Source organism: Mycobacterium gordonae, from assembly GCF_002101675.1.
GTDB lineage: Bacteria > Actinomycetota > Actinomycetes > Mycobacteriales > Mycobacteriaceae > Mycobacterium > Mycobacterium gordonae.
Window position 1 is genome coordinate 114,536 of the sequence record NZ_LQOY01000155.1, and the last position, 87,282, is coordinate 201,817.

The 87,282-nt window shown below is 66.4% G+C and carries 91 protein-coding genes and 1 pseudogene; 70 read left to right on the forward strand and 22 right to left on the reverse strand.

The genetic code is table 11. The features are described 5' to 3' along the window. Window positions 1–476: 476 nt before the first annotated feature. The 3 genes from rpoB (at window position 477) to AWC08_RS22400 (ending at window position 9,061) form a co-directional block, all read left to right on the forward strand. A complete protein-coding gene (gene rpoB / locus AWC08_RS22390) occupies window positions 477–3,962 on the forward strand; it encodes a DNA-directed RNA polymerase subunit beta (RefSeq protein ID WP_065137630.1) in 3,486 nt (1,161 codons plus the stop codon). Window positions 3,963–4,017: 55 nt separating this feature from the next. Further along, on the forward strand, window positions 4,018–7,968 hold the full coding sequence (locus tag AWC08_RS22395; RefSeq protein WP_065137631.1) for a DNA-directed RNA polymerase subunit beta': 3,951 nt from the start codon (window positions 4,018–4,020) through the stop codon (window positions 7,966–7,968). 166 nt (window positions 7,969–8,134) lie between these two features. Further along, the gene (locus tag AWC08_RS22400) at window positions 8,135–9,061 is read left to right on the forward strand and encodes a hypothetical protein (protein ID WP_065137632.1); all 927 of its coding nucleotides are present in this window, start codon (window positions 8,135–8,137) and stop codon (window positions 9,059–9,061) included. Here the strand turns inward: AWC08_RS22400 and AWC08_RS22405 are convergent. Further along, window positions 9,058–11,010 carry a neutral ceramidase gene (locus AWC08_RS22405; protein WP_264076315.1) on the reverse strand — a complete coding sequence of 651 codons (1,953 nt, stop codon included), beginning with the start codon at window positions 11,008–11,010 and terminating at the stop codon, window positions 9,058–9,060. The two genes, AWC08_RS22400 and AWC08_RS22405, sit on opposite strands and share 4 nt — an antisense overlap. Before the next feature lie 54 nt (window positions 11,011–11,064). Between AWC08_RS22405 and AWC08_RS22410 the strand changes: the two genes are divergently transcribed. The 5 genes from AWC08_RS22410 to AWC08_RS22430 all read left to right on the forward strand — a co-directional run bounded on the left by AWC08_RS22410 (window position 11,065) and on the right by AWC08_RS22430 (window position 15,964). After that, a complete protein-coding gene (locus AWC08_RS22410) occupies window positions 11,065–11,817 on the forward strand; it encodes a deoxyribonuclease IV (RefSeq protein ID WP_069433014.1) in 753 nt (250 codons plus the stop codon). A gap of 92 nt (window positions 11,818–11,909) precedes the next feature. Continuing rightward, complete coding sequence (locus AWC08_RS22415) at window positions 11,910–13,538, forward strand: acyl-CoA dehydrogenase family protein (protein WP_065137635.1); 1,629 nt, start codon at window positions 11,910–11,912, stop codon at window positions 13,536–13,538. Further along, window positions 13,535–14,473: a crotonase/enoyl-CoA hydratase family protein gene (locus AWC08_RS22420; protein ID WP_065137636.1), complete on the forward strand. Its 939-nt coding sequence runs from the start codon at window positions 13,535–13,537 to the stop codon at window positions 14,471–14,473. The genes AWC08_RS22415 and AWC08_RS22420 overlap by 4 nt, the downstream gene beginning before the upstream one ends. Window positions 14,474–14,477: 4 nt before the next feature. After that, the gene (locus AWC08_RS22425; RefSeq protein ID WP_142283728.1) at window positions 14,478–15,200 is read left to right on the forward strand and encodes a PaaX family transcriptional regulator C-terminal domain-containing protein; all 723 of its coding nucleotides are present in this window, start codon (window positions 14,478–14,480) and stop codon (window positions 15,198–15,200) included. Further along, the gene (locus AWC08_RS22430) at window positions 15,197–15,964 is read left to right on the forward strand and encodes a crotonase/enoyl-CoA hydratase family protein (RefSeq protein WP_065136079.1); all 768 of its coding nucleotides are present in this window, start codon (window positions 15,197–15,199) and stop codon (window positions 15,962–15,964) included. The genes AWC08_RS22425 and AWC08_RS22430 overlap by 4 nt, the downstream gene beginning before the upstream one ends. Here AWC08_RS22430 and AWC08_RS22435 read toward each other — a convergent pair. Together AWC08_RS22435 and AWC08_RS22440 are read right to left on the reverse strand one after the other, a co-directional pair. Then, window positions 15,961–16,458, reverse strand: coding sequence for a DUF3060 domain-containing protein (locus AWC08_RS22435; protein ID WP_065136078.1), 498 nt, complete (start codon window positions 16,456–16,458; stop codon window positions 15,961–15,963). The genes AWC08_RS22430 and AWC08_RS22435 overlap by 4 nt on opposite strands. 46 nt (window positions 16,459–16,504) lie before the next feature. Next, complete coding sequence (locus AWC08_RS22440) at window positions 16,505–16,876, reverse strand: DUF3060 domain-containing protein (RefSeq protein WP_069433015.1); 372 nt, start codon at window positions 16,874–16,876, stop codon at window positions 16,505–16,507. 237 nt (window positions 16,877–17,113) lie between these two features. Between AWC08_RS22440 and AWC08_RS22445 the strand changes: the two genes are divergently transcribed. From AWC08_RS22445 to AWC08_RS22480, 8 genes are all read left to right on the forward strand, one after another. Then, window positions 17,114–17,758, forward strand: a complete 645-nt coding sequence (locus AWC08_RS22445) for a TetR/AcrR family transcriptional regulator (protein WP_065133604.1) — start codon at window positions 17,114–17,116, stop codon at window positions 17,756–17,758. A 370-nt stretch (window positions 17,759–18,128) separates the two neighbouring features. Next, the gene (rpsL, locus tag AWC08_RS22450; protein WP_055578870.1) at window positions 18,129–18,503 is read left to right on the forward strand and encodes a 30S ribosomal protein S12; all 375 of its coding nucleotides are present in this window, start codon (window positions 18,129–18,131) and stop codon (window positions 18,501–18,503) included. Further along, window positions 18,503–18,973, forward strand: a complete 471-nt coding sequence (gene rpsG, locus AWC08_RS22455) for a 30S ribosomal protein S7 (protein ID WP_065046088.1) — start codon at window positions 18,503–18,505, stop codon at window positions 18,971–18,973. The genes rpsL and rpsG overlap by 1 nt, the downstream gene beginning before the upstream one ends. Window positions 18,974–19,072: 99 nt before the next feature. Further along, window positions 19,073–21,178, forward strand: coding sequence for an elongation factor G (fusA, locus tag AWC08_RS22460; RefSeq protein ID WP_065133603.1), 2,106 nt, complete (start codon window positions 19,073–19,075; stop codon window positions 21,176–21,178). Between the two features lie 215 nt (window positions 21,179–21,393). Beyond that, complete coding sequence (tuf, locus tag AWC08_RS22465) at window positions 21,394–22,584, forward strand: elongation factor Tu (RefSeq protein WP_055578873.1); 1,191 nt, start codon at window positions 21,394–21,396, stop codon at window positions 22,582–22,584. 163 nt (window positions 22,585–22,747) lie between these two features. After that, window positions 22,748–23,551, forward strand: coding sequence for an SHOCT domain-containing protein (locus AWC08_RS22470; protein ID WP_065137418.1), 804 nt, complete (start codon window positions 22,748–22,750; stop codon window positions 23,549–23,551). Between the two features lie 158 nt (window positions 23,552–23,709). Beyond that, window positions 23,710–24,528 carry a mycofactocin-coupled SDR family oxidoreductase gene (locus tag AWC08_RS22475; protein ID WP_082986788.1) on the forward strand — a complete coding sequence of 273 codons (819 nt, stop codon included), beginning with the start codon at window positions 23,710–23,712 and terminating at the stop codon, window positions 24,526–24,528. Window positions 24,529–24,553: 25 nt separating this feature from the next. After that, the gene (locus tag AWC08_RS22480; RefSeq protein WP_232007765.1) at window positions 24,554–25,735 is read left to right on the forward strand and encodes an NAD(P)/FAD-dependent oxidoreductase; all 1,182 of its coding nucleotides are present in this window, start codon (window positions 24,554–24,556) and stop codon (window positions 25,733–25,735) included. On the opposite strand, the gene AWC08_RS22485 is transcribed toward AWC08_RS22480, so the two are convergent. The 4 genes from AWC08_RS22485 to mftR form a co-directional block, all read right to left on the reverse strand. Beyond that, window positions 25,732–26,988, reverse strand: coding sequence for a VOC family protein (locus AWC08_RS22485; protein ID WP_069433016.1), 1,257 nt, complete (start codon window positions 26,986–26,988; stop codon window positions 25,732–25,734). The two genes, AWC08_RS22480 and AWC08_RS22485, sit on opposite strands and share 4 nt — an antisense overlap. Continuing rightward, window positions 26,985–27,512 (reverse strand): RNA polymerase sigma factor, encoded by a 528-nt coding sequence (locus AWC08_RS22490; protein WP_065137405.1) that lies wholly within the window; start codon window positions 27,510–27,512, stop codon window positions 26,985–26,987. The genes AWC08_RS22485 and AWC08_RS22490 overlap by 4 nt, the downstream gene beginning before the upstream one ends. 64 nt (window positions 27,513–27,576) lie before the next feature. Next, on the reverse strand, window positions 27,577–28,626 hold the full coding sequence (locus AWC08_RS22495) for a DUF2332 domain-containing protein (protein WP_069433017.1): 1,050 nt from the start codon (window positions 28,624–28,626) through the stop codon (window positions 27,577–27,579). Further along, window positions 28,623–29,216 (reverse strand): mycofactocin system transcriptional regulator, encoded by a 594-nt coding sequence (mftR, locus tag AWC08_RS22500; protein WP_142283738.1) that lies wholly within the window; start codon window positions 29,214–29,216, stop codon window positions 28,623–28,625. Before mftR ends, AWC08_RS22495 begins: the two co-directional genes overlap by 4 nt. Before the next feature lie 110 nt (window positions 29,217–29,326). Here mftR and mftA point away from each other — a divergent pair, with 110 nt between their 5' ends. The 7 genes from mftA to mftG all read left to right on the forward strand — a co-directional run bounded on the left by mftA (window position 29,327) and on the right by mftG (window position 35,899). Beyond that, on the forward strand, window positions 29,327–29,416 hold the full coding sequence (gene mftA / locus AWC08_RS22505) for a mycofactocin precursor MftA (RefSeq protein ID WP_036352637.1): 90 nt from the start codon (window positions 29,327–29,329) through the stop codon (window positions 29,414–29,416). Next, window positions 29,401–29,724 (forward strand): mycofactocin biosynthesis chaperone MftB, encoded by a 324-nt coding sequence (gene mftB / locus AWC08_RS22510; protein WP_069433018.1) that lies wholly within the window; start codon window positions 29,401–29,403, stop codon window positions 29,722–29,724. Before mftA ends, mftB begins: the two co-directional genes overlap by 16 nt. Beyond that, window positions 29,721–30,902 (forward strand): mycofactocin radical SAM maturase, encoded by a 1,182-nt coding sequence (gene mftC / locus AWC08_RS22515; protein ID WP_069433019.1) that lies wholly within the window; start codon window positions 29,721–29,723, stop codon window positions 30,900–30,902. Before mftB ends, mftC begins: the two co-directional genes overlap by 4 nt. Before the next feature lie 2 nt (window positions 30,903–30,904). Continuing rightward, entirely contained in the window at window positions 30,905–32,080 is a 1,176-nt protein-coding gene (gene mftD / locus AWC08_RS22520) for a pre-mycofactocin synthase MftD (protein WP_069433020.1), read from the forward strand. Window positions 32,081–32,301: 221 nt separating this feature from the next. Next, window positions 32,302–33,030, forward strand: a complete 729-nt coding sequence (gene mftE / locus AWC08_RS22525; protein ID WP_069433021.1) for a mycofactocin biosynthesis peptidyl-dipeptidase MftE — start codon at window positions 32,302–32,304, stop codon at window positions 33,028–33,030. Then, entirely contained in the window at window positions 33,027–34,457 is a 1,431-nt protein-coding gene (gene mftF, locus AWC08_RS22530; RefSeq protein ID WP_065137398.1) for a mycofactocin biosynthesis glycosyltransferase MftF, read from the forward strand. Before mftE ends, mftF begins: the two co-directional genes overlap by 4 nt. 8 nt (window positions 34,458–34,465) lie before the next feature. Continuing rightward, complete coding sequence (gene mftG / locus AWC08_RS22535) at window positions 34,466–35,899, forward strand: mycofactocin dehydrogenase MftG (RefSeq protein ID WP_069433022.1); 1,434 nt, start codon at window positions 34,466–34,468, stop codon at window positions 35,897–35,899. A gap of 13 nt (window positions 35,900–35,912) precedes the next feature. Here the strand turns inward: mftG and AWC08_RS39155 are convergent, their stop codons facing one another. Next, complete coding sequence (locus tag AWC08_RS39155) at window positions 35,913–36,614, reverse strand: PE family protein (RefSeq protein ID WP_069433023.1); 702 nt, start codon at window positions 36,612–36,614, stop codon at window positions 35,913–35,915. Window positions 36,615–36,715: 101 nt separating this feature from the next. Then, window positions 36,716–38,305 carry an MFS transporter gene (locus AWC08_RS22545; protein ID WP_069433024.1) on the reverse strand — a complete coding sequence of 530 codons (1,590 nt, stop codon included), beginning with the start codon at window positions 38,303–38,305 and terminating at the stop codon, window positions 36,716–36,718. Between the two features lie 90 nt (window positions 38,306–38,395). Between AWC08_RS22545 and AWC08_RS22550 the strand changes: the two genes are divergently transcribed. Continuing rightward, entirely contained in the window at window positions 38,396–39,058 is a 663-nt protein-coding gene (locus AWC08_RS22550; RefSeq protein WP_082986785.1) for a TetR/AcrR family transcriptional regulator, read from the forward strand. A 53-nt stretch (window positions 39,059–39,111) separates the two neighbouring features. Here the strand turns inward: AWC08_RS22550 and AWC08_RS22555 are convergent, their stop codons facing one another. Continuing rightward, complete coding sequence (locus tag AWC08_RS22555) at window positions 39,112–39,513, reverse strand: hypothetical protein (RefSeq protein ID WP_142283730.1); 402 nt, start codon at window positions 39,511–39,513, stop codon at window positions 39,112–39,114. A gap of 425 nt (window positions 39,514–39,938) precedes the next feature. Here AWC08_RS22555 and rpsJ point away from each other — a divergent pair, with 425 nt between their 5' ends. From rpsJ to rpsQ, 11 genes are read left to right on the forward strand one after another with little or no spacing between them, the layout of a single operon-like run. Then, window positions 39,939–40,244 carry a 30S ribosomal protein S10 gene (gene rpsJ, locus AWC08_RS22565; protein WP_003873519.1) on the forward strand — a complete coding sequence of 102 codons (306 nt, stop codon included), beginning with the start codon at window positions 39,939–39,941 and terminating at the stop codon, window positions 40,242–40,244. A 14-nt stretch (window positions 40,245–40,258) separates the two neighbouring features. Further along, a complete protein-coding gene (gene rplC, locus AWC08_RS22570; protein WP_065137392.1) occupies window positions 40,259–40,912 on the forward strand; it encodes a 50S ribosomal protein L3 in 654 nt (217 codons plus the stop codon). After that, complete coding sequence (gene rplD, locus AWC08_RS22575; RefSeq protein ID WP_065137391.1) at window positions 40,912–41,577, forward strand: 50S ribosomal protein L4; 666 nt, start codon at window positions 40,912–40,914, stop codon at window positions 41,575–41,577. Before rplC ends, rplD begins: the two co-directional genes overlap by 1 nt. Continuing rightward, a complete protein-coding gene (gene rplW / locus AWC08_RS22580; RefSeq protein ID WP_065137390.1) occupies window positions 41,577–41,879 on the forward strand; it encodes a 50S ribosomal protein L23 in 303 nt (100 codons plus the stop codon). The genes rplD and rplW overlap by 1 nt, the downstream gene beginning before the upstream one ends. Window positions 41,880–41,912: 33 nt before the next feature. Next, a complete protein-coding gene (gene rplB, locus AWC08_RS22585) occupies window positions 41,913–42,755 on the forward strand; it encodes a 50S ribosomal protein L2 (protein WP_065137389.1) in 843 nt (280 codons plus the stop codon). A 12-nt stretch (window positions 42,756–42,767) separates the two neighbouring features. Next, complete coding sequence (rpsS, locus tag AWC08_RS22590; protein WP_011739061.1) at window positions 42,768–43,049, forward strand: 30S ribosomal protein S19; 282 nt, start codon at window positions 42,768–42,770, stop codon at window positions 43,047–43,049. Beyond that, window positions 43,046–43,576, forward strand: coding sequence for a 50S ribosomal protein L22 (rplV, locus tag AWC08_RS22595; protein WP_065137388.1), 531 nt, complete (start codon window positions 43,046–43,048; stop codon window positions 43,574–43,576). Before rpsS ends, rplV begins: the two co-directional genes overlap by 4 nt. Then, window positions 43,576–44,403 carry a 30S ribosomal protein S3 gene (gene rpsC / locus AWC08_RS22600; protein ID WP_065137387.1) on the forward strand — a complete coding sequence of 276 codons (828 nt, stop codon included), beginning with the start codon at window positions 43,576–43,578 and terminating at the stop codon, window positions 44,401–44,403. Before rplV ends, rpsC begins: the two co-directional genes overlap by 1 nt. A 3-nt stretch (window positions 44,404–44,406) precedes the next feature. After that, complete coding sequence (gene rplP, locus AWC08_RS22605) at window positions 44,407–44,823, forward strand: 50S ribosomal protein L16 (protein WP_055576361.1); 417 nt, start codon at window positions 44,407–44,409, stop codon at window positions 44,821–44,823. Further along, window positions 44,823–45,065 (forward strand): 50S ribosomal protein L29, encoded by a 243-nt coding sequence (rpmC, locus tag AWC08_RS22610; RefSeq protein WP_065137386.1) that lies wholly within the window; start codon window positions 44,823–44,825, stop codon window positions 45,063–45,065. The genes rplP and rpmC overlap by 1 nt, the downstream gene beginning before the upstream one ends. Further along, complete coding sequence (gene rpsQ, locus AWC08_RS22615; RefSeq protein ID WP_065137385.1) at window positions 45,065–45,400, forward strand: 30S ribosomal protein S17; 336 nt, start codon at window positions 45,065–45,067, stop codon at window positions 45,398–45,400. Before rpmC ends, rpsQ begins: the two co-directional genes overlap by 1 nt. A 313-nt stretch (window positions 45,401–45,713) precedes the next feature. Here the strand turns inward: rpsQ and AWC08_RS22620 are convergent, their stop codons facing one another. After that, window positions 45,714–46,397 (reverse strand): class I SAM-dependent methyltransferase, encoded by a 684-nt coding sequence (locus AWC08_RS22620; protein WP_065137384.1) that lies wholly within the window; start codon window positions 46,395–46,397, stop codon window positions 45,714–45,716. Window positions 46,398–46,453: 56 nt separating this feature from the next. On the opposite strand from AWC08_RS22620, the gene AWC08_RS22625 reads away from it, so the two are divergent. From AWC08_RS22625 to AWC08_RS22640, 4 genes are all read left to right on the forward strand, one after another. After that, window positions 46,454–47,692: a cytochrome P450 gene (locus tag AWC08_RS22625; RefSeq protein ID WP_069433026.1), complete on the forward strand. Its 1,239-nt coding sequence runs from the start codon at window positions 46,454–46,456 to the stop codon at window positions 47,690–47,692. A gap of 99 nt (window positions 47,693–47,791) precedes the next feature. Continuing rightward, the gene (locus tag AWC08_RS22630) at window positions 47,792–50,149 is read left to right on the forward strand and encodes an arylsulfatase (RefSeq protein ID WP_085088181.1); all 2,358 of its coding nucleotides are present in this window, start codon (window positions 47,792–47,794) and stop codon (window positions 50,147–50,149) included. Next, on the forward strand, window positions 50,142–50,810 hold the full coding sequence (locus AWC08_RS38465; RefSeq protein WP_232007766.1) for a hypothetical protein: 669 nt from the start codon (window positions 50,142–50,144) through the stop codon (window positions 50,808–50,810). The genes AWC08_RS22630 and AWC08_RS38465 overlap by 8 nt, the downstream gene beginning before the upstream one ends. 4 nt (window positions 50,811–50,814) lie before the next feature. After that, on the forward strand, window positions 50,815–51,714 hold the full coding sequence (locus tag AWC08_RS22640; protein WP_069433028.1) for a formylglycine-generating enzyme family protein: 900 nt from the start codon (window positions 50,815–50,817) through the stop codon (window positions 51,712–51,714). A gap of 64 nt (window positions 51,715–51,778) precedes the next feature. On the opposite strand, the gene AWC08_RS38470 is transcribed toward AWC08_RS22640, so the two are convergent. Continuing rightward, window positions 51,779–51,916, reverse strand: a complete 138-nt coding sequence (locus tag AWC08_RS38470) for a hypothetical protein (protein ID WP_232007767.1) — start codon at window positions 51,914–51,916, stop codon at window positions 51,779–51,781. Window positions 51,917–51,932: 16 nt separating this feature from the next. Between AWC08_RS38470 and AWC08_RS22645 the strand changes: the two genes are divergently transcribed. Further along, the gene (locus AWC08_RS22645; protein WP_232007768.1) at window positions 51,933–52,757 is read left to right on the forward strand and encodes a DUF4436 domain-containing protein; all 825 of its coding nucleotides are present in this window, start codon (window positions 51,933–51,935) and stop codon (window positions 52,755–52,757) included. A gap of 57 nt (window positions 52,758–52,814) precedes the next feature. Here the strand turns inward: AWC08_RS22645 and pstS are convergent, their stop codons facing one another. Continuing rightward, complete coding sequence (pstS, locus tag AWC08_RS22650) at window positions 52,815–53,945, reverse strand: phosphate ABC transporter substrate-binding protein PstS (protein ID WP_065137379.1); 1,131 nt, start codon at window positions 53,943–53,945, stop codon at window positions 52,815–52,817. 283 nt (window positions 53,946–54,228) lie between these two features. Here pstS and AWC08_RS22655 point away from each other — a divergent pair, with 283 nt between their 5' ends. The 13 genes from AWC08_RS22655 (at window position 54,229) to rplO (ending at window position 61,523) form a co-directional block, all read left to right on the forward strand. Then, window positions 54,229–55,143, forward strand: a complete 915-nt coding sequence (locus AWC08_RS22655) for a DUF4436 domain-containing protein (protein ID WP_232007772.1) — start codon at window positions 54,229–54,231, stop codon at window positions 55,141–55,143. A gap of 16 nt (window positions 55,144–55,159) precedes the next feature. Continuing rightward, a complete protein-coding gene (locus AWC08_RS22660; protein WP_232007769.1) occupies window positions 55,160–56,047 on the forward strand; it encodes a DUF4436 domain-containing protein in 888 nt (295 codons plus the stop codon). A 196-nt stretch (window positions 56,048–56,243) separates the two neighbouring features. Beyond that, the gene (locus AWC08_RS22665) at window positions 56,244–57,155 is read left to right on the forward strand and encodes a DUF4436 domain-containing protein (RefSeq protein WP_372513545.1); all 912 of its coding nucleotides are present in this window, start codon (window positions 56,244–56,246) and stop codon (window positions 57,153–57,155) included. A 196-nt stretch (window positions 57,156–57,351) separates the two neighbouring features. After that, window positions 57,352–57,720 (forward strand): 50S ribosomal protein L14, encoded by a 369-nt coding sequence (gene rplN / locus AWC08_RS22670; protein ID WP_065137376.1) that lies wholly within the window; start codon window positions 57,352–57,354, stop codon window positions 57,718–57,720. After that, window positions 57,721–58,038: a 50S ribosomal protein L24 gene (rplX, locus tag AWC08_RS22675; protein ID WP_065137375.1), complete on the forward strand. Its 318-nt coding sequence runs from the start codon at window positions 57,721–57,723 to the stop codon at window positions 58,036–58,038. 2 nt (window positions 58,039–58,040) lie between these two features. Then, entirely contained in the window at window positions 58,041–58,604 is a 564-nt protein-coding gene (gene rplE, locus AWC08_RS22680; protein ID WP_055580334.1) for a 50S ribosomal protein L5, read from the forward strand. Window positions 58,605–58,608: 4 nt separating this feature from the next. Beyond that, window positions 58,609–58,794 (forward strand): type Z 30S ribosomal protein S14, encoded by a 186-nt coding sequence (locus AWC08_RS22685; protein WP_055580333.1) that lies wholly within the window; start codon window positions 58,609–58,611, stop codon window positions 58,792–58,794. A gap of 20 nt (window positions 58,795–58,814) precedes the next feature. Next, window positions 58,815–59,213: a 30S ribosomal protein S8 gene (gene rpsH, locus AWC08_RS22690; protein WP_065137374.1), complete on the forward strand. Its 399-nt coding sequence runs from the start codon at window positions 58,815–58,817 to the stop codon at window positions 59,211–59,213. 23 nt (window positions 59,214–59,236) lie between these two features. Further along, window positions 59,237–59,776, forward strand: a complete 540-nt coding sequence (gene rplF / locus AWC08_RS22695; RefSeq protein ID WP_065137373.1) for a 50S ribosomal protein L6 — start codon at window positions 59,237–59,239, stop codon at window positions 59,774–59,776. Between the two features lie 35 nt (window positions 59,777–59,811). After that, the gene (gene rplR / locus AWC08_RS22700) at window positions 59,812–60,180 is read left to right on the forward strand and encodes a 50S ribosomal protein L18 (RefSeq protein WP_120794575.1); all 369 of its coding nucleotides are present in this window, start codon (window positions 59,812–59,814) and stop codon (window positions 60,178–60,180) included. A 37-nt stretch (window positions 60,181–60,217) separates the two neighbouring features. Continuing rightward, window positions 60,218–60,892 (forward strand): 30S ribosomal protein S5, encoded by a 675-nt coding sequence (rpsE, locus tag AWC08_RS22705; protein ID WP_065137372.1) that lies wholly within the window; start codon window positions 60,218–60,220, stop codon window positions 60,890–60,892. Continuing rightward, on the forward strand, window positions 60,889–61,086 hold the full coding sequence (gene rpmD / locus AWC08_RS22710) for a 50S ribosomal protein L30 (protein WP_055580328.1): 198 nt from the start codon (window positions 60,889–60,891) through the stop codon (window positions 61,084–61,086). Before rpsE ends, rpmD begins: the two co-directional genes overlap by 4 nt. Beyond that, window positions 61,083–61,523, forward strand: coding sequence for a 50S ribosomal protein L15 (rplO, locus tag AWC08_RS22715; RefSeq protein WP_065137371.1), 441 nt, complete (start codon window positions 61,083–61,085; stop codon window positions 61,521–61,523). Before rpmD ends, rplO begins: the two co-directional genes overlap by 4 nt. Before the next feature lie 69 nt (window positions 61,524–61,592). Here the strand turns inward: rplO and AWC08_RS22720 are convergent, their stop codons facing one another. Further along, entirely contained in the window at window positions 61,593–62,519 is a 927-nt protein-coding gene (locus AWC08_RS22720; RefSeq protein WP_065137413.1) for an LLM class flavin-dependent oxidoreductase, read from the reverse strand. A 49-nt stretch (window positions 62,520–62,568) separates the two neighbouring features. Between AWC08_RS22720 and sppA the strand changes: the two genes are divergently transcribed. After that, window positions 62,569–64,356 carry a signal peptide peptidase SppA gene (gene sppA, locus AWC08_RS22725; protein ID WP_069433031.1) on the forward strand — a complete coding sequence of 596 codons (1,788 nt, stop codon included), beginning with the start codon at window positions 62,569–62,571 and terminating at the stop codon, window positions 64,354–64,356. Here sppA and AWC08_RS22730 read toward each other — a convergent pair. Then, window positions 64,341–65,264 carry a class I SAM-dependent methyltransferase gene (locus AWC08_RS22730; protein WP_069433032.1) on the reverse strand — a complete coding sequence of 308 codons (924 nt, stop codon included), beginning with the start codon at window positions 65,262–65,264 and terminating at the stop codon, window positions 64,341–64,343. The two genes, sppA and AWC08_RS22730, sit on opposite strands and share 16 nt — an antisense overlap. A 109-nt stretch (window positions 65,265–65,373) precedes the next feature. Here AWC08_RS22730 and AWC08_RS22735 point away from each other — a divergent pair, with 109 nt between their 5' ends. Beyond that, the gene (locus AWC08_RS22735; RefSeq protein ID WP_069433033.1) at window positions 65,374–66,147 is read left to right on the forward strand and encodes an SDR family NAD(P)-dependent oxidoreductase; all 774 of its coding nucleotides are present in this window, start codon (window positions 65,374–65,376) and stop codon (window positions 66,145–66,147) included. After that, a complete protein-coding gene (locus AWC08_RS22740; protein ID WP_069433034.1) occupies window positions 66,144–67,376 on the forward strand; it encodes a zinc-dependent alcohol dehydrogenase in 1,233 nt (410 codons plus the stop codon). The genes AWC08_RS22735 and AWC08_RS22740 overlap by 4 nt, the downstream gene beginning before the upstream one ends. A gap of 23 nt (window positions 67,377–67,399) precedes the next feature. Here AWC08_RS22740 and AWC08_RS35625 read toward each other — a convergent pair whose 3' ends face one another. Beyond that, window positions 67,400–67,615, reverse strand: coding sequence for a hypothetical protein (locus AWC08_RS35625; RefSeq protein WP_142283731.1), 216 nt, complete (start codon window positions 67,613–67,615; stop codon window positions 67,400–67,402). A 222-nt stretch (window positions 67,616–67,837) separates the two neighbouring features. Further along, window positions 67,838–68,485: a class I SAM-dependent methyltransferase gene (locus AWC08_RS22745; RefSeq protein ID WP_069433035.1), complete on the reverse strand. Its 648-nt coding sequence runs from the start codon at window positions 68,483–68,485 to the stop codon at window positions 67,838–67,840. A 73-nt stretch (window positions 68,486–68,558) separates the two neighbouring features. On the opposite strand from AWC08_RS22745, the gene AWC08_RS22750 reads away from it, so the two are divergent. The 3 genes from AWC08_RS22750 to AWC08_RS22760 all read left to right on the forward strand — a co-directional run bounded on the left by AWC08_RS22750 (window position 68,559) and on the right by AWC08_RS22760 (window position 71,562). After that, window positions 68,559–69,416: a helix-turn-helix transcriptional regulator gene (locus tag AWC08_RS22750; RefSeq protein WP_065137365.1), complete on the forward strand. Its 858-nt coding sequence runs from the start codon at window positions 68,559–68,561 to the stop codon at window positions 69,414–69,416. Window positions 69,417–69,784: 368 nt separating this feature from the next. Continuing rightward, the gene (locus AWC08_RS22755) at window positions 69,785–70,339 is read left to right on the forward strand and encodes a TetR/AcrR family transcriptional regulator (RefSeq protein ID WP_069433036.1); all 555 of its coding nucleotides are present in this window, start codon (window positions 69,785–69,787) and stop codon (window positions 70,337–70,339) included. Beyond that, window positions 70,336–71,562, forward strand: a complete 1,227-nt coding sequence (locus AWC08_RS22760; protein WP_069433037.1) for a cytochrome P450 — start codon at window positions 70,336–70,338, stop codon at window positions 71,560–71,562. Before AWC08_RS22755 ends, AWC08_RS22760 begins: the two co-directional genes overlap by 4 nt. Here the strand turns inward: AWC08_RS22760 and AWC08_RS22765 are convergent. The 3 genes from AWC08_RS22765 to AWC08_RS22775 form a co-directional block, all read right to left on the reverse strand. Then, a complete protein-coding gene (locus AWC08_RS22765; RefSeq protein ID WP_069433038.1) occupies window positions 71,559–72,470 on the reverse strand; it encodes an MBL fold metallo-hydrolase in 912 nt (303 codons plus the stop codon). The two genes, AWC08_RS22760 and AWC08_RS22765, sit on opposite strands and share 4 nt — an antisense overlap. Before the next feature lie 91 nt (window positions 72,471–72,561). Continuing rightward, the gene (locus AWC08_RS22770) at window positions 72,562–73,212 is read right to left on the reverse strand and encodes an L-fuculose-phosphate aldolase (RefSeq protein ID WP_069433039.1); all 651 of its coding nucleotides are present in this window, start codon (window positions 73,210–73,212) and stop codon (window positions 72,562–72,564) included. Further along, window positions 73,209–74,189 (reverse strand): NAD(P)-dependent oxidoreductase, encoded by a 981-nt coding sequence (locus AWC08_RS22775; RefSeq protein ID WP_065137412.1) that lies wholly within the window; start codon window positions 74,187–74,189, stop codon window positions 73,209–73,211. The genes AWC08_RS22770 and AWC08_RS22775 overlap by 4 nt, the downstream gene beginning before the upstream one ends. A 30-nt stretch (window positions 74,190–74,219) precedes the next feature. Between AWC08_RS22775 and AWC08_RS22780 the strand changes: the two genes are divergently transcribed. From AWC08_RS22780 to AWC08_RS22795, 4 genes are all read left to right on the forward strand, one after another. Next, window positions 74,220–75,557, forward strand: coding sequence for a xylulokinase (locus AWC08_RS22780; protein WP_069433040.1), 1,338 nt, complete (start codon window positions 74,220–74,222; stop codon window positions 75,555–75,557). 98 nt (window positions 75,558–75,655) lie between these two features. After that, entirely contained in the window at window positions 75,656–76,321 is a 666-nt protein-coding gene (locus AWC08_RS22785) for a GNAT family N-acetyltransferase (protein ID WP_065137410.1), read from the forward strand. 250 nt (window positions 76,322–76,571) lie between these two features. Next, complete coding sequence (locus tag AWC08_RS22790) at window positions 76,572–78,380, forward strand: peroxidase family protein (RefSeq protein ID WP_065137409.1); 1,809 nt, start codon at window positions 76,572–76,574, stop codon at window positions 78,378–78,380. Window positions 78,381–78,383: 3 nt separating this feature from the next. Then, window positions 78,384–79,691, forward strand: coding sequence for a cytochrome P450 (locus tag AWC08_RS22795; RefSeq protein WP_065137360.1), 1,308 nt, complete (start codon window positions 78,384–78,386; stop codon window positions 79,689–79,691). Here AWC08_RS22795 and AWC08_RS22800 read toward each other — a convergent pair. Continuing rightward, window positions 79,675–80,595, reverse strand: a complete 921-nt coding sequence (locus tag AWC08_RS22800; RefSeq protein ID WP_065137359.1) for an SAM-dependent methyltransferase — start codon at window positions 80,593–80,595, stop codon at window positions 79,675–79,677. The genes AWC08_RS22795 and AWC08_RS22800 overlap by 17 nt on opposite strands. A gap of 11 nt (window positions 80,596–80,606) precedes the next feature. Next, a complete protein-coding gene (locus AWC08_RS22805) occupies window positions 80,607–81,551 on the reverse strand; it encodes a class I SAM-dependent methyltransferase (protein ID WP_065137358.1) in 945 nt (314 codons plus the stop codon). Window positions 81,552–81,850: 299 nt separating this feature from the next. Between AWC08_RS22805 and secY the strand changes: the two genes are divergently transcribed. The 7 genes and pseudogenes from secY to AWC08_RS22840 all read left to right on the forward strand — a co-directional run. Further along, window positions 81,851–83,176 (forward strand): preprotein translocase subunit SecY, encoded by a 1,326-nt coding sequence (gene secY / locus AWC08_RS22810; RefSeq protein WP_065137357.1) that lies wholly within the window; start codon window positions 81,851–81,853, stop codon window positions 83,174–83,176. Next, window positions 83,173–83,718, forward strand: coding sequence for an adenylate kinase (locus AWC08_RS22815; protein WP_065137356.1), 546 nt, complete (start codon window positions 83,173–83,175; stop codon window positions 83,716–83,718). Before secY ends, AWC08_RS22815 begins: the two co-directional genes overlap by 4 nt. A gap of 2 nt (window positions 83,719–83,720) precedes the next feature. Then, complete coding sequence (map, locus tag AWC08_RS22820; protein WP_065137355.1) at window positions 83,721–84,518, forward strand: type I methionyl aminopeptidase; 798 nt, start codon at window positions 83,721–83,723, stop codon at window positions 84,516–84,518. A gap of 210 nt (window positions 84,519–84,728) precedes the next feature. Then, window positions 84,729–85,220, forward strand: a complete 492-nt coding sequence (locus AWC08_RS22825; RefSeq protein ID WP_065137408.1) for a sigma-70 family RNA polymerase sigma factor — start codon at window positions 84,729–84,731, stop codon at window positions 85,218–85,220. Further along, on the forward strand, window positions 85,217–85,921 hold the full coding sequence (locus AWC08_RS22830) for an anti-sigma factor family protein (RefSeq protein WP_065137354.1): 705 nt from the start codon (window positions 85,217–85,219) through the stop codon (window positions 85,919–85,921). Before AWC08_RS22825 ends, AWC08_RS22830 begins: the two co-directional genes overlap by 4 nt. Before the next feature lie 25 nt (window positions 85,922–85,946). Beyond that, window positions 85,947–86,447, forward strand: a complete 501-nt coding sequence (locus tag AWC08_RS22835; RefSeq protein WP_065137353.1) for a MarR family winged helix-turn-helix transcriptional regulator — start codon at window positions 85,947–85,949, stop codon at window positions 86,445–86,447. A gap of 165 nt (window positions 86,448–86,612) precedes the next feature. Next, a pseudogene (locus tag AWC08_RS22840) lies at window positions 86,613–87,176 on the forward strand (PE family protein); the annotation flags it as partial. Window positions 87,177–87,282: the final 106 nt, after the last annotated feature.

The window sequence follows — 87,282 nt, forward strand, 5'->3', positions numbered from 1 at the left end:
ACGCTGGTGCCCCACGCTGTTCACAGGCTGGGCTGCCTCGGCGAATTAACCACAACTTCCCACAACTTGCCGCGTGCACCCCTTGACGACGACGGCTAAACGGGTCAATCTGTTGGGCAGCATGTGTCGTATCTGTCTACGGGCAACTCGAGGTCGCCAGCCAGCGCCATCGGGCTTCATGAGTCCAAGGACTGCGTATGACTGCTAGTTGTCGTGGGTATTTGAGGAATGCGCGCGTCTGCGCTATTGTTGGACGTTGCGCTGGCTACTTCCTGCCCACCTCACAATCGCCTCTTGGCCGCTAAAGACATTGTGGTCTTAGCCTGAGCCCATCCCGTGGCTCAGCTTCAGTTGCGTGCGTGAGATCCGGACAGTTCGTCCGCCAGCCGAACCGACACAAAATATCTGCGGCGAACAGGCTTTGGTGGGCACCGGGTCGCACCGGCTCTCCCTTTGAGCTCTCGTAGTCGCACGAGGTGCTGGAAGGATGCATCTTGGCTGATTTCCGCCAGAGCTCAAACAACTCCGTACCTGGGGCGCCGAACCGCGTTTCTTTCGCCAAGCTCCGTGAACCGCTCGAGGTTCCGGGGCTGCTTGACGTTCAGACCGACTCTTTCGAGTGGCTGATCGGCTCGCAGGGGTGGCGAGAGCGCGCGCTGGAGCGCGGCGAGGTCAGCCCCAAGGGCGGCCTCGAAGAGGTGCTTGACGAGCTCTCACCGATCGAGGACTTCTCCGGCTCGATGTCGCTGTCGTTCTCCGACCCCCGCTTCGACGAGGTCAAGGCGCCGGTCGACGAGTGCAAAGACAAGGACATGACGTACGCGGCCCCGCTGTTCGTCACCGCCGAGTTCATCAACAACAACACCGGTGAGATCAAGAGCCAGACGGTGTTCATGGGTGACTTCCCGATGATGACCGAGAAGGGCACGTTCATCATCAACGGCACCGAGCGTGTCGTCGTCAGCCAGCTGGTCCGCTCGCCCGGCGTGTACTTCGACGAGACGATCGACAAGTCCACCGAGAAGACGCTGCACAGCGTCAAGGTGATCCCCAGCCGCGGCGCGTGGCTGGAGTTCGACGTCGACAAGCGCGACACGGTCGGTGTGCGTATCGACCGCAAGCGCCGCCAGCCCGTCACCGTGCTGCTCAAGGCCCTCGGGTGGACCAACGAGCAGATCCACGAGCGGTTCGGCTTCTCCGAGATCATGATGGGCACCCTGGAGAAGGACAACACCGCAGGCACCGACGAGGCGCTGCTGGACATCTACCGCAAGCTGCGTCCGGGCGAACCGCCGACCAAGGAGTCCGCGCAGACCCTGCTGGAGAACCTGTTCTTCAAGGAGAAGCGCTACGACCTGGCCCGTGTCGGCCGCTACAAGGTCAACAAGAAGCTGGGCCTGCATGTCGGCGATCCGATCACCAGCTCGACGCTGACCGAAGAGGACGTCGTCGCCACCATCGAGTACCTGGTCCGCCTCCACGAGGGTCAGCACACGATGACCGTTCCGGGCGGGACCGAGGTTCCGGTGGAGACCGACGACATCGACCACTTCGGCAACCGCCGGCTGCGCACCGTGGGCGAGCTGATCCAGAACCAGATCCGGGTCGGCATGTCCCGGATGGAGCGCGTCGTGCGCGAGCGGATGACCACTCAGGACGTCGAGGCCATCACGCCGCAGACCCTGATCAACATCCGGCCGGTCGTCGCCGCGATCAAGGAGTTCTTCGGCACCAGCCAGCTCTCGCAGTTCATGGACCAGAACAACCCGCTGTCGGGTCTGACCCACAAGCGTCGTCTGTCGGCGCTGGGGCCGGGTGGTCTGTCCCGTGAGCGTGCGGGTCTGGAAGTACGTGACGTGCACCCGTCGCACTACGGCCGCATGTGCCCGATCGAGACGCCGGAAGGCCCGAACATCGGCCTGATCGGTTCGCTGTCGGTGTACGCGCGGGTCAACCCGTTCGGCTTCATCGAGACGCCTTATCGGAAGGTGGTGGATGGAGTCGTTTCTGACGAGATCCACTACCTCACCGCCGACGAGGAGGACCGCCACGTGGTGGCGCAGGCCAACTCGCCGATCGACGAGAGCGGCCGGTTTGCTGAGCCGCGCGTTCTGGTCCGCCGCAAGGCGGGCGAGGTGGAGTACGTGCCCTCGTCCGAGGTGGACTACATGGACGTCTCGCCGCGCCAGATGGTGTCGGTGGCCACCGCGATGATTCCGTTCCTCGAACACGACGACGCCAACCGTGCCCTGATGGGTGCCAACATGCAGCGCCAGGCGGTTCCGCTGGTGCGCAGCGAGGCACCGCTGGTGGGCACCGGCATGGAGTTGCGTGCGGCGATCGACGCCGGCGACGTCGTCGTGGCCGAAGAGGCCGGTGTCATCGAAGAGGTGTCGGCGGACTACATCACCGTCATGCACGACGCGGGCACCCGGCGCACCTACCGGATGCGCAAGTTCGCCCGCTCCAACCACGGCACCTGCGCCAACCAGTCGCCGATCGTGGACGCCGGTGACCGCGTGGAAGCCGGCCAGGTGATTGCCGACGGCCCCTGCACCGAGAACGGTGAGATGGCCCTGGGCAAGAACCTGCTGGTGGCCGTGATGCCGTGGGAGGGTCACAACTACGAGGACGCCATCATCCTGTCCAACCGCCTCGTCGAAGAGGACGTGCTGACTTCGATTCACATCGAGGAGCACGAAATCGACGCCCGCGACACCAAGCTGGGCGCCGAGGAGATCACCCGGGACATCCCGAACGTCTCCGACGAGGTGCTGGCGGACCTGGACGAGCGTGGCATCGTGCGCATCGGCGCGGAGGTTCGTGACGGCGACATCCTGGTCGGCAAGGTCACCCCCAAGGGTGAGACCGAGCTGACCCCGGAGGAGCGGCTGCTGCGCGCCATTTTCGGCGAGAAGGCCCGCGAGGTCCGCGACACCTCACTGAAGGTGCCGCACGGTGAGTCCGGCAAGGTCATCGGCATCCGGGTGTTCTCCCGCGAGGACGACGACGAACTGCCCGCCGGCGTCAACGAGCTGGTCCGGGTCTACGTCGCCCAGAAGCGCAAGATCTCCGACGGCGACAAGCTGGCCGGACGGCACGGCAATAAGGGCGTCATCGGCAAGATCCTGCCTGTCGAGGACATGCCCTTCATGCCGGACGGCACGCCGGTGGACATCATCCTGAACACCCACGGTGTGCCGCGACGGATGAACATCGGCCAGATCCTGGAGACCCACCTCGGGTGGGTGGCCAAGGCCGGCTGGAACATCGAAGGTGCACCCGACTGGGCGGCCAATCTGCCGGAGGACCTGCGGCATGCTGCGCCGAACCAGATCGTGTCGACCCCGGTGTTCGACGGCGCCAAGGAAGAGGAGCTGCAGGGCCTGCTGTCCTGCACGCTGCCCAACCGCGACGGCGACGTGATGGTCAACGGCGACGGCAAGGCCGTGCTGTTCGACGGGCGCAGCGGCGAGCCGTTCCCGTACCCGGTGACGGTTGGCTACATGTACATCATGAAGCTGCACCACCTGGTGGACGACAAGATCCACGCCCGCTCCACCGGTCCGTACTCGATGATCACCCAGCAGCCCCTCGGTGGTAAGGCACAGTTCGGTGGGCAGCGGTTCGGTGAGATGGAGTGCTGGGCCATGCAGGCCTACGGTGCGGCCTACACGCTGCAGGAGCTGCTGACCATCAAGTCCGACGACACCGTCGGTCGGGTCAAGGTCTACGAGGCGATCGTCAAGGGCGAGAACATCCCCGAGCCGGGCATTCCGGAGTCGTTCAAGGTGCTGCTCAAGGAGCTGCAGTCGCTGTGCCTCAATGTTGAGGTGCTGTCGTCGGACGGTGCGGCCATCGAGCTGCGCGAGGGCGAGGACGAAGACCTTGAGCGGGCGGCCGCCAACCTGGGAATCAACTTGTCGCGCAACGAATCTGCCTCTGTCGAGGATCTTGCCTGATCTTCTGCAGAACCTTCTTGGAAGTAACTAAACCCGCAAGGGGAAAGGGAGTTACGTGTTAGACGTCAACTTCTTCGATGAACTCCGAATCGGCCTGGCGACCGCGGAGGACATCCGTCAGTGGTCCTACGGCGAGGTCAAGAAGCCGGAGACCATCAACTACCGCACCCTCAAGCCCGAGAAGGACGGTCTGTTCTGCGAGAAGATCTTCGGACCGACTCGCGACTGGGAGTGCTACTGCGGCAAGTACAAGCGCGTGCGCTTCAAGGGCATCATCTGTGAGCGCTGTGGCGTCGAGGTCACTCGCGCGAAGGTGCGTCGTGAGCGGATGGGGCACATCGAGCTGGCCGCCCCGGTCACCCACATCTGGTACTTCAAGGGCGTCCCGTCGCGGTTGGGCTACCTGCTGGACCTGGCGCCCAAGGACCTGGAGAAGATCATCTACTTCGCCGCGTACGTGATCACCGCGGTCGACGACGAGATGCGCCACAACGAGCTCTCGACGCTGGAAGCGGAAATGGTGGTGGAGCGCAAGGCCGTCGAGGACCAGCGCGACGCCGACCTGGAGGCCCGCGCCCAGAAGCTCGAGGCCGACCTGGCCGAGCTGGAGGCCGAGGGCGCCAAGGCCGACGCCAAGCGCAAGGTCCGCGACGGCGGCGAGCGCGAGATGCGTCAGCTGCGCGACCGCGCGCAGCGTGAGCTGGACCGGCTCGAGGACATCTGGAGCACCTTCACCAAGCTGGCCCCCAAGCAGCTGATCGTGGACGAGAACCTCTACCGCGAGCTGCAGGACCGCTATGGCGAGTACTTCACCGGTGCCATGGGCGCGGAGTCGATCCAGAAGTTGATCGAGAACTTCGACATCGACGCCGAGGCCGAGAACCTGCGTGAGGTTATCCGAAGTGGCAAGGGCCAGAAGAAGCTTCGCGCTCTCAAGCGTCTGAAGGTGGTCGCCGCTTTCCAGCAGTCGGGCAACTCGCCGATGGGGATGGTCCTGGACGCCGTCCCGGTCATCCCGCCGGAACTGCGCCCGATGGTGCAGCTTGACGGCGGCCGGTTCGCCACGTCGGACCTCAACGACCTGTACCGCCGCGTGATCAACCGCAACAACCGCCTCAAGAGGCTGATCGACCTCGGCGCGCCCGAGATCATCGTCAACAACGAGAAGCGGATGCTGCAGGAGTCCGTCGACGCGCTGTTCGACAACGGCCGTCGCGGCCGCCCCGTCACCGGACCGGGCAACCGTCCGCTGAAGTCGCTGTCCGACCTGCTCAAGGGCAAGCAGGGCCGGTTCCGCCAGAACCTGCTCGGCAAGCGTGTCGACTACTCGGGCCGTTCGGTCATCGTGGTCGGCCCGCAGCTCAAGCTGCACCAGTGCGGTCTGCCCAAGCTGATGGCGCTCGAGCTGTTCAAGCCGTTCGTGATGAAGCGGCTGGTCGACCTCAACCACGCGCAGAACATCAAGAGCGCCAAGCGCATGGTGGAGCGTCAGCGTCCGCAGGTGTGGGACGTGCTCGAGGAAGTCATTGCCGAGCACCCGGTGCTGCTGAACCGTGCACCGACCCTGCACCGGTTGGGCATTCAGGCCTTCGAGCCGATGCTGGTGGAAGGCAAGGCCATTCAGCTGCACCCGTTGGTGTGTGAGGCGTTCAACGCCGACTTCGACGGTGACCAGATGGCCGTGCACCTGCCGTTGAGCGCGGAGGCTCAGGCCGAGGCGCGAATCCTGATGCTGTCGTCGAACAACATCCTGTCGCCCGCCTCCGGCCGTCCGCTGGCCATGCCGCGACTGGACATGGTGACCGGGTTGTACTACCTGACCACCGAGGTTGCCGGTGACAAGGGTGAGTTCGTGGCCGCGGCGACCGACCAGTCGGAGAGCGGCGTGTACTCCTCGCCGGCCGAGGCGATCATGGCCGCCGACCGCGGCGTGCTCTCCGTCCGGGCCAAGATCAAGGTGCGGCTGACCCAGCTCCGTCCGCCGGTCGAGCTCGAGGCCGAGCTGTTCGGCGCCAACGGCTGGCAGCCGGGCGACGCCTGGGTGGCCGAGACCACCCTGGGCCGGGTGCTGTTCAACGAACTGCTGCCGCTGGGCTACCCGTTCGTGAACAAGCAGATGCACAAGAAGGTGCAGGCGGCGATCATCAACGACCTGGCCGAGCGCTACCCGATGATCGTGGTCGCGCAGACCGTGGACAAGCTCAAGGACGCCGGCTTCTACTGGGCGACCCGAAGCGGCGTCACGGTGTCGATGGCCGACGTGCTGGTGCCGCCGCGCAAGAAGGAGATCCTGGACGCCTACGAAGAGCGTGCGGAGAAGGTCGAAAAGCAGTTCCAGCGTGGCGCTTTGAACCACGACGAACGCAACGAGGCCCTGGTCGAGATCTGGAAGGAAGCCACCGACGAGGTGGGTCAGGCGCTGCGGGAGCACTACCCGAGTGACAACCCGATCATCACGATCGTGGAGTCGGGCGCCACCGGTAACTTCACCCAGACCCGAACGCTGGCCGGCATGAAGGGTCTGGTGACCAACCCCAAGGGTGAGTTCATTCCGCGCCCGATCAAGTCGTCGTTCCGCGAGGGCCTGACCGTGCTGGAGTACTTCATCAACACCCACGGCGCTCGAAAGGGTTTGGCGGACACCGCACTGCGGACCGCCGACTCCGGCTACCTGACCCGTCGTCTGGTCGACGTCAGCCAGGACGTGATCGTGCGCGAGCACGACTGCCAGACCGAGCGCGGCATCGTCGTCGAACTGGCCGAGCGCCAGCCCGACGGCTCCCTGATCCGTGACCCGTACATCGAAACCTCGGCGTACGCACGGACTTTGGGGGCCGACGCGGTGGACGAGGCCGGCAATGTCATCGTCGCGCGCGGCGAGGATCTCGGCGACCCGTCGATCGAGGCCCTGCTGGCCGCGGGGATCACGCAGATCAAGGTGCGTTCGGTGCTGACCTGCACCACCGGCACCGGCGTCTGCGCCACCTGCTACGGACGGTCGATGGCCACCGGCAAGCTGGTCGACATTGGCGAGGCCGTCGGCATCGTGGCCGCCCAGTCCATCGGTGAGCCCGGCACGCAGCTGACCATGCGTACCTTCCACCAGGGTGGTGTGGGTGAAGACATCACCGGCGGTCTGCCGCGTGTCCAGGAGCTGTTCGAGGCGCGGATCCCGCGTGGGAAGGCGCCGATCGCCGACGTCACCGGTCGTGTCCGGCTCGAGGACGGCGAGCGCTTCTACAAGATCACTGTCGTTCCCGACGACGGCGGCGAGGAAGTGGTCTACGACAAGCTGTCCAAGCGTCAGCGCCTGCGGGTGTTCAAGCACGAGGACGGTTCCGAGCGGGTGCTCGCCGACGGCGACCACGTCGAGGTGGGCCAGCAGCTGATGGAAGGCTCGGCCGACCCGCACGAGGTGCTGCGCGTGCAGGGCCCGCGTGAGGTGCAGATCCACCTGGTCCGCGAGGTTCAGGAGGTCTACCGCGCTCAGGGTGTGTCGATCCACGACAAGCACATCGAGGTGATCGTGCGCCAGATGCTGCGCCGCGTCACCATCATCGACTCGGGCTCGACGGAGTTCCTGCCCGGTTCGCTGATCGACCGTGCGGAGTTCGAGGCGGAGAACCGCCGGGTGGTGGCCGAGGGTGGCGAGCCCGCCGCCGGCCGTCCGGTGCTGATGGGTATCACGAAGGCGTCGCTGGCCACCGACTCGTGGCTGAGTGCGGCGTCGTTCCAGGAGACCACGCGAGTGCTGACCGATGCGGCGATCAACTGCCGCAGCGACAAGCTCAACGGTCTGAAGGAGAACGTGATCATCGGAAAGCTGATCCCGGCCGGGACGGGTATCAACCGTTACCGCAACATCCAGGTGCAGCCGACCGAGGAGGCCCGGGCCGCCGCGTACACCATCCCGTCGTACGAGGACCAGTACTACAGCCCGGACTTCGGTCAGGCGACCGGTGCCGCGGTTCCGCTGGACGACTACGGGTACAGCGACTACCGGTAGTCTCGCGAGCAGACGCAAAAGCCCCCGCACGCTCGGCGTGTCGGGGGCTTTTGCGTCTGCTCACCCCCCGCAGGCTCCGTCCACACTGGCGATCCTGTCCACATGACCTGCCGCCGCGCCAGATTTCGGCAGAGGCCCTCGCCCTTTCTGCGCCATCATCTGGCGAGTGGACATCGAAAGCGCTCTGCAGGCCAACGGCGGACTCGCGACCACCCGCCAATTGCTGACGATCATGACTCGCAAGCGCCTCGAAGTACTTGTCAAGGCGGGCAATTTGATTCGGGTCTGCCGCGGTGTCTACGGCCTGAGCGAACCCGATATGCTCACCCAGCTCGCTGCCCTGGACCTCCTGTCCCGCGAACCCATCGTCGCCTGCATGGGTACCGCCGCGGCCCTGTATGGCTTCGACACCGAGCGCTCGTCGCGTCTGCACGTCCTGGACCCCGGTGTGCGCATGCGCCCGTCGGCGGGTCTGATGGTGCATCAGCGAGTCGGTGCACCGCTACGACGGGTGGAGGGGCGACTGGCGACGGCGCCGGCGTGGACGGTCATCGAGGTCGCACGGTCGTTGCCGCGGCCGCGCGCTCTGGCGACGCTCGACGCGGCGCTGCTTATCCGCGCCTGCAGCACCGGCGAACTCGATGCGGCGACCCGTGAACAGAAGGGCCGACGCGGCATCGTCAAGGTGCGGGAGCTGATTTGCTACGCCGACGGCCGCGCCGAGTCGCCGATGGAAAGCGAGACCCGCCTGGTGTTCATCGACAACCAGGTGCCGAAACCGGAATTGCAGTACAGCATCGTCGACCAGTACGGCAAGCTGTGGCGCGTCGACTTCGCCTGGCCGGAGGCGATGGTCTTCGCCGAGTACGACAGCGTGCAATGGCATCTGGGCCGTGAGGCTCTGATGCACGACCGGCAGAAGACTGCGCGGTTGCAGGAATGTGGCTGGCTGTCGATACCTGTCACCGTCGACGATGTCCGCGATGACCCCGTCGGGCTTGCCGATCGGCTCAAGTTCCACCTGGCGAGCAGACGCGTAAGCCCCCAAATATCAACGGATTTGGGGGCTTACGCGTCTGCTCGCGCCACCTAGCGCACCGTGAACTCGTGGGTGGTGGCCTGGAACGGCTCCAGCCTGCCGTGGGTGTCGCGGGCCATCCCGTGATGCACGATGCGGTAGTGCCCCGGCGCCGCATCGGCCGGAATGTTCCAGCGGATCCGGACGTGTGAGCCGCTGCGCCCGTCGCGCTGCCACCGGAAGGTGGTCGACCAGTCGCCGTCGTCGGCTACCCGCACCCAGTCCGTGCCCGCGAGGTGGGCCACTTCCAGAAAGGTCCGGTTGCGGTGGACGTCGTTGTTGGGAGACGCGCTGGCGAATACGGCTTCGACCGAGTCGCCCGGACGGTAGGTCGCGTCCGGTTCGGCGACGATCGCGCCGAACGAACCGGTGTCGGCGGGCGCGGAGCGCAGCCAGCTGCGGGGCTTGCGAGGCCGGGGCCGGGGTGCGGGAGTCATCGGGCGGCCGTCGCGCATGGCCTCCGCGAGTCCGGCGACGGTCTGCATCAGCGCCGGCAACTCCCATCTGCCGAACAGGGTGCTGCCACCCTCGTACCGCTGCTCGAGATATTCCTCGGGCGTGGTCACGTAGTGGATGTAGGCGTTGCTGTATCCCACACAGAGCACGTCGTCGAGGTCGGCGCCGACGATCGAGGCCACCGTGCGACGTAGTCGAAGACCGGAGACGATCGTCGGCTCGCCGGGGATGCCGATCAGATAGAGACGCCCGATTCGCAGCAACTGGACGGGGACGACCTCCTGGATGAAGGGCTGCAGCCGGTTCACCAGCCGGACCGGGATCACCATCCCCTTGGGCTGCTGCGCCGCGCGTATCTTGCGGCCCAGTCGGTAGATGCCACGGGAGACGTTGTCCCAGAACGGGTTTCGACCTTGTCCCTGGTGGAAACCCGGGAAGCCCTCGCCCTCGTCGGTCCCCGCGAACATCGCCGCGGCGATCATCGGCCGCCCGGTGCGGCGCGGTTGGCCGTCGGGGGTGTACTGCCCGCCGACCTCGACGGCACCCAGATCGACGTAGGTGAGCCGAAAGTCGACACCGGCGCCGATAGGCGTCCCGTTGTCCAGTTGCGCGAAAGCGTCCTCGAATTGGGACATTCCGACTTGGCGGGTGTTCTCCAGTTCCTCGTCTTCCCGGGCCGGGCCGTATGCGATGGGACCGCCGACGTGCGGGCTCATATCGCCCGGATTGGTCTGGGCGAAGGCGGCGATGAAGTCGGGTTGACCGGCGAGGTAGTCGGCGCCGCAACGGGTGCGCTCCCAGTGATAGGCGGCGAAGCCCTTGTTGTCTCCGGAGATGAGCAGGTTGCGGTTGGTCATGCTGGTGCCGTGGGTGGCGAAGAAATGAATTGTGCCCACTGTCTTTTCGCCGCGATCGATCTGCACCAGCGTCGTGTGCGGGTCAATGCGGTCAGGGAACTGCTCCCGGTCCGATGCCGGGTTGCGGTCGAATGCGGTGGGGGAACGGTTGACGCTGGCCCCGTGCAATTGGCCGTGCGACAGGGCCACCCGCGCGGGCGCCAGATCGTCGTGCGCGTGGCGCACCGATTCGACGATGCCGTCCACGATGGCCGCAAATGTGGCCGGCCGGAACCCGCTGGTCGACAGGTTGTACAGCAGGTGTCCGCAGTAGCCGCCGGGCCCGGAGTGGGTGTGCGTCGTGGTGATCAACGTGTTCTGCGCGGTATAGGTGGTGCCGTACGACACCGCCAGCCGGCGCAGTACCTCGTCGGTGACGTTCTGCATCGGCAGCGGCAGTTCGGCGACCACCAGCAGTACGCGGGCGCCCCCAGGTTCCGCGAAGACGAAAGCCCGCGACCGCAGGCGAAGGTGAATCCCCGCGGTCCGTTGTCCAGTCTTGCCGTAGCCGAGCATGCCGCATTCGGCGGCCTCGCCGGTGATATCTGAGATGCCTCTCCCAACCGAAAGCCCCGCCGAAAGTCCCGCCGCAAGCGTTGCCTCGTCCGTCACGCTCAACACCTTATGCTTCGACCCCCCCGGTGGCGGCCTTACTAGACTGGGCGAGTGCTCATCGGTTCGCATGTCCGCCAGGACGACCCACTTGCCGCAGCCGAGGCAGACGGCGCCGACGCGGTGCAGTTCTTCCTCGGCAATCCGCAGAGTTGGAAGAAACCCCAGCCGCGCGAGGACGCCGAGACGCTGAAAACGTCCAGCGTGCCGCTGTATGTGCACGCCCCGTATCTGATCAACGTCGCGTCGGCCAACAATCGAATCCGGATTCCGTCCCGCAAGATCCTGCAGGACACCTGCGACGCGGCGGCGGCGATCAACGCGACGGCGGTGATCGTGCACGGCGGTCATGCGGACGACAACGACATGGAGGCCGGTTTCGAACGCTGGGTCAAGGCGCTGGACTACCTGGAAACCGACGTGCAGATCTATCTGGAGAACACCGCGGGCGGCGACCATGCGATGGCCCGGTACTTCGACACCATCGGCAGGTTGTGGGATCACATCGGCGACAAGGGAATTGGCTTCTGTCTGGACACCTGTCACGCATGGGCGGCCGGTGAGGCGCTGATCGACGCGGTCGACCGCATCAAGGCGCTGACCGGCCGCATCGACCTGGTGCACTGCAACGACTCCAGGGACGCGGCCGGCTCGGGGGCCGACCGGCACGCCAACTTCGGCACCGGCCAGATCGACCCCCAGTTGCTCGTCGCGGTCGTCAAGGCCGCGGGCGCCCCAGTCATCTGCGAGACCGCCGACGAGGGACGCAAGGACGACATCGCCTTTCTGCGCGACAACATCGCTTGACGATCTGAAGGGAAGGCGGGCCCAACGACGGCGACGCGGACCGGTCCATTACACGTCTTGTGCAGTTGTCGGAGAAATGTAACATTGGCCTCATGCCCGATACGCATGTCGTGACCAACCAGGTCCCCCCGCTGGAAAATCACAACCCGGCTTCCTCTCCCGTTCTCGTCGAGGCCCTGATCCGCGAGGGTGGGCAGTGGGGGCTGGACGAGGTGACCGAGCTCGGGGCGCTCTCGGGCAGTCGCGAGGCGCAACGCTGGGGCGAGCTGGCCGACCGCAACCGGCCGGTGCTGCACACCCATGACCGGGTCGGGCACCGCGTCGACGAGGTGGAGTACGACCCCGCCTACCACGAACTGATGCGCACCGCGATCGCGCACGGCCTGCACGCCGCGCCCTGGGCGGACGAACGGCCGGGTGCGCACGTGGTGCGCGCCGCCAAGACATCGGTCTGGACGGTCGAGGCGGGCCACATCTGCCCGATCTCGATGACCTATGCCGTGGTGCCGGCGCTGCGTTTCAATCCGGAACTGGCCGCCGTATACGAGCCGCTGCTCACCAGCCGCGAATACGACCCGGAACTCAAGCTCGCCGTCACTAAAGCCGGCATCACCGCCGGCATGTCGATGACCGAGAAACAGGGCGGTTCCGACGTCCGCGCCGGCACCACCCAGGCAACCCCCAACGCGGACGGCACCTATAGCCTGCGCGGCCACAAGTGGTTCACCTCCGCCCCGATGTGCGACATCTTCCTGGTGCTCGCCCAGGCGCCGGGCGGTCTGTCCTGCTTCATGCTGCCGCGCATCCTGCCCGACGGCACCCGCAACCGGATGTTCCTGCAGCGGCTCAAAGACAAGCTCGGCAACCACGCCAACGCGTCCAGCGAGGTGGAATACGACGACGCCACCGCGTGGCTGGTCGGCGAGGAGGGCCGCGGCGTCCCGACCATCATCGAAATGGTCAACCTGACGCGCCTGGACTGCACGCTGGGCAGCGCCACCAGCATGCGCACCGGGCTGACTCGCGCCACCTATCACGCGCAACATCGAAAGGCGTTCGGCGCCTACCTGATTGACCAACCCTTGATGCGCAATGTGCTGGCCGACCTCGCGGTGGAGGCCGAGGCGGCCACCATGGTGGCCATGCGGATGGCCGGCGCCACCGACCAGGCGGTCCGGGGTGACGAGCGCGAGGGGCTGTTCCGCCGCATCGGCCTGGCGGCCAGCAAATACTGGGTGTGCAAGCGCTCCACTCCACATGCGGCAGAGGCCCTGGAATGCCTGGGCGGCAACGGCTACGTCGAAGACTCCGGTATGCCGCGGCTCTATCGGGAGGCCCCGTTGATGGGTATCTGGGAGGGCTCGGGCAACGTCAGCGCGCTCGATACGTTGCGCGCCATGGCAACCCGGCCCGAGTCCGTCGAGGTGTTGTTCGACGAACTGGCCCAGACCGCCGGCCAGGACGCCCGGCAGGACGCTCATGTCGAGCGGTTGCGCGAGCAGCTCGCCGACCTGGACACCATCCAATACCGGGCCCGCAAGGTCGCCGAGGACATCTGCCTGGCCTTGCAAGGGTCACTGCTGGTGCGGCACGGCCATCCGGCGGTCGCCGAAGCGTTCCTGGCCAGCCGGCTGGGCGGGCAGTGGGGCGGGGCGTTCGGCACCCTGCCGAGCGGTCTGGATCTGGCGCCGATCATCGAGCGCGCGTTGGTCAAGGGATGACCCACTCGATCAGGCCGGTCGACTTCGACAACCTGAAAACGATGACCTACGAGGTCACCGACCGGGTTGCGCGCATCACCTTCAACCGGCCCGAAAAGGGCAACGCGATCGTCGCCGACACCCCACTGGAACTCTCGGCGCTGGTGGAACGGGCCGACCTCGACCCCAACGTGCACGTCATCCTGGTCTCCGGGCGCGGCGAGGGGTTCTGCGCAGGCTTCGATCTGTCCGCCTACGCCGACCGCACCGGCTCGGCGGGCCAGGAGGGCGGATATCACGGCACCGTGCTGGACGGGAAGACACAGGCGGTCAACCACCTGCCAAACCAGCCGTGGGACCCGATGATCGACTACCAGATGATGAGCCGGTTCGTGCGCGGCTTCTCCAGCCTGATGCACGCCGACAAGCCGACGGTGGTCAAGATCCACGGCTACTGCGTGGCCGGCGGCACCGACATCGCGCTGCACGCCGATCAGGTGATCGCCGCCTCCGACGCGAAGATCGGCTACCCGCCGACCCGCGTATGGGGTGTTCCGGCCGCGGGTCTGTGGGCGCACCGCCTGGGTGACCAGCGGGCCAAACGGCTGCTGTTCACCGGTGACTGCATCACCGGCGCGCAGGCCGCCGAGTGGGGCCTGGCGGTCGAGGCGCCCGACCCGGCCGATCTGGACGAACGCACCGAGCGGTTGGTGGCCCGGATCGCCGCGCTGCCGGTCAACCAGTTGATCATGATCAAGCTCGCGCTCAACGCCCCGCTGCTGCAACAGGGCGTCGCCACCAGTCGCATGGTCAGCACGGTGTTCGACGGAGTGGCCCGGCACACGCCCGAGGGGCACGCATTCGTCGCCGACGCGGTCGAACACGGCTTCCGCGACGCGGTCAAACACCGCGACGAACCGTTCGGTGACTACGGCCGGAAAGCGTCCCAGGTGTAGCGCCGTGCGCAAGATGACCGCCCGGTCAGTGGTGCTCAGCGTGTTGCTGGGTGCGCACCCGGCGTGGGCCACCGCTAGTGACTTGATAAGGCTGACAACGGATTTCGGTATCAGGGAGACAACGCTACGGGTGGCGCTGACCCGCATGGTCAGTGCCGGTGATCTGATCCGGTCGGCCGACGGCTATCGGCTCTCCGACCGCTTGCTGGCCCGCCAGCGCCGGCAGGACGAGGCGATGCGACCGCGCACCCGGGCCTGGCGCGGGCACTGGCACGTCGTCGTCGTAACCAGTGTGGGCACTGACCCGCGGACCCGCGCCGCCTTGCGAAACACCATGCACGAGAAGCGGTTCGCCGAACTGCGCGAAGGCGTCTGGATGCGCCCGGACAACCTTGACCTGGAGTTGGCGCCCGACGTCGCGGCCCGGGTACGGGTATTGCGGGCACGTGACGACGCCCCGGTGGCGCTGGCCGGACAACTGTGGGATCTGACGGAGTGGGCCGGTGTCGGGCACCGGTTGCTGCAAGAGCTCGGCCGGGCGACGGACATGCCCGGGCGCTTCGTCGCGGCGGCGGCCATGGTGCGCCACCTCAACAGCGATCCCATTTTGCCCGCCGAACTGCTGCCCACGGACTGGCCGGGTGCGCAGCTGCGGGCGGCCTACCACGACTTCGCCACCGAACTGGCGGACCTGCGTGATACGACCCAACTTCAGGAGGCGACATGAGCAATTTGGTGCGGGTGGAGCGCGACGGCCCGGTGACCACGGTCTGCATCAACCGGCCCGAGGCGCGCAATGCGGTCAACGGCCCGACGGCCGCCGCGCTGTATACCGCGTTCGAAACGTTCGACCGCGACGACACCGCGTCGGTTGCCGTGCTCTGCGGCGAGGGCGGAACATTCTGCGCGGGAGCCGATTTGAAGGCCTTCGGCACACCGCAGGCCAACTCCGTACACCGCACCGGCCCGGGCCCGATGGGACCGTCGCGCATGATGCTGTCCAAACCGGTGATCGCCGCGGTCGACGGTTATGCGGTGGCCGGCGGCCTGGAGCTCGCGTTGTGGTGCGATCTGCGGGTGGCCGAAGAGGATGCCGTGTTCGGGGTGTTCTGCCGACGCTGGGGAGTGCCGCTCATCGACGGCGGAACGGTGCGGCTGCCGCGCCTGATCGGGCACAGCCGCGCGATGGACATGATCCTCACCGGACGCGGCGTCAAAGCCGATGAGGCGCTGGCGATCGGCCTGGCCAACCGCGTCGTGCCCAAAGGCGAAGGGCGACAAGCCGCCCAGGAACTAGCGGCCGAACTTGCCGCGCTGCCACAGCAGTGTCTGCGATCGGACCGTCTGTCGGCGCTGCACCAGTGGGGCCTGCCGGAGTCCGCGGCGATGGACCTCGAATTCGCCAGTATCTCCCGGGTGGCCGCCGAGGCGCTGGAGGGCGCGGGGCGCTTCGCCGGCGGCGCCGGCCGGCACGGCGCCCCCGCCAGTTAGCCGCCCTTGGTGACGGTGTTGTTGGGGCCGATCTCGTTGATCTCGGGGTCGCCGTCTTTATAGGTGATGGTGTTGTCCATCCCCAGCACCGTGATGCGCTTGTTGACCTTGTCGATGGTGATCTTGTTCTTGGTGCCGCCGACGCTCACCGTCTCGCAGTTGCCGTTGACGGTCAGCGTGTTGTCCGACCCGGTCACGTTAAGCGACTTCCCGGCCTCGCAGGCAATGGTGGCGGTCTGCCCCATAGACGCATAGACGACGGTGTCGCCCACCTGGACCGAAGTGCTCCCGGTCGGCAGGGCGCCGGTGCTGCTGGTCGTCTCCGCGCCACCGCTGCTGGTGGTGGTGGTCGACTTGGTCGAAGACGAAGTGCTGCCCCCCGGCGGCCCGGCCGTCGAGCTGCAGCCGGCCAGCCCGACGGCGGCGGCGACGGCCGCGGCTGACAGGGCCAGTCCAGCCACTCGGAAGGTGTCGGCAGTTCCGTTGATACGCATGGTTTCTCGATTCCTCCCGATTATGGAAACTGTCACACGTGCCGGCTCAGGGCCCGACTCGCTGGATCCGGTTGACCATCCCCAGTTCGCGGCCGCGATCCCAGATGACGGGATCGCCGTTCTTGAAGTGCACGGTCCCGTCATAGCCGTACACCGTGATGTCGTTGACGACCGTGTCGGCGATGACCGTGTTGCCCGTGCCCATCATGGTGACCGCCCAGCAGCTCCCCTTGGCGGTGACGATGTTGTTGGTCCCGTTGACGAAGAGCGTGGCATCGCCGCAGTCGATCGTTGTCTCGACGCCCTGCCCGGTGATGTGGGTGTCGCCGTTCTTGGCGTGCGCAGCCGGCGCGGCGGGTACGGCAACGACGGTCGCTGCGCAGACAGCCAGCGTTCCCACGGCGGTTGTCCATTTCACTGCGGGCCCCCCTTCGTTGGGTGGGTGGTCTGCTCGATCAGACCTCGATTGAGATTACGTGCATTCAACTCCGCGACGACAGCCCTGTCGTGCATTTCCTGCCAAAGACGCCACGCCCGTCAGCGCGCCCGGAGCGCCGCCCCCGGCGACCGGGTGCGGGTCAACTAGAGTCATTAGTTAGCTCTCACGTCACGCGGGCCAGGCGCGCAGGGCCGGCCAATCGAAGGGTGAATCGCCATGGCAGCTCAGCCGGACCCACCGTCGGGCGGTGGCCGTGCGCGCGGAGGCAAGTCCGGAGCCCGTCAAGCGAAGCTGAGCCGCGAGGGCATCGTCGACGGCGCCCTGACGTTCCTGGACCGAGAGGGCTGGGATTCCCTGACGATCAACGCCCTGGCGACCCAACTCGGGACCAAGGGACCGTCGCTCTACAACCACGTGGACAGCCTCGAGGATCTGCGCCGCGCGGTACGCATCCGGGTCATCGACGACATCATCACGATGCTGAACCGGGTCGGGGAAGGCCGGGCCCGCGACGACGCCGTCCTGGTCATGGCCGGCGCCTACCGCAGCTACGCACACCATCACCCGGGTCGGTACTCCGCGTTCACCCGGATGCCCCTGGGCGGCGACGACCCGGAATACACGGCGGTCACCAGGGGTGCGGCCGCACCCGTCATCGCGGTGCTGTCCTCCTACGGCCTGCAGGGTGAGGAGGCCTTCTACGCGGCCCTGGAGTTCTGGTCGGCGATGCACGGGTTCGTGCTGCTGGAGATGACCGGCGTGATGGACGAGATCGACACCGATGCGGTGTTCACCGATATGGTGCTGCGGTTGGCTGCCGGCATGGACCGGCGCACCATGCAGCCCGCCGAGAGACCCTAGCCCGGGCGTCGAGCGTGAAGCTGGTTTCACGCTGGTACGTGACCTGAAACCAGTTTCATGGTCGCCCGTGTCCAGGGGCGTGCGCGGCCCTCGGACCGGTCATGCCACCGCTTTTGACCTGCCAGACTCCGGCCGGGTATTGTGGGACCTCGTGCCTGGCGGCTAACGGCGCCTGAAGTAGCGGGCGTAAATGCCGGGCCAATTCGCGTGTCCACGATGCAACGGATGACGTATTCCGGGCGAGCGCATGCGACACGCCCGGCCGCGGGGTGAGAACGTTATTCCGCGGAGGGGCATAACTGCAGTACAGGAACTTTTGAACAGCGCACTCGAGAAGCACCACAAGAACAGCAACACAGAAAGCCGGTAGATGCCAACCATTAATCAGCTGGTCCGCAAGGGCCGCCGGGACAAGGTCGCCAAGGTCAAGACCGCGGCCCTGAAGGGCAGCCCGCAGCGCCGTGGCGTGTGCACCCGCGTGTACACCACCACTCCGAAGAAGCCGAACTCGGCTCTTCGGAAGGTTGCCCGTGTGAAGCTGACGAGTCAGGTTGAGGTCACCGCTTACATCCCCGGTGAGGGCCACAATCTGCAGGAGCACTCGATGGTGCTGGTGCGTGGCGGCCGGGTGAAGGACCTGCCCGGTGTGCGCTACAAGATCATCCGCGGTTCGCTCGACACCCAGGGTGTCAAGAACCGCAAGCAGGCTCGCAGTCGCTACGGCGCGAAGAAGGAGAAGAGCTGATGCCGCGCAAGGGACCCGCGCCCAAGCGTCCGCTGGTCAACGACCCGGTCTACGGGTCGCAGTTGGTCACCCAGTTGGTGAACAAAGTTCTGCTGCAGGGGAAGAAATCGCTCGCTGAGCGCATTGTCTATGGTGCGCTCGAACAGGCCCGGGACAAGACCGGCACCGACCCCGTCATCACCCTCAAGCGTGCTCTCGACAACGTCAAGCCCGCACTGGAGGTGCGTAGCCGCCGCGTCGGTGGTGCCACCTACCAGGTGCCCGTCGAGGTGCGTCCGGACCGGTCGACGACGCTGGCGCTGCGCTGGCTGGTCAGTTTCTCTCGGCAGCGCCGGGAGAAGACGATGGTCGAGCGTCTGGCCAACGAAATCATGGATGCCAGCAATGGCCTCGGGGCTGCCGTCAAGCGGCGTGAGGACACCCACAAGATGGCCGAGGCCAACCGCGCCTTCGCGCACTATCGCTGGTAGAGCAGTGTGCCAGCGCCGGAGCCGCCACGGCGGCGACATCAGGATGAGCGCTGGCGCATCCGATAGCTAACTGAGCAACGAAAGAGTGGGAAGACTTCTGTGGCACAGAAGGACGTGCTGACCGACCTGACGAAGGTCCGCAACATCGGCATCATGGCGCACATCGACGCCGGCAAGACCACAACGACCGAGCGCATCCTCTACTACACCGGCATCAGCTACAAGATCGGTGAAGTTCACGACGGCGCAGCCACCATGGACTGGATGGAGCAGGAGCAGGAGCGTGGTATCACCATCACCTCCGCGGCGACCACCTGCTTCTGGAACGACAACCAGATCAACATCATCGACACGCCCGGCCACGTCGACTTCACCGTCGAGGTGGAGCGTTCGCTGCGTGTCCTGGACGGTGCCGTCGCGGTATTCGACGGCAAGGAGGGCGTCGAGCCCCAGTCCGAGCAGGTCTGGCGTCAGGCCGACAAGTACGACGTGCCGCGTATCTGTTTCGTCAACAAGATGGACAAGATCGGCGCCGACTTCTACTTCTCCGTGCGAACCATGGAGGAGCGCCTGGGCGCCAACGTCATTCCGATCCAGCTGCCGGTCGGCTCCGAAGGCGACTTCGAGGGCGTCGTCGACCTGGTCGAGATGAAGGCCAAGGTGTGGCGGGGCGAAACGAAGCTGGGCGAGACCTACGACACCATTGAGATCCCGGCAGAGCTGGCCGACAAGGCCCAGGAGTATCGCACCAAGCTGCTCGAGGCCGTCGCCGAAACCGACGAGGAGCTGCTGGAGAAGTACCTCGGTGGAGAAGAGCTCACCGTCGCCGAGATCAAGGGCGCGATCCGCAAGCTGACCACCACCTCCGAGGCGTACCCGGTGCTGTGCGGCAGCGCGTTCAAGAACAAGGGCGTGCAGCCCATGCTGGACGCCGTCATCGACTACCTTCCCTCGCCGTTGGACGTGCCGCCGGCCATCGGCCACCCGCCCGGCAAGGAGGACGAGGAGATCGTCCGCAAGCCGTCGACCGACGAGCCGTTCTCGGCGCTGGCTTTCAAGGTCGCGACGCACCCGTTCTTCGGCAAGCTCACCTACGTCCGGGTGTACTCGGGCAAGGTCGACTCAGGCAGCCAGGTCATCAACGCCACCAAGGGCAAGAAGGAGCGTCTGGGCAAGCTGTTCCAGATGCACTCCAACAAGGAGAACCCGGTGGAGACCGCGTCAGCGGGTCACATCTACGCGGTGATCGGCCTGAAAGACACCACCACCGGTGACACGCTGGCCGACCCGAACAACCAGATCGTGCTCGAGTCCATGACGTTCCCGGACCCGGTCATCGAGGTGGCCATCGAGCCCAAGACCAAGAGCGACCAGGAGAAGCTGAGCCTGTCGATCCAGAAGCTCGCCGAGGAGGACCCGACCTTCAAGGTCCACCAGGACGCGGAGACCGGCCAGACCGTGATCGGCGGCATGGGCGAGTTGCACCTGGACATCCTGGTGGACCGCATGCGCCGCGAGTTCAAGGTCGAAGCCAACGTCGGCAAGCCGCAGGTCGCCTACAAGGAGACCATCAAGCGGACGGTGGACAAGGTTGAGTTCACGCACAAGAAGCAGACCGGCGGTTCCGGCCAGTTCGCGAAGGTGCTGATCAGTATCGAGCCGTTCACCAGCGAAGACGGGGCAACCTACGAGTTCGAGAGCAAGGTCACCGGTGGCCGGATCCCGCGCGAGTACATCCCGTCGGTGGACGCCGGTGCCCAAGACGCCATGCAGTACGGCGTGCTGGCCGGCTACCCGTTGGTGAACCTGAAGGTCACCCTGCTCGACGGCGCCTTCCACGAGGTCGACTCCTCGGAGATGGCGTTCAAGATCGCCGGTTCGCAGGTGCTGAAAAAGGCTGCGGCACAAGCCCAGCCGGTGATCCTGGAACCGATCATGGCCGTCGAGGTCACCACGCCCGAGGACTACATGGGCGACGTGATCGGCGACCTGAACTCCCGCCGTGGCCAGATCCAGGCCATGGAGGAGCGGGCAGGGGCGCGTGTCGTCAAGGCGCACGTGCCGCTGTCGGAGATGTTCGGCTACGTCGGCGACCTGCGGTCCAAGACGCAAGGCCGGGCGAACTACTCCATGGTGTTCGACTCCTACGCCGAAGTTCCGGCGAACGTGTCGAAGGAGATCATCGCGAAGGCGACGGGCGAGTGAGTCGCGAGGCGACGGCGAGTGAGCGCAGCTCACGAGTGAGGAGCCGAGCAATTGATACAGACTCACGAGCGCGGAGCCGAGCAATGGCTGTAGCGATGGCGACTGGTGAATAAGCGGAAACCGCGACGAGTAAGCTGACGCGGTTAGCACCGCGGCAAAACCAAGAAAAATCAACACTGCTTTTTTAAGCACCAACAGTCCAGGAGGACAACAAAGTGGCGAAGGCGAAGTTCCAGCGGACCAAGCCGCACGTCAACATCGGGACCATCGGTCACGTTGACCACGGCAAGACCACTCTGACCGCGGCTATCACCAAGGTCCTGCACGACAAGTACCCGGACCTGAACGAGTCCAAGGCGTTCGACCAGATCGACAACGCGCCTGAGGAGCGTCAGCGCGGTATCACGATCAACATCGCGCACGTGGAGTACCAGACCGAGAAGCGTCACTACGCGCACGTCGACGCCCCCGGCCACGCCGACTACATCAAGAACATGATCACCGGTGCCGCCCAGATGGACGGCGCGATCCTGGTGGTCGCCGCCACCGATGGCCCGATGCCGCAGACCCGTGAGCACGTGCTGCTCGCCCGTCAGGTGGGCGTGCCCTACATCCTGGTGGCGCTGAACAAGTCCGACGCGGTCGACGACGAGGAGCTGCTCGAGCTCGTCGAGCTGGAGGTCCGCGAGTTGCTGGCCGCCCAGGACTTCGACGAGGAAGCTCCGGTGGTCCGGGTCTCGGCGCTGAAGGCGCTCGAGGGCGACGCCACCTGGGTGAAGTCGGTAGAGGACTTGATGGACGCGGTCGACGAGTCGATTCCGGACCCGGTCCGCGACACCGACAAGCCGTTCCTGATGCCCGTCGAGGACGTCTTCACCATCACCGGTCGTGGCACCGTCGTCACCGGCCGTGTGGAGCGCGGCGTGGTGAACGTGAACGAGGAAGTTGAGATCGTCGGCATCAAGCCGACCAGCACCAAGACCACGGTCACCGGTGTCGAGATGTTCCGCAAGCTGCTCGACCAGGGTCAGGCCGGTGACAACGTCGGTCTGCTGCTGCGTGGTGTCAAGCGTGAGGACGTCGAGCGCGGCCAGGTCGTCATCAAGCCCGGCACCACCACTCCGCACACCGAGTTCGAGGGTCAGGTCTACATCCTGTCCAAGGACGAGGGCGGCCGGCACACGCCGTTCTTCAACAACTACCGTCCGCAGTTCTACTTCCGCACCACCGACGTGACCGGTGTGGTGACGCTGCCGGAGGGCACCGAAATGGTGATGCCCGGTGACAACACCAACATCTCGGTGAAGCTGATCCAGCCCGTCGCCATGGACGACGGTCTGCGGTTCGCGATCCGTGAAGGTGGCCGCACCGTCGGCGCCGGGCGGGTCACCAAGATCATCAAGTAGCTGGTAACTGCGCGAGCAGACGTCAAGGCCCCCGAAAACCTCGGTTTTCGGGGGCCTTTGCGTCTGCTCGGCACGCTAACTTGTGATCGGTAGAGAGCCGCGCGGGCGCTACTCTGACATCAACTTTCGGGCACCTGACCCGAGCTGAATGAGGGGAATGCACATGCTCGCGCGGTACATCAAAATGCAGCTGCTGGTGCTGTTGTGCGGCGGCCTGGTCGGACCGATCTTTCTCGTCGTCTACTTCACGCTCGGTTTCGGGCAGCTGCTGTCCTGGATGTTCTACGTCGGCCTGCTCATCACGGTTGCGGACGTGTTGGTGGCGATCGCGCTGACGTACTGGAGCGTCAACAACGCCGCCAAGAACGAGGCGCTCGAGGCGACCGGCGTGCTTGCGCTGGCTCAGATCACCGGTCTGACCGAGACGGGTACCCGGATCAACGAGCAGCCGGTGGTCAAGGTGCATCTGCACGTCTCCGGACCCGGCATCTCGCCGTTCGACAGTGAGGACCGGGTGATCGCGAGCGTCACCCGGCTGGGCAACCTGACGGCCCGCAAGCTCGTCGTCCTGGTCGACCCCACCACGAACGAATACCGAATCGACTGGGAGCGAAGCGCATTGGTCAACGGGCTGGTGCCGGCTCAGTTCACCGTCGAGGAAGACAACCGCACCTACGACCTCAGCGGCCAGGCCGGTCCGCTGATGGAGATCCTGCAACTGCTCAAGGCCAACAACATCCCGCTCAACCGCATCGTCGATGTGCGGTCCAACCCGGCGCTGCGCCAGCAGCTGCACGCGGTGGTGCGCCGCGCCGGCCAGCAGCAGGCGGGTCAGGCCGCCCAACCGCAAGCGCCGCAGGCCTCAATCGCCGACCGGCTGCAAGAGCTGGACTCGCTGCGCGCCAGCGGCGTGGTGAACGACCAGGAATACGCCAGCCGGCGCGCCCAGATCATCTCCGAGATCTGAGCCCGCCTCGGTTGTCCACGAACGGAACCTGGCTGCGAATTCTGGCGCGGATTCTCGCGGTGCGGTTCCATTCGACGGCACCTCAGCGCTGATCAGCCGACCTAACTAGAACACGTTTCAGTTTCGCTGCTAGCCTGGCAGGCGGCGAAAGGGGAGCAGTGGCGCAATCACTTCAGGGACGGGTGGCATTCATCACCGGCGCCGCGCGCGCCCAGGGACGTTCTCATGCGATCCGGCTCGCGCGCGAGGGCGCCGACATCATCGCTTCGGACATCTGCGCGCCGGTATCGGAGACGTTGACCTACCCACCGGCCACCGCTGAGGATCTCGCCGAGACCGTCCGCGCGGTCGAGGCGGAAGGCCGCAAAGTGCTGGCACGCGAGGTCGATGTGCGCGACGACGCCGCGGTGCGGCAGCTGGTGTCCGACGGCGTCGAACAGTTCGGCCGGCTCGACATAGTGGTCGCCAACGCCGGGGTACTGGGTTGGGGCCGGGTCTGGGAACTCACCGACGAGCAGTGGGACACCGTCATCGGCGTCAACCTCACTGGGACTTGGCGCACCCTGCGCGCCACCATCCCGGCGATGATCGAAGCCGGCAACGGCGGCTCGATCGTCGTGGTCAGCTCCGCGGCCGGCCTGAAGGCGACGCCGGGCAACGGCCACTACGCCGCCAGCAAGTTCGGCCTGACCGCGCTGACCAACACCTTGGCGCTGGAGCTCGGTGAATACCGGATCCGGGTCAACTCCATCCACCCGTACTCGGTCGACACCCCGATGATCGAGCCGGAGGCGATGATGCAGGTGTTCGCCGAGCATCCGCGGTTCGTGCACGCCTTTCCGCCAATGCCGATGCAGTACAAGGGGTTTATGTCACCCGACGAGGTTTCCGACGTCGTCGTCTGGTTGGCCGGTGACGGCTCCGGCACCCTGTCGGGCACCCAGATCCCGGTCGACAAGGGCGCGTTGAAGTACTGATTGTCTGCCGTGCTATGAACTCCACGTGAGCACACACGGAATCGTGATCGTCGGCGGCGGGCTGGCCGCCGCCCGGACGGCCGAGCAGCTGCGCCGTGCGGAGTACGCCGGCCCCATCACCATCGTCAGCGACGAGGTGCACCTGCCTTACGACCGCCCTCCGCTGTCCAAGGAAGTGCTGCGCAGCGAGATCGACGACACGGCCCTCAAGCCGCGGGAGTGGTACGACGAGAAGGACATCACCCTGCGGCTGGGCCAGGCGGCCACCGGCATCGACACTTCGGCCCAGACCGTGACGCTGGCCGACGGCACCTCGCTGGGATACGACGAACTCGTCATCGCCACCGGTCTGGTGCCGCGAAGGATCCCGAGTCTGCCCGACCTGGACGGTATCCGGGTGCTGCGGTCCTTCGACGAGTGCATGGCGTTGCGCACCCACGCGTCCGCCGCCAAGAAGGCGGTGGTGGTCGGCGCGGGCTTCATCGGCTGTGAGGTGGCGGCCAGCCTGCGCGGTCTCGGGGTGGACGTGGTGCTGGTGGAGCCGCAGCCGACACCGCTGGCGTCGGTGCTCGGCGAGCAGATCGGCGCGCTGGTCACCCGCCTGCACCGCGACGAGGGCGTGGACGTCCGCACCGGCATCGGGGTGGCCGAGGTCCGCGGCCAAGGCCATGTCGACTCCGTGGTGCTCACTGACGGTACCGAAGTCCCCGCCGACCTGGTGGTGGTCGGTATCGGCTCGCACCCGGCCACCGACTGGCTCGAGGGCAGCGGAATCACCGTCGACAATGGTGTCGTCTGCGACGAGGCGGGCCGCGCCAGTGCCCCGCACGTCTGGGCGCTAGGTGATGTCGCGTCCTGGCGCGATGCCACCGGACATCAGGTGCGCGTAGAGCATTGGAGCAACGTGGCCGACCAGACCCGGGTGGTGGTGCCCGCGATGCTGGGCCGCGAGGTGCCGTCGACGGTCGTCGTCCCGTATTTCTGGAGCGACCAGTACGACGTGAAGATCCAGTGCCTGGGTGAGCCGGAAGCCACCGACACCGTGCACATCGTCGAGGACGACGGCCGCAAGTTCCTGGCGTACTACGAACGCGACGGCGCGCTGGTCGGCGTGGTGGGTGGCGGGTTACCCGGCAAGGTGATGAAGGTACGGGCCAAAGTCGCTGCCGCCGTGCCTATTTCGGAAATGCTGGACGCCAGCGCTTAAAACTGACCCAGGTAGAACCGCAAGCCCTGGTTGTCGGTGCATTCGGCGGACAGGCCGTACGGCTGACGTGACGGCTCCTCCAGCACGGTGCCGCCGGCCTCGCGCACCCGGGCCACCGCGGCGTCGATGTCCTCGACGGCCCACATCGGCACCGCGACGCGACGCGGGCTCCCGCCCGCCACACCCGCCATCGGGTGAGTGTCGCGCACCTGCCAGCCATCGGCGACGCGGCCGGGCTCGAACGTCCAGCCCAGCACCCGTGCGTAGAAGTCGCGGAAACCGGCCGACCCCGGCACGTTGTAGGTCATGTAGGCCAGCTCACCTGGCCCGGATCCGTTGAGCTGCGGTCGTTTCCGGTCGGCTGCCGATTCGAATACCGCGATCGGCGCGCCCTGTGGGTCGGTGGCGTCCAGAGTGACGCCGTGCTCGGTCCGACGGGTTTCGCCCACGGAGCCGCCGGCGGCGTTGATTGCGGCGCGCGCGGCCGCCAGGTCGGTGACGGCATAACCGCAGAACAGGCCGGGCTCGGCGGCGGCGTGGATGTCGGTGGGCAGTTCGGTGTTGGTCACCCGGTGCGACTTGGCGTCGACGGTCCAGCCCAGCACGTGTCCGTAGAACGCGGCGGCCCGCTCGGCGTCGGGAACCCGCAGTGCGATGAAGCCGAGATCGCCCTGCTGGATGCGGGGACCGGTGGGTCCGCTCAGCATCCAGCGGTGGCCGAACGGGTCGACGATCGTGGCGTTGCGCGCGCCGTGGCCCTCGTAGATCTCGCGCTGCACGCTGGCGCCGTGTGCACGTGCCTGCCGCAACGCGGCGTCGGTGTCCGCAACATGCAGCATCAGGCTCACCGACACGGACCCCGGTTGGGGGCCCTGCAGTCCAAGCTCGGGGTATTCGTCGGCCAGGTAGAGCACACCGCCACCGATTTCGAGCTCGACGTGTCCAATTCGTCCGTCCGGCATCTCAATTGGCTCGCCGATCACCACTGCGCCGAATGCCGTGGCGTACCAGTGGATTGCGTCGGGCGCGTCCCGCACGGTCAGATAAGGGACTGCGGCCGGGCGGGGGACCGCCTCAGCGGGCGGTTCGTAAATGGTTTCCTTCAAGACGGCGGATGTATCACTCATGACCACTCCTTCGGGTAGTGACAACGCGGACTCCAGCCGCCGGCGCAACCGCGCGGCGAAGCCCGGATCGGGTTGCACCGGAAGGTCTTCGGTGTGCAGCACGTAGAGCGGATCTCGCTTACTCATGACGTGCTCCCTTCCGGATACTCTTTGCGGAACGCCTTTTTGGCGCGAACCAGCAGTGCCTCGGTGGCGTGCACGGTCCGCCCGAGCAGTGCGGCGCATTCACCGACACTGCAGCCGTCCATATACCTCAGGACGAGCACCGCGCGGTGTGAGTCGCTCAGCCTCTCCAGCACGCTCTCGGCGACCAACCGGTCCAATTCGGCGTCCCACTCGTCGGGCGGGTCGACCGGTTCGGGCGGTTCGGCCACCGGCACCGGCTCGTGCCGTCGCCGGTAATGGTCAGCCAGCTTGTGCCGGGCCACCCCCATCAGCCAGGGCATGGCGATCGGTGGCGGGTCACCTTCGCGTGCGGCAGCCCGCGCCGTTTGCAGCCCGGCCAGAAACGTCTCCGACGTCAGGTCCTCCGCGGTTCCCCGGTCACCGCAGCGGCGTACGAAGTAGCCGTAGACCACCGGCAGCGCTTCGTCGTACAGCGCCAGCAGCGCGCTCGCGGCGTCGCGCTGGCGGTGCGATTGGGCGCTCACACTCTTGATGTCGTCGCGGCGACTCGATTTCCGACGGGGTGATCGAGAAAATTTCCCACCGCCGTCACTGCCAGTGCACCGGTGCGCCGTGGGCATGGCATTCCGCCAGCACCCGCTCCTCGCCGCCAGGCCACTTCGTTGCCCGCACCAAGAAGGTCAATCTGCCCTCCGGTCCCTCGCGCGCCGGCTCGAGAGTCAGGTGTGCCAGCGGTTTTCGCGCATCCGCCGCTGCGGCCAGCCCGTCGATGCCCGCGCGCACCGCCGCTCGCTCGTCGGCGGACAGGTACTGCCAGGTGATCGAATGCCACAGTACGGTCAGGGCGCCCTCGGCGAGGGTGAGCCCGGTGACCGCGTCCGCGGCCGTCCGGCGCTCCAGCGACGCCGGCACCTCGCGGGCCACTGCGATGGCACCGCGTACCCGACTCAACCGGGCGTGCTGGTCGGGCCACACGTAGCTGAGCACGGTCAGCTCGCCGTCGGGCTCGGTCACGTCGATAGGCGCGATGTCGTATCCGCTGCGCTCGATGATCTGCAGGGGGCCGCCCGGGGGCAGCTGGCCATGCCACGCGTCGTCGATCACCACCGGCGAATCCGCCGGGCCCCACTGATTGCCGGCGTACCGGTAGTGGTACCGGTCGGCGCGCAGGTTGAGACCCGCGCTGGTACCGATCTCGAAAAGCCGGATCGGCAACCGGAATTCGCCGTGGAACTGCAGCAAGCCACCGACCAGCGCGGCGGAGCGACCCACCTCGTTGGTCTGCGGGGGCTGGCCCAGCGTCGCCCGCAGCGCCTCGGACTGTTCGCCGGCGAGGAGCAGGATCTCGGGCCAGGCGCGCTGAGCATCCCAGCTGCCACCCGCACTGGGGTACCAGCGGCGCAAGGCTGGCGCCCGCCCGTCGAGCACCATCCGGTGCAGTCCGCCGAGCAACCGCAGCGGCACCGCCTGGCCGGCTGGTGCGTCCTCCCGGCCGGCGAGAATCGTCCGGAACACTCCGCCGGACTCGACATCATCGGCCACCAGGTCGAGAAGTTCGCCGTACATCGCCGAGCCGGATCGCGCGCAGAACCGTCCCTGTGACCGCAGCGTATGCAGGAGGTGCGCGATGTCGCTCACTCCAGTGAGTCCAGGCCCGCACCGACGACGTCGAACGCGTTTCCCAGCGCCGCGGGCAGCGATACCGATTCGTCACGCAGCCAGTGCTCGTAGGCGCTCAGCGCGACCCCGAGCATCGTCCAGGCGACGGTCTGCGGCATCAGGTCGGTCGTCTTGCTGCCCGACCTGCGGGCCACGAAGCCGGCGATCACGTCCCGCCATCCGGCATACATCGTCATCGAATAGGCTTGCAGCTCAGCCGTTTCCAGAATTACCCGCATACGCTGGCGGTGCCGCACCGACTCGCATTCGTCGAAGGTGTTGAACGCCAGCAGCGCCCCGCGCAGCGCCTCGCGCAGTGGCACCTGTGGATCGACGCCGTCCAGCAGTTCCTGCAATTGTTCGAGGTAGGCATCGAAGTCGCCCCACGGGATCGCGTTCTTGGAGGCGTAGTAGCGAAACAATGTTCGGCGCGCGATCCCGGCAGCCTGGGCGACGTCGTCGACGCTGACTTCGGCGAAGCCGCGGGCGGCGAACAGGTCGATCGCGACGTCGGTGATGTGCAGTGGCGTCGTCGAGCGGCGCCTGCCCACCCGCGACTCCGGCAGCATCAGAACCCGCCCTTCCATTTCGGCACTCGATGCCATATTCTGACCACAATCGTCAGAGTGTGACCAGCACCACCCATCATTGTCGAATCCCTTCCACGAAAGGCAACGCCATGGACAACGAAAACCAGACCGAGACCGAACTCGTCACCGAGACGCTGGTGGAAGAGGTTTCGATCGACGGCATGTGCGGGGTCTACTGACGGTGGCCGCGCCCGCGCCGGCCTCCGAGAGTATGCAGTTCGACCCGGACAAGGGCTGGCGGCTGCATCCGCAGGTGGCGATCCGGCCGGAACCCTTTGGGGCGCTGCTGTATCACTTCGGCACCCGCAAACTGTCATTCCTGAAGAACCGCACCATTGTGACCGTGGTGCAGTCACTGGCCGAACACCCCGACGTGCGGTCCGCATGCCGGGCCGCCGGCGTCGACGACCCAGACCAGGGCCCTTACCTGCACGCGCTCGATGTGCTGGCCCGCTCCACCATGCTGGTACCCAGGGAGGCCGAATGAGCACCGCAGCCAGAGTTCCCGCACTGATCGAGCAGTTCGAGCACGGGCTCGACGCACCGATCTGCCTGACCTGGGAGCTGACCTACGCCTGCAATCTGGCCTGTGTGCACTGCCTGTCCTCGTCGGGCAAACGCGACCCGCGTGAGCTGTCCACGCGTCAATGCAAGGACATCATCGACGAGCTCGAACGCATGCAGGTGTTTTATGTGAACATCGGCGGTGGCGAACCCACCGTGCGGCCCGACTTCTGGGAGTTGGTGGACTACGCGACCGAACACCACGTCGGGGTGAAGTTCTCCACCAACGGGGTGCGCATCACCCCCGAGGTGGCCGCCCGGTTAGCCGCCAGCGACTACGTGGACGTCCAGATATCTCTGGACGGTGCCACCGCCGAAGTCAACGACGCCGTTCGTGGGCCCGGGTCGTTCGCCATGGCGGTGCGGGCGCTGGAGAACCTGGCCTCGGCGGGATTCAAAGACGCGAAGATCTCGGTCGTGGTGACCCGGCACAACGTGGATCAGCTCGACGAATTCGCCGCGCTGGCAAGCCGTTACGGCGCGACGCTGCGCATTACCCGATTGCGTCCGTCGGGGCGCGGAGCCGACGTCTGGGACGATCTGCATCCCACGCCGGACCAGCAGGTGCAGCTGTATGACTGGCTGGTGGCCAAGGGCGAGCGAGTGTTGACCGGCGATTCCTTCTTCCACCTGGCGCCGCTGGGGGCCGCCGGGGCGCTGGCCGGTCTCAACATGTGCGGGGCAGGCCGGGTCGTGTGCCTGATCGACCCGGTGGGCGACGTGTACGCCTGCCCGTTCGCGATCCATGACCGGTTCCTGGCCGGAAACGTGCTGGCGGATGATGGATTCGACAATGTCTGGAAGAACGCCCCTCTGTTCCGCGAATTGCGCGAGCCGCAGTCCGCGGGAGCCTGTGGCAGCTGCGGGCACTACGACAGCTGCCGTGGCGGCTGCATGGCGGCGAAATTCTTCACCGGCCTGCCGATGGACGGCCCGGATCCGGAGTGCGTGCAAGGCCACGGCGCCCCGGCGCTGGAGTCCGAACGCCAAACACCGAGACCGCGCGTCGACCACTCCCGCGGCAAGCGCATCAGCGCTCCGGTGCCGTTGACCCTGTCCATGAGACCGCCGGCGCGGCTGTGCAATGAAAGTCCCGTATAACCATGGCAGACCAATGGTTTGAAACTGTCGCGATTGCCCAACAACGCGCTAAGCGGCGGCTGCCAAAATCGGTCTATTCGTCGCTTATTTCGGCCAGTGAAAAAGGCGTGACGGTGGCCGACAATGTCGCCGCATTCAGCGAACTCGGATTCGCCCCGCACGTCATCGGCGTCAGCGCGAAACGCGACCTGTCGACCACTGTTATGGGACAGGATATTTCGATGCCGGTGCTTATTTCGCCGACCGGCGTGCAGGCGGTCGATCCCGACGGCGAGGTTGCCGTGGCGCGCGCCGCGGCGGCCCGGGGTACCGCGATGGGACTGTCCTCGTTCGCGAGCAAGCCGATCGAGGAGGTCATCGCCGCCAATCCCAAGGTGTTCTTCCAGATCTACTGGCTCGGCGGCCGAGACGCGATCGCCGAACGTGCCGAGCGGGCGCGGGCGGCGGGTGCGGCCGGGTTGATCGTCACCACCGACTGGACGTTCTCGCACGGCCGCGACTGGGGGAGCCCGAAGATCCCCGAAGAGATGAACCTGAAGACCATCCTGAAGCTGTCGCCGGAGGCGATCACCAAGCCGCGCTGGCTGTGGAAGTTCGGCAAGACGATGCGGCCGCCGGACCTGCGAGTGCCCAATCAGGGACGCCGCGGCGAGCCCGGCCCGCCGTTCTTCGCCGCCTACGGCGAATGGATGGGAACTCCCCCGCCCACCTGGGAGGACATCGCCTGGCTGCGGGAATTGTGGGGCGGACCGTTCATGCTTAAAGGTGTGATGCGTGTCGACGACGCCAAAAGGGCGGTGGACGCTGGTGTTTCGGCGATCTCGGTGTCCAATCACGGCGGCAACAACCTCGACGGCACGCCCGCGTCGATCCGTGCGCTGCCCGCCGTGGCCACGGCCGTCGGCGACCAGGTCGAGGTCCTGCTCGACGGCGGCATCCGGCGGGGGAGTGACGTGGTGAAGGCCGTGGCGCTGGGGGCGCGTGCGGTGATGATTGGGCGGGCCTACCTATGGGGCCTGGCGGCCGCGGGCCAGCCCGGCGTCGAGAACGTGCTCGACATCATGCGCGGCGGCATCGACTCGGCGCTGATGGGTCTCGGGCATTCCTCCATCCACGACCTCACCTCCGACGACATCTTGATGCCGCCCGGGTTCACCCGGGATTTGGGCGCCCGCTGAGCGTTGGGCAACTGGCCGAATCACGCAGGGGCTGGCCGATTGACGAAATGGTCGATTGGCGGCTTCGCGCTGATACCACAGAGTACTCGGCGGAGGAATGGTCATTCGCGCCGAATGTGATACTGGCGTGGCAGTCGTGGCACACGAGCAGGGTTTTCGCCCGTCGATCAACATCGTGGAAAAAAAATTCGATAGATAGGGCAACAATTGGTGCACGCCAGGTGAATTCGTCTTACCATCGGCGGGTGCCTGTACACGGCGAACTGGGGGATTCGACGTCGAGCCAACTCTCAATATCCGCGTCGCCGTCAATACTGATTCCGCTAGGGGCTACCGAACAACATGGTCCGCACCTGCCTTTGGATACCGACACTCGGGTCGCCACGGCGGTCGCCCGTGCCGTCGGTGAGCGGCTGCGCTGGCTCGTGGCTCCCGCGATCGCGTACGGCGCCAGCGGCGAGCACCAGAGTTTCGACGGGACGATCTCCATCGGGGTCGATGCATTGACCACGCTGTTGGTGGAGTACGGACGGTCAGCCAGCTGCTGGGCGCAGCGGCTGGTCTTCGTCAACGGGCATGGCGGCAACGTCGGCGCGTTGAACGCCGCGATCGGCCGCCTGCGTGCCGAGGGCCGCGACGCCGGATGGAGCCCGTGCGCCAGCGCCGGTGCAGATGCGCATGCCGGTCACACCGAAACATCCGTGCTGCTGTACATCTCGCCGGACGCCGTGCGCACCGACCGGATGCTCGCCGGTAACGAAGCTCCGCTGCGCGAGTTGCTGCCCTCCATGCGACTTGGCGGGGTGGCGGCAGTCAGTCGCACCGGTGTGCTGGGAGACCCGACCACGGCTACCGCGGCCGAGGGCAGACGGATTTTCAGCGAGATGGTCGACGACTGCGTCCGGCGCATCGACCGGTGGCTGCCGGGAGTCGACGGGATGCTGACGTGACCGTACCGGTGACCCGGCTGCCCGACGGGTTCGCCGTGCAGGTCGACCGCCGGGTGCGGGTGCTCGGCGACGGCAAGGCCCTGCTCGGGGGCTCGCCGACCCGGCTGCTGCGGTTGGCGCCCGCCGCCCAGAGCATGCTGTGCGACGGGCGTCTCAAGGTCCGCGACGAGGTCAGTGCCCAACTGGCTCGCACCCTGCTGGACGCCACGGTAGCTCACCCACGCCCCGCGACCGGGCCGTCCCATCGAGACGTCACCGTCGTTATACCGGTGCGGGACAACATAACTGGCGTGCGACGGCTGGTGGCGTCACTGCGGGGGTTGCGTGTCATCGTGGTCGACGACGGATCCTCCACCCCCATCGAATTGGAAGATTTGGCCGGAGCGCACTGCGACATCGAGGTGTTGCACCACGTCCGCAGCAAGGGTCCGGCGGCAGCCCGTAACACCGGGCTGGCGGCCTGCACCACCGACTTCGTCGCGTTCCTGGATTCCGACGTGGCGCCACAGCGCGGTTGGCTCGAAGCCCTGCTCGGCCACTTCTGCGACCCGACGGTCGCGCTGGTCGCGCCCCGCATCGTCGGCCTGGGCCAAGATGAGAACGTGATAGCCCGCTACGAAGCGGTCCATTCCTCTCTGGATCTGGGCCTGCGGGAAGCCCCGGTGCTGCCGCACAGCGCGGTGTCCTACGTGCCCAGCGCCGCGATCGTGTGCCGCACCTCGGCGATCCGGGAGGTCGGTGGGTTCGACGAGACGATGCACTCCGGCGAAGACGTCGACCTGTGCTGGCGCCTGGTAGAAGCCGGCGCCCGGTTGCGGTATGAACCGATCGCACTGGTCGCCCACGACCACCGGACCCAGTTGCGGGACTGGCTAGCGCGCAAAGCTTTCTATGGGGGTTCGGCGGCTCCGTTGTCGGTGCGGCACCCCGACAAGACCGCGCCCGTAGTGATTTCCGGCTGGGCGCTGACGGCCTGGATTCTCATGTCGCTCGGAACCGGTCTTGCCCAGTTCGCCTCGATCGTCATCGCCGTGCTCACCGGCCGCCGCATCGCCAGAACGCTGCGCGGCGCGGACGCCGCCGTCGAGACCACCCTGTCGGATGTGGTCGTGATCGCCACCCGGGGGCTGTGGTCGGCGGCACTCCAACTGGCATCGGCGCTCTGCCGGCACTACTGGCCGGTGGCCCTGCTGGCGGCGCTGCTGTCGCGGCACTGCCGGCACGTCGTCCTGGTAGCGGCGATCGTCGACGGTGTCGCGGACTGGTTGCGTCGCAGGGACGCCGTCGGACAGGACGCCGAACCGATCGGCTTGCTGACCTTCCTGCTACTCAAGCGCATCGACGACCTGGCCTACGGGATCGGCCTGTGGTACGGAGTGGTGCGCGAGCGCAATATCGGCGCACTCAAGCCGCAGATCCGGACGTAACGGCCGCCTTGTCTGCAGCCGCCGGGCACAGCGATGTGCTGATCGTCGGCGCCGGAAGTGCCGGTTCGGTTGTTGCCGAACGCGTTTCCGCCGACCAGGGCCGTACCGTGACGGTACTGGAGGCAGGCCCCGGACTCGCCGACGCCCAGCTGCTGGCGCGCACCCGCAATGGGCTGCAACTGCCGATCGGCGCCGGCAGCCCCTTGGCCGAGCGTTATCTGGCCACGCTCACCGACCACCCGCCCCGGCAGGTGCCGTTGGTGCGTGGCACCACGGTCGGCGGGTCCGGCGCGGTCAACGGCGGTTACTTCTGCCGTGGATTGCCCGGCGACTTCGAGCGCATGGCGATACCGGGCTGGGCTTGGGCTGACGTGCTGACCCACTTCCGGGCCATCGAGACGGATCTGGACTTCGCCACCCCCGCACACGGGGGCGCCGGCCCGATCCCGGTGCGCCGCACGCGCGATCTGACCGGCGTCTCGGAGGCCTTCGTCGCCGCCAGCACGCGGGCGGGATTCGGCTGGATCACCGACCTCAACGATGTCGGGCCCGAATTGCCAGCGGGGATAGGCGCGGTGCCGCTCAATATCGTCGACGGCGTCCGTACCGGTTCCGGGGCCGCCTTCCTGCTCCCTGCGCTGCGGCGCCCCAATCTGCGGCTGCTGGCCCGGACCCGGGCGGTGCGGCTGCGTTTGCGCGGCGCTACCGCGGTGGGCGTGCAGGCGGTAGGGCCGGACGGCCCGGTCGAGTTGACGGCGAGTCGAGTCATCCTGTGTTCCGGCGCAATTCGGTCGGCCCATCTGTTGATGCTTTCTGGCATAGGCGAACCCGCGATGCTCCGCTCCGCCGGCGTGGAAGTTGTTGCGGCACTGCCCGTTGGGCTGCGATGCAGCGATCACCCGGAGTGGGTGATGCCGGCCAGCTGGAAGGTGGCTGCGGACCGTCCGGTGTTGGAGGTGGTGCTCAGCACTTCCGACGGCATCGAAATCCGGCCCTACACAGGCGGTTTCGTGGCTATGACCGGCGACGGTACTGCTGGACACAGTGATTGGCCGCACCTGGGCGTGGCCCTCATGCGGCCACGTTCCCGGGGCCGCATGACGCTGGTATCCGCGGATCCGGACACCGCACTCCGAATCGACCATCACTACGACGGCGAGTCGGCCGACGTCGCGGCCCTGCGTGCGGGCAGCGAACTGGCCCGTGAATTCTGCGGCACCACAACGGGTCCAGCGGTCTGGTCGACGTCACAGCACCTGTGCGGCAGCGCCCCTATGGGTGTGGACGGCGACCCGAATGCGGTGGTGGACGCCAGGTGTCGCGTTCTCGGTGTCGAAAACCTCTGGGTGATAGACGGATCCATCCTGCCGGTGGTACCTAGCCGTGGGCCGCACGCCACCATCGTGATGGCGGGACACCGGGCGGCCGAATTCGTGCAGTGACACGGCCGGTAAATCAGCTCGCTGCCGGCGTCGCTTCGCCGGCGGCCTGGATGCGGGCTGTCGGGGCACCGGCGATGGCCGCGGCCGGTACCGCTCGCGCCGCCAGCGGCGCGGGTAGCGCCGACACCGCGGCCGTCTCCTCGATTTCGGCGGGCTCCGCGGAGCTGGCCGGCGGTGCGGAAACCGGTTGACGAGTCACTGACCCGACCGGCCGCACCGCTCCGGCGGCGATCGCCGACCCGACCGGCCCGACCGGCGCCGCTGCCGGCGCGATGGCCGAGCCCGCCGGTCCGGCTGCCGCCGCACCCAGAGCCATCGTCTGTGGCGCCATCGCGGCCGCCGCCGGGGCCGCGTGCGAACCCTCGCTGATGCTCCCGGGTCCCAGGGTTTGTTGCGGCACGCTCACGACACCGGTCTGGACGTTCGACACGTTCGCCGCCTCGGTTACGGCATAGGACTGAGAGCCGAGGTTCATCAATTGCACGAACTGGTCGTGGAACGCCGCGGCCTGGGCGCTGAGCGCCTGGAAAGCCTCGGCATGGGCGCCGAACAGCGCTGCCAGCTCCGTTGACACCGCGTCAGTGCCCGCCGGCAGGAATGCGCCGGTCGTCGGAATGACGGCTGCGGTGTTAGCGTCGCTGATCGCCGATCCGATGTTCGCCAAATCCGTTGCTGCCGCGGCCACGTACTCCGGCGCAGCGATTACATACGACATGCGGCCCCCCAGCCAAACATGGATCGTGTCCGACGCCCGTTACGAACCTTCTCCCCCTATTGAATAGTAGCCGCGCCAAGCGACGCCCGCGGCTTTTTGGCTCAATGCGATCGGACTCGGGCGCGGCCACCCCGGATGCGGCGGGCCAGGCGCAACTGGCGCCCATCCCGCCCGGGGGCCCAGAACCCGATCAGCAGCGCGGCCACAGCGACGATCACCGCCATCGCGATCGTCGACGCATGCATGGCGTGCAGGAAGGCCGTCTGGCTCAGGGTCGCCAATCGATCACCCTGTGGGCCAAGCTTTTCCGAGATTTCGACGGCCTTGGCCAGCGAGTCGGAGGCGGGCCCGCGGACCGGCTCGGGGAACGCTGTCAGCCTCGGCCGGAGCTGGTCACTGTAGCTCCCGGCCAGGATCGAGCCCGCCACGGCGATCCCCAGGGCCCCGCCCAACTCGCGCGCCGTGTCGTTGACGGCGGACGCCACGCCCTGCTTCTCGTCCGGAACGGCTGCCATGATCGCCGAGGTCGTGGGCGCCGTGCAGAATCCGATGCCCGTGCTGAGGATCAGCGTGGGCCAGGCGAAGTTGAGGTAGGACGAGTGCAAGTCGAGCACGACCATGCACAGGAAGCCCACCGCCATCATCACGGTGCCCAAGAACAGCACCAGGCGCAGGCCCAGCTTCGGGACGTACCACCAGGACAGTGCCGAGCAGATGCCCAACGGCACCATGAACGGACCCAGAGCCACCGCGGTCATCAGCGGCGAGTAGCCCATGATCTGCTGGACGTACTGCATGGCGAGAAAGAAGAAGCCGAACGTTCCGCCGAACAGGATCACGATGGTCGCCACCCCCGTCGCGAAACTGGGATCGGAGAACAAGCGCACGTCCAGTAGTGGCTGCCGTTTGCGATATTCGACTATCCCGAAGACCGCGGCGATGACCGTCCCGAGGATCAGCCCGCCCCACACCTGGCTGTCGTCCCAGCCGCGCGTCGGTGCCTGCAGGATCGCGAACACTCCGATCGCTATGGCCGCGCCGATCAACACCGCGCCCCACCAGTCGACGCGCGGGGCCTCGTTGTCGCGCGACGGCGAAACGGTGCACGCCAGCGCGAAGATCACCAGGCCGGCCGCACCCAGCGACCAGAAGATGGCGTGCCAGTCCCAAAAGCGAAGCAGCAGGCCAGAACCCAGCATGCCGATCACGCCGCCGGATCCCGCGGTGCCGGCCCAGATGCCAACCGCCTTGAGGCGCTGCTCTTTCGGATACGCCACGGTCAGCAGCGACAGCGTGGCGGGCATGACGAACGCGGCGCCGACACCGGCCAGCGCGCGTCCCGCGATGATCTGCGTCGGGGAGTGCAACAGGGCCGGCGCGATGGATGCCACCGAGAAGATGGTCAGGCCGGCCAGCAGCGCGCCCCGGCGGCCGTAGCGGTCACCGACGGCACCGGCGGGCAACAGCAGGCAGGCCAGCGCCAGGGTGTAGCCGTCGACAATCCACGTCAGCTGCGTCTGGGTGGCGGACGTGGCGACGGCGATGTCACCCAATGCGGTGTTCAAGGCCGTCATCGACGCGACCACCAGCGATACTCCGAGGCAGGCGACGGTCAGCGTCCAGCGCTGGGCCCGGGTGCTTTGGCCCGCTTCGTTCCCGCGCTCTCCGGGCCGGACTAGGGTTTGAACCATGTGTGGCGCCCCCTCTCGGTGGCGAAGTAGTGACCGAGACTAATGGTCTCGTAGGTAGACCGTTAATCTCGTTTCCAAACAGGGAGGTGCATCACAATCACCGACGGGAGTTACCGGGATCCCCGTCCGGCACGCTCGCGGGCCCGTTTGCTGGAGGCCGCGGCCTCGCTGCTGCGCACGGGGGGTCCCAGCGCCGTGACCGTTGACGCGGTCACCCGGGCCGCGAACGTCGCCAGAGCCACCCTGTATCGCCATTTCCCGAGCGGAAACGATTTGCTGGCAGCCACTTTCAGCAGTCTCATACCGCCGGCGCCGATGCCGCCGGCCGACGGGCCGTTGCGCGACCGGTTGTTGGCGCTGGTCCTGGCTCAAGCCGAGTCCATCGCCGAAGCACCTGCCGTGCTGACCGCAATGGCTTGGCTGGCGCTGGGTCCCGACCTTCAGGAGCTACCCGAGCCCGCAGACCAGCTGGCCGCGCAGAGCGCGATTACCAGCCTGCGCGAGCGCATCGCCCAGCAGTACGCGGCGCCTTTCGACGCGCTGTTCGACGGCCCGCAGGCCGCCGAGTTGGGGGAGGTGGACCGATCCAGCGCCATCGCGCTGCTAATCGGCCCATTGGTCCTCGGCCGGCTCAGCACGCTGCCGGACTTCGATTATCGAGAGACGGCGCGCGCCGCCGTGGACGGCTTCCTCGAGGTGCAGTGCCGCCGTGCCCCCGGCGTCAACCCGAACATCGAATCGGCAGGTGCTTGAGTCCGGTCCCGGGCCCGATCGAGCCGTCCGCACCTGGCTGGCTCGCTGAATTCTCAGAGACCGGTTCGGTCCTTGATCCGTTGCCGGACCGCCGCCTTTCCCTCGGCGAGGGTCGCCAGGCCCAATCGGGTGGCGTTCCATCTGCTTTCGTTGTCGTGCACCCACCGCGCATAGACCAGCTCGGAGTGCTCCAAGAGCTGGATGGCCTCCAGTGTCGACTCCTGCACCGGCCTGGCCGGCAGGATGAAACCCGTCCGCGCGGGAAAACCGCGAAACATCCAATCGGTGAAGTCGGACAGCGCCAGCGGGGAGGCCTGACCCGAGGGCGCCCGAAGGTCAGGATCGAAGGCCGACATGAGTTCCGCCGCCAGCTCGCCCGGCGGCGCGCCGTTGATCCAGTCGATCATCGGTTGCGCGGGGTCAGGTTCCCCCGGGCTCGGCCCGAATACCGGCATGCGCAACTCCTTCCGCGGGTCCCGGCCACCGGATCGCAGCGTACGCGCGACCTGCGGTGATAGTTATGGGGAGGCGTGCCTCGGTGGGCCGGTTGCAGCAATGACCTGAGATTTGGCCGTCGCGGTGATCTGAGGCATACTGTTCAGGTTGCCTTGCGCCAGGTTCACCCCTGGCCGGGCATACGACCAGCGCCCACCATGGGCGCGTCCGGTCCCCACCTTGGAGCGCGACTATTTCGGCCGCCTACGAGGCTGCGTGCGGGTGACACACCCGAGCGCGGGGAGCGGTTGAACCACGACAGGTAAACAGCGGCGCAGTATCCGGCGCAACGCTAGAGCGGCCCTCCTCGGGGAGGTCGATCCACGCGTCCGGGGGCACCGAGTCCTTTTACGGGCTCACATGTGGGAGAAGAGGTAGGAGAAGCGTGGCGGGACAAAAGATCCGCATCAGGCTCAAGGCCTACGACCATGAGGCTATTGACGCCTCGGCGCGCAAGATCGTCGAGACCGTCGTCCGTACCGGAGCCAGCGTCGTAGGACCGGTGCCGCTGCCGACGGAAAAAAACGTGTACTGCGTCATCCGCTCTCCGCATAAGTACAAGGACTCGCGGGAGCACTTCGAGATGCGGACACACAAGCGGCTCATCGACATCCTCGACCCGACGCCGAAGACCGTTGACGCGCTGATGCGCATCGATCTTCCGGCCAGTGTCGACGTCAACATCCAGTAGGAGCTTGGGCAGCAATGGCGAGAAAAGGCATTCTGGGTACCAAGCTGGGCATGACGCAGGTATTCGACGAGAACAACAGAGTCGTGCCGGTGACTGTCGTCAAAGCCGGGCCGAACGTGGTGACCCGCGTCCGTACCCCGGAGCGTGACGGATACAGCGCCGTGCAACTGGCTTACGGCGAAATCAGCCCACGCAAGGTCAACAAGCCGGTCACCGGCCAGTATGCGGCCGCGGGAGTCAACCCGCGCCGGCACCTGGCCGAGTTGCGGCTGGACGACGCGGAAGCGGCGGCCGAGTACGAGGTCGGCCAGGAGCTGACGGCGGAGATCTTCGCCGACGGCGCCTACGTCGACGTCACCGGCACGTCCAAGGGCAAGGGCTTCGCCGGGACGATGAAGCGGCACGGATTCCGTGGGCAGGGCGCCAGCCACGGCGCCCAGGCGGTGCACCGGCGCCCGGGTTCCATCGGTGGATGTTCCACTCCGGCAAGGGTTTTCAAGGGCACCCGGATGGCCGGCCGGATGGGTAACGACCGGGTGACCGTGCAGAACCTGGTGGTGCACAAGGTGGACGCCGCCAACGGCGTGCTGTTGATCAAGGGAGCGGTCCCCGGCCGCACCGGCGGACTCGTCGTGGTCCGCAGCGCGATCAAACGAGGTGAGAAGTAATGGCTCTCAAGATTGACGTGAAGACGCCCGCCGGCAAGGTCGACGGCTCCATCGAGCTGCCCGCCGCGTTGTTCGACGCACCGGCCAACATCGCGCTGATGCACCAGGTGGTCACCGCGCAACGCGCCGCGGCGCGTCAGGGCACGCACTCGACGAAGACCCGCGGCGACGTCAGCGGCGGTGGCCGCAAGCCCTACCGTCAAAAGGGGACTGGCCGCGCCCGGCAGGGGTCGACGCGTGCTCCGCAGTTCACCGGCGGTGGCGTGGTGCACGGCCCCAAGCCCCGCGACTACAGCCAGCGCACGCCCAAGAAGATGATCGCTGCCGCTTTGCGCGGGGCACTGTCCGACCGGGCCCGCAACGGACGTATTCACGCGGTCACCGAGCTGGTGGAAGGGCAGACTCCTTCCACCAAGAGCGCCAAGGCATTTCTGGCCACGCTGACCGACCGCAAGCAGGTCCTGGTGGTCGTCGGCCGCAGCGACGAGGCCGGTGTGAAGAGTGTGCGCAACCTGCCGGGTGTGCACATCCTGCCGCCAGACCAGCTCAACACCTATGACGTGCTGCACGCCGACGACGTGGTGTTCAGCGTGGAGGCCTTGAACGCCTATATCTCAGCTAATACAGCCAACCCGGCATCTTCTTCCGAGGAGGTTTCGGCCTGATGGCGACCATCGCTGACCCCCGCGACATCATTCTGGCGCCGGTCATCTCCGAGAAGTCCTACGGGCTGCTCGACGACAACGTGTACACCTTCGTGGTGCACCCCGACTCGAACAAGACGCAGATCAAGATCGCGATCGAGAAGATCTTCGCCGTCAAGGTCGCATCGGTGAATACCGCGAATCGGCAGGGCAAGCGCAAGCGCACCCGGTCCGGTTACGGCACGCGCAAGAGCACCAAGCGCGCCATCGTCACCCTGGCACCGGGCAGCAAGCCGATCGACTTGTTCGGAGCCCCGGCCTAGCCCGGCGCGCGCGAGAGAGAGACCTGATCAGACATGGCAATTCGCAAATACAAGCCGACGACCCCCGGTCGTCGTGGCGCCAGCGTGTCGGATTTCTCCGAGATCACCCGATCCACTCCGGAGAAGTCACTGGTGCGCCCCCTGCACAGCAAGGGTGGGCGTAACGCACACGGCCGGATCACCACCCGCCACCAGGGCGGTGGCCACAAGCGCGCCTACCGGGTTATCGACTTCCGTCGCAACGACAAGGACGGCGTCAACGCCAAAGTTGCGCACATCGAGTACGACCCGAACCGCACCGCACGGATCGCACTCCTGCATTTCCTGGACGGCGAGAAGCGCTACATCATTGCGCCGAACGGACTTTCGCAGGGCGACATCGTGGAGTCGGGTGCCAACGCCGACATCAAGCCCGGCAACAACCTGCCGTTGCGAAACATCCCGGCCGGCACCCTGGTGCACGCCGTGGAGCTGCGGCCCGGTGGTGGCGCCAAGCTGGCCCGCTCGGCCGGCTCGAGCATTCAGTTGCTCGGCAAAGAAGCAACCTACGCCTCGTTGCGCATGCCCAGCGGGGAGATCCGCCGCGTCGACGTCCGCTGCCGCGCCACGGTCGGTGAGGTGGGTAACGCCGAGCAGGCGAACATCAACTGGGGCAAGGCCGGCCGTATGCGGTGGAAGGGCAAGCGCCCCTCCGTCCGTGGTGTGGTGATGAACCCGGTCGACCACCCGCACGGCGGTGGTGAGGGTAAGACCTCCGGTGGTCGCCACCCGGTCAGCCCGTGGGGCAAGCCGGAGGGCCGTACCCGCAACCCGAACAAAGCCAGCAACAAGCTCATTGTCCGACGCCGGCGCACCGGCAAGAAGCACGGCCGGTAGGAGTAACCAACCATGCCACGCAGCCTCAAGAAGGGCCCGTTCGTCGACGACCATCTGCTCAAGAAGGTCGACGTGCAGAACGAGAAGAACACCAAGCAGGTCATCAAGACCTGGTCGCGACGGTCGACCATCATTCCCGACTTCATCGGCCACACGTTTGCGGTGCACGACGGCCGCAAGCACGTGCCGGTGTTCGTCACCGAATCGATGGTGGGTCACAAGCTGGGGGAGTTCGCGCCCACCCGCACCTTCAAGGGACACATCAAGGACGACCGGAAGAGTAAGCGGCGATGAGTACTACCACCGAATATCCGTCGGCGACCGCCAAGGCGCGGTTCGTGCGGGTGTCGCCCACCAAAGCGCGTCGGGTCATCGATCTGGTGCGTGGCCGGTCGGTGACCGACGCACTCGACATCCTGCGCTGGGCGCCGCAGGCGGCCAGCGAACCGGTGGCCAAGGTGATCGCCAGTGCCGCCGCCAATGCGCAGAACAACAACGGCCTGGACCCGAACACTCTGGTGGTGGCCACCGTCTACGCCGACGAGGGCCCGACCGCCAAGCGGATCCGTCCGCGTGCGCAGGGCCGCGCGTTCCGCATCCGGCGGCGCACCAGCCACATCACGGTGATCGTGGAGAGCAGGCCCAGCAAGGACGAGCGCTCCTCGAAGTCCTCGCGGACCCGTCGCGCCGAGGGCAGCAAGGCCGCCGCGAAGGCGCCCGCGAAGAAGGCGCCTGCCAAGAAGGCGGCCACCAAAGCGCCCGCCAAGAAGGCACCCGCGAAGACGTCTGAGGCTTCTGAAGCGAAGGGAGGCTCAGACTAGTGGGCCAGAAGATCAATCCGCACGGCTTCCGCCTGGGTATCACCACCGACTGGAAGTCACGCTGGTACGCCGACAAGCAGTACTCCGAGTACGTCAAGGAGGACGTCGCCATCCGGCGGCTGCTGTCCTCGGGCCTGGAGCGTGCGGGCATCGCTGATGTGGAGATCGAGCGGACCCGCGACCGGGTCCGGGTCGACATCCACACAGCGCGGCCGGGCATCGTCATCGGCCGGCGGGGCACCGAGGCCGACCGCATCCGCGCCGACTTGGAGAAGCTCACCAAAAAGCAGGTGCAGCTGAACATCCTCGAGGTGAAAAACCCCGAGTCCCAAGCGCAATTGGTGGCCCAGGGCGTCGCGGAGCAGCTGAGCAACCGCGTGGCGTTCCGCCGGGCGATGCGCAAGGCCATCCAGTCGGCCATGCGCCAGCCCAACGTCAAAGGCATCCGGGTGCAGTGCTCGGGCCGTCTGGGTGGCGCCGAGATGAGCCGCTCGGAGTTCTACCGCGAAGGCCGGGTTCCGCTGCACACGCTGCGGGCGGACATCGACTATGGCCTGTACGAGGCCAAGACCACCTTCGGCCGCATCGGCGTGAAGGTCTGGATTTACAAGGGCGACATCGTCGGCGGCAAGCGCGAACTGGCTGCCGCCGCACCGGCCGGTGCCGACCGCCCGCGTCGCGAGCGGCCTTCGGGCACCCGTCCGCGCCGCAGCGGCGCCTCGGGCACCACGGCGACCGGCACTGACGCCGGCCGTGCCGCCGGCGGCGACGAGACCGCCCCCGAAGCAGCAGCGCCGGCAGTAGAAGCGCAGAGCACGGAGAGCTGAATCATGTTGATTCCCCGCAAGGTTAAACACCGCAAGCAACACCACCCGCGCCAGCGCGGTATCGCCAGTGGCGGCACCGCGGTGAACTTCGGCGACTACGGGATCCAGGCGCTCGAGCACGCCTACGTCACCAACCGGCAGATCGAGTCCGCTCGTATCGCCATCAACCGGCACATCAAGCGTGGCGGCAAGGTGTGGATCAACATCTTCCCGGACCGCCCCCTGACCAAGAAGCCCGCCGAGACCCGGATGGGTTCCGGTAAGGGTTCACCGGAATGGTGGGTCGTGAACGTCAAGCCCGGACGCGTGCTGTTCGAGCTGAGCTACCCGAACGAGCAGATCGCCCGCGCGGCGCTCACCCGAGCCATCCACAAGCTGCCGATCAAGGCACGCATCGTTACCCGAGAGGAGCAGTTCTGATGGCAGTGGGAATTTCCCCTGGCGAACTGCGCGAGCTCACCGACGAGGAGCTGCAGGAGCGGGTCCGCGAGTCCAAGGAAGAGCTGTTCAACCTGCGCTTCCAAATGGCTACCGGTCAGCTCAGCAACAACCGCCGGCTGCGCACGGTGCGGCAGGAGATCGCGCGCGTCTACACGGTGCTGCGCGAACGAGAACTGGGTCTGGCTAGTGGGCCCGACGGGTCCGACGGTAAGGAATCGTGATGGCAGAGGCGAAGAAAGCGGCCCCCAAAGCGGAAGCTCCCGCAAAGGAGAAGGGCCCCAAGCACACTCCGGCCAATCCCAAGCCGCGCGGTCGTCGTAAGACCCGCATCGGCTACGTGGTGAGCGACAAGATGCAGAAGACGATTGTCGTGGAGCTCGAAGACCGCGTGCGGCACCCGTTGTACGGCAAGATCATTCGGACGACCAAGAAGGTCAAGGCCCACGACGAGAACAGCATCGCCGGCATCGGCGACCGCGTCTCGCTGATGGAGACCCGGCCGCTGTCGGCGACCAAGCGCTGGCGCCTCGTCGAAATCCTCGAGAAGGCCAAGTAGCTCGGGCGAGCAGACGCGAAAGCCCCCGTTTCGTAGGCGAAACGGGGGCTTTCGCGTCTCTTCGCGCGGGCAGGGGAGTCCTTGCCAGACCCGTGTCCACCGGCTAGGGGACAACGGATATCACCACACCCCGGCCGGTCGGAGGACACCGCTCGGCGAATCGCGTTGTTAGTTTTTCGGTACGTGATTCAAACGCCGAGAAGAAAGAGAAGTCGTGTCCCACGAGATGCTGTTCTGCGAGAGCGAGACCGTTTACTCCATGCCCATCTACAGCGCCGGCGACATCTGCGAGTAGTCGAGTCGAGCCATACCGTCACTGACCCTGACGCCGCCGGGCATGCAGCCATCGGGTGGTGTCGGGGTCAGTTGTCTGCAGAGCCAGTCCCGCCCGCAGCAGCTCGTCACGAATTGCCTGCGCAGGTATCTCCTCGGCAGTCAGCGACTGGCGCCACACGCGGCCGTCGATCGCCAGGGAGAACTCGCCGATGCTGATGCCGTCGCTGTTGGAGTGGATCGTCAAGGTCGTCGTCACATCGCCCAGCGTCAGAGACTTCGACCAGCCGGCCGGACGGGCCGCGAGCAATGACGGCGGGGCCCACTGCAAGATGGCCTGCCCACCCGGCGCCAGATGATGTGCGACGGTGGCCAACACCGCCCGGCGTTGCTCGATGCCCGGGTAGTTGATCATGTTGCCGATCACCAACACGGCGTCGAACCGCTCGGCCAGGCGCAAGCCCTCGATGCGGGCCCGGACCGTTCGTGCCGCGCGGACGTAAGCCAGCATCTCCGGTGAGTCGTCCACGGCGGTGACCCGATGACCCAGTGCCGCAAGGGGATCGGCGATCCGGCCGGTCCCGGCGCCCAGGTCGAGCACGGAACTCCCCGGCGCCAGTTGCGCTTGGATGTATTCGATCTCGCCCAGGGACGGCAGCCGGCGGTAGATCTCCACCCCGGTCCCGTCGTCGGCGAAGGCGCCCGGTGGTGCGTCGTCAGCCATCGATGACGTCCTCCCGGATGGGCGGTATGCTTTCGACCCCTGATCCAAGGGAGCTCATGAGAACCTACCCCGCGACTGGTCCGCTCGGTGTCGATCTCACCGATCCGGGCAACTTCGCCGACGGGTTCCCCTACGACGTGTTCGAGGCGCACCGCCGCGACGCTCCGGTGTTCTGGCACGAGCCGACCCGGCACACGCCCGATGGTGAAGGATTCTGGTCGGTAGCGACTTATGCCGAAACCAGTGCGGTGCTGCGTGATTGCGCCACCTTCTCTTCGGAGACGGGGGGCAGGCGACCCTTTGGTGGCACTCTGCTGCAGGACATGCCGGTGGCCGGCCGGGTGATCAACATGATGGATGATCCCCGGCACGCCGATATCCGGCGGCTGGTCAGCTCGGGCCTCGGGCCCCGGATGATCGGCCGGGTCGAGGACGACCTGCGCCGACGTGCGCGTCGCTTACTCGATCAGATCGAACCGGGTGTGCCGTTCGACTTCGCGCTCGAGATCGCCCCGGAGCTACCGATGCAGATGATCTGCATTCTGTTGGGGGTGCCCGAGTCCGACCGGCACTGGCTGCTGGCCGAACTCGAAGAGGTGCTGGATTTTCGCGGCTCTCGAAAAGACTATGTGGCGCGGGTGATGGGCGAGAACGCCGACGCCCGCCGGGGCGACTACGGCCGCGAACTCATTGCCCGCAAACGTGCCGAGCCCGCTGACGACATGCTGTCCGTCGTCGCCAATGCCACCGTGGACGGCGCGCCGCTGCTGTCCGACGACGAGGTGTATCTGTTCTTCAACCAGCTGTTCAGCGCCGGCAGCGACACCACCCGCAACGTCACCTCAGTGGGGCTGCTCGCCTTCGCCGAGCACCCCGACCAGTGGCGGCGGTTACGCGGCGATGCGAGCCTGTTGCCGACGGCGATCGAGGAACTGGTGCGCTGGACGACGCCGTCGCCGTCCAAGCGGCGTACCGCCACCCGCGAGGTCACCCTGGCCGGCCGGCGCATCGGCGCGGGCCAGAAGGTGGTGGTGTGGGAGGGCTCCGCCAACCGCGACCCTAGTGTGTTCGACCGCGCCGACGAGTTCGACATCACCCGAAAGCCCAACCCGCATCTAGGTTTCGGGCATGGTGTGCACTACTGCTTGGGTGCCAATCTGGCCCGGCTGGAACTGCGGGTGTTCTTCGAGGAACTGCTGTCACGCTTCGAGCAGGTCGAAGTCACGGGACCGGCGCACTGGGCCGGCAGCAACCGGCGCAACGGACTTCGCAGCCTGGTCGTCCGGCTGAGCTGACAGCCGGCCGGCGCTGTGAAATCTCAGCAGTTTTCTACCTGGCGCGTGTAATGTCCACGGACGTTCGGGTGGTCAATTCAACGGTGAGGCTGGCGGCATATGACGGGGTCGACGCAGTTCAACGGAAAGATCGAACTGGATATTCGCGATTCGGAACCGGATTGGGGTCCGTACGCGGCGCCCACTGCTCCGGAGAACTCGCCCAACATCCTGTACCTGGTATGGGACGACACCGGAATCGCGACCTGGGACTGCTTCGGCGGCCTGGTCGAGATGCCGGCCATGACGCGGATCGCCGAACGCGGCGTGCGGCTCTCGCAGTTCCACACCACCGCGCTGTGTTCCCCGACCCGGGCGTCGCTGCTGACCGGCCGCAACGCCACCACCGTCGGCATGGCGACCATCGAAGAGTTCACCGACGGCTTCCCCAACTGCAACGGGCGCATCCCCGCCGACACCGCGTTGCTCTCCGAGGTGCTCAACGAGCGCGGTTACAACACCTACTGCGTGGGCAAGTGGCACCTGACGCCGCTGGAAGAGTCGAGCATGGCCGCCACCAAGCGGCACTGGCCGACGTCGCGCGGCTTCGAGCGCTTCTACGGGTTCATGGGCGGGGAGACCGACCAGTGGTACCCGGACCTGGTCTACGACAACCACCCGGTGACCCCCCCTGCCACGCCCGAGGACGGCTACCACCTGTCAAAGGACCTTGCCGACAAGACCATTCAGTTCATCCGTGACGCCAAGGTGATCGCGCCCGGCAAGCCGTGGTTCAGCTACGTCTGCCCGGGCGCCGGTCACGCGCCGCACCACGTATTCAAAGAATGGGCGGACAAGTACGACGGCGTGTTCGACATGGGCTACGAGAAGTACCGTGAGATCACGCTGGAGAAGCAGAAGGCGATGGGAATCGTGCCCCAGGACACCGAGTTGTCGCCGATCAACCCCTACCTCGGCGTCAAAGGACCCAACGGCGAGCCGTGGCCGCTGCAGGACACGGTGCGGCCTTGGGATTCACTGAACGCCGAAGAGAAGAAACTGTTCAGCCGGATGGCCGAGGTGTTCGCCGGCTTCCTGAGTTACACCGACGCCCAAATCGGCCGGATCCTGGACTACCTGGAAGAATCCGGTCAGCTGGACAACACCATCATCGTGGTGATCTCCGACAACGGAGCCAGCGGCGAGGGCGGGCCGAACGGCTCGGTCAACGAGGGCAAATTCTTCAACGGCTACATCGACACCGTCGAGGAGAGTATGAAGCTCTTCGATCAGCTCGGTGGTCCGCAGACCTACAACCACTACCCGATCGGGTGGGCGATGGCGTTCAACACGCCCTACAAGCTTTTCAAGCGTTACGCCTCGCACGAAGGCGGTATCGCCGACACGGCAATCATCTCCTGGCCCAACGGTATTGCCTCGCACGGTGAGATCCGGGACAACTACGTCAACGTCAGCGACATCACCCCGACCATCTACGACCTGCTGGGCATGACGCCGCCGGACACTGTCAAGGGCATCGCACAGAAGCCGCTGGACGGCGTTAGTTTCAAGGCCGCTCTCGAGGATTCGGGCGCCGACACGGGCAAGACGACGCAGTTCTACACCATGCTGGGCACCCGTGGGATCTGGCATGAGGGATGGTTCGCCAACACTGTGCACGCCGCCACTCCCGCCGGTTGGTCGCACTTCGATGCCGACCGCTGGGAGTTGTTCCACATCGAGGCCGACCGCAGCCAGTGCCACGACCTGGCCGCCGAGTACCCGGACAAACTCGAGGAGCTCAAGGCGCTGTGGTACTCCGAGGCCGAGAAGTACAACGGGCTGCCGCTGTCGGACCTGAACATCATGGAGACGATGATGCGCTCGCGGCCCTATCTGGTGGGCGAGCGCGACAGTTATGTGTACTACCCCGACTGCGCCGACGTCGGGATCGGCGCCGCGGCGGAGATCCGCGGCCGCTCCTTCGCCGTGCTGGCCGACGTGACGGTGGAGACCACCGGTGCCGAAGGGGTGCTCTACAAGCAGGGCGGAGCGCACGGCGGGCACGTACTGTTCATGCAGGACGGACGTCTGCAATACGTCTACAACTTCCTCGGTGAACGCCAGCAGCAGATCCAGTCCAACGGCCCGATTCCGTTGGGACGGCACCTGTTCGGGGTCCGCTACGAACGCACCGGGACCGTCCCGAACAGCCATACCCCGATCGGCAACGTGACGCTGTACTTCGACGAGCACCCCGTCGGGACGTTGCCCGACGTGGTGACCCACCCGGGTACCTTCGGGCTGGCCGGCGCCGGTATCACGGTAGGCCGCAACGGCGGTTCGGCGGTGTCGAGCAAGTACAAGGCGCCGTTCGTGCTCACCGGCGCTTCCGTCGCCCAGGTCACCATGGACCTCTCCGGCCGACCTTATGAAGACGTGGAAAAGGCTCTTGCGCTTGCCTTTTCGCGTGACTGAGGTGACCGCGAAAGAATCCCGCCTGGTCGGCCTGGTCCGCCTCATCGGCCTGGTCTGCCTGGTGGGTGCCCTGGCCGGCTGCGATTCGCATACCGGAGGGTCCGCCGCGCCGCACCCGGATCCCGCCGAGCCGGTCCCCGGCATCGCGCCCACGCACCCGGACCGCCTTCCGCCGAACGCGCTGTCCTGTCTGGTAACGCCCGCAGGTGACGGCGAACCGATTCCCGCCGCGGTGGCCGACCCGCAAGCCCCGCGGATCACCATCACGGTGCCGCGTGGGTGGACATCGGCTCCGGGCGCCGGCGACACGGCGTTGACGTCCAACGGTCCGGACACCCTGGCCGCGACGGTGACCATCGCGGCGACCGACCTGACGCCCGAGAGCGCGTTCCTGCGGCACACCGCAACTGTCGGGGGCGCGCTGCCCCGACTGAAGTTCTCTGTTATGGGCTCACCGTTCTGTGGCTACAGCAGCCAGCAACTTGCCGGTACCCTGCAGGGGCCGTCCGGCGGCATCGACTTCGCCGATCGGATCACCCACATCTGGACCAACACCAAGCAATACCTGGTGACCATTCACGTGCAAGCGAATTCCGGCACCCCCGGCTTCAAGGAGGCGAGATCCGCATTGACACAGGATTTCGCCGTCGTCATACCCTGAAGCGGTGTTGACGGAGCTGGTGGAACTGCCCGGCGGGTCGTTCCGCATGGGTTCGACGAGCTTCTATCCGGAAGAAGCACCGATCCATACCGTGACCGTCGCCCCCTTCGCGGTGGAGCGACACCCGGTGACCAACGCGCAATTCGCTGAATTCGTAGCCGCCACAGGCTATGTGACGGTGGCCGAGCAGCCACTTGATCCGGCGCAGTATCCCGGCGCCAACCCCGCCGACCTGGTTCCGGGGGCGATGGTGTTTCGGCCGACGGCGGGCCCGGTCGATCTGCGCGACTGGCGGCAGTGGTGGGACTGGGCGCCCGAGGCCAGCTGGCGCCGGCCGTTCGGGACCGCCAGCGACCTGGCCGACGCAGCCGACCGGGCCCAGCACCCCGTGGTGCAGGTGGCCTATCCCGACGCCGCGGCCTATGCCCGCTGGGCCGGGCGGCGCCTGCCCACCGAGGCCGAATGGGAATACGCCGCCCGCGCCGGGGCGACGGGGACCTACTCCTGGGGCGAGGAAGAGAAACCCGGCGGCCGGCTGATGGCCAACACGTGGCAGGGCCGGTTCCCGTATCGCAATGACGGCGCGCTGGGCTGGATCGGCACCTCGCCGGTCGGGTCGTTCCCGCCCAACGGCTTCGGCCTGCTCGACATGATCGGCAACGTCTGGGAGTGGACCACGACGGAGTTCAGCGCACACCACCGAATCACCCAGCCGCCCAAGGCCTGCTGCACGCCGACCGGTCCGGCGGACCCGACGGTCAGCCAGACCCTCAAGGGCGGATCGCACCTGTGCGCCCCGGAGTACTGCCACCGCTACCGACCCGCGGCGCGCTCGCCGCAATCGCAGGACACCGCGACCACTCATATCGGGTTCCGTTGCGTAATCGATTCGGAGCCACGCTAAATAAATTCGTGTATCAGTCGCTCTGCGCGTTGTCGGCGGTTAATGTGTGACAAGTTTCGCCTCATTACGCCCGTGCTGTCACCGAAAGGCCGCGACCGATGAGCCACCAGGCCCCGCCGCCCGCACCTCCGGCACCACCGCCCGCCCCTTCGGCTCCCTCATCGCCGCCGCCATCGAAATCGTCGTCACGGGGCAGGCGCATCCTGATCGACCTCGGCGTGATCCTCGCCGTGGTCGTGGTCTACGTGCTCTCGCTGGTCGGTGTGCACCTGCTGGCCACCTCGGCTGAGGGGCTGCCGGAAGCCGACCTGGGCACCACCGAAGACACCGTGGTGCAGGTGAAGATCGAGGAACTGGACACGGTCAACAACCGCCTCAAGGTGAGTGTGCTTGTCATTCCTGAGGATTCGAAGTTCGACAAGAGATTCCACACGCTGACTCAAGACCTCACCGTGCGGATGTACCCAGAGAATGACCTGGGGGATCTGCAGTACCCGGTGGGCAAGTCACCCGCACAACAGACCACCTATCTCGACGCGCAGGGCGATCCCGCCAACTGGCCCTTCGATTCTTACACCACCGGCACCATCCAGGCCCAGGTGTTCGCCGGAACCGGCGAGAACCGGACGGTGGAGGACGCCCGTGTCGAGGTGATCGGAGAGGTCGGAGGCTGGGACGCCACCGTCAGGCGCGTCGGTGAGTCGACCCAGAGTTCGCCCCGGCCAGACGACGCCATCATCACCTTGCACCGATCCAAGAGCACGCTGATCTTCGACCTCGGCATCGTCCTGGTGCTCATCGCGCTGCCCGCTCTGGCGCTGTGGGTGTCCATCCCAATGGCGTTGGGCAAGAAGAAGTTCTTGCCGCCGTTCGTATCCTGGTTCGCCGCCATGCTGTTCGCGGTGGTTCCGCTGCGCAACATCTTCCCCGGCAAGCCGCCCGAAGGGTCCTGGGTCGACCAGGCGATCACGCTGTGGGTGCTGCTGGCACTGATCGTCGCGATGACCCTGTTCATCATGGCGTACCGAAAACAGTCGGACTGAACCCGGTCTGATGCTCGCCACTATGTTCCGCTCACTCGGCTTCGGTGTCCGGGTAGGTCATTCCGCCTGCAGCGAGCCGCCCACTCCGCCGATCGCGTCCACGGCTTCGGACACCCGGGCCTGGAATCCCGCCGGCAGCGGAATGTAGCCGAGCTTGTTCACATCGACCTGGCCCGGCCCGATCGCGGCCTGCAGGAACGCCTTGACCGCCTGCGCGACATCCGGTGCCGGGTATTTGGAGCAGACGATCTCGTAGGTGGCCAGGACGATCGGGTAGACGTCCGGTTGGGCAGGGTTGTAGAACGACGAGATGTCGAGCACGAGGTTGTTGCCCGCGCCGACGATCTTGGCGCCGCTGATGGTTTTCCCGACCGTGTCGGTGCCGATCCGCACGGGCCGCAGCGACCGGCGGCTGGCCGGTGTCTTGATCTCGGCGGCGTAAAGCCCTTGCTCGAGCGCGAAGGACAACTCGTTGTAGCTGATCGCACCCTCGGTGGATTTGACCAACTCCGCCGTGCCCTTGTTGCCGACGGCGCCGACGCCGACGCCGCCGTTGAAGGCCTTACCGGTGCCCTGCTTCCACGCCCCGGCGGACGCGGCGTTCAGATAGGACTGGAAGTTGTCGGTGGTGCCTGAAGCGTCGCTGCGGTAGACGACGCGGATGTCTTCGGCCGGCATCGACGCGTTCAGCGCGGTGAGCGCAGGGTCGTCCCAGCGCGTGATCGTGCCGTTGAAGATCTTGGCGAGCGTGGGCCCGTCGATCACCAGCGTGTCCACGTTGGCGAGGTTGTAGGTAATGGCCAGCGGGCCGAACACGACGGGCAGGTTCCAGGCGTCGGCACCACCGCACCGCTCCTTGGCGGCGGCCGCCTGCTCGGCCGACAGGGGTGTGTCTGATCCGGCCAAATCGGTTTTACCGGAGAGAAATTCGTTGATCCCCGCACCCGAGCCGATGGCGTTGTAGGTGAGCGTCTGTTGGCTGCAGGCGTTGTGGTAGGCGTCGACGAAGCGCCTCATCGCGTGCGCCTGTGCGGTCGATCCGCTGGCCGTCAGGGTCTGTTTGCCGCCGCACTCCACTTTGGCGCCCCTGACGTAGGGGAGGGTGGCCTGGGCGGTGGTGCACGCGGAGAGCAGCAGCGCACCCGTGGCCAGCACGCTGATGGCCACGGTCGGTCGTTCGCGCTTCATGAGGCTCCCTTCACAACGGCACACCGACATTTACAACTGCCGGAATCGGACCGCAGGCAAACATCCGATGAACCGGGCGGCATGCTCCGATGAACGTTCTGGTGGGTCGTCCCGCGCTGTGATCTGACTGCTGGATTACCACCAGATGTATTGCGGGTGAATCAGATTCACTCAAGGCGCGCGGGCCCGACGGGTTCGCTAGCATCTGACGTCGTGCCGTCCCGGAGGTGAGGGAGGCCAGTGTGGCGAGCGGAGGTGTGCGGTGACCACCGAAGCTCCACCCATCCCGTCGGCGGACAAAGCGACGGCGCCGGCGAAGAAGCCGGAGAAATCCCGCATCCTGGTCGGCATCATCATCCTGACGGTCATCGTCATCTTCTACGTCCTGTCGTTGGTCGGCGTTCACTTTCTGCAGAGGTCAGAGGGTCCGCTGCCGCCGCTGGACCTGAGCCAGGGCGGTGGCGATGCCACGATCGTCCAGTTGCGCCTCGAGGAGCTCAAACCGGTCGCCAACCGCCTGACGGTGGATGTCCTTGTCTATCCCAGCATTTCGTCGTACGACAACCGTTTCGATGTGCTGGGCACCGACGTAGCCGTACGCTTGTATCCCACCAGCGACCTGGGGGACCTGCACTACCCGAAAGGCAAGGCGCCGGCCCAACTCAGCACCACCGTGGAAGCGCACGGCGACCCCGGCAACTGGCCGTTCGACTCCTACCGCACCGAACCGATCGCGGCCGACGCCTTCGTCGGGCCCGGCGACAGCCTGAAAAAGGTGCCCGCTCGCGTGGAGGTGACCGGCGCGCTCGATGGCTGGGAAATCAGCGTCAACCGCGTGCATGACCCGGCCGCGCTTCCCACCTCTCGCGCCACCGACAACGGAAACGTGGTCGTCACCTTCAAGAGGGCGAAGGGTCCGCTGATCTTCGATCTGGGCATCTGCCTGGTGCTCATCGCCCTGCCGACCCTGGCTCTGTTGGTGGCGGTGCCGATGGCGTTGGGCAGGAGGAAGTTTCTGCCGCCGTTCGCGACCTGGTACGCGGCGAACCTGTTTGCCATCGTTCCGCTGCGCAACATCCTCCCGGGTGCTCCCCCGCCGGGATCGTGGATCGACCAGGCGATCGTGCAGTGGGTGCTGATCGCACTGGTGACGGCTATGAGCCTGTATATCGTCGCTTGGGTCCGGCAAGGGGACTGATCTACCATCTGACCTCGTGCAGCCCGACGCTCCCACACCCGATCCGGGAGTTGCCGAGCACAAACACATGTCGGTGCGCAAACACCTGCTGCTCGACTCGTCGATTCTCATCGGATTCGCCGCCTTCTACATCTTCACCCTGCTGAACTATCAGTGGCTGGCTCCGCACCCGCTGCCCAAGGTGGATCTGCGCTCCCCGAAGGACACGGTGGTCAAGGTGCACATCGACAACCTGCGCCACAAAGACAACCTGCTCGACGTGACCCTGGTGCTGAAGCCGGATGAGGCGATCGTCGATCCGCGCACCGGGCGGCTGACCGCCGACACGGCGGTGCGCTTTCCCATGCAGGACGACATGGGGGAGCTGACGTACGAGAACGGGAAAGCGCCGGAACCGAAAGACACCACCATCGAGGCCCGGGGTGAGCCACGCAACTGGCCGTTGGACACCTACACCACCGACCCGATCCGGGCGGAGTGGCTGGTCGGGGCGGGCGACGGCAGCCACTACGAGGCGGCCAAGATCGAGGTGGACGGATCGGCCGACGGCTTCGACATCGACGTCGCCCGGGTCGACGACAGCCCCAACGACGTCGTCATCACCCTCAAGCGAACGAGGGCACAACGTATCTTCGACGTCGGTATCTGCCTGGTACTGATCACGCTGCCGGCGGTGGCGTTGTTCGTCGCCATCCAGATGGTGACGCGTCGGCGGCCATTCCTGCCGCCGTTCGGCACCTGGTACGCGGCGATGCTGTTCGCCGTGGTGCCGTTGCGCAACTTCCTGCCGGGCTCCCCGCCGACGGGTGCCTGGATCGACCAGGGCCTGGTGATCTGGGTGCTGCTGGGCCTGGCGGCCGCCATGGTGATCTACATCGTGGCGTGGTACCGAGATCGCGCTTGAGGATCCGCGTCGGCAAGTGAGTCAGGGCCTCCGAGCCCGCGCCACCGCCGCTGTGTTAACGCAGGTGACGCGCAATGTTACAGGCGCGTAGCGCGTCGTAACAAAGGCTGCTAGCAAACAAATGCATTGCTAATCTGGCGCAGTGACAGTACACAGGGAGTTGGCTGCGCCGGTGGGCCCTCGACCCGAGTTCGACCTGGATGAGACGTTCGCGCTGCCCGCACACAGCCCGCAGGACGACGCTCAGCAGGGGCGCCGCCGCCACCTCATCCTGGATGTCTCTATCGTCGTCAGCGTCATCGTCGTCTACCTGTTGTCGCTGTTCGGTTACCACCTCCTGGCCACCTCGCCTGGGCCGCTGCCCGAACCGGACATGACGACCACCGACAACAGCGTGGTCCTGGTGCGCATCGAGCAACTGCACGCCGTCGAGCATCGTCTTGACGTGAAAGTGCTTGTCAAACCTGATGATTCGATGGTCGACCATCGCCTGAACGTCCTGAACACCGACACGTCGGTGCGTTTTTTCCCGCAGAACGACCTGGGTGATCTGCAGTACCCGGTGGGGAAGTCGCCGGCGCAGGTGGCCACCACGATCCCCGCGCACGGCGAGCCCGGCGACTGGCCGTTCGACACCTACACCACCGACACCATCCAGGCCGACGTGCTCGTCGGGACCGGCGACGGCCGTCAGTACAAGCCGGCCCGGGTGGAGGTGACCGGCGTACTGGAAGGGTGGGACGTCACGGCGACCAGGGTCGGGCGCGACAGCCACGACCCCAACCGCCCCGACAACGTGGTCATCACCATCAAGCGGGCAAAGGGACCGCTGGTCTTCGACCTGGGGATCTGCCTGGTATTGGTTGCGCTGCCGACGTTGGCGCTGTTCGTGGCCATCCAGATGCTGACCGGCCGGCGCAAGTTCCTGCCACCGTTTTCCACCTGGTATGCGGCGATGCTGTTTGCGGTCGTGCCGCTGCGCAACATCCTGCCCGGTTCCCCACCCGCCGGCTCCTGGGTGGACCAGGCCGTGGTGATCTGGGTGCTGATCGGTCTCGCGACCGCGCTGATCCTCTACATCCTGGCCTGGCACCGGCAGGGGGACTGACGGCAATTTGGTGCTGAGCAGGGTGTCCCCTAGACTCTAGGGGTTGCCTTGGGCAGACCTCGGCTGGCTTCTGAAGGTAGGGAGCTGGCCCCGCGTGCCCTTCGGTGACAACTGTTTTTCAAGACCGCGCACGTCAGGTGCTCATTGAGCTTGGGTTTCGCCTGCCGCGCGCACCTCCACCAGGTCAGGAGATCGAGTGATTCAGCAAGAATCGCGGCTGAAGGTCGCCGACAACACCGGCGCCAAGGAGATCTTGTGCATCCGCGTGCTCGGCGGCTCGTCGCGACGCTATGCCGGCATCGGTGACATCATCGTCGCCACGGTCAAGGACGCCATCCCGGGCGGCAACGTCAAACGGGGTGACGTGGTGAAGGCCGTCGTGGTGCGCACCGTCAAGGAGCGCAGGCGCCCGGACGGCAGCTACATCAGGTTCGACGAGAACGCCGCCGTCATCATCAAGCCCGACAACGACCCGCGCGGTACCCGCATCTTCGGGCCGGTCGGTCGCGAATTGCGGGAGAAGAAGTTCATGAAGATCATCTCGCTCGCCCCGGAGGTGTTGTAGGTGAAGGTCCACAAAGGCGACACCGTGCTGGTCATCGCCGGCAAGGACAAGGGTGCCAAGGGCAAGGTCATTCAGGCCTACCCGGACCGCAACCGGGTGCTGGTTGAAGGCGTCAACCGCATCAAGAAGCACACCGCGGTCTCGACCAACCAGCGCGGCGCCCGCTCGGGTGGCATCGTCACCCAGGAAGCGCCGATCCACGTGTCCAACGTGATGGTGGTCGACTCCGACGGCAAGCCCACCCGCATCGGCTATCGCGTGGACGAGGAGACCGGCAAGCGGGTCCGCGTCTCCAAGCGCAACGGCAAGGACATCTGACGATGACTACTGCAGAGAAGACCCAGCCGCGCCTGAAAGAGCGCTACCGCAACGAAATTCGGGATGCGCTGCACAAGCAGTTCGGTTATGGCAACGTCATGCAGATCCCGACCGTGACCAAGGTCGTGGTCAACATGGGCGTCGGCGAGGCCGCTCGGGACGCCAAGCTGATCAACGGCGCCGTCAATGACCTGTCGCTGATCACCGGCCAGAAGCCCGAGATCCGCAAGGCGCGCAAGTCCATTGCGCAGTTCAAATTGCGCGAGGGCATGCCGATCGGCGCGCGGGTCACCCTGCGGGGCGACCGGATGTGGGAGTTCCTGGACCGGCTCACGTCGATCGCGCTGCCCCGTATCCGTGACTTCCGTGGCTTGTCGCCCAAGCAGTTCGACGGTGTCGGCAACTACACCTTCGGTCTCGCCGAGCAGTCGGTGTTCCACGAGATCGACGTGGACAAGATCGACCGGGTCCGCGGTATGGACATCAGCGTCGTCACCTCGGCGACGAACGACGACGAAGGACGAGCGCTGTTGCGGGCCCTCGGCTTTCCCTTCAAGGAGAACTGAGCAGATGGCGAAGAAGGCACTGGTCAACAAAGCCAACCGCAAGCCGAAGTTCGCGGTGCGCGGCTACACACGCTGCAGCAAGTGCGGCCGTCCGCGTGCGGTGTTCCGCAAGTTCGGGCTCTGCCGGATCTGCCTGCGCGAGATGGCGCATGCGGGCGAGTTGCCCGGCGTGCAGAAGAGCAGTTGGTGACAGGACACAGGGACTAAACCATGACGATGACGGACCCCATCGCAGACTTCTTGACCCGTCTGCGCAACGCCAACTCGGCGTACCACGACGAAGTGACCTTGCCGCACTCCAAGATCAAGGCCAACATCGCCCAGATCCTCAAGAGCGAGGGCTACATCACCGACTTCCGCACCGAGGATGCCCGGGTCGGCAAGTCGCTGGTCGTCCAGCTCAAGTACGGGCCCAGCCGCGAGCGCAGCATCGCGGGTCTCAAGCGGGTGTCCAAGCCCGGCCTGCGGGTGTACGCGAAGTCGACCAACCTGCCGCGGGTGTTGGGAGGCCTTGGCGTCGCGATCATTTCGACGTCGTCGGGTCTGCTCACCGACCGTCAGGCAGCCAGACAGGGCGTGGGCGGCGAAGTCCTCGCTTATGTCTGGTAGGGCGTGGTAGAGGAGTTTGGATCATGTCGCGTATTGGTAAGCAACCGGTTCCGGTTCCCGCTGGAGTCGACGTAACGATCGAGGGCCAGAACGTCTCGGTGAAGGGACCCAAGGGCACCCTCGAACTGACGGTGGCCGAACCGATCACGGTGTCGCGCAACGACGATGGCGCCATCGTGGTTACCCGTCCGAACGACGAGCGGCAAAACCGCTCGCTGCACGGGCTGTCGCGCACCCTGGTGGCCAACCTGGTCACGGGCGTGACGGAGGGTTACACCACGAAGATGGAGATCTACGGGGTGGGCTACCGCGTGCAACTCAAGGGCAGCAACCTGGAGTTCGCGCTCGGCTACAGCCACCCGGTGGTGATCGAGGCGCCGGACGGCATCACGTTCGCGGTGCAGGCTCCGACGAAGTTCACGGTCACTGGAATCGACAAGCAGAAGGTCGGCCAGATCTCGGCGAACATCCGCCGTCTGCGCCGCCCCGACCCCTACAAGGGCAAGGGCGTGCGCTACGAGGGTGAGCAGATCCGCCGCAAGGTCGGAAAGACAGGTAAGTAGTCATGGCGCAATCACAGGCTGAAGCGCAAAAGCCCGTGGGGCAGAGCGTATCCGCGACCCGCCGGGTCTCGCGGCTGCGCCGGCACGCACGGCTGCGCAAGAAGATCTCCGGCACCGCGGAGCGTCCCCGGCTGGTGGTCAACCGGTCTTCACGGCACATTCACGTGCAGCTGGTCAATGACCTCAACGGCACCACCGTGGCCGCGGCTTCGTCGATCGAAGCCGACGTGCGCGGTCTGGACGGGGACAAGAAGGCCCGCAGCGTGCGGGTCGGGCAGTTGATCGCCGAGCGGGCCAAGGCTGCCGGGGTCGACTCCGTGGTCTTCGACCGCGGCGGCTACACCTACGGTGGACGGATTGCGGCATTGGCCGATGCTGCCCGCGAGAACGGATTGCAATTCTGATGAGCAGCATCAGCTTGATGAACGGAAGGACCGCATAATGGCGGAACAGTCCGCTGGGGGGCAGGGCCCCGACAGCCGCGACGGCCGCGACTCGCGTGACGGACGGGGTCGCCGTGACGGCGGCGGCCGTGGCGGTCGCGACCGGGATCGGGACGGCGACAAGAGCAATTACCTGGAGCGGGTCGTCGCTATCAACCGGGTCTCCAAGGTGGTCAAGGGTGGTCGGCGCTTCAGCTTCACCGCTCTGGTCATCGTCGGTGACGGCAACGGCATGGTCGGCGTCGGTTACGGCAAGGCCAAAGAGGTTCCGGCCGCGATCGCCAAGGGCGTCGAGGAGGCCCGCAAGGGTTTCTTCCGGGTGCCGTTGATCCGCGGAACCATCACGCACCCGGTGCAGGGCGAGGCCGCTGCCGGCGTCGTGCTGTTGCGCCCGGCCAGCCCCGGTACCGGTGTGATCGCCGGCGGTGCGGCGCGTGCGGTGCTGGAATGCGCTGGCGTGCACGACATCCTGGCCAAGTCGCTGGGTAGCGACAACGCGATCAACGTGGTGCACGCGACCGTGGCCGCACTGAAGATGCTGCAGCGTCCCGAAGAGGTGGCCGCTCGGCGCGGTCTGCCCATCGAGGACGTCGCACCGGCCGGGATGCTCAAGGCCCGCCGCGAGAGTGACGCGCTGGCCGCAGCGGCAGCGCGAGAGGGAACGGCACAATGAGCCAGTTGAAGATCACCCAGGTGCGCAGCACCATCGGTGCGCGCTGGAAGCAGCGCGAGAGCCTGCGAACCCTGGGTCTGCGCAAGATTCGCCACTCGGTGATCCGCGAAGACAACCCGCAGACGCGCGGGTTGATCGCAGTGGTGAACCACCTGGTTGAGGTGGAGTCGGCGCCCGAAGGGAAGACACAGTGACCATCAAGCTGCACGACCTGCGGCCTGCGCCCGGGTCGAAGACCGCGCGCACCCGAGTCGGCCGCGGTGAGGGTTCCAAGGGCAAGACCGCGGGCCGCGGCACCAAGGGTACGAAGGCCCGCAAGAATGTTCCGTCGACCTTCGAGGGTGGGCAGATGCCCATCCACATGCGGCTGCCCAAGCTCAAGGGCTTCCGCAACCGGTTCCGCACCGAGTACCAGGTCGTCAACGTCGGCGATATCAACCGGTTGTTCCCCGAGGGCGGCACGGTAGGCATCGACGAGTTGGTGGCAAAGGGCGCCGTCCGCAAGAACGGGTTGGTCAAGGTGCTAGGCGACGGGAAGCTGACCGTCAACGTCGCTGTGACCGCGCACAAGTTCAGCGGCAGCGCGCGGGACAAGATCACCGCCGCCGGTGGCAGCGCGACCGAACTGTAGTACCGCGAGCAGACGCAAAAGCCCCCGCACGCACGGCGTGTCGGGGGCTTGAGCGTCTGCTCGCGCAAGCTAACTGAGCCGTGGAATCACCTCTGCGGCAAGGCGTTCCATCTGCTCGCGGTCTTCTGCGACATTCGCGCCCACCGGATTGAACAGCAGCATCTGGGCGCCGGCGTACATCACTTCGCGCAGACCCCGGATGACATCTTTGGGTGTGCCCGACACCGGAACCGCTTCGACGCCGGCCATGCCTCCGTAAATGCGATGTAGCCCCGCGAGCACGCGTTCGCGGGCCCGGTCGGCGTCGTCGTCGATCATCAGATACACGCGCTTGCCGATGGTGAAGCCTGCCGGGTCTTTCTGTTGTTCGGTCAGTTCACGGCGCACGATCTCTACGGCTTTGGCGAAATCCGCCGTGGACGACGAGCCGGCGCCGAGAAAGGCGTCGCCGTGCCGCACTGCCCGGGCCAGCGCCTTGGGCGCCAGACCGCCGAACCAGATCGGCGGGTGTGGCCGCTGTACCGGCTTCGGCTGAATCGGCAAGTCGTCGACATCGCGGAATCTGCCGTGGAACGTCACCCTGGGCTCGTCCGACCACGCCGCCTTCATCAACTGCAGGCCCTCGGTGAAATGGCTGATGAAGCTGTCCTTATCGACGCCGAAGGCTGCAAACCGGCGCCGGCTCCCGCCAGGAGCGACACCGACGTCGAGCCGGCCGTGGCTGAGACGGTCGACGGCGGTGATCGCCGAGGCCAACTGCAACGGATCATGCAGCGACGTCACCAGGACGGCGACCCCCAGGCGCAGCCGCTGGGTGCAGGCCGCCGCGTAAGCGAGCAGCTCGAGTGGTGCGAGCAATGGCGCGTCACCGATGATCTGCTCGAGCACCCAGCCGCCCTCGAATCCGAGCTGCTCCGCACGGGCCAGGTACGAGCGCAGCCCGTCGGCGTCGAAGTCGCCTGAGGCGAGTTGAGGGATGGCGATCGAGTACCTCACGCGCTCCACCGTACGGGCCGGGTCGGCGGCGCTCGGTAGGCTATCTAACATGTTCGCGTTTTTGCCTTCGCTGCCCGGCGTCGATGATGTGCGTGCCCTGGTCAACCGGGTCGACACCGCTCGCCACCACGGCGTGCCCAACGGTTGTGTCTTGGAGTTGAGCCTGCGCAGCACGCCTCCGGAGACCACTGGCTTCGACCCGTTGACGATCATCACCGGCGGTGGCCGCCAGATGTCGCTGCGCGAGACGGTCGCCACCATCCACCGCGCCGCCGAGGACCCGCGAGTCGCGGGGCTGATCGCCCAGGTACAGCTACCGCCGTCGCCGATGGGGGCGGTTCAGGAATTGCGTGATGCGATCGCCGCCTTCAGCGCCGTCAAGCCGTCTGTCGCGTGGGCGGAAACGTACCCGGGCACCCTGTCGTACTACCTGGCTTCGGCGTTTCGCGAGATCTGGATGCAGCCGTCCGGGGGCGTAGGGCTGATCGGCTTCGCGGCCAATGCGATGTTCTTGCGCGACGCGCTGGACAAGGCGGGCATCGAAGCCCAATTCGTCGCGCGCGGCGAATACAAATCTGCGGCAAACCTTTTCACCGAGGACGGCTTCACCGATGCGCACCGCGAAGCGGTCACCCGCATGCTGGAGAGCATTCAGGCTCAGGTGTGGCAGGCGGTGGGCGAGTCGCGCAAGATCGCCGTCGATGCGCTGGACCAGATGGCCGACCGGGCTCCGCTGATGCGCGACGACGCCCTGGCCTCCGGGCTGGTCGACCGCATCGGATTCCGCGACGAGGCCTACGCCCGAATGGCGGAATTGGTCAGCAACGGTTCCTCCGGCGAGGACGTCGACGCCGAAGAGAAACCGCCGCGGATGTATCTGGCGCGTTACGCGGGAGCGGCACGGCCGCGTCTGACACCGCCAGTGCCCGCTATCCCGGGGCGCCGGGCTAAGCCCACCATCGCGGTGGTCACCGTCGAAGGGGCGATCGTCAACGGCCGTGGTGGGCCGCAGGGCATCCCCCTGGGTCCCTCGAATGCGGGCGGCGACACCATCGCGGCGGCACTGCGGGAGGTGGCGGACGACGATTCGGTGTCCGCGATCGTGGTGCGGGTCGACAGTCCCGGGGGCTCCGTCACCGCATCGGAAACGATCTGGCGGGAGGTCAAGCGAGCTCGCGAACGCGGCAAGCCGGTGGTGGCGTCGATGGGTTCGGTTGCCGCTTCCGGTGGCTACTACGTGTCGATGGCAGCGGACGCGATCGTGGCCAACCCCGGCACGATCACCGGCTCGATCGGGGTCATCACCGGAAAGCTGGTGGTTCGGGACCTCAAGGAGCGGTTGGGAGTGGGCTCAGACACGGTGCGCACCAATGCGAACGCCGACGCCTGGTCGATCGACGCGCCTTTCACACCGCAGCAGCAGGCGCGGCAGGAAGCCGACGCCGACTTGTTCTACACAGACTTCGTCCAGCGCGTCGCCGACGGCCGCAATCTGACCACCAAAGACGTGGATAAGGTTGCGCGTGGCCGGGTTTGGACGGGTGCCGACGCACTGGAGCGCGGTCTGGTCGACGAGCTCGGTGGCCTTCGGACGGCGGTGCGCCGCGCCAAGGTACTGGCCGGGCTGGACCCGGACACCGAAGTTCGCATCCTGAGCTACCCTGGCTCGTCGCTGCTGGACATGCTGCGGCCGCGGGCGTCGTCACAGCCGGGGGCGGCGTCGCTGGCTGAAGCGGTGGGGGCGCTGCTCACCCGCTCGGTGGCCGGGATCGTCTCGCAGGTCGAGCAGACGATGAGCGGCGCCAACGTGCTGTGGGTGGGTCAGGCGCGCTTCTGATCGAGTCGCCCGCTGATGAAGATGATTTCGCCGAGCGGGTCATCGTCGTCGGGTGCGGGAATCTGCAGGCCGTGCTGCTCGAACAGCTCCGTCCGCGTCACCCCGTCGGCGTCCCAGCCCTTGTCGCGCAGATAGTCGACGACGTGGTTGCGGGCGCCGGAGTACACCAGGGAGCCCATGTCGATGTCGAGCCCGTGGTCGCGGAAGCGGCCGGACATCTCTGAGGCTTTCTCGACGTCGAAATCGACTATGCCGGGCACGAATTCGGTTGCGACGGTGCTGCCCGGGGCGCTGAGGGCGGTGATGTTGTCGAACAGCCGGTCCTGGGCTTCCGGGGGCAAGTAGATCAGCAGGCCTTCGGCGAGCCACGCCGTCGGTTGTGAGGTGTCCAGCCCGGCCTGCGTGACTGCGGTGGGCCAGTCTCCGCGCAGGTCGATCGCCACGGCGCGCCGAGTGGCGGTGGGTTCGGCCCCGATGTCGGCCAGGGTTGTTGTCTTGAACTCGATCACCTGCGGCTGGTCGATCTCGTAGAGCACCGTCCCGTCCGGCCAGGGCAACCGGTAGGCGCGCGCGTCCAACCCGGACGCAAGAATCACGACCTGGCGGATTCCCGCATTGGTGGCGTCGATGAAGTACTCGTCAAAGTACTTCGTGCGCACACCCATTCCGCCGATCATCGCCTGTACCCGCTCAGGCCTGAAGTCCTCGAGCGCCTCGGTGCCGAGCTCTCCGTCCATCATCTTGGTGAAGAAGTCCACTCCGACCGCCCTCACCAGTGGTTCGGCGAACGGATCGTTGATCAAGCCGTCGGGCGCCTTGGTCACCATCGCGCGCCCAGCCGCGACCATGGTCGCGGTGGCGCCGACGCTCGAGGCAAGATCCCAGTTGTCGTCGTGAGCGCGTGGCATGCCTGTCCTATCTGTCGCGGTTACTGCCGTGTATACAACGTCGTGCCGATCCATGGCATTTCCGGGGTAGGAAATTGAGCCGACGGTCTTATTGAGGCACGCTCATGAGATGAGTAACCCGGCTTCGTTAATTGGCAAGCGTGCCCTCATCACGGGCGCTTCATCGGGGATCGGTGCGGCCCTGGCCAGGGGCTTGGCCGCGCGGGGCGCCGTGGTCGGGCTGGTCGCCCGTCGTGAGGACCGGCTGGCCGACGTCTTGCATGACTGCCGCGTCAGTTCGCCGGACTCTACGATGTGGGTGGCCGATCTCGCCGACGGCATCACTGCGAGCAGGCTGGCGCTACAGGCCTGGCACGCCATGGGCGGCATCGACGTGCTGATCAACAACGCCGCAATTCCCAAGCGGCGCAACGTGACGGCGCTCAAACCGATCGAGGTTGAAGATGTCATGCGGGTCAACTTCCTCGCCCCGATGCGGCTGACGCTGGCGCTGTTGCCGCGGATGCTGGCGCGACGCACGGGTGCCGTAGTCAATGTGTCGAGCGTTGCGGGGCGACTGGGCATTGCCACCGAATCCGCCTACTGCGCCAGCAAGTTTGCTTTGTGCGGCTGGAGCGAGGCGATGGCCATCGACCTCGCGGGCACCGGTGTATCGGTGAAGCTGATTCAGCCGGGTCCCGTCGAGACCGAAATCTGGGACCAGCCCGACAACGAGCCGCCCGTCTACACCGGACCCAAGGTCTCGCCGGAGGAGGTCGCCGAGGGCATTATCGCGGCAATGGCCAGCGACCGCTTCGAGCACTACCTGCCCGACCTGAAGGCGGTGGTTGATGCCAAGAACGCCGATGTGGACGCGTTCATCGCCGGCATGGCGCGTCAGTGAGGGCGCTCGTCTATGGCGTGGCGCCTGAGCCGCTGGCGGTTCCGGCGGACGCTGGTGCGCTCGCCCAGAATCTGGCCCGCACCCCTGCAGCGTTGCGGGAGGTGCCGGATCCCGTTCTGCTGCAAGATGATTGGGTAATCACCCGACCCCGTCTGACCGGAATCTGCGGGTCGGACTCGAAGCAGATTCTGATGGACTTCGGCGCTGACGACGCCGACAACGCCCTGGCCGCGTTCTGTTCTTTTCCACAAGTGATGGGCCACGAGGTGGTGGCCGATGTGGTCGAGTTGGGGCCGAAGGCGCGAGGCGTCGAGGTAGGTCAGCGGGTGGTGCTCAACCCGTGGCTCTCTTGCGCACCGCGGGGCATTGCGCCCTTGTGTCCGGCGTGCGACAGCGGTGACTACAGCCTCTGCTGGAGCTTCACCGACGGCGACATCAAGCCTGGTATTCACACAGGGGTGTCGGCCGACGTCACCGGCGGCTACGCGGAGTTGATGCCCGCCCACGACAGCATGCTCTTCCCGGTGCCCGATTCGGTGCTCGACGAGACGGCGGTGTTCGCCGATCCGTTCTCGGTGTCGCTGCATGCGATCACGCGGCATCCGCCGCCTCGTTCGGGCCGCGTCTTGGTGTACGGGGCCGGTTCGCTGGGGTTGTGCGCGGTGGCGATTTTGCGTGCGCTGTATCCGGATGTGGCGGTGGCCGTGGTGGCACGTTTTTCCGCTCAGGCGGAATTGGCCCGGACGTTCGGGGCGACCAAAGTAGTTGCACACGAGCCACGTTCGGTGGTCATCGAGGAGCTGGTCGCATGGGGCGGTGGGCGGCTGCGGCAGCCGCTCGCTGGTCTGCCGATGGCGTACCCCGGGGCGGTGGACGTCGTGTACGACACCGTGGGCAAGCCGGAGACCTTCGAGGTCGGAGTACGGGTGCTGAGGGCGCGCGGAACGCTGGTGAAGGCGGGCGTTCATGCTCCCGGGCGCTGGGAGTGGAGCCCGCTGTACTTCAAGGAGATCAGCCTCGTCGGGTCCAATGCGTTCGGTGTCGAGGAGGTGCAGGGTGTGCGCCAGCACGCCATCGCGCACTACCTCGACCTCGCCGGTGAGGGGCGAATAGATCTGCGGCCCATGCTCACTCACACGTTCCGGCTGGCCGAGTGGCGGGATGCCTTCTTGGCGATCGCCGAGCAGGGCCGCAGTGGTGCGGTGAAGGTGGCGATCGATCAGCGTTAGGTGCGCAGTTCCGCGGATGTCGGTCAATCGGGTAGTGTGCCGTCGAGTTCTTCTTCGGTGGCCTGGTTGGCTAGTTGGTCGATTAAGGCGTGGCGGACGGAGCGGTCCCGGCGTTCGTCGCGTTCGTCGCGCTCCACCAATCGCATGAGTTCCGGGGTGGTCAGCGCTTCAAAGGTCGGCGCGCACAACCGCTCCGGGGTTTCGTCGGAGGCGTCCGAAGACCGCCACGATCTCCCCACGCGTGCTCGCTGCCACACCTGAAATGCTATGGGAGACCACCGACAAGTTCGGATGGCGGCGACACAGCGAATTGCGTTGATATCGGCGGTGATATCACGTTTCACAGCCTAGTGCCACCTTGCTGGCGTTACTGATGTGTCGCCTGGGACGGGCCGGGCGACACATCGAATCGCGTCGATATCGGCGGTGATATCACGATGCGAGAGCCTGGTGGCACTCAACTACGCAGGACGGACGGCCTGGTAGAAACTGATTTGCCCGACCACGCGCTGCGACTGCGTAGCTACCTTGCTGCACTCAAACCCGGCCTCGCTCAGCAGCCGCGGAATCGCGTCGCCGATGTTCTCACTGAAATGGGGATTGCGCTTCACCAGGCGTGCCAGCAGACCGCGGTGGACGTGTTCCCCGCCGGTGATGTCGACCAGATGCAGCCGCCCACCCGGACGCAGCACCCGGAAGATCTCGGCCGCCACAGCATGTTTCGCGTCCGGGCCGACATGATGCAGCATCATCGACGAGAAGACCCGGTCGAACTCGCCGTCGGCGTAGGGCAACCGCTGGGCGTAGGCATGGTCTAATCGAATTCCGCTCAATCCGGCTGCCTTTCGCCGCGCCCGGGCGAGTATCGAAGTGTCGGGGTCGGATCCGACCGCGTCGATGCCGGGACAGGACCGCTTGGCTCCGATAATGACGTTGCCGGTGCCGCAGCCGATCTCCAAGACGTGCTGACCGTCCGCTAGTCCGGCCTGCTCGATCAGCCTCTGGTAGACACTGTCGAATCCCAGCAACCGTGACATCAGATCATAGGCCGGCAGCAGCGCCGGGTGGCCGGTCGCTGGAAGATAGTCATGTGGATGATGTTTGGTCATAAGTTCATGGTTGCGCGCTGCAGCGGTGCTAGTTTGGGCGATAGTCGCCGAAATCTGGATTATCTTTGGCCGTATGACTCAGGCCACCCGGCTCAGCCGGCATCGCGATGGTGTGCCCGTCTACCGATACCGGACAGATCCCGAGACCCCGCCTGTTTCAGTGGTCCGCTACCACGAGTTCGCTGAAGGGCGCCCGCATATCCACGACTTCCCCGCGCTTTGGTATGTGCCCGAGGCGGGTGTGGTGTACATCGCCGCCCCAGGGAAGGTACTGGACCCGAAGCAGGTCTTCCCCGTCGGTGACGGGATCGCGGTGTTCTTTGATCCGGTCGCCCTCGGTGAGGACGCGCGATCGCCCTGGCCCGCGTGGCAAACACACCCCCTGCTCTTTCCCTTCCTGCATGGGCATTCCGGCGGGGTGTTGCGCCTGGTAGTGCCCGCCGACCGCAGACCACTGTGGGGCCGCACGATCGCATCAATCGAGAGCGAACTGACCGCGCGGCAGGAGAGCTACCGACAGGCTGCACTGGCACACCTGACCCTGCTGCTGATCGAGCTGGCCCGCCTGGCCGGTGACGTGGTCGACGATCTGCGCCGCAGCGGTGAACCGCTGTTGGCCGACGTCTTCGCGGTGATCGACAGGCGCCACGGCGAGTCGTTGTCGTTACGCGACGTGGCCGGCGAGGTGGGAATGACTCCCGGACACCTGACCACGGTGGTACGCCGGCGCACCGGCCGGACGGTGCAGGAGTGGATCATCGAACGGCGCATGGCCGAAGCCCGTGACCTGTTGGCTCAGACCGATCTGCCGATCGGTGAGGTCGCCAGGCGTGTCGGCATATCAGACGCGGGGTATTTCAGCAGACTCTTCAGCCGTGCCCACGGCGGTTCTCCTCGGCAGTGGCGTGCCGGCCAGGTCCGCCGAGGGTGAAAATCACGACGTGTCCGCCGCGTGTCGCGTCGTGAGGTTCCCACTCGGCGGGCGAGCGGCCGAGCGGGCAAGCGGCCCCAGCCGCTAGCCCAGCGCGCCGCGAGACCAGTGCGTCCACGTCGTCGGTTGCGCACGGCCCCAACGGTTCTCGGCCGGCAAGAGTGCCCGCGTCGCATCCGACTTTGTCCTTACCCGAAGACATGCACACCTACGACGTCGACGTCCTCGCGGTCGAGCAGGATTCCAGCGCACGCTTGCCGATATTGCCGGTGGACCATTGCACCACGTGCCGCATGCCCAACGGTAACCGTTGACAGGCCGACTCGAACACTGTTCTAATCAGAACACTGTTCGAAACGGGGAGATCGATGGCAGCACCGGTGCTGCGCTACGGAGCGCTGGACCGCGAGCATCTGATCAAGCACCTATGGCAGCTGGCCAGGCGCGTCGGCGTGCACAAAGTGACGATGCGGGAGTTGGCGGCCGAAGCGGGCACCCGGCCGTCCTCGGTGTACTACCACGTCCGCGACAAGTCCGAACTGCTCGATCTGCTCATCGAGTCGGTACTGGCACAGATCGAGGTGCCACCACAGGGTGACTGGGAGACCCGGCTGGTCACGCTCTACACGAATGCGTGGCAGGTACTCGTCGAAGTACCGGGCATAGCCGGTCTGTTGCAAGGACATCCGCACACCGCGGCGGCTACCGATATGGACCGCGCCACCCGCCGTATCCTGCGCGAATCCGGTTTGCCGGCAGAGCAATTCGAAGCAGCCTACGCGGCGCTGTACGTCCATCTGCTGGGCTCGGTACAGCTCGAGCATGTACGCCCCACCGCCGACGGGCCGAGCGACGCCGCGTTCTCGTACGGGTTGCGCCTGATCCTGAGCGGTCTGCGCACCGAGATCAAGGGGGCTTCGTGACAGATACCGCGATCGATCTTGCCGACCCGGCGCTGTGGGCATCCCAATTCCCGGACGAGCTCTTCGCCCAATTGCGCACCGGTACATCTGTTTTCCATCAGCGACTCACCGACGACGTCAAATCTGCGGTGGGCCGTGAGTTCTGGGTCTGCACCAGACATGCCGACGTCGCCCGCGTGCACCGTGACTACGAGTCGTTCACCGCCACCCGCGGCCCACTGATACAAGACGTGCCGCTGTTCGACGCGTATCCGGCCATCGTGAGTCTGGATCCGCCCGATCACACGATCCGCCGCAGGGTCATCACTCGTGCCTTCACGCCGCGCGCGGTGGCCAAGCTGGAGGACGGGATTCGCGCGCGGGCCAAGAACATGGCCGGCGCCCTGTTGCGTGACGGGGGCGGTGAGTTCGTCGATCTCGCGGCGGGACTGCCGATTTCGGTGATCGGTGACATCGTCGGGATACCCGAGGCGGACCGGCCGCATGTGTTCGAACTCATCGACAAAGTGCTGAAGACGGCGGGCGGGCAGATGTCGGTGCCCGACGGTGACGACCTGATGCCGTTCCTCGAGTTGTTCCAGTACGCCAGCGAGTTGACCGCTCACAAGCGCGAAAATCCCGTCGATGACATCTGGAGTGCGCTGTGCACCACGGAGATCACCGCGGAGTCAGGGGAGAGCTTCCTGCTGCCCGCCAACGAGCTGGAGATCTTCTTCTTCATCCTCGGCCTGGCCGGGGCCGACACGACCCGAAACGCGCTGTGCGACGGCATCCGTGCGTTCGTCGCCAATCCCGAACAGATAGCGGTGTACCGAGACGATCCGCAGGCCCGTTCCACCGCCGTCGAGGAAGTGCTCCGCTACTCCACGCCCATCATGTTCTGGGTGCGCGGAGCAACGCGGGAGGTGGTGCTGGGCGACACACTGATCCCCGAAGGGGCGCGAGTCGTCACGATGCTGCGCTCGGCCAACCGCGACGAAGACGTGTTCACCGACCCCTACCGCTTCGACATCCGCCGCGATCCCAACCCACATCAGTCATTCGGCGGCGGCGGCGCCCACCACTGCCTGGGGGCGATGCTGGCCCGGGCCGAGGTCAGGGCTGCCCTGGACGAGATCCTGTTGCCCATCAACACGATCGATGTGGGCGAGCCCAGACTGCGGCTGCCGCACCTGGCCAACAACATGACCGTCTATGAATCCGTGCCGGTGACCTTGAACTAGAGCGGCTCGATGTCCAGCCAGCGCTCGACTTCGAATCGGTTCCCTGCCGCGCGCAAAGTCGCGCCGCCGTGACCCGGGTAGTGCGCAGGCACGACGGCTGCCCCTGCCGCGGCGGCCTCGGAAAAGATCCGCCGCCGGGTGAGCGCTGCGGCGACCTGGTCCACGTCGAAGGCGCAGGGATCGTCCGGTCGACGCACCTGTATCGGGTTGTGGGTCAGATCGCCGACGAAGACCGCCGGCCGGCCGGCGTCGAGCCACAGTACCGAGGAGCCGGGAGTATGTCCGGGCGCCGGCCGCAGCCGCAGCGACGGACTGATCTCGCAGTCGTCTGACCACCGAACGATCTGCGCGTCCACGGGCAGGACGCTGTCTTCGAACACCAGCCGGTTGCCGAGCTGCTGCAGCTCTTCCTCCTGCGTGCGCGGAACCTCCTGTGCCGCTGCTCCATCGGGGTGGAAGTGGCGGTAGTCCGGCTCCGGAACCAGATACCGGGCGTTGGGAAATGTGGGAACCCAGGTGTCGTCGGCGAGCATGGTGTTCCACCCGACGTGATCAGAGTGGACGTGGGTGTTGACCACCACGTCGACGGCATTGCGATCGATGCCGGCCGATTCCAGCGCCGCCAGGTAGCCGGTGCTCAAGTGGTCCAGCGGCGGCATCTGCGGGCGCGTACGGTCATTGCCGACGCCGGTGTCCACGACCACCGTCAAGCCGTCGACTTCGATCACCCAGCTCTGGACCGCGATCCGCCACCGGTCGGTGTCCGGGTCGAAAAAATCCGGGGCCAGCAGGTCGGCATTCTCGCGCCACCCCGCGGGCGGCGTGTGCGGAAAGGCGCGGGTCGGCAGGTCGAATCGCAACTCCAGCACCCGCGTCACGGCTGCGCGGCCCAGTTCAACCGCACTCATCGGTGTCCTCCCAGACGAGGGGGAATCACGCGACGCATCCCCGGCGCGTCGGGTCGCAGAATCCACAATCCACAGTCGGCACCAGCCGGCATCAGTTGGCGCGCAGGTAGGTGTACACGCCGGCGAAGTTGCGGTTGACTTCCTCGGGGACCGGCACAATCGCGCCCAGCGCCTTTGCTCCCCAGGCGATTTGGGCGGTGCGCTCAACCAGCGCGGTGATGTGTAGCACCTTGTCGGGTCGCGGTCCCACGGCCACCAGGCCGTGGTTGGCGACCAGGGCTGCGCCGCGGCCTTCCAGCGCCTTGACCGCGTTGGCGCCGACGTCCGGGGTTCCAGAGGCGGCGTACTCGGCGCAGCGTACGTCGCCGCCGCAGTACACCGCGAACTCGTCGATGCAGGCCGGGATCGGCTGGTGCGCGACGGCGAACATGGTGGCCCACACCGGATGGCTGTGGATGACGCTGCCGATGTCGTCGAACGCCTGGTAGCACGCCAGGTGCAGCTGCATTTCGGTGGATGGCATGCGGCCGTCTTTGGCCTGCAGCACCGCGCCGTCGGGGTCCACCAGCACCAGGTCGTCCAGGGCCATGTCGGCGTAGTCGACCGACGAGGGTGTGATCACCAGATTCCCGTCGGAGCGCCGCGCCGAGATGTTGCCGGCGGTGCCCTCCACCAAGCCGCGGCGCAGCATGTCCCTGGCGGCGGCCAGCACGGCGTCTTCGGCGTTATCAACGAATTTCATGACCCCAGCACCTCCGGATTGACGATATGGGCGGGTCTGCGGCCGGAAAGCAGTGCCTCCAGGTCGTCGGCGACCAGCTGTGCCTGCCGCGCCTCAGTGTTCCACGTGGCGCCGCCGATGTGGGGGGTGAGCACGACATTGGGCATGGCGGTCAACGGGTGATCGGTGGGCAACCATTCGCCGACGAAATGGTCCAGGCCGGCCGCCGCTACCTTGCCGGTTCGCAGCGCGTCGACCAGCGCGTCGGTGTCATGCAGTTGAGCCCGCGCCGAATTGAGGAAGACGACGCCGTCCCGCATGGCCGCGAACTGCGCGGCGCCGATCATTCCGACGGTCTCGTCGGTGACCGGTGCGTGCAGGGAAACGACGTCGGATTCGGCCAGTACCTGCTCGAGTGTGTGGTGGGCGTCGTCGCAATAGGGGTCGTACGCGATCACCCGCAGGCCGAGCCCCGTCAGCCGCCATGCGGTGGCCCGGCCAACCGCGCCCAGGCCCACCAGCCCGGCGGTGAGCCCGGCGATCTCCCAGCCGCGGAACCGCTGATAGGGGATGGTGCCGTCGCGAAAGATGTTGCCGTTGCGGACATCCGCGTCGGCGGCAACCAGCCGGCGGGTAGCGGCCAGCAACAACGCGACCGTCATCTCGGCGACCGCGTCGGCGTTGCGGGCCGGGGTGTTGAGCACCGGAATGCCGGCCGCCGTGGCACCGGCGACATCGACGTTGTTGGGGTCGCCCCGGGTGGCGGCGATGGTCCGCAGGCCAAGGTCGAACACCGGGCCCTTGACCGAATCACTTTCCACCACAACGATATCGGCGGACACGGCGGCGATCTGCTCGGCCAGTTGTTCGGCGTTGTAGATGCGCAGCGGAGTCTGATCGATCCAAGGATCGTAGACCACGTCGGCCAGTTCCCCGATCTTGGCGAACCCAGGGCCGCGCAGCGGGGCCGTGACCAGGGCGCGTGGGCGAGATGTCACGAAACCCAATGCTGGCGTACCGTGGCGCCCGTGTCACGCGAAGACGTCACAATCGGCATCGACGTCGGCACCACGGCGGCCAAAGCGGTCGCGGTCGACGAGACCGGCCGGGTGCACGCGCGGGCGCGGATTCCGCATCAGCTGTTGGTCCCCGCGCCCGACCGGCTGGAGCACAACGCCGAAGAGGCGTGGCGGGAGGGGCCGGTCACGGCGCTGGGCCGGCTGAACCGACCGGACGCCAAAGCGGTGGCGGTCTCGTCGATGGTGCCGTCGATGACCGCGGTCGACGCCGAAGGCCGGCCCGTCACGCGGGGGCTGTTGTACGGCGACTCGCGTGGCCGGGTGCCCGACGCTGCCGCGCAACCGGTGCCCGCCGTGGGCGAGGCCGCCGGGTTCCTGCGGTGGACGACCGCCAAGGCACCCGGGGCGGCCGGCTACTGGCCGGCGCCTGCCGTCGCCAACCACGCGCTGGCCGGCGAGGCGGTGATCGACTTCGCCACCGCAATCACCTCGCTACCGTTGTTCGACGGCACCGGATGGAGTCAGGCTGCCCTGGCTGACTGTGGCGCCAGGGTCGAACAAATGCCCCGCGTCGAGACGTTCGGGAAACCGGTCGGGCACGTCCGCGGAACGTCAGTGGTGCTGGGGACAGGCGCTATCGACGCCCTGTGCGAGCAGATCGTCGCCGGCGCCGATCACGATGGCGACGTCCTGGTCTTGTGCGGCACCACCTTGATCGTGTGGATCACCGTCCACGACGCCCGGCAGGTGCCCGGACTGTGGACCATTCCCCATACCGCGGTCGGCAAGAGCCAGATCGGCGGGGCCAGCAACGCCGGCGGGTTGTTTCTCGGCTGGGTGGACCGCGTTGTCGCCCAAGCAGATCCGCTCAGCGCCGATCCGCGGCGGGTGCCGGTGTGGTTGCCGTACATCCGTGGTGAACGCACGCCGTTTCACGATCCCGACCGCCGCGCGGCGCTGCATGGGGCCGATCTCACCCACGACGCCGCGGCTCTGCGGCGGGCGGCTTATGAAGCGTCGGGCTTCGTCGTTCGGCAGATCCTCGAGTTGAGTGGTGCGCCGGTGCGGCGCATCGTCGCATCCGGGGGCGGCACCCGCGTGCAACCGTGGATGCAGGCCATCGCCGACGCGACCGGGCGGCCCGTCGAGGTGTCGGCGGTGGCAGAGGGGGCGGCGCTGGGCGCGGCGTTTCTGGGGCGGATGGCGGTGGGACTGGAATCGGTGATCACCGACGCGGCCCGCTGGGCCGCGGTGGAGCGGGTCGTCGAACCCGGTCCCGAATGGGTGCGGCCGACCAGGGATCGGTACCGCCGCTTCCTGGAGCTCAGCGGATCTCGGTTGGCCTGATGGCGATCGCCAGCGCGGCGTGAGCCGGGCGCAGCGGGTCGCCACAATTGGACCCGGCGGGTGGCGCAACAGATGGTGTGGCGTTCTACGCTAGTGCAATGACTGACCACGACCAGACCGCAGCCCGTCGAGAGATCGCAGACGCTTTGCTTGCCGCGTTGGAACGCCGCCATGAGGTCGCCGACGCCATCGTCGAGGCCAAGAACAAGCCGGCGGCGGTCGAGGCGATCGTCGCGCTCCTCGGTACCTCGCACCTTGCTGCCGAAGCCGTGATGAGTATGTCGTTCGACCAGCTCACCCAGGATGCACGCGCGAAGATTCTCGCCGAACTCGAGGACCTGAACAAGCAACTCAGCTTCACCCTCAGCGAGCGGCCGGCCAGTTCGGGGGAGACTCTCGAGCTGCGGCCCTTCTCGGCTGCCCAGGATCGTGACATCTTCACCACCCGCACCGACGAGATCAAGTTCGCCGGAGATGGATCCGGTGCACCGGCGGGCAGCATCGACGACGAGATCAGCAAGGCGCTCAAGCGGCTGCACGACGAAGAAGCCGTGTGGTTCGTGGCCGAAGATGCCGGCGAGAAGGTCGGCATGGTGTTCGGCGAACTCTTTCACGGTGAGGTCAACGTCCGGATCTGGATCCACCCCGAGCACCGCAAGAAGGGTTACGGTACGGCGGCGCTGCGCAAGTCGCGCTCCGAGATGGCGTGGGCCTTCCCGGCCGTGCCGATGGTTGTCCGGGCGCCCGCCGCCAATCCCGAGTAATCCCGACTACTCCCAGTAGGACAGGACCCCGCCGCGGCCGGCGCCGCGCGGGGTCCTTTCAGTTCATTTACACGCTCGTCACACACGCTTAAGATCAAGCCGTCCGTATTACCCGTCACAGCCCATTGGCGGAGGGTCATGTGCCACCGGTTCAGCACAGCTGCCGAGTTGGCGTGGAACCCGTTGTCTCCCTTGTATTTTCTTCGGACTACCGGTGGGCCTCGGCAACTTCTACAGAACGGTGGTCCAGGTGAGTCGTCAATGGTATGAGCATCCCTCGCTGGTTCTGCAGCTGAAGGCGCTGGCGGGACTGCGCAATGATCTGCGCGAGCACAACCTTTTTGAAGGTGACGGGATTCGTCCCAAGGAGGATCTGGGAGAGCCCACCGAGGAAGTCAAGAGGGCCCGCACCCCGGACGGCACGTGGAACGACCTCTCCGAACCGTGGATGGGCGCAAAGGGAACCGGCTTCGGGCGCAACGTGCCGCTTGCTAAGACCGTCACCGACACCAAACGACTGCTCGACCCCGACCCACGCCTGATCAGCCGGCGGCTGATGGCACGCGACGAATTCAAGCCCGCCGGAATCATCAACGCGCTGGCCGCCGCGTGGCTGCAGTTCGAGAACCACAACTGGTTCTTCCACGGCGATGGCCTGGCGGACAAGACAATAAACATTCCCCTACGCAAGGGTGACGAGTTCCCCGAGGATCCCATGCGGATTCGCTGCACCATCCCACCCCATGGCGAGATCGTGGACGGCTGCCCGGCGCCGGTGTTCAGCAATGTCGAAACCCATTGGTGGGACGGGTCGCAGATCTACGGCAGCGGCAGGGAGCGCCAGGCGGAGGTGAGAACCTTCGTCGACGGCAAGATCAAGGTCGGCGACGACGGCAGGCTGCCCAAGAGCGACATCCCCGGTATCGACCTCACCGGCATGCGGGAGAACTGGTGGGTCGGAGTGGGCATCCTGCACACGCTGTTCGCCCGCGAACACAACGCCGTCTGTGACGCCCTGAAAAAGGCATACCCGAGCTTGGACGACCAGCGCCTGTTTGAACTCGGCGTTCTGGTGGTCTCGGCGCTGATCGCCAAGATTCACACCGTCGAATGGACGACGTGCGTATTGCGCCACCCCGCCCTGCAGATCGGCATGAATGCCAACTGGTATGGCGCTCTGGGTGAGACGTTCCGGGACCGCATCGGCCGCGTCGGCGACAGCGAAGCGCTCTCGGGCATCATCGGCTCGCCGACCGATCACCATTCCGCCCCGTTCTCCCTGACCGAGGAATTCGTCTCGGTCTACCGCATGCACCCGCTGATTCCCGACGACTGGAATTTCTTCTCGCTGGAATCCGGCGAACACCTGGAGAAGCGCGAATTCACCGAATTGCAGGGCCGTTTCACGCGTGACTTCATGGACCGCATGGAATTCGGCGACATGTGGTATTCGTTCGGTCTGGCCAGCGCCGGTGCGGTATGCCTGCACAACTATCCCAACGCCCTGCGTCAACTGACCCGGGTGGACGGGCAGATCACCGACCTGGCCACGCTCGACATCGTTCGCGACCGGGAACGCGGGGTGCCGCGCTACAACGACTTCCGCGAGGCCCTTCGGATGCCGCGTCGCAAGAGCATCGACGACATCACGCCCAATAAGCAGTGGGCCAAGGAGATCAGCGAGGTCTACAACGGCGACGTCGACGCGGTGGACCTGCAGATCGGGATGCAGGCCGAGCAGCCGCCCAAGGGTTTCGGCTTCTCCGACACCGCTTTTCGCATCTTCATCCTGATGGCGTCACGCCGGCTGAAGAGCGACCGGTTCTTCACCAAGGACTTCCGGCCCGAGGTGTACACGCAGATCGGCTACGACTGGGTGAATCACACGACGATGAAAGACGTTCTGCTGCGCCACTACCCGGAGCTCGAGACGGTGATCGGTGATGTGGAACGGGTGTTCGCGCCATGGCCCAAACTCGGTGCACCGGCCGAGGGAAAGAAGCGCCGGGTGGTCCAACTCGCCGACACCGTGCGCGCCTACATTCCGTGGGGGTCTTAGCCCGTGGCTGATGATTTCAAGCACGCATCCACGCTGGAAGGCATCAGGTTCACGGCGCAGGTCGCCGTCCCCAACGTGCTGCTGGGACTGTTCAACAAGCGCGAGCTGCCCAGCCGGGTGGCCTCTACCGTCGGAGCCGACTACCTCGGTTACCGGTTGGTCGACGGGATGGTGCGCAGCTACGGCCCGGCGCCGTTCTATGTGCGCGTCGCCAAGGATGAGGCCCTGCTGGTGCATCATCCCGACGATCTGCGGTTCGTGCTGGGCGGTTCCCCCGACCCGTTCGCGTCCGACCCGGAGGCTAAACGCAAGGGCATGACCGCTTTTCAGCCCGAGGCCCTGACCCTGGCCCGGGGGCGGGATTGGGAGCAACGGCGCAAGTTCGCCGAGGCCGTGCTGGACACCGGCAAACCGGTGCACCGGCTTGCGCAACCCTTCGCAGATGTCGCCGCGCAGACCGCCGCGGAGCTGGCCGGCGGCAAGATCGACTGGCCGACGGCCAACAAGGCGTTCCAGCGGATGACGCGGCGGGTGCTGTTTGGCGATCCCGCCGCCGACGACGAGGGCCTCACCGAGCTGCTGGGCGAGATGATGTCGGCCGGCAACAAGATGCCCGACGAGCCGGCGCCGCAGTACGGCGAGTTCATCGCGCGGATCGACAGTTATCTCGCCGAACCTCCCGAGGGCAGTCTGGCCGCCCTGGTTTCGCAGGCACCTGACCCCGGGTCTGCGCCTGCCGGTCAGCTGGTGCATTGGATGTTCGCCATGGGAGACACGCTGGCTGCCAACACATTCCGCACGCTCGGCGTGTTGTCGAGTCATGATGAGCAGCTCACCGAAGTGAAGGCGGAGATAGCCCAGGCCGATATCGGCTCCGCTGCGGGCATCGCCACGCTGGAGTATCTGGCCGGATGCCTGTTCGACACCATGCGGCTGTGGCCCACCACCCAGCTGTTCGGCCGGGTCACCGCCCGCGACGTCGAGTTCCCCAATGGCGCCGTGCTGCCCGAGGGCACCCAGGTGTTGATCTACAACGTCTTCAATCACCGGAACCGGCAACGCATCCCGTACGCGGACCGGTTCTCGCCGGGCGAGTGGGCCAGCGGCGACGCGGGCAACGACTGGTCATTCAACTTTTTCAGCCACGGGCCACAGGTGTGCCCCGGGGCGGGCCTGTCGATTTTCCTCGGCCAGGCGGTGCTGGCCCACCTGATCGAAGCCGGTGTCACCAACCTCTCGGGCAACAAGCTCAACCCTGCCAAGCCGCTGCCACACGGCTTCGACCTGTACGGCTTCAGCGTCTCGCAGTGACCGTGACGATGTTGCGCAGGGCCGAGTCGGGGTCGTCGGGGAAGACGCGGCCGTAGTCGGCGTAGAACTCCCGTCGTGGCCGGGTGGTCACCGTCCACCCTGCCGCCCTCAGGTAGTCGACGACGTTGTTGCGCTCGCCGTCGTAGAAGAGGTCGGACAGGTTGATGTCGCAACCCAGCTTCGTCCAGCGCTGGTTGAACTGCTGGGCGCGTTCACCCAAGGCCACGCCCGAGTCCGGGTGGTATTCGGTGGCGACCCTGCTGCCGGGTCCGCTGAGCGCGGTGATGTTGTCGAAAAGCAGGTCCTGCGCTTGCGGCGGGAGGTACATCAACAAACCCTCAGCGCTCCAGGCGGTCGCCTGCGAGGGGTCGAAACCACTGCGGCGCAACGCTTCTGGCCAGTCATCGCGCAGGTCGACGCTGACCGCCTTGCGGTGTGCCGACGTGGTGGCGCCCAGCGCCGCCATTGCCGAGTTCTTGAATTCGATGACCTGGGGCTGGTCGACTTCGTACACCACGGTGCCCCGAGGCCAGGACAGCCGATACCCCCGGGCGTCCAGGCCGGCGGCGAGAATCACGGCTTGGCGCACCCCGTCGCGGGCCGCGTCGAGGAAGAAGTCGTCGAAGAACCGGGTGCGCACCGCGATCGAGTCAGTCTCGAACTGCAGTTCGCGTCCATCGGCAGCGTCCGGCAGCGCCTGCTCGATGGGCAGGTCGCCGTCGACCAGGCGGGTGAAGAAATCCAGCCCGACCGCGCGCACCAACGGCGCCGCGAACGGGTCGTTGATGATCGGGTCGTCCTGCGCGGAGGCCACCGCGCGGGCGGCGGCGACCATGGTCGCGGTTGCACCGACGCTCGAAGCCAGGTCCCAGCTGTCTCCGGCGGACCGCTCGGTGGTTGCCATGTCTGTCCTTCCTAGAGTCGCTCAGCGCTCAGGTAGACCACCTCGCCGAACGGGGCATCGTCCCCGGCGGCCGGCTGCAGCCCGTGCTGAGCGAACAGTTCGGAATTGCGCACGCTGGTGGTCTGCCAACCGTGCGCGGCCAGATAGGTCCCCGCGTCGGTGCGATCGTCGAAATACACCAGCGCGGCCATGTCGAAGTCCAGACCATGGCGGGCCCACCGCTCGTTCTGGCGCCTCATCCGGGTGCGCAGTTCCTCTTCGTTGAGCTCGTTGATGTCCAACAGGCCCTCGGTCGCAAACCTGCTTCCCGACACGCTCAGCGCGGTGATCTGATCGAGCAGCCGATCCTGGGCCTCGGCCGGCAGGTAACCCAGTAGGCCCTCGGCGATCCACGCGGTGCGTTGGCTGGGGTCGAATCCGGCTTCGCCCAGCGCCGCCGGCCAGTCCTCGCGCAAGTCGACCGCCACGGTGCGCCGGTCCGCGGTCGGCTGCGCACCCAGCCCGGACAGCGTCGCGGTCTTGAAATCTATTACTTGCGGCTGATCAACCTCGAACACTGTCGTGCCGGACGGCCAGGGTAGCCGGAAGGCGCGAGAGTCCAGGCCTGCGGCCAAGATGACGGTCTGCCGGATGCCCGCGTTGGTGGCAGAGCTGAAGAAGTCGTCGAAGAAACGGGTGCGGACGGCCATCGCGTTGGCGAAGTGCGCGGTGCCGGTCGCCGTTTCTTCATCGAGGTCGGACAATTCCAGCTCGCCACTGGCCAGCTTGGAGAAGAAGTCGACGCCGACCGCACGGACCAGCGGCTCGGCGAACGAGTCCGTGGCCACGGCGCCGGCGCCGTGGGGATCTCTGGCGGCCACGGCACGCGCCGCCGCGACCATGGTCGCCGTCAAACCCACGCTGGACGCCAGGTCCCAGGTGTCGCCGTCATACCGTGCGCTGCCCGTCTGGGTCATCTCCGTACTCCCAAGAAAGTGTGATCTGTTATTTAGCAAATGTAACGAGATATCCAGACCTTACGCCTCTTCAGACGGCGCCCAGAGGGGAAGGAGAGGCCACCTGGACGGACCAGCGCGCACCAGCTGTTAGTCTCGTACACGGTTTGACGCGCTTGTATCTTGGCAGGCCGTACGTCCTGGCCTGCTGGTGTTGGGCGCGTGACGCGGGATGAACCCCGGAACTACTAGACATTGGAACCAGCCGGCCGATCCCGGTTGGCATGCCGCGACCAGAGTTCGGCTGCGCAGGAGGAAGAGTGCTCTCGGCTTTCATCTCATCGCTGCGGACAGCCGACCTGAGACGGAAAATCCTTTTCACGCTGAGCATCGTCATCCTCTACCGCGTCGGCGCCGCGTTGCCCTCACCCGGTGTCAACTTCCCCAACGTGCAGCAGTGCATCAAGGAAGCAAGCGGCGGTCAGGCCGGTCAGATCTACTCGCTGATCAACCTGTTCTCCGGTGGCGCGTTGCTGAAGCTCACCGTGTTCGCGGTCGGCGTGATGCCTTACATCACCGCGAGCATCATCGTGCAGCTGCTCACCGTTGTGATCCCGCGGTTCGAAGAGCTGCGTAAGGAAGGCCAGGCCGGTCAGGCCAAGATGACGCAGTACACGCGTTACCTGGCGATCGCGCTGGCCGTTCTGCAGGCCACCAGCATCGTGGCACTGGCTGCCAACGGCGGGTTGCTGCAGGGCTGCTCGCTGGACATCCTGTCCAATCAGACCATCTTCTCCGAGATCGTCATCGTGATGGTGATGACGGCCGGCGCCGCGCTGGTGATGTGGATGGGCGAGCTGATCACCGAACGCGGTATCGGCAACGGCATGTCGTTGCTGATCTTCGTCGGGATTGCGGCCCGGATCCCGGCCGAAGGCAACCAGATCCTGCAGAGCCGTGGCGGGATGATCTTCGCGGCGGTGTGCGCGGCCGCGCTGGTCATCATCGTCGGTGTGGTGTTCGTCGAGCAGGGCCAGCGGCGAATCCCCGTCCAGTACGCCAAGCGCATGGTGGGCCGGCGGATGTACGGCGGAACGTCGACCTATCTGCCGCTCAAGGTCAACCAGGCCGGCGTTATCCCGGTCATCTTCGCGTCATCGCTCATCTACATTCCGAATTTGATCACTCAGCTCGTTCGCAGCGGCAGTGGCGGCGGCGGCCACAGCTGGTGGGACAAATTCGTCGGTAGTTACCTTTCCGACCCGAGCAGCCCGGTCTATATCAGCATCTATTTCGGGCTCATCATCTTCTTCACGTACTTCTACGTGTCGATCACGTTCAATCCCGACGAGCGTGCCGACGAAATGAAGAAATTCGGCGGCTTCATTCCCGGTATTCGGCCCGGGCGTCCGACCGCTGATTATCTGCGCTTTGTGCTGAGCCGGATTACCCTGCCCGGTTCGATCTACCTCGGTGTCATCTCGGTGCTGCCCAACCTGTTCCTGCAGATCGGCAACAGTGGCGGGATTCAGAATCTACCCTTCGGGGGTACCGCGGTTCTGATCATGATTGGCGTCGGATTGGATACGGTCAAACAGATCGAAAGTCAGCTCATGCAGCGCAACTATGAAGGGTTCCTCAAGTGAGAGTGGTATTGCTGGGACCGCCTGGGGCGGGCAAGGGGACGCAAGCCGAGAAGCTGGCCGAAAAGCTGGGGATTCCGCACATCTCCACCGGCGAACTGTTCCGCAGCAATATCTCAGAGGGCACCAAGCTCGGCGTGGAGGCCAAACGCTACCTGGACGCCGGAGACCTGGTTCCGTCCTCGCTGACCAATGAACTCGTCGACGACCGGCTCAATGACGCCGACGCCGCGAACGGATTTATTCTCGACGGCTATCCGCGGTCGGTCGAGCAGGCCAAGGCCCTGCACGAGATGCTGGAACGCCGCGGAACCGACATCGACGCCGTGGTGGAATTCCGGGTGTCCGAGGACGAGCTGCTGACCCGGCTGACGGGCCGTGGCCGTGCCGACGACACCGAAGAAGTCATCCGCAACCGGATGAAGGTCTACCGTGAGGAAACCGCGCCCCTGTTGGACTACTACAGCGACGAGCTGAAGACGGTCGACGCCGTGGGTAGCCTGGACGAGGTGTTCGCCCGCGCGTTGCAAGCCCTGGGTAAGTAACCGTGGGTGCCCTGGCACGGCTGCGGGGCCGCAAAGTGGTACCACAGCGCACTGCCGGTGAGCTCGATGCGATGGCCGCGGCGGGGGCTGTCGTCGCCGCCGCCCTCAAAGCGGTGCAATCGGCGGCGGTGGCCGGTGTGTCGACGCTCAGTCTCGACGCGATCGCCGAGTCGGTAATCCGTGAAGCGGGCGCCGTCCCGTCGTTTCTCGGCTACCACGGCTACCCGGCGTCCATCTGCTCGTCGGTCAACGACCGCGTCGTGCACGGCATCCCGTCCGCCGCCGAAGTTCTGGTGCCCGGCGACCTGGTTTCCATCGACTGCGGTGCGGTGCTGGACGGCTGGCACGGCGACGCGGCGGTCACCTTCGGCATCGGCAGCCTCATCCCCGCCGATGAGGCGCTTTCGCAGGCGACCAGAGATTCGTTGGAAGCCGGAATCGCGGCGATGGTCGTCGGCAACCGGTTGACCGACGTCGCGCATGCCATCGAAACAGGCACGCATGCTGCGGCGGCCCGCTACGACCGCCGGTTCGGGATCGTCGAGGGGTATGGCGGTCACGGCATCGGCCGGCAGATGCACATGGACCCGTTCCTGCCCAACGAGGGCTCACCGGGCCGGGGTCCGGCGCTGGCGGTGGGTTCGGTGCTCGCCATCGAGCCGATGCTGACGCTTGGAACCGGGAAGACCGTCGTCCTCGACGACCAGTGGACGGTCACCACCGTCGACGGCTCGCGCGCCGCACACTGGGAACACACCGTGGCCGTGACCGAAGATGGCCCGCGGATCCTCACGGTTTGAACCTGCCGCGATCGCAAGCGCGGCGGGAGCCGGGCGCAGCGGGTCGCGGCCATTGAACCTGCCGCGATCGCAAGCGCGGCGGGAGCCGGGCGCAGCGGGTCGCGGCCATTGAACCAACCTGCTACGTCACTCGTAGAGTAGGCGGGAGGTGATCAGGTGGCTCGTGTGGCCGGCACTTGGGGCGCGTCCGGGGCTGCGGAAGCCGCTCTGATGAAAGCGCTCTACGACGAGCACGCGGCTGTGTTGTGGCGGTACGCGTTGCGGTTGACTGGCGACGCCAGCCAGTCTGAGGACGTGGTGCAGGAGACGTTGTTGCGGGCGTGGCAGCATCCGGAAGTCATAGGCGACACTGAGCGCTCGGCACGGGCCTGGTTGTTCACAGTGGCCCGAAACATGATCATCGACGACCGCCGCAGCGCCAGGTACCGCAACATCGTCGGCTCGACCGACGAAGACGGCGCGCCGGAGCAGTCGACGCCGGATGAGGTGAACGCGGCTTTGGACCGGCTGCTGATCGCCGAGGCGGTGGCTCAACTTTCCGTGGAACACCGGGCTGTAATCGAGCGGTCGTACTACCGGGGCTGGACCACCGCTCAAATTGCCAATGATCTGAACATCGCAGAGGGAACCGTGAAGTCGCGCCTGCACTACGCCGTGCGCGCGCTGCGGCTCACTCTGCAGGAACTGGGAGTTACGCGATGACGGGGTCGGTGAGACACGATCAGCCCGGCGACACGCACCGCTACGCGACGTGGGACGCCGCATATGTATTGGGGTCACTGTCGGGCGCCGAGCGGCGCGAATTCGAAGCGCACCTGGGCGACTGCGCGTCCTGCCGGGAAGCCGTCGCCGAACTCAGTGGCATTCCGGCGTTGCTTTCGCAGCTGAGCCGCGACGACGTGGCCGCGATCAACGAGGCGGGGCCGGCGCCCACGACGCCGGAGCTGCTGCCGTCGCTGCTGGAGACGGTGCGGTGGCGCCGTCGCCGTACCCGGCTGACCTGGCTGGCTTCGGCCGCGGCTGCCGTGGTGCTGGGCATCGGTGTGCTGGTGGGGGTGAATGGCTACGTCGCGACGCACTCGCAATCCATCACCTCGGCACAGCCGATGGAGCAGGTCGGAACCAAGCTGCTGACATCGACGATCTCGATGTCTAGCGAACACTGGGGCACTTTCATCAACCTGAAGTGCTTCTGCCTGGCGCCACCGGACGCACCCCACGACACGCTGGCGATGGTGGTGGTGGGCCGCGACGGCAGCCACACACGATTGGCGACCTGGGTGGCCGAACCTGGGCGCAGCGCAACCCCGGCCGGCAGCATCTCGACACCGATGCAGCAGATCGCAGCGGTGCAGGTGGTGGCCGCTGACAGTGGGCAGGTTCTGCTGGAACGTTCGTTGTGACCCGCCGGGTGCGGTAAGAAAGGGCGTGGCCGACTCTCATAAGCGGGATCCGATTGCCGTGGCCCGGACCAATTGGGAACGCGCCGGATGGGGCGACGTTTCCCAGGGCATGGTCGCCGTGACGTCTGTGATGCGCGCGCATCAGATTCTGTTGGCCCGCGTCGAGTCCGCGCTGCGCCCATACGATCTGAGCTTCTCCCGCTACGAGTTGCTGCGCCTGCTCGCGTTCAGTCGCACCGGCGCACTGCCGATCACCAAGGCGTCGGATCGACTGCAGGTGCACGTCACCAGCGTCACGCACGCGATCCGGCGGTTGGAAGCCGACGGACTGGTGCAGCGGGTGCCGCACCCCACCGACGGGCGGACCACCCTGGTGGCGATCACCGAATTGGGCCGCTCGACGGTCGAGGACGCCACGGTGACGCTCAACGAGCAGGTGTTCGCCGATATCGGGATCGATGCTGCCCAGTCCCAGGCGTTGGTGTCGTCGATCGAGACGTTGCGCCGCAACGCGGGGGATTTCTGAGTCAGTTGAGCGACCGTCAACGGCGCGTAACAACTATGAGCGAAACCCGGTTCTACACCCGTGTCCGGCGATAGGATCCGCTCCTGGCTGAGCGGCGTTTGAACCCAAGGTGCTCGTTGGCTTCTCGTCGCGAATGAATCATGAACCTATTCGGGAAGGTGTCTGATGTCATTTGTAAATGTGCTGCCTGAGGTCCTCGGTTTAGCGGCCACGGAGCTGGCCGGTGTGAACTCTACTTTGGGTGCGGCGAACGCGGCTGCGGCGACGCATACGACAACCGTGTTGGCAGCGGGTGCTGACGAGGTGTCGGCGGCGATCGCTTCGGTTTTCGGGGCGCACGGGCGGGCCTTTCAGGGCTTCAGTGCGCAGGCGGCGGCATTCCATGACGAGTTTGTCCAGCTCTTGGCCGCGGGCGCGGAGTCATATGCGTCTGCTGAGGCGGCTAGCGCCGCGTCGATCACCAGTCCGTTGCTCAATGCGATCAACGCGCCCTTCCTGTTGGCAACCGGACGCCCGCTGATCGGCAACGGCGCTGACGGCGCGCCGGGGACGGGTGCGGCCGGTGGGGCCGGCGGGTGGTTGATGGGCAACGGTGGCGCGGGCGGATCCGGCGCGGTCGGCGTCGCGGGCGGTGCCGGCGGGGCCGCGGGCTTGTTCGGCAACGGTGGGGCCGGTGGCACCGCCGGCAACAGCAGCGCCCAACCGGGTGGGGCTGGTGGGGCTGGCGGATTGTTATTCGGACGGGGCGGCGCCGGAGGAGCCGGCGGGTTCGGAGGGGCGCTGGGCGGTACGGGCGGCGCAGGTGGTGCCGGTGGCCTGTTCGGCACCGGCGGGG

Coding starts and splice junctions, on each gene's coding strand:
- AWC08_RS22470 (WP_065137418.1), top strand. CDS start 22,748: ATGCTCGCGCGGTACATCAAAATGCAGCTGCTGGTGCTGTTGTGCGGC.
- rplW (WP_065137390.1), top strand. CDS start 41,577: ATGGCGACCATCGCTGACCCCCGCGACATCATTCTGGCGCCGGTCATC.
- mftC (WP_069433019.1), top strand. CDS start 29,721: ATGAGCACCGCAGCCAGAGTTCCCGCACTGATCGAGCAGTTCGAGCAC.
- rpmD (WP_055580328.1), top strand. CDS start 60,889: ATGAGCCAGTTGAAGATCACCCAGGTGCGCAGCACCATCGGTGCGCGC.
- AWC08_RS22785 (WP_065137410.1), top strand. CDS start 75,656: ATGACTGACCACGACCAGACCGCAGCCCGTCGAGAGATCGCAGACGCT.
- rpsS (WP_011739061.1), top strand. CDS start 42,768: ATGCCACGCAGCCTCAAGAAGGGCCCGTTCGTCGACGACCATCTGCTC.
- AWC08_RS22555 (WP_142283730.1), bottom strand. CDS start 39,513: ATGCCGGTATTCGGGCCGAGCCCGGGGGAACCTGACCCCGCGCAACCG.
- AWC08_RS22745 (WP_069433035.1), bottom strand. CDS start 68,485: ATGACCAAACATCATCCACATGACTATCTTCCAGCGACCGGCCACCCG.
- AWC08_RS22685 (WP_055580333.1), top strand. CDS start 58,609: ATGGCGAAGAAGGCACTGGTCAACAAAGCCAACCGCAAGCCGAAGTTC.
- AWC08_RS22620 (WP_065137384.1), bottom strand. CDS start 46,397: ATGGCTGACGACGCACCACCGGGCGCCTTCGCCGACGACGGGACCGGG.
- AWC08_RS22735 (WP_069433033.1), top strand. CDS start 65,374: ATGAGTAACCCGGCTTCGTTAATTGGCAAGCGTGCCCTCATCACGGGC.
- rpsG (WP_065046088.1), top strand. CDS start 18,503: ATGCCGCGCAAGGGACCCGCGCCCAAGCGTCCGCTGGTCAACGACCCG.
- rplE (WP_055580334.1), top strand. CDS start 58,041: ATGACTACTGCAGAGAAGACCCAGCCGCGCCTGAAAGAGCGCTACCGC.
- AWC08_RS22420 (WP_065137636.1), top strand. CDS start 13,535: ATGACCCACTCGATCAGGCCGGTCGACTTCGACAACCTGAAAACGATG.
- rpsL (WP_055578870.1), top strand. CDS start 18,129: ATGCCAACCATTAATCAGCTGGTCCGCAAGGGCCGCCGGGACAAGGTC.
- AWC08_RS22770 (WP_069433039.1), bottom strand. CDS start 73,212: ATGAAATTCGTTGATAACGCCGAAGACGCCGTGCTGGCCGCCGCCAGG.
- AWC08_RS22730 (WP_069433032.1), bottom strand. CDS start 65,264: ATGCCACGCGCTCACGACGACAACTGGGATCTTGCCTCGAGCGTCGGC.
- rpmC (WP_065137386.1), top strand. CDS start 44,823: ATGGCAGTGGGAATTTCCCCTGGCGAACTGCGCGAGCTCACCGACGAG.
- AWC08_RS22625 (WP_069433026.1), top strand. CDS start 46,454: ATGAGAACCTACCCCGCGACTGGTCCGCTCGGTGTCGATCTCACCGAT.
- rpsE (WP_065137372.1), top strand. CDS start 60,218: ATGGCGGAACAGTCCGCTGGGGGGCAGGGCCCCGACAGCCGCGACGGC.
- AWC08_RS22750 (WP_065137365.1), top strand. CDS start 68,559: ATGACTCAGGCCACCCGGCTCAGCCGGCATCGCGATGGTGTGCCCGTC.
- rplF (WP_065137373.1), top strand. CDS start 59,237: ATGTCGCGTATTGGTAAGCAACCGGTTCCGGTTCCCGCTGGAGTCGAC.
- AWC08_RS22800 (WP_065137359.1), bottom strand. CDS start 80,595: ATGGCAACCACCGAGCGGTCCGCCGGAGACAGCTGGGACCTGGCTTCG.
- AWC08_RS22430 (WP_065136079.1), top strand. CDS start 15,197: ATGAGCAATTTGGTGCGGGTGGAGCGCGACGGCCCGGTGACCACGGTC.
- rpsQ (WP_065137385.1), top strand. CDS start 45,065: ATGGCAGAGGCGAAGAAAGCGGCCCCCAAAGCGGAAGCTCCCGCAAAG.
- AWC08_RS22755 (WP_069433036.1), top strand. CDS start 69,785: ATGGCAGCACCGGTGCTGCGCTACGGAGCGCTGGACCGCGAGCATCTG.
- AWC08_RS22765 (WP_069433038.1), bottom strand. CDS start 72,470: ATGAGTGCGGTTGAACTGGGCCGCGCAGCCGTGACGCGGGTGCTGGAG.
- AWC08_RS22435 (WP_065136078.1), bottom strand. CDS start 16,458: ATGCGTATCAACGGAACTGCCGACACCTTCCGAGTGGCTGGACTGGCC.
- AWC08_RS22825 (WP_065137408.1), top strand. CDS start 84,729: ATGAAAGCGCTCTACGACGAGCACGCGGCTGTGTTGTGGCGGTACGCG.
- AWC08_RS22630 (WP_085088181.1), top strand. CDS start 47,792: ATGACGGGGTCGACGCAGTTCAACGGAAAGATCGAACTGGATATTCGC.
- AWC08_RS22445 (WP_065133604.1), top strand. CDS start 17,114: ATGGCAGCTCAGCCGGACCCACCGTCGGGCGGTGGCCGTGCGCGCGGA.
- AWC08_RS22415 (WP_065137635.1), top strand. CDS start 11,910: ATGCCCGATACGCATGTCGTGACCAACCAGGTCCCCCCGCTGGAAAAT.
- rplD (WP_065137391.1), top strand. CDS start 40,912: ATGGCTCTCAAGATTGACGTGAAGACGCCCGCCGGCAAGGTCGACGGC.
- rplP (WP_055576361.1), top strand. CDS start 44,407: ATGTTGATTCCCCGCAAGGTTAAACACCGCAAGCAACACCACCCGCGC.
- rplC (WP_065137392.1), top strand. CDS start 40,259: ATGGCGAGAAAAGGCATTCTGGGTACCAAGCTGGGCATGACGCAGGTA.
- AWC08_RS22830 (WP_065137354.1), top strand. CDS start 85,217: ATGACGGGGTCGGTGAGACACGATCAGCCCGGCGACACGCACCGCTAC.
- mftD (WP_069433020.1), top strand. CDS start 30,905: ATGGCAGACCAATGGTTTGAAACTGTCGCGATTGCCCAACAACGCGCT.
- AWC08_RS22545 (WP_069433024.1), bottom strand. CDS start 38,305: ATGGTTCAAACCCTAGTCCGGCCCGGAGAGCGCGGGAACGAAGCGGGC.
- mftA (WP_036352637.1), top strand. CDS start 29,327: ATGGACAACGAAAACCAGACCGAGACCGAACTCGTCACCGAGACGCTG.
- AWC08_RS22805 (WP_065137358.1), bottom strand. CDS start 81,551: ATGACCCAGACGGGCAGCGCACGGTATGACGGCGACACCTGGGACCTG.
- AWC08_RS22485 (WP_069433016.1), bottom strand. CDS start 26,988: ATGAGTAAGCGAGATCCGCTCTACGTGCTGCACACCGAAGACCTTCCG.
- pstS (WP_065137379.1), bottom strand. CDS start 53,945: ATGAAGCGCGAACGACCGACCGTGGCCATCAGCGTGCTGGCCACGGGT.
- rpsH (WP_065137374.1), top strand. CDS start 58,815: ATGACGATGACGGACCCCATCGCAGACTTCTTGACCCGTCTGCGCAAC.
- AWC08_RS39155 (WP_069433023.1), bottom strand. CDS start 36,614: ATGTCGTATGTAATCGCTGCGCCGGAGTACGTGGCCGCGGCAGCAACG.
- AWC08_RS38470 (WP_232007767.1), bottom strand. CDS start 51,916: ATGCGCCTGCCCCGTGACGACGATTTCGATGGCGGCGGCGATGAGGGA.
- mftR (WP_142283738.1), bottom strand. CDS start 29,216: ATGCTGCCGGAGTCGCGGGTGGGCAGGCGCCGCTCGACGACGCCACTG.
- rplV (WP_065137388.1), top strand. CDS start 43,046: ATGAGTACTACCACCGAATATCCGTCGGCGACCGCCAAGGCGCGGTTC.
- rplB (WP_065137389.1), top strand. CDS start 41,913: ATGGCAATTCGCAAATACAAGCCGACGACCCCCGGTCGTCGTGGCGCC.
- sppA (WP_069433031.1), top strand. CDS start 62,569: ATGTTCGCGTTTTTGCCTTCGCTGCCCGGCGTCGATGATGTGCGTGCC.